Source organism: Streptomyces sp. NPDC048331 (assembly GCF_043201215.1).
Taxonomy (GTDB): domain Bacteria; phylum Actinomycetota; class Actinomycetes; order Streptomycetales; family Streptomycetaceae; genus Streptomyces.
The window spans coordinates 1-112864 of sequence record NZ_JBICYT010000002.1; the positions used below are offsets into that span (position 1 = coordinate 1).

101 protein-coding genes and 1 pseudogene (1 of these 102 cut by a window edge) are annotated in these 112864 nt (G+C 71.5%); 52 read left to right on the forward strand and 50 right to left on the reverse strand.

The genetic code is table 11. From position 1 onward, the window contains the following. The coding region (locus tag ACGFYY_RS03510; RefSeq protein ID WP_393706845.1) for a carotenoid oxygenase family protein at window positions 1-965 on the forward strand (965 nt) is incomplete at its 5' end. A gap of 6 nt (window positions 966-971) precedes the next feature. Here ACGFYY_RS03510 and ACGFYY_RS03515 read toward each other — a convergent pair. Beyond that, window positions 972-1712, reverse strand: coding sequence for a hypothetical protein (locus tag ACGFYY_RS03515; RefSeq protein WP_393706846.1), 741 nt, complete (start codon window positions 1710-1712; stop codon window positions 972-974). A 227-nt stretch (window positions 1713-1939) separates the two neighbouring features. On the opposite strand from ACGFYY_RS03515, the gene ACGFYY_RS03520 reads away from it, so the two are divergent. From ACGFYY_RS03520 to ACGFYY_RS03545, 6 genes are all read left to right on the forward strand, one after another. After that, window positions 1940-2749 (forward strand): M15 family metallopeptidase, encoded by an 810-nt coding sequence (locus tag ACGFYY_RS03520; protein WP_393707305.1) that lies wholly within the window; start codon window positions 1940-1942, stop codon window positions 2747-2749. Between the two features lie 147 nt (window positions 2750-2896). Continuing rightward, window positions 2897-3811 carry a cyclase family protein gene (locus tag ACGFYY_RS03525; RefSeq protein ID WP_393707306.1) on the forward strand — a complete coding sequence of 305 codons (915 nt, stop codon included), beginning with the start codon at window positions 2897-2899 and terminating at the stop codon, window positions 3809-3811. Window positions 3812-3943: 132 nt separating this feature from the next. Further along, window positions 3944-5524, forward strand: a complete 1581-nt coding sequence (locus ACGFYY_RS03530; RefSeq protein WP_393706847.1) for a GMC oxidoreductase — start codon at window positions 3944-3946, stop codon at window positions 5522-5524. A gap of 213 nt (window positions 5525-5737) precedes the next feature. Beyond that, window positions 5738-6532: an SDR family oxidoreductase gene (locus ACGFYY_RS03535; RefSeq protein WP_393707307.1), complete on the forward strand. Its 795-nt coding sequence runs from the start codon at window positions 5738-5740 to the stop codon at window positions 6530-6532. 31 nt (window positions 6533-6563) lie between these two features. Further along, window positions 6564-8054: a cytochrome ubiquinol oxidase subunit I gene (locus ACGFYY_RS03540; protein ID WP_393706848.1), complete on the forward strand. Its 1491-nt coding sequence runs from the start codon at window positions 6564-6566 to the stop codon at window positions 8052-8054. Further along, entirely contained in the window at window positions 8051-9094 is a 1044-nt protein-coding gene (locus ACGFYY_RS03545) for a cytochrome d ubiquinol oxidase subunit II (protein WP_393706849.1), read from the forward strand. Before ACGFYY_RS03540 ends, ACGFYY_RS03545 begins: the two co-directional genes overlap by 4 nt. 435 nt (window positions 9095-9529) lie before the next feature. On the opposite strand, the gene ACGFYY_RS03550 is transcribed toward ACGFYY_RS03545, so the two are convergent. The 9 genes from ACGFYY_RS03550 to ACGFYY_RS03590 form a co-directional block, all read right to left on the reverse strand. After that, entirely contained in the window at window positions 9530-11374 is a 1845-nt protein-coding gene (locus ACGFYY_RS03550) for a glycoside hydrolase family 15 protein (protein WP_393706850.1), read from the reverse strand. Window positions 11375-11478: 104 nt separating this feature from the next. Next, entirely contained in the window at window positions 11479-12123 is a 645-nt protein-coding gene (locus ACGFYY_RS03555) for a dihydrofolate reductase family protein (RefSeq protein WP_393706851.1), read from the reverse strand. Window positions 12124-12210: 87 nt separating this feature from the next. Then, window positions 12211-12765, reverse strand: coding sequence for a DUF3291 domain-containing protein (locus ACGFYY_RS03560; RefSeq protein ID WP_393706852.1), 555 nt, complete (start codon window positions 12763-12765; stop codon window positions 12211-12213). Window positions 12766-12797: 32 nt separating this feature from the next. After that, entirely contained in the window at window positions 12798-13475 is a 678-nt protein-coding gene (locus ACGFYY_RS03565) for a helix-turn-helix transcriptional regulator (RefSeq protein WP_393706853.1), read from the reverse strand. Window positions 13476-13549: 74 nt separating this feature from the next. After that, the gene (locus ACGFYY_RS03570) at window positions 13550-14608 is read right to left on the reverse strand and encodes a DUF2804 domain-containing protein (RefSeq protein WP_393706854.1); all 1059 of its coding nucleotides are present in this window, start codon (window positions 14606-14608) and stop codon (window positions 13550-13552) included. A 98-nt stretch (window positions 14609-14706) separates the two neighbouring features. Beyond that, window positions 14707-15717, reverse strand: a complete 1011-nt coding sequence (locus tag ACGFYY_RS03575) for a peptidogalycan biosysnthesis protein (RefSeq protein ID WP_393706855.1) — start codon at window positions 15715-15717, stop codon at window positions 14707-14709. Then, entirely contained in the window at window positions 15714-16967 is a 1254-nt protein-coding gene (locus tag ACGFYY_RS03580; protein WP_393706856.1) for an MFS transporter, read from the reverse strand. Before ACGFYY_RS03580 ends, ACGFYY_RS03575 begins: the two co-directional genes overlap by 4 nt. Next, window positions 16964-18256: an acetyl-CoA carboxylase biotin carboxylase subunit family protein gene (locus tag ACGFYY_RS03585; RefSeq protein WP_393706857.1), complete on the reverse strand. Its 1293-nt coding sequence runs from the start codon at window positions 18254-18256 to the stop codon at window positions 16964-16966. The genes ACGFYY_RS03580 and ACGFYY_RS03585 overlap by 4 nt, the downstream gene beginning before the upstream one ends. Before the next feature lie 32 nt (window positions 18257-18288). Beyond that, window positions 18289-19560 carry an ATP-grasp domain-containing protein gene (locus ACGFYY_RS03590; protein WP_393706858.1) on the reverse strand — a complete coding sequence of 424 codons (1272 nt, stop codon included), beginning with the start codon at window positions 19558-19560 and terminating at the stop codon, window positions 18289-18291. 218 nt (window positions 19561-19778) lie between these two features. On the opposite strand from ACGFYY_RS03590, the gene ACGFYY_RS03595 reads away from it, so the two are divergent. The 4 genes from ACGFYY_RS03595 to ACGFYY_RS03610 all read left to right on the forward strand — a co-directional run bounded on the left by ACGFYY_RS03595 (window position 19779) and on the right by ACGFYY_RS03610 (window position 23331). Beyond that, on the forward strand, window positions 19779-21227 hold the full coding sequence (locus ACGFYY_RS03595; protein ID WP_393706859.1) for a coproporphyrinogen-III oxidase family protein: 1449 nt from the start codon (window positions 19779-19781) through the stop codon (window positions 21225-21227). Continuing rightward, window positions 21224-22360 (forward strand): DUF1152 domain-containing protein, encoded by a 1137-nt coding sequence (locus tag ACGFYY_RS03600; protein ID WP_393706860.1) that lies wholly within the window; start codon window positions 21224-21226, stop codon window positions 22358-22360. The genes ACGFYY_RS03595 and ACGFYY_RS03600 overlap by 4 nt, the downstream gene beginning before the upstream one ends. 152 nt (window positions 22361-22512) lie before the next feature. Beyond that, window positions 22513-22713, forward strand: a complete 201-nt coding sequence (locus ACGFYY_RS03605) for a hypothetical protein (protein WP_365268187.1) — start codon at window positions 22513-22515, stop codon at window positions 22711-22713. 108 nt (window positions 22714-22821) lie between these two features. Then, window positions 22822-23331, forward strand: coding sequence for a hypothetical protein (locus tag ACGFYY_RS03610; protein ID WP_393706861.1), 510 nt, complete (start codon window positions 22822-22824; stop codon window positions 23329-23331). Between the two features lie 36 nt (window positions 23332-23367). Here the strand turns inward: ACGFYY_RS03610 and ACGFYY_RS03615 are convergent, their stop codons facing one another. The 4 genes from ACGFYY_RS03615 to ACGFYY_RS03630 all read right to left on the reverse strand — a co-directional run bounded on the left by ACGFYY_RS03615 (window position 23368) and on the right by ACGFYY_RS03630 (window position 29184). After that, the gene (locus ACGFYY_RS03615) at window positions 23368-25065 is read right to left on the reverse strand and encodes an AMP-binding protein (protein ID WP_393706862.1); all 1698 of its coding nucleotides are present in this window, start codon (window positions 25063-25065) and stop codon (window positions 23368-23370) included. Window positions 25066-25134: 69 nt separating this feature from the next. Next, on the reverse strand, window positions 25135-26223 hold the full coding sequence (locus ACGFYY_RS03620; protein ID WP_393706863.1) for an alpha/beta hydrolase: 1089 nt from the start codon (window positions 26221-26223) through the stop codon (window positions 25135-25137). A 136-nt stretch (window positions 26224-26359) separates the two neighbouring features. Further along, the gene (locus ACGFYY_RS03625) at window positions 26360-27832 is read right to left on the reverse strand and encodes a HEAT repeat domain-containing protein (RefSeq protein WP_393706864.1); all 1473 of its coding nucleotides are present in this window, start codon (window positions 27830-27832) and stop codon (window positions 26360-26362) included. Between the two features lie 104 nt (window positions 27833-27936). Further along, complete coding sequence (locus ACGFYY_RS03630) at window positions 27937-29184, reverse strand: cytochrome P450 (protein ID WP_393706865.1); 1248 nt, start codon at window positions 29182-29184, stop codon at window positions 27937-27939. A gap of 317 nt (window positions 29185-29501) precedes the next feature. Here ACGFYY_RS03630 and ACGFYY_RS03635 point away from each other — a divergent pair, with 317 nt between their 5' ends. Together ACGFYY_RS03635 and ACGFYY_RS03640 are read left to right on the forward strand one after the other, a co-directional pair. Continuing rightward, window positions 29502-31064, forward strand: a complete 1563-nt coding sequence (locus tag ACGFYY_RS03635; RefSeq protein ID WP_393706866.1) for a hypothetical protein — start codon at window positions 29502-29504, stop codon at window positions 31062-31064. Between the two features lie 194 nt (window positions 31065-31258). Then, the gene (locus tag ACGFYY_RS03640; protein ID WP_393706867.1) at window positions 31259-32671 is read left to right on the forward strand and encodes a hypothetical protein; all 1413 of its coding nucleotides are present in this window, start codon (window positions 31259-31261) and stop codon (window positions 32669-32671) included. A 72-nt stretch (window positions 32672-32743) separates the two neighbouring features. On the opposite strand, the gene ACGFYY_RS03645 is transcribed toward ACGFYY_RS03640, so the two are convergent. From ACGFYY_RS03645 to ACGFYY_RS03655, 3 genes are all read right to left on the reverse strand, one after another. Next, window positions 32744-33856 carry a hypothetical protein gene (locus ACGFYY_RS03645; protein WP_393706868.1) on the reverse strand — a complete coding sequence of 371 codons (1113 nt, stop codon included), beginning with the start codon at window positions 33854-33856 and terminating at the stop codon, window positions 32744-32746. Between the two features lie 41 nt (window positions 33857-33897). Next, on the reverse strand, window positions 33898-34098 hold the full coding sequence (locus ACGFYY_RS03650; RefSeq protein WP_365268170.1) for a hypothetical protein: 201 nt from the start codon (window positions 34096-34098) through the stop codon (window positions 33898-33900). 650 nt (window positions 34099-34748) lie between these two features. After that, window positions 34749-35369, reverse strand: coding sequence for a hypothetical protein (locus tag ACGFYY_RS03655; protein ID WP_393706869.1), 621 nt, complete (start codon window positions 35367-35369; stop codon window positions 34749-34751). 222 nt (window positions 35370-35591) lie between these two features. Between ACGFYY_RS03655 and ACGFYY_RS03660 the strand changes: the two genes are divergently transcribed. Further along, the gene (locus tag ACGFYY_RS03660; protein ID WP_393706870.1) at window positions 35592-36269 is read left to right on the forward strand and encodes a TetR/AcrR family transcriptional regulator; all 678 of its coding nucleotides are present in this window, start codon (window positions 35592-35594) and stop codon (window positions 36267-36269) included. Between the two features lie 138 nt (window positions 36270-36407). Here ACGFYY_RS03660 and ACGFYY_RS03665 read toward each other — a convergent pair whose 3' ends face one another. After that, window positions 36408-36536 carry a hypothetical protein gene (locus ACGFYY_RS03665; protein WP_365268164.1) on the reverse strand — a complete coding sequence of 43 codons (129 nt, stop codon included), beginning with the start codon at window positions 36534-36536 and terminating at the stop codon, window positions 36408-36410. Between the two features lie 234 nt (window positions 36537-36770). Between ACGFYY_RS03665 and lanL the strand changes: the two genes are divergently transcribed. Next, window positions 36771-39578, forward strand: a complete 2808-nt coding sequence (gene lanL / locus ACGFYY_RS03670; RefSeq protein ID WP_393706871.1) for a class IV lanthionine synthetase LanL — start codon at window positions 36771-36773, stop codon at window positions 39576-39578. A gap of 22 nt (window positions 39579-39600) precedes the next feature. On the opposite strand, the gene ACGFYY_RS03675 is transcribed toward lanL, so the two are convergent. Then, window positions 39601-40023 carry a hypothetical protein gene (locus ACGFYY_RS03675; protein ID WP_393706872.1) on the reverse strand — a complete coding sequence of 141 codons (423 nt, stop codon included), beginning with the start codon at window positions 40021-40023 and terminating at the stop codon, window positions 39601-39603. A 199-nt stretch (window positions 40024-40222) separates the two neighbouring features. Here ACGFYY_RS03675 and ACGFYY_RS03680 point away from each other — a divergent pair, with 199 nt between their 5' ends. Further along, entirely contained in the window at window positions 40223-41461 is a 1239-nt protein-coding gene (locus ACGFYY_RS03680) for a GNAT family N-acetyltransferase (RefSeq protein WP_393706873.1), read from the forward strand. A gap of 395 nt (window positions 41462-41856) precedes the next feature. Then, window positions 41857-42600 (forward strand): DUF1775 domain-containing protein, encoded by a 744-nt coding sequence (locus tag ACGFYY_RS03685; RefSeq protein ID WP_393706874.1) that lies wholly within the window; start codon window positions 41857-41859, stop codon window positions 42598-42600. A 56-nt stretch (window positions 42601-42656) separates the two neighbouring features. Here ACGFYY_RS03685 and ACGFYY_RS03690 read toward each other — a convergent pair whose 3' ends face one another. The 3 genes from ACGFYY_RS03690 to ACGFYY_RS03700 form a co-directional block, all read right to left on the reverse strand. After that, the gene (locus ACGFYY_RS03690; protein WP_393706875.1) at window positions 42657-44540 is read right to left on the reverse strand and encodes a copper resistance CopC/CopD family protein; all 1884 of its coding nucleotides are present in this window, start codon (window positions 44538-44540) and stop codon (window positions 42657-42659) included. Between the two features lie 207 nt (window positions 44541-44747). Next, window positions 44748-46475 carry a thiamine pyrophosphate-dependent enzyme gene (locus ACGFYY_RS03695; RefSeq protein ID WP_393706876.1) on the reverse strand — a complete coding sequence of 576 codons (1728 nt, stop codon included), beginning with the start codon at window positions 46473-46475 and terminating at the stop codon, window positions 44748-44750. A 22-nt stretch (window positions 46476-46497) separates the two neighbouring features. Beyond that, a complete protein-coding gene (locus ACGFYY_RS03700; protein WP_393706877.1) occupies window positions 46498-48006 on the reverse strand; it encodes an FMN-binding glutamate synthase family protein in 1509 nt (502 codons plus the stop codon). A gap of 123 nt (window positions 48007-48129) precedes the next feature. Here ACGFYY_RS03700 and ACGFYY_RS03705 point away from each other — a divergent pair, with 123 nt between their 5' ends. Both ACGFYY_RS03705 and ACGFYY_RS03710 read left to right on the forward strand, forming a co-directional pair. Continuing rightward, entirely contained in the window at window positions 48130-48546 is a 417-nt protein-coding gene (locus ACGFYY_RS03705) for an SsgA family sporulation/cell division regulator (RefSeq protein WP_365268150.1), read from the forward strand. Window positions 48547-48669: 123 nt separating this feature from the next. Then, on the forward strand, window positions 48670-48903 hold the full coding sequence (locus ACGFYY_RS03710; protein ID WP_393706879.1) for a hypothetical protein: 234 nt from the start codon (window positions 48670-48672) through the stop codon (window positions 48901-48903). 80 nt (window positions 48904-48983) lie between these two features. Here ACGFYY_RS03710 and ACGFYY_RS03715 read toward each other — a convergent pair whose 3' ends face one another. The 4 genes from ACGFYY_RS03715 to ACGFYY_RS03730 are packed head-to-tail and all read right to left on the reverse strand — an operon-like array spanning window position 48984 to window position 51139. Continuing rightward, complete coding sequence (locus ACGFYY_RS03715; protein WP_393706880.1) at window positions 48984-49250, reverse strand: DUF4235 domain-containing protein; 267 nt, start codon at window positions 49248-49250, stop codon at window positions 48984-48986. Continuing rightward, a complete protein-coding gene (locus tag ACGFYY_RS03720) occupies window positions 49247-49618 on the reverse strand; it encodes a DUF3618 domain-containing protein (protein ID WP_393706881.1) in 372 nt (123 codons plus the stop codon). The genes ACGFYY_RS03715 and ACGFYY_RS03720 overlap by 4 nt, the downstream gene beginning before the upstream one ends. Next, window positions 49615-50028 (reverse strand): phage holin family protein, encoded by a 414-nt coding sequence (locus ACGFYY_RS03725; protein WP_393706882.1) that lies wholly within the window; start codon window positions 50026-50028, stop codon window positions 49615-49617. The genes ACGFYY_RS03720 and ACGFYY_RS03725 overlap by 4 nt, the downstream gene beginning before the upstream one ends. Beyond that, window positions 49991-51139: a YihY/virulence factor BrkB family protein gene (locus ACGFYY_RS03730; RefSeq protein WP_393706883.1), complete on the reverse strand. Its 1149-nt coding sequence runs from the start codon at window positions 51137-51139 to the stop codon at window positions 49991-49993. Before ACGFYY_RS03730 ends, ACGFYY_RS03725 begins: the two co-directional genes overlap by 38 nt. Window positions 51140-51305: 166 nt before the next feature. Between ACGFYY_RS03730 and ACGFYY_RS03735 the strand changes: the two genes are divergently transcribed. Next, window positions 51306-53435 carry a SpoIIE family protein phosphatase gene (locus tag ACGFYY_RS03735; protein WP_393706884.1) on the forward strand — a complete coding sequence of 710 codons (2130 nt, stop codon included), beginning with the start codon at window positions 51306-51308 and terminating at the stop codon, window positions 53433-53435. Window positions 53436-53491: 56 nt separating this feature from the next. Here the strand turns inward: ACGFYY_RS03735 and ACGFYY_RS03740 are convergent, their stop codons facing one another. Then, entirely contained in the window at window positions 53492-53956 is a 465-nt protein-coding gene (locus ACGFYY_RS03740) for an SRPBCC domain-containing protein (RefSeq protein ID WP_393706885.1), read from the reverse strand. 603 nt (window positions 53957-54559) lie between these two features. Here ACGFYY_RS03740 and ACGFYY_RS03745 point away from each other — a divergent pair. Further along, window positions 54560-54904 (forward strand): SAV_915 family protein, encoded by a 345-nt coding sequence (locus tag ACGFYY_RS03745; RefSeq protein WP_393706886.1) that lies wholly within the window; start codon window positions 54560-54562, stop codon window positions 54902-54904. An 11-nt stretch (window positions 54905-54915) separates the two neighbouring features. After that, on the forward strand, window positions 54916-56250 hold the full coding sequence (lysA, locus tag ACGFYY_RS03750) for a diaminopimelate decarboxylase (RefSeq protein WP_393706887.1): 1335 nt from the start codon (window positions 54916-54918) through the stop codon (window positions 56248-56250). A 69-nt stretch (window positions 56251-56319) separates the two neighbouring features. Here the strand turns inward: lysA and ACGFYY_RS03755 are convergent, their stop codons facing one another. Then, window positions 56320-57303, reverse strand: a complete 984-nt coding sequence (locus ACGFYY_RS03755; protein WP_393706888.1) for a PQQ-binding-like beta-propeller repeat protein — start codon at window positions 57301-57303, stop codon at window positions 56320-56322. A gap of 64 nt (window positions 57304-57367) precedes the next feature. Here ACGFYY_RS03755 and ACGFYY_RS03760 point away from each other — a divergent pair, with 64 nt between their 5' ends. Further along, on the forward strand, window positions 57368-57697 hold the full coding sequence (locus ACGFYY_RS03760) for a hypothetical protein (protein WP_393706889.1): 330 nt from the start codon (window positions 57368-57370) through the stop codon (window positions 57695-57697). A gap of 12 nt (window positions 57698-57709) precedes the next feature. Here ACGFYY_RS03760 and ACGFYY_RS03765 read toward each other — a convergent pair whose 3' ends face one another. Continuing rightward, the gene (locus tag ACGFYY_RS03765; RefSeq protein WP_393706890.1) at window positions 57710-59218 is read right to left on the reverse strand and encodes a DUF4246 domain-containing protein; all 1509 of its coding nucleotides are present in this window, start codon (window positions 59216-59218) and stop codon (window positions 57710-57712) included. Between the two features lie 391 nt (window positions 59219-59609). On the opposite strand from ACGFYY_RS03765, the gene ACGFYY_RS03770 reads away from it, so the two are divergent. Further along, window positions 59610-61088: an SDR family NAD(P)-dependent oxidoreductase gene (locus tag ACGFYY_RS03770; protein ID WP_393706891.1), complete on the forward strand. Its 1479-nt coding sequence runs from the start codon at window positions 59610-59612 to the stop codon at window positions 61086-61088. On the opposite strand, the gene ACGFYY_RS03775 is transcribed toward ACGFYY_RS03770, so the two are convergent. After that, the gene (locus ACGFYY_RS03775) at window positions 61060-63558 is read right to left on the reverse strand and encodes a SpoIIE family protein phosphatase (protein ID WP_393706892.1); all 2499 of its coding nucleotides are present in this window, start codon (window positions 63556-63558) and stop codon (window positions 61060-61062) included. The genes ACGFYY_RS03770 and ACGFYY_RS03775 overlap by 29 nt on opposite strands. Window positions 63559-63808: 250 nt before the next feature. Between ACGFYY_RS03775 and ACGFYY_RS03780 the strand changes: the two genes are divergently transcribed. Then, a complete protein-coding gene (locus ACGFYY_RS03780) occupies window positions 63809-64114 on the forward strand; it encodes a hypothetical protein (RefSeq protein ID WP_393706893.1) in 306 nt (101 codons plus the stop codon). Window positions 64115-64200: 86 nt separating this feature from the next. On the opposite strand, the gene ACGFYY_RS03785 is transcribed toward ACGFYY_RS03780, so the two are convergent. From ACGFYY_RS03785 to ACGFYY_RS03800, 4 genes are all read right to left on the reverse strand, one after another. Then, the gene (locus ACGFYY_RS03785) at window positions 64201-64851 is read right to left on the reverse strand and encodes a fasciclin domain-containing protein (RefSeq protein ID WP_393706894.1); all 651 of its coding nucleotides are present in this window, start codon (window positions 64849-64851) and stop codon (window positions 64201-64203) included. A gap of 87 nt (window positions 64852-64938) precedes the next feature. Continuing rightward, window positions 64939-66525: a molybdopterin-dependent oxidoreductase gene (locus ACGFYY_RS03790; protein WP_393706895.1), complete on the reverse strand. Its 1587-nt coding sequence runs from the start codon at window positions 66523-66525 to the stop codon at window positions 64939-64941. 162 nt (window positions 66526-66687) lie between these two features. Continuing rightward, complete coding sequence (locus ACGFYY_RS03795) at window positions 66688-67206, reverse strand: hypothetical protein (RefSeq protein WP_393706896.1); 519 nt, start codon at window positions 67204-67206, stop codon at window positions 66688-66690. Further along, window positions 67203-68519, reverse strand: a complete 1317-nt coding sequence (locus tag ACGFYY_RS03800; protein ID WP_393706897.1) for a molybdopterin-dependent oxidoreductase — start codon at window positions 68517-68519, stop codon at window positions 67203-67205. The genes ACGFYY_RS03795 and ACGFYY_RS03800 overlap by 4 nt, the downstream gene beginning before the upstream one ends. A 296-nt stretch (window positions 68520-68815) precedes the next feature. Here ACGFYY_RS03800 and ACGFYY_RS03805 point away from each other — a divergent pair, with 296 nt between their 5' ends. Beyond that, a complete protein-coding gene (locus tag ACGFYY_RS03805; RefSeq protein WP_393706898.1) occupies window positions 68816-70522 on the forward strand; it encodes a SpoIIE family protein phosphatase in 1707 nt (568 codons plus the stop codon). Window positions 70523-70804: 282 nt separating this feature from the next. After that, window positions 70805-71170, forward strand: a complete 366-nt coding sequence (locus tag ACGFYY_RS03810) for a PRC-barrel domain containing protein (protein WP_393706899.1) — start codon at window positions 70805-70807, stop codon at window positions 71168-71170. A gap of 98 nt (window positions 71171-71268) precedes the next feature. On the opposite strand, the gene ACGFYY_RS03815 is transcribed toward ACGFYY_RS03810, so the two are convergent. Next, complete coding sequence (locus ACGFYY_RS03815; RefSeq protein WP_365280771.1) at window positions 71269-71463, reverse strand: hypothetical protein; 195 nt, start codon at window positions 71461-71463, stop codon at window positions 71269-71271. 115 nt (window positions 71464-71578) lie between these two features. Next, window positions 71579-72574: a magnesium and cobalt transport protein CorA gene (locus ACGFYY_RS03820; protein WP_393706900.1), complete on the reverse strand. Its 996-nt coding sequence runs from the start codon at window positions 72572-72574 to the stop codon at window positions 71579-71581. 182 nt (window positions 72575-72756) lie between these two features. Here ACGFYY_RS03820 and ACGFYY_RS03825 point away from each other — a divergent pair, with 182 nt between their 5' ends. Continuing rightward, window positions 72757-73035 (forward strand): GlsB/YeaQ/YmgE family stress response membrane protein, encoded by a 279-nt coding sequence (locus ACGFYY_RS03825; protein WP_365280777.1) that lies wholly within the window; start codon window positions 72757-72759, stop codon window positions 73033-73035. A gap of 93 nt (window positions 73036-73128) precedes the next feature. Here the strand turns inward: ACGFYY_RS03825 and ACGFYY_RS03830 are convergent, their stop codons facing one another. Further along, window positions 73129-73608 (reverse strand): MSMEG_6728 family protein, encoded by a 480-nt coding sequence (locus ACGFYY_RS03830; protein WP_393706901.1) that lies wholly within the window; start codon window positions 73606-73608, stop codon window positions 73129-73131. 194 nt (window positions 73609-73802) lie between these two features. Between ACGFYY_RS03830 and ACGFYY_RS03835 the strand changes: the two genes are divergently transcribed. Continuing rightward, the gene (locus tag ACGFYY_RS03835; protein WP_393706902.1) at window positions 73803-74123 is read left to right on the forward strand and encodes a hypothetical protein; all 321 of its coding nucleotides are present in this window, start codon (window positions 73803-73805) and stop codon (window positions 74121-74123) included. Between the two features lie 94 nt (window positions 74124-74217). Here the strand turns inward: ACGFYY_RS03835 and ACGFYY_RS03840 are convergent, their stop codons facing one another. Then, a complete protein-coding gene (locus ACGFYY_RS03840) occupies window positions 74218-74991 on the reverse strand; it encodes a response regulator (protein WP_393706903.1) in 774 nt (257 codons plus the stop codon). Window positions 74992-75105: 114 nt separating this feature from the next. Between ACGFYY_RS03840 and ACGFYY_RS03845 the strand changes: the two genes are divergently transcribed. Both ACGFYY_RS03845 and ACGFYY_RS03850 read left to right on the forward strand, forming a co-directional pair. After that, window positions 75106-76707 carry an ATP-binding protein gene (locus ACGFYY_RS03845; RefSeq protein ID WP_393706904.1) on the forward strand — a complete coding sequence of 534 codons (1602 nt, stop codon included), beginning with the start codon at window positions 75106-75108 and terminating at the stop codon, window positions 76705-76707. After that, entirely contained in the window at window positions 76704-77903 is a 1200-nt protein-coding gene (locus ACGFYY_RS03850) for a PP2C family protein-serine/threonine phosphatase (protein ID WP_393706905.1), read from the forward strand. Before ACGFYY_RS03845 ends, ACGFYY_RS03850 begins: the two co-directional genes overlap by 4 nt. Window positions 77904-77906: 3 nt before the next feature. On the opposite strand, the gene ACGFYY_RS03855 is transcribed toward ACGFYY_RS03850, so the two are convergent. Then, complete coding sequence (locus ACGFYY_RS03855; protein WP_393706906.1) at window positions 77907-79289, reverse strand: mycothione reductase; 1383 nt, start codon at window positions 79287-79289, stop codon at window positions 77907-77909. Between the two features lie 169 nt (window positions 79290-79458). Then, a complete protein-coding gene (locus ACGFYY_RS03860) occupies window positions 79459-81126 on the reverse strand; it encodes a carbohydrate binding domain-containing protein (protein ID WP_393706907.1) in 1668 nt (555 codons plus the stop codon). A 271-nt stretch (window positions 81127-81397) separates the two neighbouring features. On the opposite strand from ACGFYY_RS03860, the gene ACGFYY_RS03865 reads away from it, so the two are divergent. From ACGFYY_RS03865 to ACGFYY_RS03905, 9 genes are all read left to right on the forward strand, one after another. Beyond that, complete coding sequence (locus ACGFYY_RS03865) at window positions 81398-83380, forward strand: acyl-CoA dehydrogenase (RefSeq protein WP_393706908.1); 1983 nt, start codon at window positions 81398-81400, stop codon at window positions 83378-83380. 111 nt (window positions 83381-83491) lie between these two features. Beyond that, entirely contained in the window at window positions 83492-84160 is a 669-nt protein-coding gene (locus tag ACGFYY_RS03870) for a 2Fe-2S iron-sulfur cluster-binding protein (protein WP_393706909.1), read from the forward strand. Beyond that, window positions 84157-85173, forward strand: a complete 1017-nt coding sequence (locus tag ACGFYY_RS03875; RefSeq protein WP_393706910.1) for an FAD binding domain-containing protein — start codon at window positions 84157-84159, stop codon at window positions 85171-85173. The genes ACGFYY_RS03870 and ACGFYY_RS03875 overlap by 4 nt, the downstream gene beginning before the upstream one ends. Before the next feature lie 87 nt (window positions 85174-85260). After that, window positions 85261-87360, forward strand: coding sequence for a xanthine dehydrogenase family protein molybdopterin-binding subunit (locus ACGFYY_RS03880; protein ID WP_393706911.1), 2100 nt, complete (start codon window positions 85261-85263; stop codon window positions 87358-87360). A 114-nt stretch (window positions 87361-87474) separates the two neighbouring features. Then, a complete protein-coding gene (locus tag ACGFYY_RS03885; protein ID WP_393706912.1) occupies window positions 87475-87921 on the forward strand; it encodes an acyl-CoA thioesterase in 447 nt (148 codons plus the stop codon). A gap of 64 nt (window positions 87922-87985) precedes the next feature. Continuing rightward, window positions 87986-88444 (forward strand): NADAR family protein, encoded by a 459-nt coding sequence (locus ACGFYY_RS03890; protein WP_393706913.1) that lies wholly within the window; start codon window positions 87986-87988, stop codon window positions 88442-88444. Between the two features lie 258 nt (window positions 88445-88702). After that, a complete protein-coding gene (locus ACGFYY_RS03895; RefSeq protein ID WP_393706914.1) occupies window positions 88703-89689 on the forward strand; it encodes an ABC transporter substrate-binding protein in 987 nt (328 codons plus the stop codon). Between the two features lie 83 nt (window positions 89690-89772). Continuing rightward, window positions 89773-90786 carry an iron ABC transporter permease gene (locus ACGFYY_RS03900; protein ID WP_365273869.1) on the forward strand — a complete coding sequence of 338 codons (1014 nt, stop codon included), beginning with the start codon at window positions 89773-89775 and terminating at the stop codon, window positions 90784-90786. Continuing rightward, complete coding sequence (locus ACGFYY_RS03905) at window positions 90783-91634, forward strand: ABC transporter ATP-binding protein (protein ID WP_393706915.1); 852 nt, start codon at window positions 90783-90785, stop codon at window positions 91632-91634. Before ACGFYY_RS03900 ends, ACGFYY_RS03905 begins: the two co-directional genes overlap by 4 nt. 162 nt (window positions 91635-91796) lie before the next feature. Here ACGFYY_RS03905 and ACGFYY_RS03910 read toward each other — a convergent pair whose 3' ends face one another. Then, window positions 91797-92525, reverse strand: coding sequence for a hypothetical protein (locus ACGFYY_RS03910; protein ID WP_393706916.1), 729 nt, complete (start codon window positions 92523-92525; stop codon window positions 91797-91799). 79 nt (window positions 92526-92604) lie between these two features. Between ACGFYY_RS03910 and ACGFYY_RS03915 the strand changes: the two genes are divergently transcribed. Continuing rightward, window positions 92605-93531: a LysR family transcriptional regulator gene (locus ACGFYY_RS03915; protein ID WP_393706917.1), complete on the forward strand. Its 927-nt coding sequence runs from the start codon at window positions 92605-92607 to the stop codon at window positions 93529-93531. Window positions 93532-93619: 88 nt separating this feature from the next. After that, window positions 93620-94120 (forward strand): hemerythrin domain-containing protein, encoded by a 501-nt coding sequence (locus tag ACGFYY_RS03920; protein ID WP_393706918.1) that lies wholly within the window; start codon window positions 93620-93622, stop codon window positions 94118-94120. 198 nt (window positions 94121-94318) lie between these two features. On the opposite strand, the pseudogene ACGFYY_RS03925 reads toward ACGFYY_RS03920, so the two are convergent. Together ACGFYY_RS03925 and ACGFYY_RS03930 are read right to left on the reverse strand one after the other, a co-directional pair. Beyond that, a pseudogene (locus tag ACGFYY_RS03925) lies at window positions 94319-94498 on the reverse strand (hypothetical protein); the annotation flags it as partial. Beyond that, window positions 94483-94641: a hypothetical protein gene (locus ACGFYY_RS03930; protein WP_393706919.1), complete on the reverse strand. Its 159-nt coding sequence runs from the start codon at window positions 94639-94641 to the stop codon at window positions 94483-94485. The gene ACGFYY_RS03930 and the pseudogene ACGFYY_RS03925, both read right to left, overlap by 16 nt. 210 nt (window positions 94642-94851) lie before the next feature. On the opposite strand from ACGFYY_RS03930, the gene ACGFYY_RS03935 reads away from it, so the two are divergent. The 5 genes from ACGFYY_RS03935 to ACGFYY_RS03955 are packed head-to-tail and all read left to right on the forward strand — an operon-like array spanning window position 94852 to window position 99598. Further along, window positions 94852-94995 carry a hypothetical protein gene (locus ACGFYY_RS03935; protein WP_365273833.1) on the forward strand — a complete coding sequence of 48 codons (144 nt, stop codon included), beginning with the start codon at window positions 94852-94854 and terminating at the stop codon, window positions 94993-94995. After that, window positions 94992-95081, forward strand: coding sequence for a K(+)-transporting ATPase subunit F (gene kdpF / locus ACGFYY_RS03940; protein WP_037789535.1), 90 nt, complete (start codon window positions 94992-94994; stop codon window positions 95079-95081). The genes ACGFYY_RS03935 and kdpF overlap by 4 nt, the downstream gene beginning before the upstream one ends. Before the next feature lie 8 nt (window positions 95082-95089). Then, complete coding sequence (gene kdpA, locus ACGFYY_RS03945; RefSeq protein WP_393706920.1) at window positions 95090-96754, forward strand: potassium-transporting ATPase subunit KdpA; 1665 nt, start codon at window positions 95090-95092, stop codon at window positions 96752-96754. Then, entirely contained in the window at window positions 96751-98856 is a 2106-nt protein-coding gene (gene kdpB, locus ACGFYY_RS03950; protein WP_393706921.1) for a potassium-transporting ATPase subunit KdpB, read from the forward strand. Before kdpA ends, kdpB begins: the two co-directional genes overlap by 4 nt. 22 nt (window positions 98857-98878) lie before the next feature. Then, complete coding sequence (locus ACGFYY_RS03955) at window positions 98879-99598, forward strand: potassium-transporting ATPase subunit C (RefSeq protein ID WP_393706922.1); 720 nt, start codon at window positions 98879-98881, stop codon at window positions 99596-99598. Between the two features lie 13 nt (window positions 99599-99611). Here ACGFYY_RS03955 and ACGFYY_RS03960 read toward each other — a convergent pair whose 3' ends face one another. Further along, entirely contained in the window at window positions 99612-100928 is a 1317-nt protein-coding gene (locus tag ACGFYY_RS03960; protein WP_393706923.1) for a hypothetical protein, read from the reverse strand. 375 nt (window positions 100929-101303) lie between these two features. On the opposite strand from ACGFYY_RS03960, the gene ACGFYY_RS03965 reads away from it, so the two are divergent. Further along, a complete protein-coding gene (locus ACGFYY_RS03965) occupies window positions 101304-102008 on the forward strand; it encodes a M24 family metallopeptidase (RefSeq protein ID WP_393706924.1) in 705 nt (234 codons plus the stop codon). Window positions 102009-102145: 137 nt separating this feature from the next. Here the strand turns inward: ACGFYY_RS03965 and ACGFYY_RS03970 are convergent, their stop codons facing one another. From ACGFYY_RS03970 to ACGFYY_RS03980, 3 genes are all read right to left on the reverse strand, one after another. Continuing rightward, the gene (locus tag ACGFYY_RS03970) at window positions 102146-102451 is read right to left on the reverse strand and encodes an excalibur calcium-binding domain-containing protein (RefSeq protein WP_393706925.1); all 306 of its coding nucleotides are present in this window, start codon (window positions 102449-102451) and stop codon (window positions 102146-102148) included. Between the two features lie 70 nt (window positions 102452-102521). Next, window positions 102522-104102, reverse strand: a complete 1581-nt coding sequence (locus ACGFYY_RS03975) for a prepilin-type N-terminal cleavage/methylation domain-containing protein (RefSeq protein WP_393706926.1) — start codon at window positions 104100-104102, stop codon at window positions 102522-102524. Between the two features lie 68 nt (window positions 104103-104170). Continuing rightward, entirely contained in the window at window positions 104171-104803 is a 633-nt protein-coding gene (locus ACGFYY_RS03980; protein ID WP_393706927.1) for a hypothetical protein, read from the reverse strand. Window positions 104804-105099: 296 nt separating this feature from the next. Between ACGFYY_RS03980 and ACGFYY_RS03985 the strand changes: the two genes are divergently transcribed. Together ACGFYY_RS03985 and ACGFYY_RS03990 are read left to right on the forward strand one after the other, a co-directional pair. Beyond that, a complete protein-coding gene (locus tag ACGFYY_RS03985; protein ID WP_393706928.1) occupies window positions 105100-106329 on the forward strand; it encodes a hypothetical protein in 1230 nt (409 codons plus the stop codon). 132 nt (window positions 106330-106461) lie between these two features. After that, window positions 106462-108423, forward strand: coding sequence for an FG-GAP-like repeat-containing protein (locus ACGFYY_RS03990; protein WP_393706929.1), 1962 nt, complete (start codon window positions 106462-106464; stop codon window positions 108421-108423). A gap of 145 nt (window positions 108424-108568) precedes the next feature. Here the strand turns inward: ACGFYY_RS03990 and ACGFYY_RS03995 are convergent, their stop codons facing one another. The 3 genes from ACGFYY_RS03995 to ACGFYY_RS04005 all read right to left on the reverse strand — a co-directional run bounded on the left by ACGFYY_RS03995 (window position 108569) and on the right by ACGFYY_RS04005 (window position 110634). Further along, on the reverse strand, window positions 108569-109126 hold the full coding sequence (locus tag ACGFYY_RS03995) for a PadR family transcriptional regulator (RefSeq protein WP_393706930.1): 558 nt from the start codon (window positions 109124-109126) through the stop codon (window positions 108569-108571). A gap of 166 nt (window positions 109127-109292) precedes the next feature. Further along, a complete protein-coding gene (locus tag ACGFYY_RS04000) occupies window positions 109293-110111 on the reverse strand; it encodes a prepilin peptidase (protein WP_393706931.1) in 819 nt (272 codons plus the stop codon). Between the two features lie 181 nt (window positions 110112-110292). Next, a complete protein-coding gene (locus tag ACGFYY_RS04005) occupies window positions 110293-110634 on the reverse strand; it encodes a type IV pilin protein (protein WP_393706932.1) in 342 nt (113 codons plus the stop codon). Window positions 110635-110921: 287 nt separating this feature from the next. On the opposite strand from ACGFYY_RS04005, the gene ACGFYY_RS04010 reads away from it, so the two are divergent. Beyond that, entirely contained in the window at window positions 110922-112715 is a 1794-nt protein-coding gene (locus tag ACGFYY_RS04010; protein WP_393706933.1) for a GspE/PulE family protein, read from the forward strand. Between the two features lie 86 nt (window positions 112716-112801). Beyond that, window positions 112802-112864, forward strand: partial view of a type II secretion system F family protein gene (locus ACGFYY_RS04015; protein ID WP_393706935.1) — the 5' end (the start) only. The gene runs 1149 nt beyond the window's last position; 63 of the gene's 1212 nt are visible here — the first part of the coding sequence; the start codon lies at window positions 112802-112804; its stop codon lies beyond the right edge, outside the window.

Below are 112864 nucleotides of genomic sequence, written 5' to 3' on the forward strand. Positions count from 1 at the left end.
CGTACGACTTCGACGGCACACTGCGCACCGCCATGACCGCGCACCCCAAGGAAGACCCCGTGACCGGGGAACTCCACTTCTTCGGCTCCTCGCCCATCCCGCCCCACCTCGTGTACTACGTCGCCGGCGCCGACGGACACATCACCCACACCGCCGAGATCCCGGGGTCGAGTGCCGCCCTCAAGCACGACTTCGCGATCACCCGCCACTACGTGGTGTTCATCGAGGGCAGCGTCGCCTTCGACCCCACCGAGCACTCCGGTATCCCCTACGGCTGGAACGACGCGCAACCGGCCAGGATCGGCGTGATGCCCCGCGGCCCCCGGGGCGCCGAGCTGATCCGGTGGTTCGACATCGAGCCGGGCAGCATGCTGCACGCCGCCAACGCCTACGAGGACACCCTGGGCCGCATCGTGCTGGAGGGCCCGACCGTGGACCGGGAGGGCTTCCAGCTCTCCTGGGACTGGTGGGTCGGTGCCCCGGGGCGCGGCACCGAGCCCACTAGCCGTTCCTACAACCGCCGATGGGTGATCGACCTGGCCGCCGGCCGCGTCGACGAGCGGATCGTCGACGACCTCGCGATCGAATTCCCCACCCTCAACGAGGAGTTCCTGGGATCCGAGCACCGCTACCAGTACGCGATCTCCTTCCCCGACCGGAACGGGCAGGGCGGCTACGGCATCGTCAAGTACGACCGTGCCACGGGCGCCCGGGACGTCCACGAGGCGGGCGACGCGCGCCTGCCCGGCGAGGCGGTGTTCGTCCCCGCCGCGGGCGCCACCCGCGAGGACGACGGCTACCTCCTCAGCGTCGTCTCCGACCTCAAGCAGGACACCTCACAGCTGCTGGTCCTGGACGCCTCCGGGCTCGACCGGATCGCCACCGTCCACCTGCCGCGACGCGTCACCGCGGGCATCCACGGATCGTGGGTTCCGGACGGCGAGCCCGACAGCTCCGCCGGCTGACCTCGGTCACCGCAGCTGTGACAGGTCGACCGAGTCGGCGGGCGCCGGGGGCGTGGCCTCGACCGGCTCGTCGAAGGCGGAGAAGGTGGCCGCCACCCGCTCACCGGACGCGTCGGTGCCCTGGACCCGCAACAGGTACGGCTTGTCCTCGGTGGAGACCTGGTACGCGCCGGTCCTGCCGTCGCGTCGGCTGGTGACCGTGATGGCGGGGTGGCCGTCGACGGTGGTCCGGGCGCCCTTGACCAGCTGTTCGCTCGGCGGCTTCGAGGAGAACTCCTTCTTGAAGAAGTCCAGGTCGCAGAGCTGGGCGAAGTCGCGCAGCTCGACGCTGGCCGTGGTGCCGTGCAGATAGCGGCCGTTGATGAGCGCGACCGCGTCCTCGCCCGCGGCTCCCGGTGCCTGGGCTCTCAGCAGGGCGTCGTCGAGCTTCATCCAGACGTCGTCGCCCCGTTTGACGATGTCGGCCGAGCCCTTGCCGCCGGGAGGCGTGACGGTGCCGACGCAGTTGCCCTGCGAGTCGAACCGGAGATCGAGAGCCGTGGTGCCGGACGTGTTGGTCACCTTGCCCACCATGCGCATGGAGGTGACCCCGGCCATGGCCTCGCGCGAAGCCTGGGCGATGGCCTGGGCGCTGTCGTCGGCGATGCCGTTGTCGTCGGCTCGGGCCACGCCCCCGCTCGCGAACACCAACAGGCAGGCGGCTCCGGCGGTCGCGCGGCGGGCCGCTGCCGCCCTGGGTCCGGACATCGGGCATCAACTCCCTCGGGCTGCGGCGGCCGGCTGCGGGCATCACCGCTCCGCCGGCACTGCCGGTCACCTGATCAGCGTAGGGCCGGGGAGCGGTGGGCGCAGTTCGGGTGAGTTCGGCCGGACCGGGCCGGGACGCGCCCGGCGTCGGGCAGCATGGTCCCCGATCATGACCGCGCAGCACCGCCGATGGAGGTCCGATGACCGGTTCCACGTCCTTACCGCCGATGAGGGCACGCCTGGCCGTGGCGGTGACGGCCGCCGCCATCGCCCTCACGACCGCCGGGGCCGCCACCGCAGGGGCGAGCGCACCGCCACCCGAGGCGAAGGCTCCGAGCGCGTTCGTGGCCCTGAACTCGGTCGACCCGACGATCCTGCAGGACATGCGGTACCCGCGTGCGCACAACTTCGTCGGCGAGCCGATCGACGGCTACCGGCAGCCCGTCTGCCTCCTGACCCGCCCGGCCGCCCAGGCACTGCACCGGGCGCAGGTGAACCTGCTGCGCCAGGGGTACTCGCTCAAGGTGTACGACTGCTACCGGCCGCAGCGGGCCGTCGACCACTTCGTACGGTGGGCCGAGGACCTCGGCGACGAGCGGCGGAAGGCGGAGTTCTATCCGCGCGTCGACAAGTCCCGGCTGTTCGAGGACGGCTACATCGCGAAGAAGTCGGGGCACAGCCGGGGCAGCACCATGGACGTGACGCTGGTACGACTACCGGCGTTTCCGGCGCCCCGGCCGCGCCCGGGGCAGGAATCGGTGCCCTGCTACGCACCCCGGGCGGAGCGGTACCCGGACAACTCGGTGGACATGGGCACGGGTTTCGACTGTTTCGACACGCTGTCCCACACCGACGACCCGCGCGTCCGGGGGGTCCAGCGCGCGAACCGGGACCGGCTGCGGTCGGCGCTGACGGCGGAGGGGTTCGTCAACCTGCCCGAGGAGTGGTGGCACTTCACGCACAAGCCGGAGCTGTTCCCCGACACCTACTTCGACTTCCCCGTCGCGTACCGGTCGGTCGCCGGACACCGCCCCTGAGAGCGCCGGGCGGCGCTGTCAGGGGCGCGAGCGCCCGGGATGCAGGGGGCGCGGGGGCGGCGGACAGTGGAGGCGGGGCCTTCGGAAGACCGGGAGACCCGCGTGACGGATGACGACCCGACGCCCGACCGGACGGTTTCGCCTTTCATGACGGAGGCGGCCTTCCGCTCCCTCCACGCCGAGCTGCGCCGGCGGGCGTCCACCCACGCGGAGCACCGGCGCGGAGCCCTCGCCCACCTGACCCCCGAGCGCGTGGCCGCGGCGGCGGCCGACGTGCGTCACGGGCGCACCCTGTCGCTGGCGGCCCCCATCGAGACGCAGCCGGGGCCCGACGATCCGCAGCCCGCCGTCTACCGGCTGACCGCCCCGACCCCGCCCGAGACGGGGACCCCGGGGGTGCACTTCGCGCTGGACCGGTTCGCCATGAACGTGCACGGGGACGCCCACACCCATCTCGACGCCCTGTGCCACGTCGTGTTCGACGGCGAGCTCCACGAGGGCATCCCGGAGAGCCGGCTGGCGGCGGGGGGCGCCCGTGGCATCACCCTGGACCTGGTACGGGACGGGATCGTGGGACCGGGGCTCCTGCTGGACGTCCCGCGGCTGCGCGGGGTCCCCTGGCTGGAGCCCGGTGACTTCGTGGGGGTCGACGACCTCATGGCGGCCGAGGAGGCCCAGGGCGTGCGGATCGGTCCGGGCGACCTACTGCTCGTACGGGTCGGACACCGGCGCCGGCGCCACGAGAGGGGCGCGTGGGACGCGGCGCACGCCCGGGCCGGCCTGCATCCGGCGTGCATGCGGCTGCTGGCCGAGCGGCAGGTCGCCGTCCTCGGCTCGGACGGCAACAACGACACGGCCCCGAGCCCGGTGCCCGGCGTCCCCTTCCCCGTGCACGTCCTGGCTCTGCACGCCCTGGGCATGCACCTGATGGATTACCTGGACCTGGACGAACTGGCCGACGCCTGCGCGGGCCTCGGTCGGTGGCGGTTCCTGTGCACGGTGGCGCCGCTGCGGCTGCCGGGGGCCACGGGCTCGCCGGTGAACCCGATCGCCGTCCTGTGACCCGCGCCGCGCGCGTCCGGCTCCCCGCACCCCCGGGTGCCGCACGACCGGGGGACGTATACGTTCGAAGGGGACCCTGCCGCGACAGGCCCGCCCGGGCGGCGGCACCGCGAGCCGAGGACGGTGATCCGGTTGAACGACGCTGCGCACTACGATGTCATCGTCATCGGAACGGGGGCGGGCGGCGGCACGCTCGCGCACCGGCTCGCCCCGTCCGGGAAACGGGTACTGATCCTCGAACGCGGCGGCTACCTCCCCCGCGAGCGCGACAACTGGGACTCCACGGCGGTGTTCGTCAAGGGGAAGTACCGCGCTCCCGAGTTCTGGTTCGACCGGCACGGCCGCGAGTTCCCGCCCGAGGTCAACTACTACGTCGGCGGCAACACCAAGTTCTACGGCGCGGCGCTGTTCCGGCTGCGCCCGGAGGACTTCGGCGAGCTGCGCCACCATGACGGGCTCTCGCCCGCCTGGCCGATCGGGTACGAGGAGCTGGAGCCGTACTACACCCAGGCGGAGCACCTCTACCGGGTGCACGGCCGACACGGCGAGGACCCCACGGAAGGCCCGGCGAGCGCCCAGTACGCCCATCCGCCGGTGGAACACGAGCCGCGGATCCAGCAGTTGAGCGACGACCTGGAGAAGCAGGGCCTGCACCCCTTCCACCTGCCCATCGGGGTCGACCTGGTCCAGGACGCGGCCGGTCGGGCGACCCCGTCCAGCGTCTGCATCCGCTGCAACCGGGTGGACGGCTTCCCGTGCCTGGTCCGTGGCAAGTCGGACGCCCAGGTGATCTGCGTGGAGCCCGCGTTGCGGCATCCGGGTGTGGAGCTGATCACCCACGCCCACGTGGTGCGACTGGAGACCGACCCGACGGGACGCACGGTCAGTTCCGTCGTCACGCGGCTGGACGGCGGCGAGGAGGCCCGGTTCTCCGCGGACCTGGTGGTCGTGGCCTGCGGCGCGGTCAACTCCGCTGCCCTGTTGCTCGCTTCGGCGAACGACCGGCACCCGCGGGGCCTCGCGAACGCCTCGGACGTCGTCGGCCGGTTCTACATGCGCCACAACAACCTGGCCCTGATGGCCGTCTCCCGGGAGCCGAACGACACCCAGTTCCAGAAGACGCTGGCCCTGCACGACTGGTACCTGGGCGCGGACGACTGGGACTACCCGCTCGGCGGGATCCAGATGCTCGGCAAGTCGGACGCCGAGCAGATCCACGGCGAGGCCCCGCGCTGGGCCGGGGCGATCACCCCCGACATGCCCTTCGAGGTCATGGCCCATCACGCCGTGGACTTCTGGCTGTGCGGGGAGGACCTGCCGCTGCCCGACAACCGCGTCACCCTGGACGGCGACGGCCGCATCCATCTCGCGCTCGACGAGTCCCACAACACGGCCGGGCTGAAGCGGCTGCGGCACAAGCTCCAGGGCATGCTGGGCCACCTCGGCATGCACGAGCACCACCTGCTCGACCACAGCCTCTACCTGCACAAGGGCATGCCGATCGGGGCCACCGCGCACCAGGCGGGCACCGTACGGTTCGGCACCGACCCGGCCTCGTCGGCCCTGGACCTCGACTGCAAGGCGCACGACCTGGACAACCTGTACGTGGTCGACACGAGCTTCTTCCCGAGCATCGGCGCGGTCAACCCGTCCCTGACGGCCATCGCGAACGCCCTGCGGGTCGGCGACCACCTCCTGGAGCGGATGGGCTGACTCCTACGCCGGGACACCGCCGACCGGGCGAACATCCTGGGCCGGGTGGCGCAACGCGGATCTCAGCGGGCCACCGCGCCCCGCACCCGGTGATTGGGTGACGCCGGACCCGCCGGGGTGCCGTCGCCCCGACGGCACGGGGTCGCGGTACGAAGGAGGCAGTCCGTCGTGAGTTCCACCGAGGGCGTACCCCGAGGCGTGATCCCCGCGCACCTGCTCCGGGGCCAGAAGGCACTGGTGACGGGCGCGAACTCCGGCATCGGCAAGGCCACGGCGATCGGCATGGGCCGCGCCGGGGCGGACGTGGTCGTGAACTACGTGGCCGGCCGGGAGGAGGCTGAGAAGGTCGTCGAGGAGATCGCCTCCTTCGGGGTGCGCGCGGCGGCGTACGAGGCGGACGTGTCCGACGAGGCCCAGGTCGTGGCCATGACGGAGCGCATGGTCGAGGAGTTCGGGACCATCGACATCCTCGTCGCCAACGCCGGGCTGCAACGGGACTCCGCCTTCACCGAGATGACCCTCGCCCAGTGGCAGAAGGTCATCGACGTCAACCTGACCGGACAGTTCCTGTGCGCCCGCGAGGCGACGAAGGAGTTCCTGCGGCGCGGGGTCGTGCCGGAGGTCTCCAGCTCCGCGGGCAAGATCATCTGCATGAGTTCGGTGCACCAGATCATCCCCTGGGCCGGGCACGTGAACTACGCCTCCTCCAAGGGCGGCGTGCAGATGATGATGGAGACCCTGGCCCAGGAGCTCGCCCCGAAGAAGATCCGCGTCAACGCGATCGCCCCCGGCGCGATCCGGACGCCCATCAACCGCAGCGCCTGGGACACCGAACAGGCCGAGCAGGACCTGCTCAAGCTGATCCCCTACGGTCGGGTCGGCGACCCGGCGGACATCGCCCACGCGGCCGTCGGCCTCGCCTCCGACCTCATGGACTACGTGGTGGGAGCCACGCTCTACGTGGACGGCGGAATGACCCTCTTCCCGGGCTTCGCCACCGGCGGCTGACCTCCATCCGCGCAGCCCCGGGGAGGGACGCATGCACACCACGCTCCACCTGCTGGCGGAGGCGGCACCGCCGCAGATGCTGCCGGCCCGCTCGCTCATGGCCTTCACCCTCGCCTCGCACATCATCCTGGTGCCCATGGGCGTGGCGCTGCCGCTGATCACCCTGATCATGCACGGCTACGGCCTGCGGCGCGGCGACGCGACCGCCCTGCTGCTGGCGCGCCGCTGGTCGGCGGTCATGGCGGTGCAGTTCGCCATCGGCGTCGTCACGGGCACCGTCCTGTCCTTCGAGTTCGGCCTGCTGTGGCCGGGCCTGATGGGCCGGTGGGGCGATGTGTTCGGGATCGGCTTCGGCGTCGAGGCCTGGGCCTTCTTCCTGGAGGCCGTCCTCATCGCCATCTACCTGTACGGGTGGCGCAGGCTGCCCGCCCGGACCCACTTCCTGCTCGGGCTGCCGCTGCCGGTGACGGCCCTGCTCGGGGCCTTCGGCATCCTGGCGGCCAACTCCTGGATGAACACCCCGCAGGGCTTCTCCCTCGACTCCGAGGGCAATCCCGTGGACGTGGACGTCCGGAAGGCGATCTTCACGCCGATGTTCGGGCCGCAGTACTGGCACTTCGTCGTCGCGATGCTGGTCACCGCCGGATTCGTGGTGGCCGGCGTCTATGCCGTCGGCTGGCTGCGCGGGCGCCGTGACCGCTACCACCGGCTCGGCTTCACCGTTCCGTTCACGGTCGCAGCCGTGTTCACGCCCGTCCAGTTCATGCTGGGCGACGCCATCGCCCGGGCGGTGTTCCAGAAGCAGCCGGTGAAGTTCGCGGCGATGGAGATCGTCTGGAACACCGACACGCACGTCCCTGAGTACCTCTTCGGCCGCCTGCACCCCGACGGGACCGTCACCGGCGGCATCAAGATCCCGCAACTCGACTCCATCCTGGCCGGCTTCAGCCCCGACACCGAGGTGCACGGGCTGGCGACCGTACCGGCGGAGAACCGGCCCACCGTGGCCCAGGCCACCCTCATCCACTGGACCTTCGACATCATGGTCGGCATCGGCTCGGTGCTCCTGCTGCTCGTCGTCTGGTACGCGTTCGTCTGGTGGCGCCGCCGCCGGCTGCCCGCCTCGCCCTGGTTCTACCGCAGCGCCGCGTGCGCCGGCGTGGCCAGCGTCATCGCCGTCGAATGCGGCTGGATCACCACCGAGGTGGGCCGCCAGCCGTGGATCGTCTACGAGAACATGCGGGTCGCCGAAGCGGTGACCGGGGCCCGCTCCGGGTCCTTGTGGACCATGTTCGCAGTGGTCGTCGTCGTGTACGTCCTCATCTTCGGGTCCTTCCTGGCCGTGCTCCTGAAAATGCGCACCCGATGGCGCCAGGACGACGAACGAAGCCTCGAGGCGGGCACGATGGCGACACCGGAGACCGACACCCCCTACGGCCCCCGCTCCGCCGTCGCGGCCGGCGACGGCCCCGCCGCGGGCGACGGCCCCGGCGCGGCACCGACCGAGGACGGCCGGCCGTGACCGCCGCCGCAGTGGTCGCCGCCGTCCTGCTCCTCGCGGTGGCCGCCTACACGTGCGCCGGCGGCACCGACTACGGGGCGGGCTTCTGGGATCTGACGGCGGGCGGCGCGGAACGTGGCAAGCGCCCCCGGTGGCTCATCGACCACGCCATGGCCCCGGTCTGGGAGGTCAACAACGTCTGGCTGATCTTCGTCCTGGTCATCATGTGGACCGGGTTCCCGGTGTTCTTCCAGACCGTGTTCTCCGCGATGTGGCTGCCCCTGGCCCTCGCCGCCATCGGCATCGTGCTGCGCGGCGCCGGCTTCGCGCTGCGCAAGCCGACCCGCAGGATCGCCGGACGGCGGCTCTACGGAGCCGTGTTCGCCGTCTCCTCGCTCCTCACCCCGTTCTTCCTCGGTGCCGCGGCGGGCGGGATCGCCTCGGGGCGGGTGGGGCCGGGGACCGAGCCGACGGCGCACGCCTGGTTCAACCCGACCTCCGTCTTCTTCGGTCTGCTGGCCGTCGTCGGCACGGCCCTGCTCGGGGCGGTGTTCCTGGCCGCGGACGCCGTCCGCTACGAAGCACCCGACCTGCACGCCTACTTCCGCCGGCGGGGGCTGGTCGCCCTGGCCGTCTTCGCCGTGCTGGGAGCGGTCACGCTGATCGTCGCCCACGGGGACGCGCCGCACCTGTGGCACGGCCTGACCCACGGCGCCGGGCTGATCCTCCTGATCGTGTCCGTGCTGGCCACGCTCGTCACGGCCTGGCTGCTGCTGCGCACGTCCGGGGCGTGGTCCCGGCCCGCGACCGTCGTCGTGATGGCCTCGGCCGTGCTCGCGTGGGGCGTGGCGCAGCGCCCGTACCTGATCCCCCGCCGGCTGACGGTGGCCGAGGCGGCGGGGGCGCCCAGCACCCTGCACTGGCTGCTCATCGTGACCCTGGTGGCCGCGGTCCTGGTCTTCCCCGCGGTGGCCTTCCTGTACCGGCTCGACACCCGCGGCGACCTGGAGCCCCTCACGGACGCCGACCTGCGGCGCGGCGGCCCTGAGGCGGAGGGCTGACGTCGGCGGGGGGTCGGGGTCCGCGTGGCACGCTCGGGGCGCCGGAGGTGTACGGCTCGAGAGTTTTCAGGTCCGCCGATTCGGTCATGGCCAGCCGAATCGGGCTGGTCCGTCCGCGTGAGTGCGGCCGGGTCTGCCGGCCGTGCGAGATCGGCTCTCGGAGTTCCGTCCGGAGCGGGGCGTCTGCGCGGAGGAGTCTCGCCGAGAGGCGGCAATGGGGCCTTGGTCGAGACGGCCCGGGTGCCGTGGTGCGCCGGCGGCCTGTTGGGCCCGTCAGGTGGGCGACGATGCCACCGGTGACGGGCCCGACCACGGCGTGCACGCCGTGGTCGGGCCCGTGGACGCCCTCGATGTCCCGACGCGGCCGTCCCCCGGGGAGGGGCCGGCCCGCCGGGCGGCGCCTTCACCCCGTTGTTCGCGGATGCCGCGCCGTCCCTACGGCGCGGAGCCCCGGTTCAGGGCCGCGTCGAGGGTGATCGCCGCGTCGATCAGGGCGAGGTGGGTGAACGCCTGCGGGAAGTTGCCCAGTTGGCGTCCGGTGAGGTCGATCTCCTCGGAGTACAGGCCCAGGTGGTTGGCGTAGCCGAGCATCTTCTCCAGGACGAGCCGTGCCTGGTCGATCCGGCCGGCCCGGGCGAGCGCGTCGACGTACATGAAGGTGCACAGCGAGAAGGTGCCCTCGGATCCGCGCAGACCGTCCGGCGAGGCCTCGGGGTTGTAGCGGTACACCAGGCTGTCGCTGACCAGTTCCTGCTCCATCGCGTCGAGGGTGGAGCCCCACATCGGGTCCTGGGGGGTGAGGAAACCGACGGTGGGCATGCGCAGGAGCGAGGAGTCCAGGACCCGGCTGCCGTAGTGCTGGACGAACGCGCCGCGCTCCTCGTTCCAGCCCTTCTCCATGACCTGTTGGAAGATCCGGTCACGGGCGCCGCTCCAGTGCTGCGCCGGTGCGGGGCGGCCGCTGACGTCGGCGAGCCGCAGCGCCCGGTCGAACGCCACCCAGGACATCACGCGTCCGTAGGTGAAGTCCTGGGCCCCGCCGCGCGTTTCCCACAGGCCCTCGTCGGCCGAGTCCCAGTGCTCCGCCAGCCAGTCCAGCACGTGGATCAGGCCTTTCCAGCCGCGGTACCCGAGGTGGATGCCGTGTCCTTGGGCGAAGGAGATGCTGTCGAGCGCCTCGCCGTAGATGTCCATCTGGAGCTGGGTGGCCGCTCCGTTGCCGATGCGGACGGGCGCCGAGCGCTCGTAGCCCTCCCAGTGGTCCAGGCTCTCCTCCTTCAGGTCGGAGGAGCCGTCGACCGCGTACATGATGTTCAGCGGGCCGGTTTCCCCCTGCTCGCCCGCCCGTTCCTCGATCCGGTCGCCGAGCCACCCGATGAACGCCTGGGCCTCCTCCGTGAACCCCATGCCGAGCAGGGCGTAGACGGAGAACGAGGCGTCCCGGATCCAGGTGTAGCGGTAGTCCCAGTTGCGCTCGCCGCCGAGTTGCTCGGGCAGGCCGGTGGTGGGGGCCGCGACCACCGCGCCGGTGGGGGCGTAGGTCATCAGCTTCAGGGTCACGGCGGAACGCTCCACCGCCTCCCGCCAGCGGCCGGTGTAGCGGGAGGTGCTCAGCCAGTTCCGCCAGAAGCCGATGGTGGCGTGGAAGAGCTCCTCGTACTCGGCGAGGCGGATCTGCCGGGGCGGTCCGTCGGCGGCGGACTCCAGGATCAGCCCGCGCTGCTGTCCCGCTCGCAGGTTCAGGGTGAGGTGGACGTCGCGGTCACCCGCGGTCAGGAGGTGGCCGAGCCGCTCGTCGTCCGGTTCCCTGATGGTGTGCACGGTCAGGGTCGTCCCGTCGGCGGTGAACACCGCCCCGTTCTGCGTGAGGTTCAGCTCGTGCGACGTGCGCCCGTAGTCGAACCGGGGGGCGATGTCGACGTCGAAGGTCATGCTGCCGCGCACGCAGCGGACCATGCGGACGAGCCGGTGCCGTGCGGTGACCGTGGTGCCGGTCAGGGGCATGAAGTCGACCACCTCGCCGGCGCCGGCCTCGGTCATGAAACGGGTGACCAGAACCGCGGTGTCGGGCAGGTACAACTGCTTGGTCGCGTACGTCGCGTGGGCCGGGCGGACCGTGCAGTGGCCGCCCTTGCCCTTGTCCAGCAGGGCCCCGAACACGCTGGGCGAATCGAAGCGCGGACAGCAGAACCAGTCGACCACACCGTCGGAGGTCACCAGCGCCGCGGTCTGCAGGTCACCTATCAGGCCGTGGTTCTCGATCAGCGGGTACTCGTCCATCAGGGCGTCCCTTCCGGCATGCTTCCTCGCCCGGATCTCGGCCCCCCGAACCAGCGTATGTCGGGCTCGCGACACCGTCCCGCCGAGCCGGGTACGGGGTGGTCTCAGCCCTCGCTCGCGACGCCGTGGTCGGGTGCGCTCATGTCCCCGGTCGCGGGGATGCCGTCGGCGAGCCCGTAGCGCAGGTGCACGGCGCCCTTCGGGCCGGCCGCCGGGGGCGCCAGGAGGGTGAGGTTGGTGGGGACCGCGCCGTCGTCGAACACCTTCTTCCCGACGCCGAGCACGATCGGGTGCAGCCAGAGGTCGAGGCGGTCGAAGAGCTTCTCGCGCAGGAGGCTCTGTACGAGGTTCAGGCTGCCGACGACCTTCACGTTCTCGTGGCGGTCGCGGATCTCGCGCACCGCGCCGGCCAGGTCCGGGCCGAGCTGGGTGGAACCGGCCCACGAGAGGTCGGGCCTGCCGCGAGAGGCCACGTACTTCGGGACGCGGTTGAAGAGCGTGGCGATCTCGTTGTCCTCGCCGCCCTGCTGGTGCGGCCAGTAGGCGGCGAAGATGTCGTAGGTCCGGCGGCCGAGCAGGAGGGCGTCCGTGCCCTCGTACGCGGCGCCGATCTGCGCCCCGGCCACCTCGTCCAACAGGGGCGCCTGCCAGCCGCCGAACGGGAACCCCACCGGGTCCTCGTCGGGGCCGCCGGGCGCCTGCCCGACGAGGTCGAGGGTCGCGAACATCTCGATGTGGATGAGGCCCATGGCTTGCTCCCGGTGAGTCGGTCGTCTCCGTCAAGGGATAGACCCGCGCGGGGCCGCGAACTCATCGCCGCGCCGGGAACCCGGCCGCTACCGCGCCGCCGCGCCCTCGGACGGCACCTCGCGGGCGCTCGGGACGGCCGGCCCGGGTCGCGTCGGCGGTACGGTCCCCGGGTGCGGTGCCGCCTCGCCGGCCGGGTGGACGGAGGCGAAGGTGAACGCGCGGGGGGACGGCCCGTGCTCCCGCAGGTCCGCCAGGCGCTCCAGGGCCTCACCGACGGTCGGGAGATGTCCGGCCGGGACCCACCACAGCACCATGTGTGCCTCGACGTGCCGCGCGAACCATTCGCGGCGCCGCCGCATCACCTCCAGGTGGCCGCTGCGGTAGGTGAAGTCCCACAGGGCCTCCCGCGTCTCCCATACCGACAGGTTGACGATGACGTTCTCCCCCGCCGGGCGCAGGCCGGTGGCGTCGGCCGCCCCCTCCTCCACGAGCCGCCAGACGAAGCCGGGTGCGGCGTCGGCGGCGGCGTTGACCGGATCGAGCATCTCGACGAAGGGGGTCGTGCGCGGGTCGTCGAAGGGGTGGAGGAGCGTGGCGACGTTGAGCTGGGCGAGGTGGGCGGCGTGCGGGGATTCGGTCATGGCCTCATCCCAGCACAGCTCCGATTTCTATGTCAACGCTCATTGTTTTTAGAATCCTCCAGCACCACGCAGCACTCCCCCGGCCGGGCGTCCATCCGCGCGCGGACCGGGCCGTCGGCGCCGAGCAACCCCTCCAGCAGCGCGAGATTCATGCCGCAGACGAGCGGCGGAAAGCGCTCGGCCACGGCGTGGAAGGGGCAGTTGCGCATCCGGACGACGCGCGCGGCCTCCTCGTCCCCGTCGGGGGCCTCCACGTGCGGTTCGTAGCCACGGGCGGCCAGTACCTCCATGGCCTCCGCGAGGCCTCCGCAGGGCTCCGCCGAGCCGCGCAGGCCCTCACCCCGGCGGCGCGCGGCGGCGCACAGCTCGGCGTCCAGCCCGGCCCGCTCGGCCGCCTCGGCGAGCAGCTCGGCGGCGGTGCGGTAGTCGCGGGCGGGCAGGGACACCGACCGCTCGCCCCGGGCCCGCGTGTACACCTTGGCCGGCCGACCGGCCCCCGGCCCCGAGCGACCCGTGAGCCGGCGACTGCCGCTCTCCAGCAGCCCGACCTGGGTCAGCTTGTCCAGGTGGTGCGCGGCGAGGGTGCGGGCCACCCCGGCCGCCTCGGCGGCTTCGTTGCGGCCGACCTCGCGACCCTGGGCCACCACGTACTCGTACAGACGGCGCCGCACCGGATCCTGCAACACCGCGATCGCATCGATATCCTTCACCCGGCCATTCTAGGAACAATGCGGATTGGACATAGAAGGCGAAGCGCACCCCGGCCGGGCCCCGCCACGGCGGACTACCAGCGCATGCGGACGTCCTCGGCCCAGCCCAGCAGCCGGTCCACCTCGATCCGCTCGCCGTCGTCCGTGTGGACCGTGCCCGTGTAGTGGCCGAAGCACTGGTCCGTGCGGTTGGCGAGGAGACCGATGTCGGTGCGGGTGTGGCGGTTGTGGAACGGCGTGAACACCAGGTCCACCGGGCCCCGTCCCGGTCCCGGGCCGCGGATCGACCACGGCGCCAGGTGGTCGCGGCCGGACCGGTGCCACTCCAGCTCCTGGCCGATCTTGCTGATCCGGCCGTCCACGCACACCGCGTTCTCGGTCGCTCCGGTGCCGCGCGTCCAGCGGCCGCCGAACTGCAGCCCGACGGTGCGGCCGTCCGTACGCCCGGAGGCGGCACCCCAGTTCCACGCCACCGAGCGGGGCCACCGGCCCCGCCCGTGGTCGAGGGTGCCCCAGGCGTCCTCGCCGAACGCCAGCACGTCGTCCCCGATGCGGACCGTGCCGGACGCGGGCCGGGCCGTGTGCTTGGAGGTGTACTGGAAGCGGCGTTCGTCCCAGGGCACCACCACGGAGAGGGTCTCGTGCCCGGCGGGCATCCCGACGAGGAGGTCCACCTCCACCGGCAGGCCCCGCGGACCCAGGCAGCGGGCCCGCAGACGCGTGGCGGGGCCCTCGCCGCGGATCTCGATCCGTACCTGGCCCCTGACCGGCCGCGGCGGTCCGACGACGAGCGCGGGTGACCCCGGATCCGGAGCTCCCGCGACGGTGTCGGGGAGTCGGACGCCGAACCCACCGGGAACGATCGCCGTCCGCTCGAACTCCCGGCCGCCCGGCCCGTATTCCAGGACGTAGATCGAGTTCAGGGCCAGGAAGTCGAGGTCGCTCACGGTCAGGGCCACCAGATGGGTCGGCGTGGTCACGCACCAGTACTCCCACCGCTTCGTCCGCCCCCAGCCGGGAATCCGGCAGCGGTGCAACGGAGTGCGTGACCAGCCGATCGCCTGCGGGGCGATCCTTCCGTCGGCGCGGCACAGGTCGACGGGAGCGACGATCTCACGTTCGTGCGTGGACATGACCGGACCCTACCGGCCGGGGCTCCACCGGACCGGGCGGTCGCGAGAACGACGGCGCGAACCGCGCACCCCCGACCTGGCGACGGGCGCGCGGAACCTCAGGACGGGCGCCGGTCGACCAGGGCGTACAGGCCGGAGATCTCGGCGCCGCGGCGCCGCTTGGCCTCGACCGTCGTCATTCCCGCGTGCAGGGCGGTCGTGCCGTGGGCGTAGGCGTCCTCGACGGGCAGGTAGTACATGAGGTTGAAGTACAGGTGGGGTGTGGGGTGCCGGCGGTCGTGGGCGACCGCGCGGATCCATGTGGTGCTCCCGTAGTGGTAGTAGAGACAGAAGCCGATCATCCGGTGTGCGTCGTAGGCGGCCACCACCCGCGCCTCGCCGCCCATCGCCGTCGCCTGCCGTTTCAGCAGACCGGTCATGGCGTCGACGCCGTCCCGGTCGTGCCCGTGGTCCTGTTGGTGGCCGGCGAGGAGGACGCCCGCCTCCTCGAAGCAGTCCGCGAGCACCTGTCGACGTACGTCGAGGGCGGCCGCGGCGAACGCGCGGCGTTCGCGGCGTACGCCGACGCGGCGCTGCGAGGGCAGAGCGGCGATGTAGTCGTCGATGCCCGTGCCGGGCAGCGGGATGAGGGCGTCGTCCTCCAGGTGGTGGACCGGGTCCGGGTAGAGGGGGGCGAGCCGGGTGGCGGCCGGGGCGGTGAGGTAGGGCCACCAGTGCGTCGTGCCGTGGCGGTCGGCGAAGCCGCGTACGGCGTCCCGCAGGAGGGCGAGGCAGGCGTCCCGCAGCCCGGGGCCGAGGCCGGCGGCGGTGAGCGGGGTGTTGTGGTAGCCGCGCCGCGCACCGGCGATCACGCGGGGCCGCAGGTGCGGGGGCAGTACGGTCTCGGGCCGGTAGCTGTCGTTCGGCTCCTCCCGCACCAGATGGAGGGGGGCGGCGGCGAGCAGGGAGCCGTCGAGGTCCCGTACGAGCGCGTAGGCGCGGGTGGCGGTGGGGTCCTCCTCCTCGCCGGCGAGCCACCGGTGGGAGAGGTAGAGGCCCGCCGGCCGGGCGAGCTGCTCCCACTCGGCGGCGGGTACCTCATGGATGGAGTCGACGATGCTCGTGATCAACGGGGATTCCTCCGGCGGTGGCGGTTGGGGGCCTTGAGAGCGGGCGCGGCGAGTACGGCGATCAGGCATGCGGCGGCCTCGACGCCCCACGGGAGGAGGGGGCCGATCTCCAACAGTGCGGTGAACAGGGCGGGGGCGGCGACCATGCCCATGGCCCACGAGAACTGGTACAGGCCTTGTGTGAAGCCCCCGGCCGCTTGCGGGGTGAGGCTCACGGACAGTTCGCTCAGCGCCGGGCCGAGGAGGATCTCCGCCAGGCTGAACAGGACGATCGCCACGAGGAGGGCGGCCCAGGCGGTGGAAGCGGCCCCGGGCAGGGCGGGCAGCGCGAACGCCCCCATGCCGAGGGCCATGATCAGGTATCCGGCGGTCACGGCGTGGCGGGGCACCTTGGGCGCGATGTGCGCGGTGACGGCGGTCGAACACGCGGAGACGATGACGGTGTTGACGACGAACAGCACGCTCGCCGCCGAGGCGGGGAGCTCCAGGGCGCGGGTGGTGTAGACGGCGACGAGGACGGCGAGGGCGGCCTGCGCGAGGACGTAGGGGAGGTTGACGGCCACGAGCAGGAGGTAGCGGCGGGTGTGGTCGGACCGGGACACGAGGGCGCTCGGCGGTGTGTCGTCCGGCCGGGGTGGGGTGGTGGTGAGCGCGGCGAAGCAGGCTGCGGCCAGGAGGTAGGTGGCGGCGTCGACGGCGATCATCCAGCGCAGCGAGCCGTTCCCGAACACCGTCAGGGCGCCGACCGCGGCGGCGGATCCGGCGGCGAGACCGACGTTGCGCAGCGAGCCGGTGAAGGCGAACCAGGAGCGGCGTTCGTCGGCTCGGGTGACGTGTGTGATCAGGGTGCGCTGTGCGGTGAAGTACATGTTGATGCCGGCCTGGACGAGGACGTACACGCCGGCGACGTGCCACGGCTCGCGGGCGAGCAGGAACAGGGCGAACCCGGCGGCGGAGAGGAGGTTCGCCCACACCACGACATGTCGGGGGCCGATGCGGTCCATCAGGCGTCCGGCGAGGAACGTGACGGGCAGGGCGAGGGCCTGACCGATCGTCATCGCCGCGCCGACGCGCGCCAGGGGCAGCCCTTGGACATCGGTGAAGTACAGCAGTCCCAGGGGCAGGAGCATGCCGTTGCCGACGGAGTCGATCAGGTTGCCGGTGATGAACAGGCCGTGCCCGCGCAGGGTGGGCAGGCCGAGGCGGTCCGCCGCGGAGCGAGAGCGGCGGGTGTCGGTGGCCGTGCTCACCGGTGCAGCAGGGCGGTGATCTTGCCCATGATCTCGGCCGCGGGGAAGCCGGTGGCCTCGTGCAGCTCCCTCAGGGCCTTCACGGTGCGGTCCTCCTCGCCCTCGGGGAGGGTGATCACGACGATGTCCCCGTGCGAGGCGCCGTCGATGACCAACTCGTGGACGGTGACCACCTCGACCCGCCGGCGGAGTTCGGCGACCACCGCCGGCGGGATGCCGTCCCCGGCGAGGAACTCGACGGCCCAGCGGACCCGTCGTGCCGCGTCTCCGGGGAGCGGGAGGCCGCGGGCCATCCGGGCGAGAGAGGTGAAGGTATTGGTGTCGGACGCGGCGCAGGAGAGGGTGGTGGCGCCGCCGATGCGCGGGTTGACCTCCAGGATCACGAACCGGCCGCCCGTGTAGATCATGTCGACGTTCACCGACCCGTGCACTCCCAGGCCTCCGCAGAAGTCCCGCAGGGCGCGGGCCACTTCGGTGAACGCGGCGTCCGCTTCCGGGCGGGGGCCGCACCAGCGCAGATCGGCGAAGGTGAACACCGGTTCCGCCCCGGCGCGTCCCGTCCAGCACAGGGGAAGGACCTGGTAGGAGCCGGGGTGCCCCACGATGTCCACGCTGCACAGGTCGCCTTCGACGACCTCCTCGACCACCGTGGACACCGCGGACGCCGACTGCGACTCCCCCGGTGACACCGCGTCCGGCACGGCTCCCGGCGCCGCCCGGCCGGGGGCGCGGTAGGTGTCGAGGTGGGCGTCGAGGTCGGCGGGCGAGCGCAGGGTGCGGATGCCCATGCTGGTCGAGTCCCATACGGGCTTCGACAGCAGCGGATAGCCGATCCGTTCGGCCTGGGCGCGCAACGCGTCGCGGTAGCCGGGCACCGGGAGTCCCCGTCCCGCCGGCAGGTCGGAGTCGATCCGGAACCCGTCGGGCACCGGCAACCCGGCCTGCCGGCAGAGCTGTTTGGTCTCCCACTTGTCCACCAGCAGCATCGTCGCCGCGAGCGGGGTCATGACCGTGGGGATGCCCGCGGCGTCCAGGAAGGTCTTGGCCGCGGCGTCCCGCAGCGCGTTCTCGCAGGGCAGCGAGATCGACACCGCCGCGTCCGCCCCCCAGGCGGCGACCGCGTCCGCGAGCTCCCGGGGCGTCACCCCCCGATCGAGTCGTTCGCGGTAGCCGGGGAAGTCGTCGTCACCGACGGTACCGCTGGTGTGGAACAACCCGGCCTCGATCCCGTCGGCCGCGAGCGCGCGTACGGCCTGCTGGACGTAGGGGTCGGCGCGCTGGATGCGCACCGATCGTAAGAACGCGATCTTCCGCACCCGCTTCAGCCCATCTCCACTCGGGACCGGGCGGCCACCCGCTCGGCCAACCCGCGCGCCTGATCCGCCGTTTCCGCACGGGCCACCACGTGCCCGATCCGGCAGCTCGAATCCGCCGGCTCCGGCACCACCGCCCCGGGGCGAAGGTGCGCCTCGCTGTGCGTACCGGGCAGTTCCGGGATGACCACCTGGCGCAGCACCCCGCCGCGCTCGGGCAGCAGGAAGCGGATCGACGCCGCGTCCGTGCGGGTGGGAACGGTGTCGGGCACCAGGCCGAGCACGGCCTGGAGGTGGGCCACGGCCTCGCTCACGCCGGTCGCGGCCTCGACGACCTCGCACAGGTTGTCCCCCGGGAGGCGGGCGCCGGTCTCGATCACGTACGGCGTCCGCGTGCCCGGTGGAATCTTGACCTCCGTGTGCGCGATGCCGTTGCGGACGCCGACGGCGAGCGCCGCCCGTGCGGCGATGTGCTGCACCTTCCTGACCAGCGGCGCGGGCAGACCGCACGGGCAGGTGTGCCCGGTCTCGATGCGGTACCGGCCCGCGGTGGTGTCCTTCGCGACGACCGGCAGGGGGTAGGCCACCCCACCCGCGACCACCGTGTCGCAGGAGTACTCCCCCCCTGGGATGTACTCCTGCAACAGGACCCGCGTGTCGAGCTCCAGGCCGTGCGGGTGGGCGTGCGTGTACCGCTGGGCCGCGCCGACCGCGTCGGCGAGCCGGGCCGCGACCTCCGGGGCCTCCGGGCCGTCGACCACGGACACGCCCCACGAGCCGCCCTGCTCCGCGGGCTTCACCACCAACGGCCATCCGAGCCCGTGCGCCCGAGCCGCCCGGTACGCCTCGGCGGCGTCGTGTGCGACCGCCGAACGAGGTGCGGGGATCCCGGCCGCCGCGAACGCCTCCCCCATCTCGATCTTGTTCCTGGCCGCCCACGCGAGCCCGGGATCGTTGCCGGGCAGCCCGATCCGGTCGGCGAGCAGCGCGGCGAGCGGGGTGAACAGCTCGAAGCAGGGGGCGACACCGGCGATGGCGTGCTGCCGGCAGAAGGCGGCCATGTCCTCCAACGCCTGCGGGACGTCCGTCAGATCGGTCACGCACACCCCCACCAGGGCGGCCCGCAGCCGGTCCGGGTAGCCCTCGTGGACGTCCTTGTGGGTGGCCGCGTACAGGCGCACCCCCAGCCGGTCGGCCGCCTCGACGAGGAACCGCCCCGCGTTCCCCATCGGCTCGATCACCAGCACTCCCGGCCCGCTCGGGCCCGCCCCGTTCTTCATTCCTCCAGCAAAGCGGCGAGGTGGGTGCGGCGGCTATCGGCCCGACAGACGAAAAGAACTCGCCGTACGGCGTGGGCTTTTGGAGCAACTGCCAACGAACCGGTCAGTAGGCACGGGGTATTTGGTGCGCCCACCCGATGGAATCGGACAAGCGTCCCGTGATCGGATCGCCAGGCCGGGGAAACCCGCGCCGGCAACCCGTACGGGAAGGCAACACCGTGACCAGCAGCCTGCACCAGGAGCTCGCCGACCACATCGCCCAGGGCGTCATTCCGCCCTACCAGTACTCGTACCCGCCCCGCTCCACGTACCGTCCGCTCCCGGAAGGCAAGTGGACGGTGCCCGACGTGTGGGCGATGGATCTCGCCAACTACCAGGTGCCCGAGCTCAATCTCTATCTGCACGTCCCCTTCTGCGACCGCAAATGCGGCTTCTGCAACCTCTACACCATCATCAGTACGGACGAGGACGTCTTCGACGCCTACACCGACGCCCTCTGTACCCAGATCCGCGATCACGCGGAGATCATCCAGGCCCGCCGGTTACGCACCATCTACATCGGCGGCGGCACCCCGGCGCTGCTCAAGCCCCGCCACTTCGAGCAGATCTTCACCACCATCGGCGAGGTCTACCCCAACTGGCGCTCCACGGCCGAGGAAGTCGCCGTGGAAGCCACCCCTTCCTCGATCGCCGACGCACCCGACGAGTTCAAGGCCCTCATCGACATGGGCCTCACCCGCGCCAACGTCGGCATCCAGTCCCTCGTCCCGCGCGAGATCCGCGAGGCCGGCCGCGGCGGCGAGGACGAGGACGTCATCCGCCGCGCCGTCCGCACCGCCCACGAGCTCGGCCTGCCGGACCTGTCCACCGACCTGATCATGGGCTTCGCGGGACAGACCCCCGAGACCTGGCGCCAGAGCGTGGACGAGCTGGCCGCGCTCCGGCCCACCACCATCAGCACCTACTTCCTCACGGTGCGGCCGGACGCCTGGTTCTCCAGGACCGGCGCCTACCAGTACATGTGGCAGCCCGAGCTGTACGAGCGCTACGACTACGCCCGCCAGGTGTTCCTCGACCACGGCTACGTCCAGGAGGGCTCCGTCCGCTACAAGAAGCCCGGTCGCGGCGGCTACGTCCAGAAGGTGCTCACCTTCCACGGCGTGCCCCTGCTCGGCCTCGGCGTCGGAGCCCGCTCGTACACCAGCGTGCTCGACTACATGTGCGGCAGTGTGAAGCCCTCGGCGGCCGAGGTCGCCGACTACATCACGCGGGCCAAGAACCACGAGCTGGCGCCCGTCACCGGCTTCGAACTGACCGCCGAGGAGATCGTCCGCAAGCGGCTCGTCCTCGACACCTTCGACCTCGACCTCGCGGAGCTCGACCGCCTCGGCTACCGGAAGCACGCCGCCGAGTTCGAACCCGTCCTCGATGCGGCCGAGTCCAACGGGCTGATCCACCGCCTCGGTCGACGCGTCCAGCTGACCCCCAAGGGCTTCAAGTACCGCGACGTGCTGTCCTGGATGTTCTACTCCGGGTCGGTCAAGGACCTCGACCGCGAGTACTACGAGAACCTCCACGCGGCGAACAAGCGCGCCCGGAAGAACATGGGGGCGACACCGGTACGGATCACCGGGATCGACCTGCGCGAGCGCGAGGGAGTCGCGTGAGCGATCTGTACATCGCGGCGGGCGGCGGCGGAGACCCCCTGGGGACCCTCATCGCCGCCCGCACCCTCACGGCCGGGGCCGAGCACACCGACCGGGCCGAGCACGCCCACCCGGCCGAGCACACCGACCCGGCCCGCGCACCGCTGATCGCCACCTACGCGTGGGAGCGCCCCGAGGTCGATCCGGCCGCCGGCGGCCCCCTCGGGGAACGGGACTTCGACGGGCTCGTCCACCACGGCGGGGGTGTCCGGGGCGGCGGCTTCGCGGCCTTCACGCCGGCCACCCGGGCCCGCCCGCCGGCCGGATCCACCCTGCCCGCCCTCGCCGGGGACCTGCCGGCCCGGCTGCTCCTCCTCGACCCCGCCCGGGGGCTCTCCTGCCTGACCCGGCAGATCGGGTCCATGGCCCAAGCCGCGGGCGGCCGGATCCGGATCGTCGACATCGGCGGCGACATCCTGACCCACGGAGACGAGCCCGGTCTGTGCAGCCCGTTCGGAGACGCCCTCACCCTCGCCGCCTGCCACCTCACCGGCATCCCCACCACCGTCCACATCGCGGGGCCCGGTCTGGACGGCGAGATCGGTGAACAGCCCCTGCTCGAACGCCTCGCCGGACATCACCCCCTCGTCCCCGACCGGGAGGCGGCGGCCGCGGCCGCCCGCGCGCTGGCCTGGCACCCCTCCGAGGCGTCCGCGCTGTGGGCCGCGGCCATCCACGGCGTCCGCGGCACCGTCCGTACCGCCCGCGCCGTCGTCCACCTCACGGACGCCTCCCCGGGGCTCCACCCCCTGCCGCTCCGGGAGGCCATCGCCCACAACCCGGTGGCCCGGGCCCTGGTCGCCGAGCACCCGGCGACCCTGGACGGCGCCGCCGACGTCTCCCACCGGCTCACCGGCATTCCCGGGCTGGCGAGCGAACGCTCCATCCGAACGTCCCACCGGGCCTCGCCCGCCGGGGGGACCGCCTTCCTCGACCGGGACACGGCCATGAAGGCCCTCCACGCAGCGGCCGACGGAGCCGACCACATCACCCTCCGCCACGCCGCCCGCGCGCTGGGCCTCACCTGGCGGGACATCCCCGCCCTCCGAGCGGTCCTCACGACGGACACCCCCGTCCTGCGGCTCATCCCGTAGCGGCTGCCGAACGCACGCCGGTGTCGGCACGGTCCGGGCGAGCGGGAAAGGCCGAGGTCGTGCCCGCGCCGCGCCGGCACGGCGCGCCCCGGATCGGATGCGGAGCATGAAAAGATCAATGCCGTAAGTGCCGACTGCTGTGGGGAGTACAGATGTCCGAAGGACTGATCCTGAAGGTCGCGCAGCTCGAACAGATCTGGGCCGACGCCGAAGCGAAGCTCGACCAGCGGCGCCGCGAAGAGATCGCGGACTACATCGCGCGCGCGAAGCAGGCCCTGAAGGACGGCAACGCGCCGGCCGGGTACGCCGCGGCGGACAGGGCCCTCACGGGACTGAAGACGGCGCGCATCTGACGGCCGGCCGCTCGCGCGGGCGTGCGGGCGTGCGGGAGCAGGCGGACTCGGGCGTCGGACGGCGTGCGTCGGACGGCGTGCGTCGGACGGCGTGCGACCATGCTGGGCATGGACGCTTCCGACCCGACAGGCATGGCTCACCAGGTGCGCGAGCGGTGGCGTGCCAGGGAAGCACCCGACGGGGACTTCATCGTGTTCGCCGACGGTTCCCTGGCGGTCATGGACCTGGTGCGTCTCTCCCCGCCCGATCGGGTCGACGACGTCCGGGCCCAGCGGTGGCAGCGGGTGGAACTGCTCCGGGCGACCGAATGGGACGCCGGCAACTGGGTGGAGTTCGGCACCATGCTCTGCTCGCACGCCTGTGCCGGACTCCGTGCCTCGGCAGGCGAGTCGGCGGATCACGGGAGCATCGGCTGGGTGGCGCTGACGCGCGACGACGACGAGCGCACCCTGGAATGGATCGCGATCTCCAACTGGTCCAACCCGTTCTCCGCGGTCACCGTGGACGAGACCACCGTGACCGCTGTCAGCACCGCGGGCCGCATCTGGTCCTTCCCCCGACACGCGCCCCAGCAGGTCGCGATCACCGCGGATCCCGACCACCCGTGGCGTCGTTGACGGACGGCCCTTCCCGGCCGTCCTGGGCGGCTCGGATCAGGCGCCGTCGGCCGTGACCGTCTCCTCCCCCAGCAGACGGGTCGCCATCGCGCGCATCTCGATCTTGCGGATCTTCCCGGTGACGGTCATCGGGAACTCCTCCACCACGTGGACGTAGCGGGGGATCTTGAAGTGGGCGAGCCGCCCCGCGCAGTACGCGCGGACGGTCCCGGCGGTCAGCGGCTCGGCTCCCTCGCGCATCCGCACCCACGCCATCAACTCCTCCCCGTACTTCGGGTCGGGCACGCCGATGACCTGCACGTCCAGGACGTCGGGGTGGGCGTGCAGGAACTCCTCGATCTCGCGCGGATACAGGTTCTCGCCTCCCCGAATCACCATGTCCTTGATCCGGCCGGTGATGCTCAGATAGCCGTCACCGTCCATGACGGCCAGGTCACCGGTGTGCATCCAGCCTTCCGGATCGACGGCCTCGGCGGTCTTCTCGGGCTCGCCCCAGTAGCCGAGCATGACCGAGTACCCCCGGGTGCACAGTTCGCCCGGGGTGCCACGCGGGACGGTCCGCCCGGACTGCGGATCGACCACCTTGACCTCCAGGTGCGGGCCGACCCGGCCCACCGTGGAGACCCGGCGCTCGACCGAGTCGTCCACACGGGTCTGCGTGGACACGGGCGAGGTCTCCGTCATGCCGTAACAGATGGAGACCTCGGTCATCCCCATCCGCTCGATGACCTCGGTCATGACCTCCACCGGGCAGGGCGAGCCCGCCATGATCCCGGTGCGCAGGCTCGACAGGTCGTACCCGTCGAACCCGGGGTCGGCCAGCTCGGCGATGAACATGGTGGGGACCCCGTACAGGGAGGTGCAGGCCTCCGCCTGTACCGCGGCCAGGGTGGCCGACGGGTCGAAGGCGGGCGCGGGGATCACCATCGCCGCTCCGTGGCTGGTGCAGGCGAGATTGCCCATCACCATGCCGAAACAGTGGTAATAGGGCACTGGGATGCATACGCGGTCATGCTCATCATATCCGCACAACTCGCCTACGAAGAAGCCGTTGTTGAGGATGTTGTGGTGCGAGAGGGTGGCTCCCTTGGGGAAGCCCGTGGTGCCCGAGGTGTACTGGATGTTGATCGGGTCGTCGGGGCTCAGTTCGGCCTGTGCCCGCGCCAGCGCGGCCGGATCGGCCCCGCGGCCGCGTTCCAGCAGCTCGTCCCACCCCGGCCCGTCGAACAGGACGGTGAACTCCAGCGCCGGGCAGCGCGGCCGGACCTCCTCGATCATCGCCGCGTAGTCGGAGGTCTTGAAGCTCTCCGCCGCGACCAGCAGCCGGATGCCCGACTGCCCGAGCGCGTACTCCAGCTCGTGCGAGCGGTACGCCGGGTTCACGGTGACCAGGATCGCCCCGATCTTCGCGGTGGCGTACTGCACGAGCGTCCACTCGGCGCGGTTGGGCGCCCAGATGCCGACCCGGTCGCCCTTGACGATCCCGAGGTCCAGCAGCCCGAGGGCCAGGGCGTCCACCTCGACGGCCAGCTCCGCGTACGTCCAACGGCGGCCGGCGGCGACGTCCACGAGGGCGTCCCGGTCGGGGAAGCGTCGTACGGTCCGGTCGAGGTTGTCCCCGATCGTCTCGCGGAGCAGCGGGACCTCGGAACTCCCGGACGCACGACTCGACGCTGTGGACACACGTACCTCCTGCACTCGCTGCGGCGATGACGGCCAACGCGCGCCACCCATGATCCCCTCCCGGCGGCCCGCGGCACCAGAGCCGCGGGCAGCGATACCGGAATCGGCCGAGGCGAGGTCCTACTGCGGCTTCGGCCCCTTCATCAGCTTGCTGAGCTGTTCCAGGGCGCCTTCCCGCATCCCTCGGACGTAGTCCCAACCGTTGTGGTCGCCGCCCTGGATCTCGTGGATCGAGACCTTGATCGGGCCCTTGGCGAACTGCTGCTGGAACTTCTCCATCCGGTCGCGGCCGCCCTCCTTGGTGCCGTACTGGAAGAGGATGTCCACCTCGGGACCCTTGGCGGCGATCAGCTTCGGTGCGAGCTTCTCGGGGTTGTTCGCGTCCATCTCCGCCTGGTGGCCCTTCCAGAGCGGGGAGTCCGGGACGATCTCGCCGCCGTTGGCTATGACGGCCCGGAAGCGGTCCGGCTTCTGCAGGAGTTGCTTGAGGCCGACGAAGGCGCCGGACGAGTTGCCCATGAAGGCCCAGCCGTCGCGGGACTTGTAGGTACGGAAGTTCGCGCGCGCGAGGTCGGGGACGTCCTCGCCGATCCAGGTGCCCATCTTGGCCTGGCCCGGGATGTCGGAGCCGTCGTAGTAGTACTTGGCGTCCGGGTTGAGGATCGGCATGACCACGATGAACGGGAGGCTCTTGCCGGCCGCGGCGCCCTCGGCGATGGCCTTGTGGAGGCCCAGCTTCGGCAGGGTCGCCCAGTAGTTGTCGGCGTTCCCGTTGCCACCGGGCAGAGCGATCATGACCGGGAAGGCGCTCTTCGCGTACTCCGGGCGGTCGTACTCCTTGGGCGTCCACACCCAGACACTGCCCTCGAAGCCGGACTTGGCGCCCTTCACCCGGGCCTTGGATATCCGGGTGCCGTCCTCCAGCTTGACCGTCTGCTTGAACTCGGTGAACGGGCCGGCGGGGAGGGACACGTCCGGGTCCGCGCTCGGCGCGGCGGCCTGCTTCCCGGCGCCCGCCTCCTTGTCCTTGCCCGCTCCCGCCGAGGGCTTCGCGTAGCTGACGGACTCCCCGTTGCCGTCGAACCAGTCCGTCGCCCAGAAGATCGCCCCGGCGCCTGCGCCGGCGAGCAGGACCACGGCCACCGCGGAGCCGATCCACATCTTCCTGCGGGATCGACCGGGCTGCTGCGACTGCGGGTACTCGTGCACGAACTTCGCTCCGAACGGTGGGCTGCCCTTGAGCGGGCAGAACGGGTGTTCCGCCTCTTTGGATGTGTTTCTCGACCCTCAAGGTTGCAAAAACATGCAATAAATGTCGTTTAGCTTTCAAATGGGCGTGTCCCTGTCAGAGTCCGGCCAGTGTGAGGATCCGGTGCATGTGTCCCTGCGGCAGGTGGGCGTTGCCCGCGGCGGCGGTCGCGACGTGCTCCGACGGATCTGCCAGCAGCCGCGTCAACTCCTCGACCGGGAGTTTGGGATGGGTCGCGATCGAGCGGCGCACCGAGCCATCGGTATCGGCGGCGAGGGCACGGGCGAGCTCCACCGGGAGGTCGGGGTCGCGGGGGGCCAAGCGCCGCATGCGCGGGTCCGGGTCGGTGGCCAGGCGTCGTAGGACGTCCACCGGAAGGGGGAGGTCGTCGGCCGGACGCCACCGGCTCCGCTTGTAGGGGCGATGGCTGCGGTCGATGCGTTCGGCGGTGGCGTCGTCGACCTGGTCACGGACGTGCAGAGCCATCGCCGTACGGACGCTGCTCTCCTCGTCATCGAGCAGCCGGGCCACGACCGGCGCCGGGAGGCGGTCGGACATGGCGGCGGAGAGTCGGAAGCAGACGTACGGCGAGTCGGCGTACGGCAGGGGATCCGCGGTCACCCACGGCAGGCTCAGCCGCCGCAGTTCGGATGCCGCCAACTCGCCCATGATCTGCCTTTCGAGCGCCGCGTCGTCCAGGTCCCGCACGTCGTCGAGCCAGTCCGTCGGAGGTACGGAGGACAGGATCCGCGCGTGGATCGCGGCGCGGGTCGACTCCGGGGTGTCCTGACGGGCGAAGACGTGGAGCATGACCCGCGGAGCGGGATCCTCGGCCAGGAGGTCGCGCTGCGGCGGTGGCAGGTCGGGGTGCTCCGCGAGCTCCTTGCGCACCTCGTCGTCCGGGTCCAGGGCCAGCCGACCCGCCGTGTCGGCGTCCAGCGTGCAGTGGCGGACCGCCCCGGCGCGGGTGACCGGGTCGGCCAGCAGCATCGGCAGCAGGTCGGCGGGCGGGACCGGATGGGGAAGGGCCCGGAAGTAGGTGGCGCAGGCTGCCGCGCGGACGGAATCCTCGGAGTCCGTCAGCAGGAGTCGACGCACCGGTTCCGGGGCCTGCGTCCACCATTGGGCCAGGGTCGCCCGTATCTCCGGGTCCGGGTCGGTGGCCAGCCGGGCGCGGAGATCCGCCGGTCCGTGCGGGCTCTGCGCCAGGGACAGGCGTACCTTCGGGTCGGTATCGCCCAGAAGCCGCTCGAACAGCTCTCGGGTGGCGTCGTCCGCCCTGGCCGCGAGGGCCGTGCGTATCCCCGGATCCGGGTGTTCCGCGAGCGCCATCCGGAAGGTGTGCGGGAGGTGGCGATTGAGGGCGAGCGAGTGGGTGAGCCAGTGGTCGTCGATCGCGATGATCTCGGCGATCATCTCGTCGGTCAGGTCGGGACGCTTGGCGACGGCGCCGAAGCCGTTGCGATGTCCGAAGAGGCGGCGAACGAGTGCGGGCGGCAGTGCGGGATTCGACGCGAGAGCCTCCACCACCTCGTCGAGATGGACCGGGGGCGGCGTGGTGTCCGGCACGGCGGTGACCCTTCTACCTCGGCGAGTTGATCACCGAGTCTGTCACGCGCGGTGTGCCCACGATCTGCGGGGGCGGCCTCCGCCGCCGCGGACCGACGGCACGCTCAGGGGCGGATGTCGTCGCAGGCGATGTGGAGGTGGCGGGGACCGCGCAGCACCGCGTTCCTGCGGTACGGGGGCGGGTCCTCCAGCAACCGGGGGTTCTCCAGCCGGCGGGCCAGCTCGCTCAGGGCCAGTTGGGCTTCCAGGCGGGCCAGCGGGGCGCCGAAGCAGCTGTGGATGCCACTGCCGAGGCCGAGGTGCTGGATGTCCTCGCGATCGGGGTCGAAGCGGTTCGGGTTCTCGAACCGCTTGGGGTCGCGGTTCCCGGACGCGAGGATCAGCGAGACCGTGGCGCCCTTGGGGATGTTCACCCCGCCGATCTCGATGTCGGCGAGCGTGCTGCGCCGCGGCAGCAGGTGCACGGGCGGCTCGTAGCGGAGCAGTTCCTCGACGATCGGGACCGCCAGATCGGGGTCGTTGCGCAACCGCTCCAGGACGTCCGGGAAGCGCAGCAGCGTCAGCATCCCGTTGGTGATGAGGTTGACCGTGGTCTCGTGACCCGCGATCAGCAGCAGCGCGGCCGTGCTGATGATCTCCATCGTGCTCATGGACCCGTCGGGTTCCTCGGCCACGGCCGCCAGTTGGGACAGCATGTCCTCGCCGGGGTTCTTGCGGCGTTCCTCGACCAGCTCGGCCAGGTACATGCCGAGCTCGATCTGCGCGTCGGCCGCAGCCTTGGACGTGGTCCCGGGGGCGGCGTCCGGATCGGGGTCCAGGCTGGCGGCGAGGGTGTCGGCCCAGACGTGGAAGCGCGGCTCGTCCTCGTGCGGCACGCCCAACAGTCGGCAGATCACCGTCACCGGGAAGGGATAGGAGAACTGCTCGACCAGGTCGATGCGTTCCAGGGAGTCCGCGCCGACGATGCCGTCGATGAGGCCGGAGACGATGCCGTCGAGCTCGCCGCGCATCCCGTGGACCCGGTGCGGGGAATGCGGCGGGCCGAAGGGCCGGTTCGTGATGCGGCGCAGCCGGTCGTGGTCCGGCGGGTCGAGCCGGATGAAGACCGGCGGCAGGGTCGAGTCGTCGCCTTCGTCCTGCGCCAACGGGTCGCTCGCGGACAGGGTCAGATTGCGCGGGTCGGAGCTGATGCGCGGGTCGTGCAGCAGGGCCTGGATCTCGTGGTAGGTGCTGACGACGTACGGCCCGTCCTCGTCGTGGAACACCGGCGTCCTGCGCAGCTCCTCGTACAGCGGGTACGGGTCGGCGCGGTTGGCGTAGTCGATGATCTTCCGGAGCATGGCTGGGCTCATGGTGTGCCGCCTCCGTCGTCGTCCTCACGGGTCGCCGGCCGACTCCGGACCCTGCTCACCCCAGCATGCACGGAGGCCCCGTGGGCCGCCTGCCGGGCAGGGGAACCGCAGGTCACACCCGTTGGCAGGCCTACTTCGGCGGGAGCGGCGGTCGGCCCGGGGAAGCCATCGCGGTCCACGCCCTCGACAGGGTGTCGGCCTCTGCCCCATCATCATTCTTGCACTGACAGTGCAATCATCCCGACGGGCTCGCGGTGCCCGCGCTCGCCCCGTACGTGTCCGTCGCGCCCACCGGTCAACGGATGAAAGGCCTCCGCATGCGTACGTTCCTCCGCGCCCTGGCTGTCGTGGTGGCAGCCGCCGTGTTACCGCCCCTGACCGCCGGTCACCCGGCCGGAGCGGTGCCCTCGGCCGCCCGGCCCGCCCTGCCGATCCCCGGAGACCCTCGGGGGGCCGGTCTGCCGCCGTTCACCGGTCACGCCGTCGCACCGCGACCGGTGACCGTCCCGGCCGTCCCGCGGCACCCGTTCATGGCCGCCAACGGCTCCAGCAACCTGCACGGCGACGCCTACCAGAGCGACACGTACGAAGGCTCCGGCCCGACCGGCCGTGAGCTCGCCGTCCGCGGCAGGCTCCAGGGCGGCCTCTGCGGCTCGCTCACCTTCGACTCCAGGGGCCGGATCGTCACGGTCTGCATGACCCCCGGACTGGCTCCGCGGCTGATGCTGCTCCGTCCGAGCGACCTCGGGGCGGTCGCCTCCCTCACGCTGCCCGGGACGGCGGGCAGCAGCCCGACGGAGGTCTCCGGCGGCGGCTACTTCTACCTCGACGAACGCGACCGGGCCGTCGTCCCGACGAAGGACGGCACCATCCAGGTCGTGGCCGTCCGGGGCGACGCGCTCGTCACGGAGGCGCGGTACGACCTCGAGCCGGTGATCGGCGCCGCCGGCATCGTGTCCGTGCTCCCCGACTGGACGGGGAGGATGTGGTTCGTGACCGGTAGCGGCGTGGTCGGCGTCCTCGATCCGGCCACCGGCACGGTTTCCACCCATGTGCTGCACGGGGAGACGATCGCCAACAGCATCGCGGTCGACGAGTCCGGCGGTGTCTTCGTGACCAGCGACCACGCCCTCTACCGCTTCGACGCCGCCACGCGAGGCCGACCCGTCGTCACCTGGCGAGCCCCGTACGACCGGGGTTCGCGGCAGAAGCCCGGCCAGCTCAGCCAGGGCAGCGGCACCACGCCCACGCTCATCGGCCCGGCGGACGGCCCGGGCGGAGGGTACGTGGCCATCACCGACAACGCCGACCCGCGGATGAAGGTACTCGTGATGGCGCGCGGGAAGGCCGGCCCCGAGATGGTGTGCGAACAGCCGGTCTTCGCCCCGGGCAAGGGTGCCGACGAGAACAGCCTGATCGCCGTGGGCGGCGATCTGATCGTGGAGAACAACTACGGCTACGTGGTCGGGGACCACGCGCTCCTGAAGGGAGTGCTCGGAGGGCGACAGGTCGACACCGAACCCGGTCTGGCCCGCGTCCACGTCGACTACACGACCCGTACCTGTTCCCTCGCCTGGTCCGACAGCGTCGAACGGGTCCCGAGCGTCGTCAGCAAGGTCTCCCTGGCGACGGGTCTGCTCTACACCTTCACCCACCCGAGCGCCGACGAACTGCGATCCGCCCGTGGGAAGGGCGCCGCCGCCATGCCCGACGCCTGGTACCTGACGGCGCTGGACGTACGGACGGGCAAGCGGGTGTGGAGCCGGCTGGTCGGTGCCGGACCCCTGTTCAACAACCACTACGCGCCGGTGACCCTGGGCGGGGACGGCTCCGCGTACGTGGGCGTCGTCGGCGGCCTCGTCAGGATCACGGACTCCTGACCGTTCGGACCCCTCGGCCGACCCGCCGCCCGACTGACCGTCCGACCCGCCGTCCGGGTCTCCTGCTGGGCCCGGACGTGTGACAGACACGCGCCCCGCCGCGGTACGGGGCATGAACCGCGCCCGTCAGGGTTACCCCTTCCCCGGGTCCCAGCACCCTCGGCTCCACGAACGGTTTGACGAAAGGTACGACGATGAGACGGCGCAACACGCGTCCCCGGGGACTGAGCTCCCTCGTCACCCTCGCCCTGACCGGCGTGGCGGCCACGACCGCCGTGGTCCCCGCCCACGCGGTCACGGTGCCGTGCGACACCGCGGCTCTGATCACCGCGATCAACAACGCGAACACGAACGTGGACCCCGTCATCGACCTGGAGCCGTACTGCCTCTACGAGGTCACGGCCCCCTACATGCCGGGAGCCGACGACGGGCTGCCGCCCATCACCAACAACAACCCGGGCGGCGTGACCATCAACGGCCACCACGCGACCATCAAGCGCGTCTCGACCGATTCCTTCCGCTTGTTCGAAGTCGGCACCCTGACGCCCGCGCCCGGCCGGCTGACCCTCAACGAGCTGACCGTCATGAACGGGCAGCCCGGGGCGAACACGGGTGGCGGCGCCGTGCTGGTCAGGAACGGGAGCACGTTCACGGGCACCGATGTCGCCTTCCAGGGAGGCACCGCGAACATCGGCGGCGGCGCCCGGTTCATGGCCGGCAGCACGGCGTCCCTCACCGACAGCCGGATCTCCGACAACCGCACCACCGGCGGGGCGAGCGCGGCGGGCGGACTGCAGTCCGAGGGGCAGACCACCCTGGTCAACACCCACATCACGAGCAACCGCGCGCGCGTCGCCGGCGGCATCGGGCACGGTACCGGGACGCTCACCATCAACGGCGGCAGCATCAAGCACAACACCGCGTTCGACAACGGCGGCGGCATCAACTCCGAAGCGAGGGGCGCCCTGAACGTGACGGGGACCGCCATCACCGACAACCGTGTCACCACCGGCGGTCTCGGGTCGGGCAACGGCGGTGGGGTCTCCGTCGGTGTCGGCGCCGCGACCCAGACCTTCACCAACTCCACCATCGAGGGGAACACGGTGACCGTCCGGCAGGAGGGCGACGGCGGAGCCGGCATCTTCAGCCTCGGTGGAGCGCTCACGCTGGACAACACCAAGGTGAAGGGGAACAAGCTCATCGGGGAGGGCGGCCTCGGAGCCGGGATCAGCGTGTTCGGGGGCACCGTGAACCTCATGAACGCGTCGGACGTCACCGGGAACCTGGCCGCCGGCCGCTACTCGCTGGGCGGCGGGATCTACTCTCGGAACCTCGTCAACACCCCGACGGTGACCGTGAACCGCTCCGCGATCGACCGCAACAAGGTCTCCGGCACCGGCTCGCGCGGCGCGGGCATCTACAACCTGGGCGGGACCTACGAACTGACGGACTCCTCGGTCCAGTTCAACGTCGCGCCGGACGCTCCCGCGCCCGGCGGCATCTGGACGAACACCGCCATCACCTCGGTCACGAACACCATGATCGCCAACAACACGCCGACGAACTGCCTTTACAGCCCGGCACTCGTCACGTCCTGCGTCGGCTGACCCCCTCCCCCGCAGCTGTGCCGCGGCCCCGTCCCTGACTCAGGGGCGGGGCCGCGGGCGATGTGGCCGGGGTCAGCCGGCGCTCACGAACGTGACGTAGACGGCGCCGTTCTGGCCGACGTTGCCGTTGGAGATCACCGGGACGCTCGCGGCCGTGTCGGTGTTCGCGGCCGCCCAGCTGCCGCCACCGCCACCGCCGCCACCGGTGATGGCTTCGCCACCGCCGCCGCCACCGCCGCCACCACCCCAGCCGCCGCCACCACCGCCGCCGCTGCCGTAGTTGGTCCTGTTGGTCCGCCACTCACCCTCGCCGCCCTGCCCGGCGTTGCCGAAGAGGAGGGAGGAGTTGTTCGTCCAGCTCGCACCGGCGTTGGGGCCGTCGCCCGTGTGGACCGGGCCGCCGAGCCCGCCGATGCCGTCGATGCCGGCGGTGCCGCTCTTCTGGTCCACCCCGGAACCGCCTCGGCCGCCGTCACCGCCGTCACCGTTGCTCGCGCCGGCCCCGCCCGCACCGGTGCGGGTCAGGCTGCCGGTGGTCGCCTTGCCGTCACTCCCGGCGGATCCGGCCGAGATGATCTGACCCGAGACGGCGGTACCGCCGTTGCCGCCCGCGCCGCCATCGCCGTTGGCGTTGCCCTCGCCGCCGCCGCCACCACCCGCGGCGTCCGCGAGCAGGTTCGTCGTGGTGCACGTGCCGTAGCCGGCGATGCAGGGGTTCTGCGTGGTCAGGTCGACGCCGGAGACCAGGGTGGAGGCGCCGCCGCGGCCGCCGGCGGACGTCGCGCCGAGCTGGCCGACGTAGTAGTACAGCGTCCCGCCGAAGGCCGACTGGAAGCTCGCGACCGATGTCACGGTCTGCGCCTTGCCGCCGTAACCGCCGTCCCCGCCGCGATAGAGGCCGCCGCCGTTGCTGCCGTACCGCCCGGCACCGCCGTAGGCGGTGACGACCATGGGCGTGGTGGTGGTCAGCGCGGTCTGCGTCGCGGCCTGCGCCGCCGCCAGCAGAGCCGTGGTGCCGTACGAGGAGGCGCCGTCCGGCAGGAGGCAGGACACCACACCGGTCTGGATCTCGCCGCAGGAGATGTCGGTCGTCGTGGCCGAGGCGGTCGGTGCGGAGAGTGCCAGGATGGAGGCCAGGCATGCGCCGGTCCCCAGGGTCTTGACGACCCTTTCCGATCTGAGCATGAAATTCCCTTCAGGGGCGGGCGGATGGGCCCGGCGTGCGGTCACGGCGCGCATTGTGCGACGGCCGCCACGGTGGCGTTCGCCGACGAGTTGTTCAGGACGGTGACGGTCCAGGTGTCGGGGGTGGCCGCCCGGGAGGTCAGCAGCACCTGCATCGTGCCGCTCATCAGGTACCCGCCGCTGACGAGGGTGCTCCCGGTCGGGCAGGTGGCGAACACGGTGGCCTCTTCGCCCGGGACCACGGTGATGGGATCACCGACGGTCTCGGTGGTGGTCGCGGGCCCGGCCGGCCCGGTCGCACCGGGAGAACCGCTCGGCCCGGGCGGACCACTGGGGCCCGCCGAACCGCTCGGCCCGGGGGGACCGCTGGGACCCGCGGGCCCGCTCGGTCCCGGAGGGCCGGGCGGACCGGGAGGCCCCGGACGCTTGTGCCCGTCGTGGCCTTCGTGTCGCGGCGGTCCGTCCTCGTCCCCGTGGTGCGGTTGCGGTCGGCCGTGCGAAGGGCCCGCCGGATCGGAACCGCAGTCCGCCCAGGGCGGACAGGGCCCGTTCGGGCCGGGGCCGGGCTGCACCAGGACCGAGGAGCCCACGGTCCGCACCGGGGCCGATGCCGCGGTGCCCGCGAGCCCGGCCGCGGCCAGGGTGAGCATGACGAAGGCCCCGCAGACCTGGGGGAGCCGTCGACCGGGCGGCGGCCCTGAACGGCCGCGCCGAGGAAGATCAGAGCGCATCAAAGAGCTTCTGCTTTCTAGCGGGAAGGGGAGCGCGGTTCGCGGCATCGTTACCCTCTGGGGGCTCGTCCGTGTCCGCTCCGCTCCCTTTCGAGTGACTGTCGTACGGCGTAGGGCGACCCGAGACCGCGGGGCCGCTCCCCGGTGCCGTCGCGCCGGGGTCAGCCCTCGGGGGACTTATCCGGCGCGTCCTGCGGAGCGTCCTGGTGGGGCTGCGTTTCCGGCGCCTCGTGGGGGTTCTGACGAGGCTCCTGACCGTGCTCCTCGGCCGGTCCGTGGCCGGGCTTGTGCTGCCCGCCGCCCTCGGCCGCGACCACCCGGAAGGGGATCGACTGCCACAGCTGGGAGCCGTGCCCGGCGAGCTCCAGGCGGTACTCGCCCCGGAGGTGGTGTCGGCGGTGGCGCTCGGGCACCGTGACGGTGCCCGAGACCTCTCCCTCGGCGTTCGCGAGGAGGATGGCGAGGGTCACGATGCGCCTGCCACGGCGCAGGTCGCCGAGGCCGTCCGCGTCGCCGTCGCCGTCGATTCCTGCGACGGCACGGGTCTCGTCGGCCCGGCCTTCCGGGACGAGCCGGACGTACACCTCCTCGTTCGGCCAGTAGCGGCTCGCCGACACGGTGAAGCTCTCGCCGTGGGCCACGGTGCTGCGGTCGACGGTGACGGTGTTGAACGGGGCCGGGTTGACCGCGGCCGGCGGCGCCGCCGACGCCGCGGCCGGGCCCGCGCTCAGTACGGCGGCTCCGGCCGCCAGGGCCACGAGCCATCGCGGGTTTCTGGGCATGGTGGGGAGGTCTCCTTCGGATACGGAGGGACGCCGACTGCTCTTCGAACTTCGGCCCGCGATTCGTAGACGCGTACGCGTCGAGCCAAACAGGCGCGCCAACGCGGCTCCCCGGGACGGTCGCGGTCTGCCACCCGTACGGTCGGCACCGGCACGGCGAGGAGCCGCCCGGAGCCTCGTTCGTTTGCGACAATGGCACCCAGCGAGGTGGGGAGGGGCGCCGTGAACCAGCCGGCTCGACGACCGCGGTCCGACGACCGCGCCACGGACGGCCGGGCCACGGACGGCCGCGCCGAGCGGGGCCGGCAGTCCCGGGTGAAGATCGCCGAGGCCGTGTTGTCCCTGCTCGACGAGGGGGAATCCAGCTTCCCGGCGGAGCGGGTCGCCGAGCGTGCCGGCGTGTCCCGACGCCTGGTGTTCCATCACTTCGCCGACATGTCCGAGCTGGTGGAGACGGCCATCACCCGCCGACTGGAGCAACTGATCGAGCAGATCAGGCCGCTTCCGACCACGGGGCCCCGGGGCACCCGGGTAGCGGCCCTGACGGAACAGCGGGCACGGATCCTGGAATGGATCACACCGGCACAGTTGACCCTGATGCGCCTGGCGACGCCGGGTGACCGGGTCACCGAGGTCACCCGAGAAGTACTGGACCTCGCCCGGGCGCGACTGGCCGAGGTCTTCGCGGAGGAACTCGAACGCCTGCCCGCCGCACGCGGATCCGAGGTGCTCCACGGGCTGGACGCGGTGACGACCTGGGGCGCCTGGTACCACTGGCGCAGCAGCGGCCTGAGCGCCGAAGCGGCCGCCCGAACGATGGAGACGGCGGTGCACGCCCTGCTCGCCACCACGGACCGGCCTTCGTCGGGCAGCCGACCGACCCGCACTCACGCCCGATAGGACCGCTTCACCGGTCGACACACGGCCGATCCCCGCCTCCCGGGGCGGGGATCGTGCGGTCGGCTGCCTGTCGTGGCGCCGGAGCGACTCGTGTCCGCGGTCATCGTGTCCGCGGTCATCGCGTCCACGGCCGTCGTGTCATTCATCGGCCGCCAGGGTGAAGCTGCAGGTGGACCAGCTGGTGCAGTCACGCTCCGACAGCTCCTGCTCCTCCTCTTCCTGCGGCAGGAGCTCCAGGGCGCCGATGTCGGTCGTCGTCTCGTTCATCGTCTTGCCTCTCTCCTCGGACCTCTCGGGCCACTCGACCCGACGCATGGTCGATACCCCGACAAATCCACGCAACACCGGACTTGGGGATTTCTTTGCACTTTGAGTGCAAATACTTACGCTCGCCCGCTGCCCGCTCCGACAGGAAGGCCTGCCGGGGCGGGCATAGACTGGTGTGCTGCGCTGCGCACACGGTCCGTGCACATCTCGGGATCCAAGAGAGCGCTGACCTCCATGACCGCGAACCCGTATCCCGCCCGGCCGCGCGAAGAGTCGGCCGACTCTCTCCTGCTGCTCGACGTCGCTCGGGCCGTGCTGGGCCGTCGCGGAGGTCAGCGGTGGACCGTGCAGCCGTCGGACGCCTGGTGCTTCGTACGGCCGCCGGACCTCACCGTGCGGCGCGCGCACGGCTGGAAGCTCCATGTGTCGGCGACGCCGCTGTCGGCCGCCCTCGTCCTCGCCCGGTCGGCGGAGGTGCTGACACGGCGCGCGGTCTCGTTCAAGTTCGCCGTCGACCTGGAACGGGTCGTACGCCTCGGGGACATCTGGCGCGACCGGGGCGCCGGCGGGAAGTTCATCACCGTGTACCCCGTCGACGACGACCAGTTCCGCGTTCTCGCCCACGAGTTGGACGCCGCGACGGCCGGCCTGTGCGGTCCCCGGATCCTGTCCGACAGGCCGGTACGACCCGGCAGCCTCGTCCACTTCCGGTACGGGCAGTTCACCAGCGACATGATCCTGACCGACGACGGTGTCCTCGAACCGTGGATGACCGGCCCGGACGGCAGCGGGCTCAAGGACGAGCGCTCCGCCGGGTTCGTCCTCCCCCCATGGGCCACCTACCCCTTCCCCACCGAACCCGCCGGCCCGACGACGGTCACGGGGACGGCGGCGCCGGTGCTGCTGGGCGGCCGGTTCAAGGTGGTGCGGGCCGTCCGGCACGCGAACAAGGGCGGCGTCTACCGGGCGTCGGACGAGCTCACGGGCCTCGACGTCATCGTCAAGCACGCGCGGGCCCACGTCGGGGCCCGCCTGGACGGAAGCGACGTGCGCGACCGATTGCGGGACGAGGCCCGGATGCTGGAGCTGCTCGCGCCGCTGGGAGTCACCCCGGCGAAGGTGCATCTCTTCGAGGACCAAGGGGACTTGTTCCTCGCCGAGGAGCTCGTGCCCGGACAGCCCCTGCACCTGTGGCAGTCGGCCCGCGTCCGGAACGGCGGACCGGGCGTGGACGAGGCCACCGTGATGGCCTCGCGGCTGGTGACCCTGCTGCGGACCGTGCACGAAGCAGGCTTCGTGATCCGCGACTTCAAGCCGCACAACGTCATGGTCACCCCGACCGGCAACGTACGGCTGATCGACACGGAGTACGTGATCGAAGCCGGGCGGGAACGTGCTCCCGCGTACACGCGTGGGTTCGCCGCACCCGAGGTCAGGGCCCTGGGCCTGCGCGCGTCGCCCGCGGAGTCGGCCGAGGTCGCCGGACCGGCGGCGGACCGGTTCAGCCTCGGGGTGATGCTCTTCTGCCTGCTGACCGATCTCGATCCGCGGTGGGTGGCCGGCTGGACCGACGGCGCCGGCCCGCGGCGGGACGCGCCGCCCACGCTCCCGCTGATCGCCCTCGCCCATCCCCCGCTGGCGCCGTTCGTCGAGCTGATCGACGGGCTGACCATGGCCGACCCGGGCGCGCGCTGGACCCTCCCGCACGCGCTGGACCGGCTGACCGGGTCGACCGCAGCCGCCGCGGCCACGGCCACGGCTACGGCTACGGCTACGGCTACGGCTACGGCCACGGCTACGGCCACAGCCACGCGGGCCGTGCTGCCCGCGTACCGGTCGGCCGCGATCGACCGGCTGCTCGACGACGGTCTCGCCCACCTGCGACGCACCATGACTCCTTGGCGGGCCACCCTGTGGCCGGCGCCGGAACGGAACGTGCCGCGCAGCGATCCTTGCAACGCCTGGAACGGCGCGGCCGGCGTGCTCGCCACCCTCACCCGCGCCGCACGGGCGCGCGGTGACGCCTCCCTGCTTCCCACGGTGGCCGAGGCGGCCCGCTGGCTGGACGAGCGCCTGTTCGACGTGCCCCGGCTGCTGCCCGGCCTGTGCTTCGGGCGCTCCGGCACCGCCTGGGCGCTCCACGACGCCGCCCGGCTCCTCGGTGACGCGGCCCTGGCCGATCGGGCGGTCACGCTCGCCGAGCGGCTCCCGACCGGTTGGCCGAGTCCCGACTTCACCCACGGCCTCGCCGGGGCGGGCACCGCACATCTGCACCTGTGGCAGGCCACCGCCGACGACGCTCTCCTGGACGCGGCGTTCGCCTGCGCCGATGCCGTACTGGACGCCGCCGACCGCGCGGACGGCGACTGGACCTGGCCGACCTCCCGCGACACGGACTCCGCCCTCGCGGGAGCGCACACGTACGGGTTCGCCCACGGGACGGCGGGCGTCGGGGCGTTCCTGCTGGCCGCCGCGTCCGCCGCCGAGGTCCGTGGGCGCGCCGTGGAGGCGGGCCGGTTCGCGGCCGCCGCCCTGGGCGCGGGCGACACGCTCGTCAGAGCGGCCCGCGTCGAGGACGGCCGGGCCGCGTGGCCTGCGGAGGTGGGAGGCAAGCCTCAGCTCCGGCCGAGCACGCAGTGGTGCAACGGGCCGACCGGCATCGGCACCTTCCTGATCCGGCTGTGGTCGGCCACCGGCCTGCGGCGCTTCGCGGACCTCGCCGAGCAGGCCGCGGCGGCCGCCGTCGGCGATCCGTGGCGTGCGCTCGCGGGCGCCTGCTGCGGAAACGCGGGGACCGGCCACTTCCTCCTGGACATGGCCGCCATCACCGGCGAGGCCCGCTACCGCGCCCAGGCCGAGGGCATCGCCGCGGTCGTCGACGCCCAGCACTGCGAGAGCGACGGGCTACGCCTCGTGGCCGATGCCACGAGCGGCTCCGAGTACGGCAACGGGGCGGCGGGGATCCTCGACTTCCTCCTGCGGCTGCGCCACGGCGGCCCACGCCCGTGGACGGTGTCGTGGGCACAGGGCCGGAACCCCTAGCGGGCAGGATCGACGAATGTCCTCATACCGTCGTGTCGGCACGGGCGACCGGGTGCGACAGACGGCCGTGCAGGGCGGGGCCACCGACGGTCACCAGGACGAACAGGAAGCCGGCTGTGATCAGCGCCGGCTCGGCGAACCACAGGCCCGCGAGTTGGTCGACGAGCAGGGCGACGGCCACGAGGAGCACCTTCCCCGCCACCAGGCCGAAGAACAGACGGCGGTCGACGGGGGCCCGCCCGACGCGGACCAGGCGGCGGCCGACGAAGCGCCCGACCACGCTGACGCAGAGCACCACGACGAGCACGCGCAGGGCGTGCTCCCAGGCGGGCGTGTCCCCGCCGAGAGCCCAGACGCCACCTACGGCCCCGCCCACGGCGGCGTAGGCAGCGGTGCGGCCCATGCCGCTCGGCCGGGTACATGCTCGCTCACTGTAGACGGACATGTCTCGCCTTTCGTGACAGACAGCAATCAACAGCTACGAAAAAGTACAAAACAACTTGCACTTCGAGTGTCATATGTTTCTCGGCGCATCGTCAAGCCCCGATCTCGGCGACGCGGCCGGATCCTCCCGGTGACCCAGTCGGGTGGCACCGCCGCCCGGCAACGTCTCCGCGCCACGAAGCCCCTGGTAGAGGTGGTCCATGGCGCCACAGTTGCGGACGTTGGAGGCCCAGCAGTGGGACACCTGGTACAGGACCCTGGAACGGGCCTTCGGCGGCCCGCCCACGCCCCCGGAGGCGCGCGAGCTGTGGCACGGCCTGACCGAACACGACCGGTCCTACGGCGCCTGGGACGGCGACGAGTGCGTCGGGACCGCCGGATCCTTCTCGCTGCGCCTGTCGGTGCCGGGCGCGGCCCTGGTCGACACGGCCGGGGTGACGATGGTGAGCGTGGCCGCCACGCACCGTAGGCGCGGACTGATGACCGCGATGATGCGACGCCAGTTGGACGACATCCACGAGCGGGGTGAACCACTGGCGGCACTCGTGGCGTCCGAGCCCGGCATCTACGGCCGCTTCGGCTACGGCATGGCCACCCAGCAGCTCTCCACGACGATCGACACGACGCGCGTACGCCTGGAGGTACCGCCCCCCACGGGCACGGACGCGGTGCGCCTGCGGTACGCCGATCCGCTGTCCGCGCTACCGGCCTGCGAAGCGGTGTACGCGGACCAGGTGGCCGACCGACCCGGCATGCCGGCCCGCCGGCCCGGATGGGAGCGCCTGGCCGTACTCGCGCCCCAGGGCGGCGGCCGCGACGGCGGCTCGCCGCTCCGGTGCGTCGTCGCCGAGCGGGACGGGACGACGGTCGGGTACGCCCGGTTCCACCACACGCCGCAGTGGGACGTCTCGGGCGCGCGCGGCACGATCGTGCTGCGCGACCTGGACGCCGTGGATCCGGCCGCGTACGCGGCGCTGTGGCGCTTCCTCTTCGACATCGACCTGACGTCGACGCTCGTGGCGCAGAACCGCCCCGTGGACGACGCGTGGCAGCACTTCGTCTCGGACGTACGCCGGTGCGAAAGGCAGCTGCGGGACGGGCTGTTCGTCCGGCTCGTCGATGTGGGCGCCGCCCTGGAGGCCCGCGCGTACCGCGCTCCGGTCGAGATCGTCTTCGAGGTCGAGGACCCCTTCTGCCCCTGGAACGAAGGCCGCTGGCGGCTCACGGCGGACACGGACGGCGCGTCGTGCACGCGCACCCGCGCGCCGGCCGATCTGCGCCTGCCGGTACGGACACTGGCCTGCGCCTACCTCGGCGGCGTCTGTCTGACCGCCCTGGCACGCGCCGGGCGGGCGGGCGAACTGCGGAACGGAACGCTCGCGCGGGCCTCGTCGGCCTTCGGCCACGACACCGCCCCCTGGTTGCCACACTCCTTCTGAGGAATCCGCCACGTGAAGGACCTGACGCGAAACTGCTCCGCAATTGACAGTTGAGGCCGAGCGGCGGCCGGGTGCGGTGATGATGGGCCCGACATGGCCGAAGCCTCTGCGGGGACGCGCTCGTGTCCGCGGCCTTCGGGGCGGGGCGGACAGGGGCCGCGGGCTGCCGTCCGTTCGGTGCCGGTCCGCGTGCCCTCCCGGCTCGGGGCCCGTCCGCGCCGGCCCGGACGGTACCTGGTCCCGGCAGCCGTCGCGGCGAACGTGGCGACGATGCTGTGTCACGCCGTGGTGCCTCGGGGGCCTCCTCGCCGACGCGCAGGAGACGTTCCCCAGATTCTGACGGGCCGTCGGCCACAGGTCGAGGCCCGTCACGCGTACCGAGAGGGTTCTCCATCATGACCGGATCACACACACCTCCCCGGCTCCGCAGGCTGGGTATCGCGGCCGTCGGCGCCCTGGTGGTCGTGGGGGCGGCGGCCGGCCCGGCGGCCGCGCACGCCGAGGTCACGGCCTCCGACCCGCGTGCGCTCGCCGAGAACGTGACGCTGTCGTTCACCTCGGAGGCCGAGTCGGAGACCGCGGGCATCTCGGAGTTGCGGGTCGTCCTTCCGAAGGGCATCGCTCCGGAAGCCGTCACGCTGAAGGACGCACCGAAGGAGTGGAAACTGACGCCCACGCCGGACGGGTACGCGATCGGTGGCCCGGCTCTGGCGACCGGCACGGACGCCGAGTACAGCGTCACCGTGCGCCAGTTGCCCGACGCGAAGTCCCTGGCTTTCAAGACCTTGGAGACCTACGGCGACGGCAAGGTCTCCCGCTGGATCGAGGTGCCCACCGACGGCGAGAAGGTCGACAACCCCGCCCCCGTGCTCGAGCTCGCAGCGGCGGCCCCGGGCGCCGTGCCGCTCGCCCCCGGCAGCCCCTCGCCGGCACCGTCGCCGAGCGCGGCCGGGGCCTCCGCCCAGCCCTCGAACGCGGCTCCGTCGGCCGAATCCGTCGCGGCCGCGCGTGCGCGGGCGACGAGCGAGAAGGACGCGGGGAGCGGCACCGGGGCCGTCGTGGGAGCGATCGCCGCCGCACTCCTGCTCGCCGCCGCCGGCACCTTCTGGTGGGTGCGCCGCGACCGTAGCGAGGCCTGACAGGACCGGTCGGAGCCGGTGCGCGGCCTACTCCGCGTACCGGCCCCGCCCGCGGGTCATCTCGGCACCGGCGTGACGCGGACGGTCTCGCGCACCGTGACCTGGTCGATCTCGGTGGTGCGGACGGTGATGTTCAGGGTCCACTCGCCGGGCATCGGCAGCCGCAGGTCGTAGGCGGCCCAGTACCCCTTCTGGTTCTTGAGCCTGGCGTCGAGCGGGCCGATCCCGAGTTCTTCCTGGGTGAGCGTGAGGCGGAGTTCCGGCACCGAGGCGAGGCCGCCGTCGGCGCTGAAGACGACGGCTTCGACCGTGTTCTCCCCGACCTGCCCCGGCGCCAGCGTGATCTGTACCGTGCCCTGGTGATGGGCCGTGCCCATGTCGAAGGGCACCGTGATCACCTTCACCCCCGGATCCGCCGCGGCGGCCACCGCCGCGGCCCGCTCACCGGCGGCGCGGCTGGGCTGGGTGCCGGTGAGCAGGGTGGTGATCACCAGGACCACGACACCGAGCACGGCTTCGACGGTCACCACGCGGCGCAGGCCGCGCCGGTAGGTGTCGGCCTGGGCGGCGGGCGGCGGGGGCTGGTCGCTCGGCCCGTCCCCGGCAGGTGCGTCGGACGCTGGGTCGGGGTCCTGTTCCGCCGGAGTGGCGGGCGCGCCCACCGTCTGGGCCACCCGTGCCCGCTCGGAGGCGGCCACCCTCACCGGCATCCTGGCCCGCGCCGCCTCGTGGACGAGACGGGCGGTCCAGCGGCGGGAGAACGAGGCCACCCACACCACGAGGACCACGACGGCGACCTTCACGACGAGGGTCTTCCCGTACGACGTGGTGTACAGCGCTTCCCACGAGCCGACCTGCCGCCAGGACTGGTACACCCCGGTGCCGACCAGTACGGCCACGGCCTTGAAGGCCAGGCCGGAGAAGCGGGCGATCGCGGAGGCCGGGAGGTCCTGGCCGGCGGGTCCACGGCTTCGGAGGAGGAGCAGCAGCGTGATCAGGCCGCCCAGCCAGACCCCCATGGCCAGCAGGTGCAGCACCGCGGCGGGCATGGCCAGCGCCACCTGGATACCGGCGGCGGCGTGTTCCGCGAAGGCCCAGGTCACCGCCAGGGCCACGGCCAGCAGCGCGGCGGCCGGTCGGACCCGGCTCCCGAACTCCGGCGGTGGTGAGCCGTGCTCGGCGCGGTCGAGCCGTCGGGCCGAGCGCCGGAGCCACACGGCCGCGACCACCAGCAGCGCGAGCCGTGCCACCAGCGCCCCACCGGACCTGCCGGTGACGGTCCGGCCCAGCTGGGCCAGGTCGAACGCCGAGGTCACCGAGCCGGCCGTCTCGTACGGACCGCGGAGCAGCACCAGGGCCACCGTGGACGCCGTCAGGGCCGACCACCCCACGGTCAGCAGCCTGCGTACCGGACGTGCCGCGCCCGCGGCGGGCCAGCACAGGAGGACGAAGGCGGCGGCTCCCACGAGGAGGGCCAGACCGCTGTAGGCGACGTGGCGGAGCACCCCGTACAGGCGGCCGACGGGTGTCTCGTCCGGTGAGTCGGTCGCCACCACGGCGGCGGTCTCGGACGGCTGCCCGATGGAGAAGACGAACGCGCCGGAGATCGGATGGCCGTCGGCGGAGACGACCCGCCATGCCACCGTGTAGGTGCCCTGGGGCAGGGTGCCGGACAGGGCTACCCGCGCGGTGTTCTCCTTGCCGTCGACGTGCTGCGCGGGGCGCGGGTTCACGCGCTCGTTCTCCGGCGACAGGACTCTCAGCGAGTCGTCGGAGAAGCTGACGGACTCGGTGAAGGTGAGGGTGACGTGCTGCGGCCCGGTCTTCAGGACGCTGCCGTCGGCGGGATCGGAGCCGCTCAGTCCGGCGTGCGCGGAGGCCGCGCCCGCCCCGCCGAGGAGCAGGGCGAGTACGGCGGCGACCAGGATCAGGACGGTCAACGGCCTCCTCGTGGGAGGCGATCCACTGGGCATGTAGGCACAGTCTCCGAAGGGGCGGCGGCGAGATGTGGACGATAGTGCCGCCGACCGGGTGACCACGCGGTTTGAGCAACTTCGGCTAAAGACGGCGAAGAATGCTCGACTCGGGTCTCTTTCCCTGTACGGGGCTCCTCCCCCTCCCGCCGCCGCCCCCTGCCGTCCTCCCGCTCAGTTGTCGCGGCTCGGGAGGATCTCCTTCACCTTGGCGACGGCGAAACCCCATCCCTGCGCCAGGGTCGGCTTGCCCGGTACGGCCACTTCCTCCGGGTTCGTCAGCACGTCCAGCAGGACCGGGCCCGGGGTGTCGAACGCCCGGCGCACAGCGGCGTGGAGGTCGGCCGGATCGGTGACGCGGATCCCGGTGAGGCCGAGGGCCGTGGCGACGGCGGCGAAGTCGGGGTTGTCCAGCTCGGTGCCGAATTCGGGCAGGCCCGCCTGCTCCTGCTCCAGCTTGACCATGCCCAGTCGGCGGTTGTCGAAGACGACCAGCTTCACCGGCAGCCGGTACGTCGCCAGGGTCATCAGATCGCCGAGCAGCATGCCGAGGCCGCCGTCACCGCAGAGGGCGACGATCTGGCGGTCGGGCGCCCAGAGCTGGGCGCCGATGGCCTGGGGCATGGCATTGGCCATCGAGCCGAGGTTGTACGAGCCGATCAGGCGCCTGGTCCCGCGCATGGACACGAAGCGGGAGAGCCAGACGGTGGCCATCCCGGTGTCGGAGGTGAACACGGCGTCCTCGGCCGCGTACGCGTCCACTGCGGCGGCCAGCGCCTCGGGCCGGATGTCGTGGTCGGGGTTGTCCAGTACCGCGCGCAGCTTGCCGGTCCAGCGGTGCTCGTGGCCGGGGTCGGCCAGCCGGCGCCCGCCGTCCTCCCACCGCAGGAACCGCTCCCGGGCGTCGTCCAGGTGCGCACGGTCCGGAACCCCCTTCAGCAGCGGGAGCAGGGCGCGCAGGGTGGCACCCACGTCGCCGGCGAGGCCCACGTCCACGGGGACCCGGCGCCCCAGGTGCTCCTCGCGGGCGTCGATCTGGACCACCTTGCAGTCCTTCGGGTACCACTCCCGGTAGGGGAAGTCGGTGCCCAGCATGAGGAGGACGTCGCCGTGGTCGAGGGCGTGGGAGGCGGCGGGGTTGCCGATCAGGCCGGTCTGGCCGACCTGGAAGGGGTTGTCGTCCTCGAATCCCTCCTTCGCCTTGAGGGTGAGCACCATGGGCGCGGAGAGGAGGTCGGCGGTCCGGAGGACTTCGGCGCGGGAGGCGCGGGCTCCGCAGCCGACGAGCAGGGTGACGCGGGACGCCGCGTTCAGGAGTTCGGCGGCCTCGGCGAGGGCCGGCTCGTCGGGCCGGGTGACGGCACGCTCCAGGGTGAAGCGCGCCGGACGGTCGTCGCCGAGCTCCTGGTCGCCGAGGTCGCCGGGCACGGTCAGGACGGCGACGCCGCCCCGGGTCACGGCGGCGCGTACGGCGTCCTCCAGCATCCGCGGCATCTGCTCCGGGGAGGTGACGGTGGCCCGGTGGACGGCGACGTCGCGGAACAGCAGGTCGTTGTCGACCTCCTGGAAGTAGTCGCTGCCCATCTCGGCGAGCGGTACCTGTCCGCAGATCGCGAGGACCGGGGTACGGCTCTTGGCGGCGTCGTAGAGCCCGTTGAGGAGGTGTACGGATCCGGGTCCGACCGTGCCCATGCACACGCCGAGGGTGCCGGAGAGCTGTGACTGCGCCCCCGCCGCGAAGGCCGCGGCCTCTTCGTGCCGGCAGCCGACCCAGGTGAGGCCGTCGGTGGTGCGGATCGCGTCGGTCAGAGGGTTCAGTGCGTCCCCGACGACGCCGAAGACGTGCCGGACGCCCAGGTCCTCCAGTGCGTCGACGATCGCGCGGGCCACGGTTCGTGCCACGGGAGTGTCCTTTCCCTCGGTCTCAGTGGGTGAAGCGGTCGGGGTCGGCCGCCCGCCAGTCGGATGCCCAGGCCTCGGGCACTGATGCGAGCAGTTGTCCCGGGGTGAGCCATTCGTGCAGTTCGGCGTACGAGCGCACGGTGTAGGGGTCGACCCGTTGGAGCAGGTGGTGGGGGCGCAGCTGGGACGGGCTGTCGACGCCCATCGCCGCCATGATCCGAAGAGCGCTCAGGACGGTGGCCTTCTGGTAGCGCTCGACGCGTCGCGACTTGTCGCCGACGTCGACGGCTCGGGCCCGCCGCCGGTCCTGGGTGGCGACCCCTACGGGACAGGTGTTGGTGTGGCAGCGCTGGGCCTGGATGCATCCGATCGCGAACATCATCGCGCGGGCGGCGTTGGTGTAGTCGGCGCCCTGGATCAGGCGTTTGACGAGGTCGCTCCCGGTGGCGACCTTGCCGGAGGCCCCGATGCGGACGCGGTCGCGCAGCCCGACGCCCACGAGGGCGTTGTGTACGGTCATCAGCCCCTCGCCGAGCGGCAGGCCGACGTGGTCCGCGAATTCCAGCGGGGCCGCGCCCGTGCCGCCCTCCGCTCCGTCGACGACGATGAAGTCGGGTGTGGTGTCCTCCTCCAGCATGGCCTTGCACACGGCGAGGAACTCGCGGCGGGAGCCGACGCACAGCTTGAACCCGACGGGTTTTCCGCCGGCCAGCTCGCGCATCCGCGCCAGGAAGCGGACCAGTTCGCGCGGGGTGGTGTAGACGCGGTGGAAGGGTGGGGAGACCACGGTGCGTCCTCGGGGAACGCCGCGGACCTCCGCGATCTCCGCGTTCACCTTGGCGCCCGGCAGTACGCCGCCCATGCCGGGCTTGGCGCCTTGGCTGATCTTCAGCAGGACGCACTTGACCTGCTCGTGCGCCGCCTTCTCCGCGAACTGGCGCGGGTCGAAGTCGCCCTTCTCGGTACGGCAGCCGAAATACCCGGTGCCGATCTCCCAGACGAGGTCCCCGCCGGGGCCGAGGTGGTGTGCGGAAAGACCGCCCTCGCCGGTGTCCTGGGCGAAGCCGCCCAGCCGGGCGCCGGTGTTGAGGGCCCGTACGGCGTTGGCGGACAGGGAGCCGAAACTCATCGCCGACACGTTGAGCAGGGCCATGTCGTACGGCTTGGTGCAGCCGGGGCCGCCGATCCGGACCCGGGGCGGATCGAGGCGCACCGGGCGGGGGGCCATGGACGGGGTGAGGTATTCGCTGCCGGGCTGGTGGAGGTCGCGTTCGGTACCGAAGGGCTCCTCGTCGTCGGTGCCCTTGGCACGTTCGTAGACGATGCTGCGGGTGTCCCGGTCGAAGGGGCGGCCGTCGAAGTTCCGCTCGACGAAGTACTGCTGTATCTCCGGACGTAGCGCCTCCATGGCGAACCGCAGGTTCCCCAGGAGGGGGTAGTTCCGCAGGAGGGAGTGTCGGCGCTGCACGAGGTCGTGGAGGGCCAGGGCCACGAGCGCCCCGAGCAGGACGAGGAGAAGTATTTTCAGCACATCGCGCGTGTGTCCCGAACCCCGGCCGTCAACCGCGTCGGGCGATTCACACGGGAGGCGCGGAATGCCGGGCGTGTTCGGTGGGTACGCGAGCCGGTCACCCGTTGTCTTGTGGAGGTCCCCTTGCTGTCCTCGCTCTCCGACACGATCTCGACGCACCTCGCCGTGGCCGACCATCTCCTGCCGGTACCGACGCGGGCCGTCTACGACCCGTCCGACCCCTACGCGGTCCGGTTCGACTTCATGCTGGACGCCGAGACTCCCACCCCCTGGCACTTCGAGCGGGACATGCTGGCCGAGGGGGTGCGCCGGCCCGTGGGAGAGGGCGACATCAGCCTGCGCCCCCACTGGTCGGACGGACATCGCACGCTGGTCATGCAGCTGTGGGGAGACACACCGGCCGGCTACGAGTCCGCGGTGCTGATCGTCGACTCCGCGCAGGTGAGCTGCTTTCTCGAGCAGTCCTACGGGTTGGTTGCCCGGGGATCCGAGTCCTGGGACATCGACGGGTTCCTCGACAGCATCCGGTGCGCGGAATGAGGCCGGGCGTCCGGGTGCCAGGGGTTCCCGGCGTCCGGGTGACGGGGTTTCCGCGTTTCCGGTGGCACGGTTCGGGCAGCCGCCGCTCGGGGGATCCGACGCACAGCACAGGAGGTATCCGCCATGGAAGACCAAGGCGGCGCCGGCGGCGCCCCGCTCCACCACCATGACCACGAGCACGAGCACGACGAGCAGCGACGTCGCGGGACACCCCGCACCGCGTCCTCCAAGGACGAACCGCCCGTACGGGCGGCGGACACGGACGAAGCCGCCCGCTTGGACCGGCCGGGTGCCGGCGCCGAGCCCGTACAGGAGCAGCGCCGTCCCGGGCGGGAGCACCGACCGCCCCGGCACTGATCGCCACGGCCCCCCAGGGATCGCTGCCAGGCCGGTCGGCCTGGCAGCGGCTGCGCCGGCCATCGCTCACCTCGCCCGGGTCAACCGGGCCATGTGCCCGTGACGCGCCGCGTCGCCACCGCACCGGAGCGGTCGACGGCGGCCTTGACGGCCGCGAAGATCGCGCCCTGCAGGGCCGCGGCGATCAGGATCTCCCGCCAGGAGCGGTCCTCGTCGGTCGCCTCGGGAGCGTCGTCCGCCCCTTCGATCAGCTTCCAGATCTGCTTGAACACCAGTCCCGCGAGTGCGCCGCCGACGGCGCCCAACGCCGACCCGACCGGCTTGTACGCGATCGCCGACGCCCTCATCGGTGCCTCCTACGATTGTCCCTACGATTGCCCCGCACCAGCAGGAACACGATCAGCGCGGCTCCGATCGTGAGGAGTGCGGCCCGGCCCGCCTTGTCGCGGACCGGGGCGGGGGTCTTCTCCGCCGCCAGGTGGGCGACGTGTTCGACCCCGTCCCGGATCTGTCCTGTCACCAGGGCGGCCTTCTCCGTGGCCTGTTCCTTCACGGCGGCCGTGCGCTGCCGGGCCTGGGCCGCGACATCGGCCTTCGCGGCCAACGCTTCGACGGTGCGGCCGAGTTGATCGCGGGTGTGCTCGATGCGATCCCGGAGTTCCTCCGGAGAGGGTTCGTCGGCGGTGCGTCGTTCGGCGCCGGATTCACCGGTCATCGGTGTGCCTTCTCCCTGATCTCGGCCAGGTCGGCCTTGAGGCTCTCCATCGTCTGCTCGGGTGCCGGCGTACCGGCCTTGGTGATCTGCCGCTTGCCCACCATCGCCACCACGGCCGCGGCCACGGCCAGCAAGGCGGTGGCGATCAGGGCCGAGGCCCAGACGGGAAGCACCAGGGCCAGTGCGGCGATCCCCGCCACGACCAGGGCCTGGGCGGCCAGGACGCCGAGGAGTCCGGCTCCGCCGAACAGGCCTCCACCGGTCCCGTACCGCTTCGACTTCCGCGTCATCTCCACCCGCGCGAGCTGCATCTCCTGGTGCACCAGCTCGGAGATCTGCTGGGACGCCCGGGAGACCAGCACGCCCACCGAATCATCGGCGGGGCGACTCCTCTGTTCGATCGTGGCCACTGCTTTCCACCTCGTTCTCGAGTCGATCGGATACTTCTCGTTCCCGACCGCCGGAAGGGGCGCAGGGTCCCTCCATGCGGCGACGGTCCTCGTCGTTCCATGCCCTGGTGTCGCGGGGCCGGACGTACGGCACCTCGTGCTCGGGCAGCCCTCCCGCGATCGCCCGTCGGCGGGTCAGTTCCGCGTCGAACTCCAGGCCGAGGAGGATGGCGAGGTTGGTGATCCACAGCCACACCAGGAAGACGATCACGCCCGCGACCGTGCCGTACGTCTTGTTGTACGACGCGAAGTTCGCGACGTAGACGGCGAAGCCGGCCGAGGTGATCATCCAGATCGCCAACGCCAGGAAGCTGCCGGGGGTGACCCACGCGAAGCCGCGCCCCTTGGCGTTCGGAGCGGCCCAGTACAACAGCGCGATCATGGCCGTGACGAGCAGGACCAGGACCGGCCACTTCGCGATCGACCAGGCGGTGAGCCCGGCGTCACCCACGCCGAGCGCCTCTCCGGCCCTGCGGGCCAGGCCCCCGCTGAAGACCACGATCAGTGCGCTCGCACACGCCAGGAGCATGAGCGTGACGGTCAGCGCCAGGCGAAGCGGAAGGATCTTCCACACCGACCGGCCCTCGGGCACGTCGTAGACGGCGTTCGAGGCGCGGATGAAGGCCGCGACGTAGCCGGAAGCGGACCACAGGGCGACGACCAGGCCGACGACGGCGACCAGTGAGCCGACCCCGCTGCGGCCCTGCAGTTGCGTGACGGCGTCGCTGAGCACGTCCCTGACCGAGCCGGGCGCCAGTCGTTGCAGGTCCTCCAGCACCCGTCGGGTCGCGGACTCGCCGGCGATGCCCAGCAGGGACACGAGGACCAGGAGGGCGGGGAAGAGTGCCAGCACCCCGTAGTAGGTCAGGGCCGCCGCCCGGTCGGCCAGCTCGTCGTTCTGGAACTCCCGCGCCGTGCCGCGCAGCACGGCACGCCAGGATCCTTTCGGTAGATCGGTGGGCCGGTCGGGGGCGCGTTCGCGCACGTGGTCGTCGGGACCGGCGCCGGCATTGACTCCGGTGTCCGGACGCTCGTCTTCCGCGCCGGGGTCCGGCGTCGAGTTCCGCTCCATACCCTGCGGGTTTCCGCCGCGACGGGACTCATGCACCGAGATGCGATTCTGGGCGATATGTGCCCTCCACCCGGCGGGAGGAGGATGAGATGAGCGCACCGAGGGACGGCCGCGGGACCGGATCGTCAGGTCCGAGGCCTTCGGTGGTCGGTGAAGGAGGCCGGTCGTGGTCACATCCGGGGCGTCCCAGGTCGAGCCCGGTCCGGCGAGGGTGGCTCCCTCCGAGCCCGGTGGTCTGCTGGACGTGCTGAGCGTGGCCGCGGTGGTCCTGGACGCCAAGGGACGCATCACCCTGTGGAGCCCTCAGGCGCAGGACCTGTTCGGCTGGTCGGCCGAGGAGGCGCTGGGCAGCTACGCGGCCGAGTTGCTGGTCACGGACGAGTACGTCGACCTGGTCCTCGACCTGTTCGCCAAGGTGATGGCCGGTGGCGGCGCCTGGGCGGGCGTCTTCCCCGTGCGGCACAAGGACGGCTCCGCGCGATTGGCGGAGTTTCGCAACATGCGGCTGCAGGACGAACACGGCGGCGTGTACGCCCTGGGGATCGCCTGCGACGAGGCCGTCGTACGGGGTGTGGAGCGTGACCTGGCCCTGTCGGTGCCGCTGGTGGCCCAGTCCCCGCTCGGGCTGGCGGTGCTGGACACCGACCTGCGGTACGTGCTGGTCAACCCGATGCTGGAGCGGATCAACGGGATACCCGCCGAGGAGCATCTCGGCCGTACGCCCCGAGAGGCGCTGCCGTTCCTCGACACCGAGGTGATCGAGGCTTCCATGCGCCAGGTCCTGGAGACCGGCGCACCGCTGCTCGACCAGTACGGCATCGGGCGCACACCCTCCGATCCCGGCCGGGAGCGCGCCTGGTCGGGCTCCTACTACCGGCTGGAGGACCCCCGCGGGCGGGTGATCGGTGTCGCCCTGGTGGTGGTGGACGTCACCGACAGCTACCGGGCGGCCCGGGAGGCCGCCGAGGCACGGCGACGCCTGGACCTGATCGCCCGGGCGTCGGTGACCGTCGGGACCACCCTGGACCTGGAGCGCACGGCCCGAGAGCTCGCCGACCTCGTCGTGGCCGAGCGCGCGGGCCTGGCCGACCTCGCCTCGGTCGACGTCCTCGACTCGGTCCTGGAAGGCGGTGTGGCGACGACGCCCGGCCCCCGGACCGGGCGGGCGCTGTTCATGGCCCTGGCGGTGGCCGCGGCCTACGAGACGGCCTCCGTGCGCGCCGCCGACCCGGTGGGCGAGCGCACCACGTACGCCGCCGAGCGCCTGGTCACCCGCTGCGTGAGTACCGGGCGTCCTGTGCTGGTGTCGCACATCACCGGCACGGACCTGGCGCACATCGCGCGCGACGGAGCCGCCGCGAACCTCCTCGCCCGGGAGGGCGCCCACTCCTACCTGGCCGTACCGCTGATCGCACGCGGCCAGGTGCTCGGGGCGCTCGGCCTGCTCCGCACCCGTAATCCGCTCCCCTTCGACCACGACGACGTGACCCTGGCCGGCGAGCTGGCCACTCGCGCCGCCATCGCCATCGACAACGCCCGTTGGTACCAGCACGCCACCGACACCGCCCTGACCCTGCAGCGCCACCTGCTCCCCCAGCCCCCGCCCCGGTCCGCCGGCCTTCGGATCGCCTACCGCTACCAGCCCGCCGCGGCGGCCAGCGGGATCGGCGGCGACTGGTTCGACGCGATCCCGCAGCCGAAGGACAAGACGGCCCTCGTGGTCGGCGACGTCATGGGGCACGGCGTGCACGCCGCCGCCACCATGGGACAGCTGCGGACGGCCACCCGTACGCTGGCGGACCTCGGTCTCGACCCGGCCCGGGTGCTGCGCCACCTCGACCACATCACCGCCGAGTTGGACCAGACCATCGCGACCTGCGTCTATGCCACGTGGGACCCACACCGCTCCCGCTGCCGCGTCGCCCTCGCCGGCCACCCGCCCCCCGTCCTCGTCCGCGCCGGGCAGAGCCCCGAACTGCTGGCCCTTCCCGCCGGTGTGCCGCTCGGCACGGGCGGCCTGGGCGGCGCCGACTTCGAGACGACGGTCCTCGACCTGATCCCCGGCGACCGGCTGGTCCTGTACACCGACGGCCTCGTCGAGACCCGTGACGACGCCTTGGACGACCGTCTCGACCTGCTCCTCGGTCTCCTCACCTGCACCGGCCTCCCCCTGGAGGCGACCTGCGACCGGCTGCTGTCCGCGCTACGACACCCCGACGCGTCCGACGACGTCGCCCTCGTGATCGCCCACGTACGGCCCCACCCACCCCTCGACGCGCCGGGCGCACCGACCTGACCTGCTCCAGTGCCGTGACCGGGAAGGTTCACCGGGTAGCGACGCCCGGCACGGCACTAGCGAGCGCCGAGGACGTCGTCGAGATGAGGCAGGACGTGGTGGGCCCACGCGTCGTCGTGGCGCTCGGCTCCGACCTCGTCGTAGAAGCCGGTGTGCGTCAGCCGAAGTCGCGTCCCACCGTCCGGTGACGGCTCCAGTTCGACGGTGACGACCGTCTCGGCGCCGTCCGTGCCCATGGCTCCCGTGACCCAGGTCAGCCGCACCGACTTGTGCGGATCCAGGGCCAGGAACCTCCCGTAGTGCGGATGGAAACGGTCCTCGTGCCGGGTGACGAACACGAACGGCTCGTCCACCGCGGCCCGCATCCGCACCATGCCCGGCTCCGCGAACCAGGTGTCGAAGCCCTCGGTCCAGGCCTCGTACACCGCCTCGGGCGATGCCTTCATCACCCGCTCCACCACCAGGCCGTACGGGCGCGCCTCGACGCCGGGTTCGGGCAGGCGACCGGTCCCCATCATCATGTATCTCCTCGATCACGGTACGTTCCGCTATTTTCGGGCATATCGGATGATTCCCTTCGCGCAGACACGAGGACGGGGCACGGGGCGTGGGCCAGGCAGTGCCGTGCCACCGAGGGGCGCAGCGCGCGGAGGCGGGCGGGCCGTCGCCGAAGGCCGTGTCCAGGGTTTCCCGCAGCCGCTCGACGGCGGCGTCACGGCAGCCCGTGAGCGGGGGCGTACCACCGACGGAGCCCATGGAACCGGGCCCGCCGAAGGGCGGTTGCCAGGCCAGGACGACCCACAGTTCCGCGTCCCGCGCCGGCTTCCCAGGGATCCGCTCCTCGTCGGCTCTCGCCGCCCATGGAACGGCGGTGGCGGGCCTCCCGACCCCCTCGCTGATGCGTTTCTGACGCCGGGACGGGAAACCCGTACGGCTCCCTGACGGCCCGGTCCGGCCTCCGTCAGCGACGCGTATGGAGTGGGCCGCTGCCCGTCAAGGTGGCGTCAGGGAGCCACCCGGACGCCACGGAAGCGGGGATAGCTTCGAACGGACGCCGCCCGGGCCGCCTCCCCGCGACCGGGGCGTCGTCACCCATCGTTCGCGGTGTCCCCAGGGAGGGCCCCATGTGTCTGTTCCGGTACGAAGACGACCCCGAGCCCGAGGAACCCGTCCCGGCCGGGCTGCTGTACGTGCCCGTCCGGCCGGGAAACGGGATCGGGTCGGGGACGGTGATCCGGCTGTTCCGCACTCCGTTGGGCGCACGCACGGCCGTCGGTTTCACCTGCGCGGAGCGGCTGGCCGCGACCCTCGGCAAGGGCCAGAGCTACCTCCGTCTGTCCGAGTCCCTGCTGCGGGAACTGTGCGAACCGCTCGGCGCGGAGCTGATCACCGTCGATCCGACGCTGTCGGCTCCGGCCGCGACGCCGACGACCCACAGGCCGGACCGTTTCCCGGTCCGCGCCGCATGAGGGGGAACGCCATGACCACTGTCACGCTGCCGGAGGTCACCGCGGGCCCGGACGACCTGTCCGTCTGGCCGACCTCCGCGAACCGCCTTCCGCACGGTGGGCTCGCCGTCGGCGGGGTGTGCCTCGCCGAGATAGCCGAGCGCTTCGACACACCCGTGTACGTACTCGACGAGGGGGAGGTACGGGCCCGCTGCCGGACGTACCGCGACGCGTTCCCCGATGCCGAGGTGCTGTACGCCGCCAAGGCCTTCCTGTCCCGGGCCATGGTCCGCTGGATCGACGAGGAGGGCCTCGGGCTGGACGTCTGCTCGGCCGGCGAGCTCGAACTCGCCGTCACCGCAGGCTTCCCGGCGGACCGCATGGTCCTGCACGGCAACGCGAAGTCCCCGCACGACATCGAGGCGGCGTTGCGCCTCGGGGTGGGCCGGATCGTCATCGACAGCCCCTCCGAGATCGCCCGGCTGGCCGCCGCCGTGGGCACGGGCGGCTCGCAGAAGGTGATGGTCCGGGTGGTCCCGGGCATCATGGCCGGCGGCCACGAGAAGATCCGTACGGGAACCGACGAGCAGAAGTTCGGCCTGGCGCTGTCCGACGGCTCCGCCCAGCACGCCGTCGCCCGGATCCTGGGCCGACGACAGCTCGAACTCGTCGGCCTGCACTGCCACATCGGCTCCCAGATCACCGACGTCAAACCGTACGTCGCGGCCGTGCGCCGCATGGTGGGGCTGATGGCCCGCGTCCGCGACACGCACGGCATCGTGCTGCCCGAGCTGGACATGGGCGGCGGCCACGGCATCGGGTACCACCCCGGTGAACCCGTGCTCGACCTCACCGCACTGGCGCGACGGCTGCGGGCCGAACTCACCGTGAGCTGCGCGGCCGCGAAGCTCCCCGTCCCCCGACTCGCGATCGAGCCCGGCCGGGCCATCGCCGGCCCGGCGGGCGTGGCCCTGTACCGGGTGCTCGCCGTGAAGCGCACCGGCGAGCGCGTGTTCGTCGCCGTGGACGGGGGCATGAGCGACAACCCCCGACCGGCCCTGTACGGGGTCCGGTACGCGCCCCGCCTCGTCGGCCGCCCGAGCACCGCCGAGCCCCGTACGACCACGGTCGTCGGGCGGCACTGCGAGGCGGGCGACATCCTGGCCGCCGACGTGGCACTCCCCGAGGACATCCACCCCGGCGACCTGCTCGCCGTACCGGTCGCGGGCGCCTACCACCTCTCGATGGCCTCCGGCTACAACATGGTCGGCCGCCCGCCCGTCGTCGCCGTCCACGACGGCACGGCCCGTCTCCTCATCCGGCGCGAGACCCTGGCGGACTTCCGCAGCCGGGACATCGGGGATTAGGTCGTCCCTTTCGGATCTTGCCGGGACCGGCAAGATCCGAAAGAGACGGCGTCGGGGGTGTCTTGTCGGTCAGGTCGGATCAGGGGTGAGGGTGAAGGAGCCGAAGGTGCCCTTCGCCGCGAAGAACAACCCGCCGTCGTCGGCGGCCTCCAGCGCGTCCAGGCGCCGACCTGGCAGGGAACACCCCTCCACGATCCGGCCGTCGGGCCCCAGCCGTCGGATGCCGCCGTTGGCGTCTCCCACCAGGAGGCCGTCCGCGTAGGGCAGCGGGTCGGCCACCAGCCGTCGATCCGCCGCGACCGACCACCGCGTCGTCCCGTCGGCAGGATCCACGGCGAGGCACCCCCGGCCGGACCGCACCATCCACACCGAGTCGTGGACGTATCCGAACGCCCAGAACGGATCGTAGGATCCGAGTCGGGCGGGCGCGTCCGCGCCGATCCCGAAGGTCACCAGTGACGAGCTCGCGCAGACCGCCACCACTCGCTCCGCACCGGTCGGGACGAAGGCCGTCCCGTCGGATTCCCTGAGCGGCTCCGGCAGTCGCCACCGCGCCAGGTCGCTCCCGTCGGCCGGATCGAGCAGCACCGCCTCGTGCCCGCTGCCGGTCAGCACCCCGCCGGCCCATGCGAGGGTTCGTAGGGACCTCACCGGCGACGGTGTCGTCCAGCGGACGCCTCCGTCGGCGAGGTCCAGCCCACTCATCGGGGTGTAGCCGCGCCAACCGCCGATCACCACGGTGTCCGAGTGGACCGTGAGGTTCCCCGTCCATCTCGGTGTCGGGGTGTTCCACAGCGTTTCACCCGTCCGCAGATCGATGCAGGACAGCAGGAACGGTGTTTGCGGCAACACCAGCACGCGGTCCCCCGCGAGGACGATCCCGCGCGGCCAGGAACCGAGCGGGACGTCCCAGCGCACGGTGCCGTCGGCGCGCTCCAGGCAGACCAGCCGGGTACGCCGCTCGTGCAGGACGACGCAGTCCGGCCCCACGACGAAGGCGGAAGCGCCGCCCCGCTGGTGCAGTTCGCGCTCCCAGAGCACTGTGGCGATCATCGGGCCATCCCCTCACAAGCGCCGTTCACTACTGTCATGGATGTCACGGAGGAAGGATGTGGACATGGCACTGGTCCAAAAGGGATCGCGGCTCATCACCGTGGACGGCACCACCTACCGGTGGCGCCTGCGCGGACGGCCGACCTACGACCAGGGCCTGGTCCTGTCGCCCCTTACCTACGCGGTCGAGCACGCCCGGACTCCCGGCACCACACTGGTGGTCACCACGGACCGGCCGCACCCGAGCAACTGGATCGGAACAGCCGGCAGACCGGTGCTGCCCGCCCACGTGGCCGACAGCATCCGCACCGCTCTCACCGCAGGCTGGATCCCGGAGAACCCCGGCTCGCCCTTCCACCTCGACGGGTCAGCGGGATTCGTCCCGTTCCGCTGACCCGTCCGCACCTCAGTGCTCGCAGAGCGAGAATTCTCGTTCGTAGAGCTGCTCGTTGTGTTCGTCCACGAAGAACTTGCGTTCCCGCATGAGCTGTTCGCGGTAGTTCTTCGCCTGGTCGAGCGTCATGGTCGACGTGTCGGACCACGGTTGCTGCGGCGGCACATCGGACGTCGAGACGATCCTTTCCGACGGGTCGACCAGGAAGAACGCGAGGATCTTGCGATATCCCGGGCGGGTGGCGTCGGCGAGGCGGAACGAGCCGACACGGTGTTGCAGGACGTTCGGGAAGGCCAGGCAGCGGCCCGCCGGGGTCGAGGCCGATCCCAGTACCTGGTTCAGCGCGTCCTCGTCCTCCAGGCCGTAGACCTCACGCAGACCGTTGTCGTCGTTCTGTTCGTAGTTCGGGTCGTCGAGGGCCGCCCGGAAACTCAGCCGGCTTTCGGTGATGTTCTCGCTGTCCCAGTAGTAGATGCCGGTCGAGACGATGCGCTCGTTCAGCATCCCTTCGACGTGCCAGGATCCGCCGGCGTACTCGGGCTTGTCCGGGGTGAGCTGAATGGTGGCGAGCTTGACGATGACCTGGAGCCGGCGGCCGCGCAGGTCGACCCGGGCGGATGCGTCGGGCACCTCGGGGGCGGTGAATTCCGGGGCGTCCGGTACGACCGGCCGGCGGTTCTCCCACCAGTCGTCCTGTGCCGTCTCCCATGTACGCCGAGCCGCCGCGTAGGCCTCGGCGTCACTGTAGTCGGACTTGTTCGGGCACTCCGGTTCCGAGTCGTACCAGCCGTAGGGATCGGCCTCGATCCGCAGGGGCCTGGGGTGGCGCAGATCGGTGAGCACGTTCTCCAGCAGCGGGCGCATGCGCGCGAACAAGTCCGGCAGGACGTCCGCCAGTTCGCGGTGCTTTTCGGGGTGGATGTTGTTGACGTACGAACGGAAGGTGACAGCGCCGTCCTCGCTCACGTCCACGTCCGTGGGCAGCCACTGGAACTGCTCCGAGAACTCGTATTTCGAATAGCGGTCCGTCGGGTTCCGCCAGGCCTGCTCGGGCGCCCCGCTCGCCTCTCTCACCAGGCAGAACAGTGAGGGATGAACCAGATCCAGCACCTGGCCGTCGGAGCCCGGGTGCCAGTCCTGTTCCGCGTCGGGGACCTGCTCCAGGACCTGGACCGCCTCGCGCAGTCGGGTCCTGAGCTTGTCGTCGATCAGAGTGTCCGACTGCCACACCCCGTCGGCGGCGGACACCTCGATGCCGGTTCGTCCGTCCCGCAGCGCGGCGTAATGCACGAGTTCGTCGAGCACGTAACGCACCTGCGCCTCGGTGAGGCCCTGCGCGACCGCTTCCCGCGTCCACCGGGCGACGATGTCGGCATCGTTCATCTTGTCGAACCACCCCGGCTTCGCCCGAATGTGCGCGCTGCACTGCATCAGCTGAAGTTCCCGAAGCGTTCTGGGGGTCGCGAACGCTATGGAACGGGATGTTTGAAAGGGCAGCGGGAAGGCAGACAGGCCAGACAATTCTCTTGGTCCTCCGAGTCGGTGTGCGGTGGCGGGAAGAATACTTCAGCGGACTGACAAGGAGCCTTCCGACCATCGGCGCGCGGATTCCTGCCCGGTTGCCGTCTCACGGCGCCCGCCCGTGGCGGTCACGCCCGCGGTCTTCGCGGTGGCCGGTGCGCCCGGAGCAGGGTACGGGCCGAAAATGACATCCGGTTCTCCCGGCCACGACCTACTCTGATCATCACCTCGGACGCGGCCCCCACGCCGCGCCTCCGTCGTGAGCACCTCTTCCTCGTCTCCCCCTGCGCTCGGCCGCATCCGCTCCACGTGGCTCGGTCGGTCCCGTGCGTCGAACGTCGCCGGGCGGACGGGAGAGCCGCGAACGACCCCATCACACCTAAGGCACCCCATGGACAGCGAGCGCATTCAGGACTGCCTGGACCTGATCCACCAGGCACGGCAGCTACCCGTGGACGATGCTCGGCGCGGCCTGCTGGAACAGGCTGCCGGCGAACTCGTCCGCGACGGCCGGCTTCGACGCCGGGCCGAGGCACGCGCCGCACGGGCCGCGGCCGACGCCGAGTTGCTCGCCGCCACCGCGATGGGCGCGCCGGACCGTGTCATGGACGCCGCGTTGTCCGCCCGCACCGTGCACGAACGGGCCCTGACGGTCGGTGAATACGTGCGGCTTCGTCCCGGACCTTCCGCCGCGACGCGCCCGCTGCTGAACCGCCCCCAACGCTGCTACGTCTGCAAGAACCACTACCGGCAGGTCCACGCGTTCTACCACCTGCTGTGTCCCGAGTGCGCCGACGAGAATCTCGCCCACCGCACGAGCCGCACCGACCTCACCGGTCGTCGTGCGCTGCTGACCGGCGGGCGCGTCAAGATCGGCCACCAGGTCGCGCTGATGCTTCTTCGGGACGGTGCCGAACTCACCGTGACCAGCCGCTTCCCCCAGGACACGGTGCGTCGGTTCGCGGCGGCCCCCGACGCCGAGCGGTGGTGGCACCGGCTGCGGATCGCCGCCCTCGACCTGCGCGATCCCCGGCAGGTGCTCGCCTTCACGGACCACCTGCTCGCCCAGGGGCTGCCTCTGGACGTCCTGATCAACAACGCGGCGCAAACCCTACGCCGCTCCCCTCAGGCGTACTCCGCGCTGTCCGCCGCCGAGACCACGCCCCCGCCCGCCCCCACCCCACTCACCGCGCCGCGGATATGGACCGCTCCAGGATTCTCCGTACCCGGCCCGCGCACCGCGGTTCCGGCGTGGACGGCGGAACTGGCCCCGCACGTGCGGGTGCCCGAGGCCTTGCCCGGTACCGCGCACACGGCTGACACCGCGGTGGCCGTCACGCCGCCTCAGGCGGCCGTCGACGAGGCGGGGCTGCTGCCGGAGACCGCGGCGACCAACTCCTGGACGCTACGTCTGGGACAGATCGACCCGACCGAGCTGCTGGAGGTCCAGTTGGTCAATGCCGTCGCGCCGTTCCTGCTCGCCGACCGCCTGCTGCCGCTTCTCGACGCCTCCCCGCACCCCCACCGGTACCTCATCAACGTATCGGCGGTGGAAGGCCAGTTCACCGTGCGCAACAAGACCGGCGACCATCCGCACACCAACATGGCCAAGGCCGCCCTGAACATGCTCACCCGTACCAGCGCCGCCGAACTGGCCACCCGCGGCATCCACACCTGCAGCGTCGACACCGGCTGGGTCACCGACGAGAAGCCCCTCCCCGCCCGGGAACGGCACGCCGCCACCGGCTGGCGCCCGCCGCTGGACACCGTCGACGGCGCGGCCCGTGTCTACCACCCCATCGTGCAAGGACAGGCCGGCGCGCCCGTCCACGGCATCCTCCTCAAGGACTACCGGCAGGTCCCTTGGTGAACGCGATGTCCGCCGCCGCGCCGGAGTGCCCCTGCTCCGCCGTGGGCAGGGGGAACTCCGTCCAGACGGTCTTGCCGTCCCGGGTGTAGCGGGTGCCCCATCGCTCGGTGAGTTGGGCCACCAGGAAGAGACCTCGTCCACCCTCATCGGTGGTGCGCGCCCGCCGTAGGTGCGGAGCGGTGCTGCTGCTGTCGGAGACCTCGCAGATCAGACCGCGGTCGCGGATGATGCGCAGGGTGACCGGCGCGCCGCCGCCGTACCGGTAGGCGTTGGTGACCAGTTCGCTGACGACCAGTTCGGCGGTGAACGCCGCCTCCTCCAGGCCCCAACCGCTCAGCGTGGCCTGCGTCAGGTGCCGGGCCCGGGCGGCGGAGGTCGGCTCCGCGGGCAGTTCCCAGGAGGCGACCCGCTCCGGTGCCAACACCCGGGTGCGGGCGAGGAGGAGCGCGACGTCGTCCCGTGGGCGCTCCGGCAGCAGGGCGTTCTGCACGGCGGTGCAGGTCTCCTCCAGCGAGCGGCCGGGTCGGGACAGGGCTTCCCGTAGCCGTCCGAGTCCCTCGTCGAGGTCGTGGCCGCGGGACTCGACCAGGCCGTTCGTGTACAGCGCCAGCAGGCTCCCCTCGGCGAGCTCCATTTCGGCGGATTCGAACGGGAGTCCGCCGAGGCCCAGCGGTGGCCCCTGGGGCAGGTCGAGCAGGCTCACCGCGCCGTCGGAGGTCACCACGGCGGGGGGCAGGTGGCCCGCTCGGGCCAGGGTGCAGCGCCGGGAGGTGGGGTCGTAGACCGCGTAGAGGCAGGTCGCGCCGACGATCTGCCGGCCCTGCGCGTATCCGTCGGCGGGCTCCTGCTCGTCCGCCAGCCGGTCGACCAGGTCGTCCAGGTGGGAGAGGACCTCGTCCGGGGCGTAGTCGAGGCCGGCCAGCGTGTGCACGGCGGTGCGCAGGCGGCCCATGGTGGCGGCGGCGTGCAGACCGTGGCCGACGACATCGCCGACGACGAGGGCCACGCGGGCTCCGGACAGGGGGATGACATCGAACCAGTCGCCGCCGACGCCGGTGGCGGGATCGGCCGGCAGATAGCGGTGGGCGACCTCGACCGCGCTGTGTTCGGGCAACTCCCTTGGCAGCAGGCTGCGTTGCAAGGTCAGCGCGGCCTGATGCTGCTGGGTGTAGCGGCGGGCGTTGTCGATGCACAGCGCGGCGCGCGAGGCGAATTCCTCCGCGAGCGTGACGTCGTCCTCCTCGAACGGCTCGGGCCGCTCGGCCCGCCACAGGCTGAGGAGGCCGAGGAGCAGGCCGCGGGCCGTCAGCGGTACGACGATCAGCGAGTGGGCGCCCAGGCCGAAGGCGCGCCGGGTGCGTTCCGGATCCTGGAAGTACCAGCTGGGGCTGCTCCGGAGCACCGGTTCCAGGATGGGCTGCCGCTCGGCGAGGCACCTGGCCTGCGGGGTACGGGGGTCGAAGTGGAAGACCTCTCCGGCGGAGTACATCACCTGCAACGCCTCCGCCACGACCGAGTGGACGGCCATCCTGCGGACCGCTCCGCTCGTCCCCGCGGCGGTCTCCTCGCCGCGGGCCACCGGCTCCAGCAGATCCACCGAGACGGCGTCGGCGAGGTCGGGGACGGCGGCGTCGGCGAGCTCCCGGGCGGTCCGGTCGAGGTCCAGCGTGGTCCCGATGCGGGTGGTCGTCCGGTTGAGCAGGGCGAGCCGCCGCCGCGCCCGGTAGCGGTCGGTGACGTCCTCCACCAGTTGGGTGACGCCGAGGATCTCGCCGGAGGCGTCCTCGATCCGGAACGCCGACACCGACACCATCCGCTCGCGGCCGGGGTCGTTCCTCGTGCGGCAGGGCTGCTCGGTGAAGATCACCGGTTCGCCCGTCTCCAGCACCCTCCTGAGCCGGGTCTCGATGGGCTCCACGTCCGGACCGAAGACGAAGTCGCCGATGCGCCGGCCCCGCATCTGCGCCGTGGGCAGTTCCGCGAAGCGCGCCAGCGCCCGGTTGACCCGCAGGATGCCCAGGTCGGGGGCGTGAACGGCCAGTCCGATCGGGGAGCGCCGGAACAGCGCGTCCAGGACCGACCGGTCCGTCTCCCACCGGAGCACCTCCTCCGCCGGGGCTACGACGAGGAACCACTCCCGGGGCGAGTCGGCGCGGATGACCGCGCGGGCGCGGAAACCGAGTTCCACCCGCCGCCCACCGCGGTCCCGGACGGCCAGGACCCCGGACCAGCCCCGCTCGCGCTCGCACACGGCCGCCGCGTCCAGCACCGCCTCACGATCACGGAAATCGAACAACAGTCCGAGAGCGGCGCGGCCCAGCACCTCTTCGGGCGGGTAGCCGAGGAGCTCCTGCGCCCGCTCGCTCCAGCCGACGACCCTGCCGTGCTCGTCCACCACCGCCGAGGCTGAGTTGTGCAGCGTGAACGGGTCCTGCGGCACCTCGCCCGATCCCGGCGCTGGTGCGTCCATCGCTGCCACCCTTCGACCTGTCGAACGGACCGCACGGCGGACATTCCCGCAACGACTACCCAGAGTGAGGCGAGACCGGTGGTGAGCGGTCGGCCTCTCTTCAGTATCGCCGCGTCCGCCCACCTCGGCAGAGGGTCGTGCGGACGGGCGGGTGGGGGCGGAGCTACGTACGGGCGCTCGGGCGGTTCGAAGCGTGACCTCGGGGCATCCGTAACGAATCCCGGCCTTTACGGACCGACAGGAGGCAGCAGTGACCACCTACGTGATCACCGTGCCCGGCACGTTCCTGAGGAACGTCGACGACGCGGCACGCTCCGAGCTGGCGAGGAAGCTGATCCCGCACCACACCGACCTGAGCGAGACCCAGGACGTGGAGTTGCTGACGCTCCACGAGGGTGGGGCCTTCTCCGTGCGACTCGAGGTCGAGGCCCCGGACCGGGCCACGGCGGAGGACGACGCCGTCCGCCTGGTGGTCGGCGCCCTCGAGGAGCTGGGGGTCTCGGCGGACGACGTACCGCTGGGACCTCCGGCGGTCACGGGTCTCGAGCAGAGCTGATCGGACCCGGCACGCGGCCGGCCGGTCACCCCGTTCGGTGACCGGGCCGGCTGCCGTTCGATCCCGCGCATGCCCTACCCGTCCGGCTACTTGGGCATCAGGACGGTGTCGACGATGTAGACCGTGGCGTTGGCGGTGGGGACGTTGCCGCAGACCACGGTGGAGGTGCCGTCGACCTTGTAGGTCTCCCCCGAACCGGCCGTGGTGATCCTGCCCTTCTCCAGGGTCTCGAAGGAGCCGTTCTCCAGTTGCTTCGGGGTGAGCTTCTGGCCGACGACGTGGTACGTGAGGATCTTGGTGAGGGTGGCCTTGTCGGCGAGGACCTTGTCCAGGTCGGCCTTCGGGATCTTGGCGAAGGCGTCGTCGGTCGGGGCGAACACGGTGATGTTCGAGGCGTTGTTCAGGGTGTCGACCAGGCCGGCCCGCTCGACGGCCGCGACGAGGGTCGAGAGGGCGGGGTTGTTCGAAGCGGCCGTGGCCACGGGGTCCTTGGCCATACCGTCGAAGGAACCGGCCCCCTCCTTGGGCACGCCCGCGCAGCCGGTGCCGAACGGCTTGTCCATCGCCGTCGCGGGCTCGGACGAGGTGGTCGCCGGGTCGGACCCGCCCGCGCTCGCAGAGGCGGCGGGTGCGGCGTCCGAGGACGTGCCGTCCTCCGAGCAGGCGGTCAGCGCGAAGGGCAGAACGGCTGCGGTGGCGACGGCGAGGGCGATCCGGCGGATACGAAGGGAGTTCATGTTTTTCTCCATGGCGAATCGGGGTGGGGCGGGTATCGGGAATGGGCTGTGGGGGGCAGGGCCTTGGGGCCCTGCCCCTGGGTGGGCTCAGCCGACGGTGACGAAGACGCTGTGCCGGCCGCTCGCCCCGTCGGGAATGGTCCGGGCGCGCTGCTCGGTCTGCACCTGGCCGGTGCCGTCGGTCGCGCGCACGGTGAGGTTGTGGCCTCCGGGTGTCGTCTTCCAGGGGAAGGACCACTGGCGCCACGTGTCGGTGGTGGCCTGCTCGGCGAGCTCGGCCTCCTGCCAGGGGCCGTCGTCCACGCGGACCTCGACCCGCTGGATGCCGCGGTGTTGGGCCCATGCCACTCCGGCGACGGTGACCGTACCGGCGGCGGCCCGCGCGAACGGCTTGGGGGTGTCGATGCGGGCCTGGGTCTTGATGGGGGCCCTGCGGGCCCAGTCTCGTGCGACCCAGTACGGGTCGTAGGAGTCGAAGGTGGTCAGCTCGATGTCCTGGATCCACTTGCAGGCGGATACGTAGCCGTACAGTCCCGGCACGACCATCCGTACGGGGAACCCGTGGTCGAACGGCAGCGGTTCGCCGTTCATGCCGAGGGCGAGCAGCGCGTCACGGCCGTCCATGACGTCCTCGACGGGTGAGCCCAGGGTCATGCCGTCCACGGACCGGGCCACCAGTTGGTCCGCCCGGCCGCCCCGGGACGGGGGTTTGACGCCCACCTCTTCGAGCAGGTCCGCGAGGCGCACGCCCAGCCACCGGGCGCTGCCGACATAGGGGCCTCCCACCTCGTTGGACACGCAGGTCAGGGTGATGTCGCGTTCGATCAGCGGCCGTTCGAGCAACTCCTGGAAGGTGTAGGTGCGGGGGCGGGTGACCCCCGTGCCGTGGATCCGCAACCGCCAGGTGGCGGCGTCCACCGTGGGCACCACGAGCGCGGTGTCCACCCGGTAGAAGTCCTTGGCGGGGGTGGTGAAGGCGCTGATACCGGGGATACGGAGGACCGCGCGGGGCGGGATGTCGGCGGCCGGGGACGCGGGAGCGGGAAGCCTGACGGCCGCCCGGGAGGCGAGCGCCCCTCGGTCGGCACGACGGGTGCGAGTCCGGCCGAGCACCCCGGCGCCGGTGGCGGCGACCGCCGTGACACCGGCTCCGATGAGGAAGCCGCGCCGGTTCCGACCGCCCGGCGCCCCGATGGGTTCGCCCTCACCCTGCCCGGGCGCCGCGGAGGCGACGGTCAGGTGTCCGACGAGGACGTGGAGAACGATCGATCCCGCCACGGCTCCGATCGCCGAAGGCAGTACGTCGCCCACTCCGGCCGAGTCGGGCCTGGTGAGGGCAGCGACCGCGCCGACCGCGCCGAAGGCGAGGACGGCGGCCGCTCCCGTACGCCGGTACCGCAGGGCGAACAGGCCCGACAGCGCGGCCAGTACCCCGATGACGACCAGGATCCCCAGCTGGAGCACCCACTTGTCGCTCTCGCCGAAGGTCCGGATCGCGTAGTCCTTCAGCCAGGCGGGTGTCCGGTCGATGACGGCTCCGCCGACCACGGTGACCGGCCCGGTCTGAGGCCGCACGAGGGAGGCGACGAGCTCGCCCACGGCCAACGCCGCGCATCCGGCGAGCAGTCCGCTCGTGGCGGCGAGCGCTCCCCGTTCGACGGTGCTTCGGTTCATCCTCACGCAGGCCATTCGGCACGCTCGCCGAACCGGATGGGTCGCGCCGGGTGCCGCCATCCGATCAAGTGAAGATCGGCTCCCGGATTGACGCGGGGACCCCGTCCGAGCGGCCCGTAGGCCGGTCCTCGGCCGACCGCCCCGCCCGGTGGGCGAACACCGTCACTTCGTGGCGGCGCGAGCTCGCCGCCGCCGGCGTGCCGCTCGTCGTCGAGGCCCCGACGCCTGCCACCTGCGGACCAGGAGGATCACCGCCGAGGCGGCGAAGAGGGCTGCGGTGATCAGCAGCCAGCGCCCCAGGAAGACGTCCGCCGGAAGCGCGGTGGCCGCCGTGTAGTGGTCGACCCGACGCAGGACGAGCGGCCACCAGACCAGCAGCAGAAGGCCCGAGACGAAGGCCGGAACCCGCACGTGGTTGACGCTCGGCCGGGGCACCCCCTGGAGCGGGCCCGCCCTCCCCTCGAAGAGGAGCTGCACGGCCCGGTCGGTCAGCGAGTACAGGGGCAGCAGCACCAGGTCGTGGAGGAGCGCCGCCCCGACGAACCACAGGGCGACGCCCAGGGTGTCGCCCCTGAGCAGTCGCACACCGGCGTACGCGGCGAGGGCGAACGAAGCCAGTACCAGGAGCAGGTGGAGCGGCGAGGCCCCGTAGCGTCGTCGGAACGCCGTCGCGCCGCTCATGCCGGCTCTCCGAAGGTGACGCGGGTGACCCACTTGGTCTGGTGAACGCCGGGAGCGCCGGGGACGATCACGCGGGCCGGGTAGCCGTGGTCGGGCGAGAGGACGGCCCCGTTGACGCGGACGGCCAGCAGTGAGCGGTGGTCGCGCACCTGGTTGTCCCGCAGGACGACCGAGCTGAACGACCCGCCCCGCTGCACCGATTCCACCAGGGCCTGCGGAGTGTCCGTCCCCCGCCCGACGAGGGCGGCCAGGTCGGTGAGCCGGACGCCGCTCCACAGCTGGTCGGGGGTCGACCAGCCCTCCACGCACGCGATGGGCAGGGCCGCCTCGTGCTGCTCCATGGCCAGCAGCTCCTCGCGAGTGAGGACGACCTGGCGTCCGGACCCACGTACGGTCAGCCGCCAGGCGGGGCCGACATCGCTCGGCCGGATGCCGACGGACGCCGCGGTCTTGTTGATCTGGAAGCCGTTCGGCCCGGTGCCGGGGTCCTGGCCGTGCGGGGCGAGCAGTGCGGTCCGACGCCACCGGCCGCCCACGCTCTGCCCGGCCGTCACCAGGAGCAGCGCCAGGGAGCCGAGCCCGACCATGCCCAGGGCGCCCCGGCGGGAGATGGTCGGCGGCGCCGGGCGGGGCGATACCAGCCCGGCGGCCTCCTCCGTCCCGGCCTCCGGCCCCACCGGCCCGGCTCGCACGGCCCGCAGTGCGCGCGGCAGTCGGAAGGCCACGTGGACGACGAAGGCACCGATGAACACCCAGGCCCCGTAGAAGTGCAGGACGTAGAAGGAGCCCGGGAAGATGTAGTGCAGCTGCACGTTGAGGATGCCGGTGACGAACTCGAAGCCGGCCCCGCCCACCAGAAGGAGCAGGGACAACCGCTCGATGCCGTGGCTGACGGAGCGCACGGGCGGCCAGGCGAACAGCTTGGGAATGACCGACCACAACTTCGCCAGCAGCACCGGCACGAGCACGACGCCCAGGACCACGTGCACCCCCTGGGTGAGCCGGTAGAGCCAGTACGGCGAGGTCGGCCAGGAGAACAGGTAGAAGCCGAGCCACCCCTTGTCCGGCGTCTGGTCGTCGATCCGCGCCAGGTCCGGGTTGTACGCGGCGTACGACAGCAGGCCCGTGACGAACAGCAGCGTGATCCCGACCAGCAGGACGAGCCCGAAGACGGCGGTCAACCACGGCCCCCGCAGCGGACTGCGCCAGAACTCCGGCCGCGTCGGCCCCGTGGCGTCCCATCGCCCGGGATCCGACCCCGCCGGGTGTGGCGCGGCACAAGGCTCGTCCCGCTCACCATGAGTCGCGCCCATCGGGACACCTCCGCACGCACAGGGCTGATGCCGATTCGGAAACTCGACGACCTACCGGATACCAGCGCATACGCGCGGTCGGTCGACGACACGTGTCGGGATCACCCCGTTCTTGATCGATCAGGGCCGTTCGGCGGGGCGTGCCCCTCCGCTGCGACGACTGCCCGGAGCGCCGCCGATCCACGCGCCTTCGCGGGTGCACGAGGATAAAATGGGGCTGCTCCCGGGACCGGACGGAGCCCGGCCCCGATGTCCGCCCGCACGGGGCACCGGCGCCGCTGGAGAGGAGAGGGGCCTTGAACCGGTTCGCCCGGCTGGCCACGCGTCTGCTGGCCGCGCCCCAGGGGCTCGTCTGGCTGGTGCCGTCCGGGGAGTCCGCGGGCGCGGCTCCCGAATGCTGGCCGGCCGGGGCGCCCGTAGCGCCGGACGTCCTGGAGTGCTGTCGACGCGTGGCGGGACTCGGGCGGCCGCTGTTCCTCGAGTTCGTGGGGAGCGAGTCCGGCTTCGCCTTCGCCGGCGTACCTCTCGTGGGCAGTTCCGGAGAGCTGCTGGGCCTCCTGGCCGTGGTGGACCACGAGGCTCGCGCCTGGAGCGCGGACGAGGTTCGGGACCTGTCGGACCTCGCCGCCGCGTGCAGTGCCCAGATCCGCCTGCGCGAGCGTGCCGAAACCGGACGCCGGGCCCAGGAAGAGGCGCGGGAGGCGGCGGACGCGGCCGAGGGGGCGGCCGCCCGCATGCACACCCTGCTGGACCGTTCCCGGCTGCTGCTGCGGGCGGCGGAGGACCTGGCCGACACCCGCGGCCTCGACGACGTCCGCAGTCGGGTGTCCGACCTGGTCAGCGGCGACCTCAAGCCCTCCTACATCGGCCTGGTCCTGTTGAACCAGGGGTCGCTGCACCGCATCGCGGACCCGCTCGATGCCGACCAGCCCTTCGAGGAGGTCCCCGAGTCGTACGCCCTCGACTCCGACTGGCCGAGCGCCCGGGCCGTACGCGAGAACCGCATGATCGTGGTGGACGACCGGTCCGAGATCACCTCCTCCTACGGTCCGGAAGCCGTCGCGGGATTCGACGTCCTGGGCCTGCGCACCGCGGTCTGCCTACCCCTGCGCGGCACGCGCGGCGTCCTCGGGACGCTCGTCCTGGGATGGTCCGACCTGTACGCCATCACCATGGCCGAGCGGGCTGTGCTGACCACGCTCGCCGGTTACACCGCGCAGGCCGTCGAACGCGCCCTGCACCTCGACGAACGGGTCAGCGTCGCGCGCCAGCTGCAGGAGGCGATGCTCACCGAACTGCCCTCCGTGCCGGGCCTGGAACTGGCCGCCCTGTACCGGCCCGCCGCGCGGGACGACATGGTCGGGGGCGACTGGTACGACATCTACCCTCTGCCGGGCGCCGCCGAGCCGGGCTCCACGGGAGCGCTCGCCGTCACGGTGGGAGACATCACCGGTCACGACATGCGGGCGGCCACGTTGATGGGGCAGGTCCGCAGCATGTTGCGGCAGGCGGACCACGACCATCGCGGAGAGGGTCCGGAGGCGGCCCTCAGCGCCCTGGAGCTGGCCTGCCGGCGGCTGGACCTCCCGGCGAGCGGCACCATCCTCCATGTACATCTTCGGCCCGCGCCCGACGGTCGATGGCACATGAAGTGGAGCAACGCCGGCCATGTGCCTCCGCTCCTCGCCACTCCCGACGGCGCCGTCGACCGGCTGACAGGGCACGATCTGCTGCTGCACCCGGCACTGCCCTGCGGCCCTCGCACGTGTGACAGCCGTCTCCTGGTCCCGGGAAGCACGCTGTTGCTGTACACCGACGGCCTCGTCGAGGAGCGGAACCGTGACATCGAGGAGAGCATCGCCCTCCTCGTCAGGCGCCTGGCCGCTGCCGCTCCGCGGGACCTGCCGCTGGAAACGCTGCTGCGGTCCCTCCTGGACACGGTGGGGACGACCGCGCCCGATGACGACACGGTCCTGCTGGCCCTGCGCGTTCCGTACCGCTGAGGCGACGGGCGCGCGCCGGCCCTCGTACGGAACCCCGGCCGCATGATGGCGGGGGGATGCCACCACGCGGCTCGGGTCCGCGCGGGAGTCCGCGCCGCTCACCGTCGCGGACTCCCGTAACCGCGCTTATGGCCGGTCGCCGACGACGCAAACGGCCGGTTCGCGCTTTTTCTCGGCGCGCCGGTGCTCCCCGGGTGGGGAGTGAAGCCGCGGTCGCCGGGCAGGCGCGCCGTCGAAGGAGATTCCCGGGAGATTCCCGCGCCGATCGAAGGAGTTGTTCCGATGACGGAGAACATGTGGGCCTACCGCACCAACATCGACTACCTGGCGGCCGACATCACCGGCTACGGGGTCGAGGCCCTGGACGGCGCCATCGGCAAGGTCGACAAGCACTCCGACGAGGTCACCGACGCCTATCTGGTCGTCGACACCGGCGTGTGGATCCTCGGCAAGGAGGTCCTGCTGCCCGCCGGCCTGGTGACCCGTATCGACCATGCGGCGGCGGTGGTCTACGTGGACCGCTCCAAGGAGCAGATCAAGGCAGCGCCCGCATTCCATCGGGGCGAGCACCTGGGAAGCGGGGGCCATCGAGAGGCCTTGGTCGCGCACTACCTCCCCGGCATGCCGTTCGGCGTTCCGCCCGCCTGACCGGATGCCGGGACCTGACAGAGCCCGGCCGGGGTGACTACGGGCTCCGGCCGGGCTCTGCGTGCGTGGGGTGGTGCTCGGGTCGAATCGCGCGGGAATCAGACGCCGTCGTCGCGCAGACCCGCTTCGTGCGGGAGGCCGTCCTCGCGACGACGGGTCTTCTCCTCGCGGCCCGGCTGACGGGCGGGCCGGCCGGTCTCGGGGTGCGCCGGGTCCTGGCCGGGACGCTGCGGACGCTGCTGCTCCTCGCGACCCTTGCCCGGCTCCTGGCGCTTGTCCTGCATACCGCCCATGACGGCAACTCCTTAAGGATGGGGAGGAGGAATTCCTCCCTCACCACACTGACACACGCGGTCACACCTCGCACCATTTCGCTCACACAGAGTGACATCCTCCCGGTGTGGACACCTAGAGCCAGCCGTTGCGGCGGAAGGCGCGGTAGAGCAGGCCCGACGCCAGCGCCATGAGGCCGACGGCGAGTGGATAGCCGTAGTTCCAGCCGAGTTCCGGCATGTGCTCGAAGTTCATTCCGTAGACGCCGGCGACCATGGTGGGGACCGCGAAGATGGCGGCCCAGGCGGAGATGCGCCGCATGTCGTCGTTCTGCCAGGTGCCCACCCGGGCCTGCTGGGCATCGAGAACCGAGTTGAGCAGTTCGTCGAGGGTCCGCACCTCGGTGTCGGTGCGGTGCAGGTGATCGGCCACGTCGCGGAAGTAGGGCAGGACCTTCGCCTGACGCTCCTCCTCGGCCGGACCACTCAGCAGGCCGGGCAGCACGGGGACCAGCGGCTGTACGGCGTCACGGAACTCACGGACTTCTCGTTTCAGGGAGTAGATGTCCTCGGTGTGGTCGACGCGGGAGGGGGAGAAGACGCGGTCCTCCAGCCGGTTGAGCACGGCGCGCACCGTCTCGGCGGCCTCGCCGTAGGCGTCGACGACGACGTCCAGGACGGCGTGCAGCACGGCGAGGGGGCCGAAGCGCAGCATGGACGGGTCGGTCTCCAGGCGGCGGGCCGCCTCGGCCACCGGGTCCACCTCGCCATGACGGACGGTGAGTACGTAGCGCGGCCCGACGAAGAGCATCGACTCGCCGGTCTCCACCGCCGCTTCCTCCTCGACGTACCAGAGGGTCTTCAGCGCGACGGCCAGGACGTCGCCGAAGCGCTCGCGCTTCGGTCGCTGGCTCGCCTGGACGGCGTCCTCCACCGCCAGGGGGTGCAGTCCCAGCTCCGAGGCCAGTTGTACGAACTCCTCCTCGGCCGGGTCGACCAGGCGCACCCAACCGAACTCGCCGTCGCCGAGCCCGCGCAACCGCTTCAACACCAGCCGGCACGCCTCGTCGTCAAGGCCGCACTCCACCGTTTCCGACCGGCCCGACCGCTCCTCGTACACCACGCATTCCATACGCCGCGCCTGCGCGCAAACCCGGATTTCATGCGTCCCTCCGGGCCGGTCACGGCCGGCGGTCGCGGCCGGGGGCCGGTTCGGCTCACCCGCTCGGCGCCGAGCAGCCCACGTTTCGAATCGCGAGCAGCGCGCAGAAGCGATCTGACAACGACCTTACGCCGCACGGCAGGAGACGCATCATGGGCATCATCGCTTGGATCCTCATCGGACTGCTGGCCGGCCTCATCGCCAAGGCGATCATGCCGGGCAAGGACCCGGGCGGAATCATCATCACCATGCTCATCGGCATCGCGGGAGGCCTGCTCGGCGGCTGGCTCGGCAAGGTCCTCTTCGGGGTCGACTCCATCGACGGCTTCTTCGACCTGTCCACCTGGATCGCCGCCATCGTCGGTTCCGTCATCCTCCTGGCCCTCTACCGCCTCGTCACCGGAAACCGGCACTCCCACCGGCACGCCTGATCCCGGGCGGTATGCCGCCGAGTCCCTGGCCAACGGCTCCTCCCCGCACAGCGGGGAGGAGCCGTTCGCGCGCCGCACGGCCGTGCCCGGCGCTCAGGACGCCCCGTCGGTGTCCCGGTCGGACCGGGGCCATACGTACGGGAGGTCGTCCGGTACGTCCGGGAAGCGCTCCCGGTAGAACGCCGGGTCCTTGCGCACCAGCGCGGACCGATGGCTTCGATGGAAGTCCGGTGCGCCCAGCCACGGCGGCAGGTCCCCGTCGGCCGCCAGCTGCTCCTGCGTCCGTGGAGTGCCCCCCGGCCGCCACGCCCCGAAGTCCTGGACCAGGGTCACCGCACAGGTGTCGGCGTGCCCCTCGTCGGCCCACACCTCGCAGATCTGCAACCCGTACCGGACGAGCGCCTCCTCGTACCCCGCCCACATCCGCACCGCCGGATGCCTGCGCCATCCGTAGCCGGGAACGACCAGACCGCGCAGCACCTGCACGGCCTCCACCCGCTGCTTGCCGAGCCTGCGCAGGTCCAGCGCGGCCGCCGAGGCGTCGAACGACGGAAACGGAAGGAACGTCTGCACGGTGCGAGCCTGCCAGAAGGCCCGGAGCCCGGCCCCTCGACGGGCCCGAGGAAGCGTGGGCCTTCCCACCCGGCGTATGGACCCTGGTCCGCCGGGCGTGAAATGCGCCGCGCCCGGGGTACCCGCACCATGACCGTGACACCGTCGATGAAGGGTTCCGCCGTGCCCGGAGGATCCGTCCCACAGGATGCCGCGTGACACGAAATCCTCCGCCGGACCGGACCCCGGACGGACACCACGTCCTCATTCACGGCAGGCGCCGGCGGGCCTCCGACCCGGGCCTGCCCGCCGACGTCGCCGCGCGCCTGCGCTCCCACCTGATGGCGGCCCGGCGTGCGGTCCACTCCGCGCTGCGCAGCCACGACGTGCGGGCGGAGCGCATGGCCAGACGCCGCGTCCACACCGCGAAGGTGGCCCTCGGTGAGCGCGGCACCCCCTGGTGGGAGCAGGACGACGAGCAACGGCGGATCCGTTGGCGGGAGGGTCTTACGGCGCTCGACGAGGACGGTGCGTAGACGCCGGCCGGCTCAGCCGCGTCACCTGTTCGGACCGCACGGGGATCGCGATCCCTCCCCATGGTCCGCTGCCCCGACGGCCCCGGGTCCGGTGTCAGGCGCGGGGCGGGCGCGTCGTGGTGTCCAGGTAGAAGGAGTCGATGCTCCGGACGGCCTGCTCGAACTCCTCCAGGTTGACCGGCTTGGTCACGTAGGCGTTGGCGTGGCCGGCGTAGGCGCCGGCGACGTCGTCGGGGGCGGAGGACGTGGTGAGGACGACGACGGGGATGGTCATGAGGTCGGCGTCGTTCTTCAGGATGCGGAGCAGGTCGCGGCCGTTCATGCGGGGCATGTTCAGGTCGAGCACGATGAGGTCGGGGCGCGGGCTCTCGGGGTTGCGCAGGTGCTCCAAGGCGGCGACACCGTCGGTGGCCTGGACGAGGTTACGGGCCCCGCGCTCGGCGAGTGCCTCCTCGATGAGCATGGCGTCGGCGATGTCGTCCTCCACGAGCAGGACATCGAACGGGCGGGCGGGGGCGTTCATCGTCAGTTGCTCCGTGGGTGCTTCGTCGGTGTGGTCGAAGAGCCCCGGCCATCGGCGCCGGGCGCCCTGGCGGGTCATCCCGCATGCGCGGCCGATCTGGGGGTATCCGGCTCCGGCACGCGCGGCGTCGACGGCCGCCGCGCGTTGCAGGCGTTCCGCGGCCTGTTGGAGGTGTTCGAGTACGTGCAGGCGTGCCAGGGCCTGCGCGCGGTCGTCCGCCGTCGGGGCGGAGAGATCGGTCTGCAGGTGGAGGGCCAGGCGGCGGGCGAGGTCGGCGACAGCCGCGTCGGCGACGGCGGCCGTCTCCTCCGAAGTGGTCCGCAGATGGAAGTTGATGCCTGGCATACCCGCACCCTAGGCGCCCGACCCGACGCACGACAACAATTGTTGTCCGATGCCCTCTAAAGTGTGCGCTGCGCCCTCTGTTCAAGGCGGCCGTTTCGGGAGGGGATTCAGGGGATGACCGGCATGATGCGGCCGCCGCGCGCGCGGCGGACTTCCGCGTGGACGACCCGGCGGTGGCTCCGCGTGGGCGTCGCCGCTTCGCTGGCGGTGCTTGCCGTGCTCGGCGCGACCGGGGCCTGGGTGCTCGGGCGTACGGCGACGATCAGCGACGAGCTCGTGGACGTGCGGTCCCCGGCCCTGGCCACCTCGTTCCGTCTGGAGGCTGCCCTCCTCAACCAGGAGACCGGTATTCGCGGCTACGGACTCACCGGGACCCCCGAGTTCCTGGATCCCTACCGGCGCGGGCTCACGGACGAGAACACGTACACCGCGCAGCTCACACGGCTCCTGGACGGCGACACCCGCGCGCTCGCCGACCTCGAAGCCGTGCGGGCCCAGCTCTCCGTATGGCAGGAGAGGATCGCCCGTCCCGTCGCCGCCTCACCGCCCGGGACCACCTCCGTACCGGCCACCGAAGGTGCCGCGGAGGCCAAGGCCACCTTCGACGCCGTGCGCCGGGCGACGGCCGACCAGCAGGAACGCCTGCGCGCGGAGCGGAACCGGACACGCGCCGACCTCGCCGCCACCATGAGGCTGCGGAACTGGCTGTTCGCGGCGATCGCGGCCGTGATCGCCCTCCTGGCCGGCCTGGTGTTCGAAGGACTGCGCCGCGGCATCAACAGGCCGCTGGAGCAGCTGGCGGCGGACGCCCGCACCGTCGCCGGCGGCGACTTCGACCACCCCATCACCTCGGCCGGTCCGGCCGACCTGCGGCGTCTGAGCGACGAGATCGACTTCATGCGCCGCCGGCTGGTACGCGAACTGGCCTTCAGCGAGGAGGCCCGACGGCGCCTGGACGCGCAGACGGCCGATCTGCAACGCTCCAACGCCGAGCTGGAGCAGTTCGCCTACGTGGCCTCCCACGACCTGCAGGAGCCGCTGCGCAAGGTCTCCAGCTTCACGCAGCTTCTCCAGCGGCGCTACGGAGGGCAGCTCGACGCCAAGGCGGACCAGTACATCGGCATCGCGGTCGACGGTGCCAACCGCATGCAGACCCTCATCAACGACCTTCTCGACTTCTCCCGGGTGGGCCGTGTCCACCACGATCCCGTACGGGTCGACCTCGACCCGGTCCTGGAACGGACCCTGTCCGCACTGAGCGTGGGCATCGAGGAGGCGGGCGCGTCGATCACGCACGATCCACTGCCGTCGCTGGTGGCCGACCCCACCCAGATGGGCATGCTCTGGCAGAACCTGATCGGCAACGCCGTCAAGTTCCGCCGACCGGACCGAACACCGGAGATCCATGTCGCCGCCACCCGGGACGGGGAGTCGTGGCGGTTCACGGTGACCGACAACGGCATCGGCATCGGCCCCGAGTACGTCGACAAGGTCTTCGTGATCTTCCAGCGGCTCCACGCCAAGGACGTCTATCCCGGCACCGGAATCGGCCTGGCGATGTGCAAGAAGATCGTCGAGTTCCACGGCGGCACCATCGCCGTCGACCCGGAGTACCGGGACGGGACGCGCATCAGCTTCACCCTCGCCGCCGAACCGTTCCCCGCCCCGTCGACCATCGCGGAAGCGACCCGGGCCACCACGGAGCCGCAGCGATGACCGCGACCCTCCCCCACGCCGGCGACATCGCCGCGGACGAACCGGTCTACCGCATCCTCCTCATCGAGGACGACGCCGCCGACGCCCTGCTCGTCGAGGAGCTCCTCCACGACACCGAGCTGCGCTTCGAGCTCACCACGAGCGCCTCGCTGGCCGAGGCCCGCTCGGCGCTCACGGCCCTCGTCTTCGACTGCATCCTCCTCGACCTGCACCTGCCGGACGTGTCGGGCACCGACGCGGTCACCACCGTCCGCACCATGGCCCCGCACACCGCCGTGATCGTCCTGACCGGTCTGTCCGAGAAGCAGGCGGGCTCCGAGGCCATGGCCGCCGGGGCCCAGGACTACCTGGTCAAGGGCAAGGTCGAAGCCGAACTGCTGCGCCGCACGGTCCGCTACGCCGTCTACCGGAGCCACTCCGAGCGCGCGGCGGCCGATGCCCGGTCGGCCCGGCAGCGCGCGGAGGAGAACGCCCGGCTGGAACGCGGACTGCTGCCCCGGCCCCTCCTCGACACCTCCACCGTCACGGTGACCACCCGGTATCTGCCCGGCGGCGAACAGGCCCTGCTCGGGGGCGACTTCCTCGACGTGGTCGAGGGTGACGACGGGCTGCTGCACGCCGTCGTCGGTGACGTCAGCGGACACGGTCCCGACGCCGCCGCCCTCGGCGTCTGCCTGCGCATCGCCTGGCGCTCGCTCGTCCTGGCCGGGCACCGCGGCACCGAACTGCTGCGTCTCATGGAACGCCTGTTGGTGGCGGAGCGGGGCACCCAGCCGCTGTTCGCCACCTGCACACTGCTCACCCTCGACCAGAAGGCCGCCACCGCCACCCTGTACCTGGCGGGCCACCACGAACCCCTGCTCACCACCTCGGAGAAGACCCGGGAGGTGACCGCCGCGCACGGCGTCGCGCTCGGTATCGTCCCCGGCCACCACGACTGGCCCGCCACGGTCGTCCCCCTCCCGGACACCGGAGCGCTCACCCTCTACACCGACGGCCTCACCGAAGGACACAACGGTGACTCCGGCGGCCGGCTCGGCATCGAGGGGCTCCTGCCCCTGATCGACACCACACCGTCCGAGGACCCGGCGGCACACCTGGACGGCCTCATCCGCCGCACCAGAGCGCTCAACGCCGGAAGACACACCGACGACCTCGCCGTCCTCCGCCTCGGCTGGGATCTCCACCCGGGCTGAACCTCAGGGGGTCCGGGAGTCGAGCTCCAGGTCGAGCAGGGCGTTGGAGACCGACTCGGTGGCGGCGGGATGGATCCAGTACGGAGTCCGCGCCAGGGTGGTGGCATCGATCCCCAGGCTCATGGCCACCACCAGCGGCTGGATCAGGGTAGCCGCCTGCGGCCCCAGGATGTGGGCGCCCAGCACCAGGCCCGTACGTCGGTCCGCGAGCACCTTGCAGAAGCCGGTGTCGTCCTCCAGCGCCCACCCGTACGCGGAGTCCGAGAAGCGGCGCACGGCGACCGCGTAGTCGAGCCCCTCCTCCCGACACTCCCGCTCGGTCCTGCCGACCTGCGCGATCTGGGGGCGGGTGAACACCGCCGCGGGAACGGCCTCGTGGTCTGTCCGGACCAGGTCGTCGGCGTGCAGCAGGTTGTGTGCCACCACCCGCGCCTCCCGGTTCGCCACGTGCTTGAGGGGGACCGGGGTGCACACGTCGCCGAGGGCGAAGACCCCGGTGGCGGTGGTTCGCCGGAAGTCGTCCACGACGACTCGCCCGTCGTCGTGCAGGGTGACGCCCGCCCGATCGGCCCGGATCCGGTCGCTGTTGGGGACGCGACCCACCGCGACGAGCAGGGTGTCCGCCTCCACGGTCGTACCGTCGTCCAGTACCAGGCCCAGCCGACCCGGCGCGCCCTCCACGCTGGTCAGCGCCGTTCCCGTCCGTACGTCGTACCGGCGGCCGGCGATCTCGGTGTACGCGGCGGAGACGGTCTCGTCCTGGGCGGGGAGCAGCCTGTCCTCCTGCTCGATGACGGTGACTCGGCTGCCCGCGGCGTGGAAGACGTGCGCGAGCTCGGCCGCGATGTAGCCGCCGCCCAGCACCGCCAGATGCCGAGGGGGGCTCTCCAGGCGCATGACCGTGTCGGACGTCTCGTACGGGAGCCCGGACGCGGCCACCGGTTCGGGCACGGTGGGGCGGCTTCCGGTGGCGAGGACGACCTGCTTCCCGCGGATCGTGACGGTGTCGTCGCCGGTCCCGACGAGGAGTGTCCGGTCCTCGATGAAGCGGGCGGGCCCCTTGTGGACGTGCACGTACGGGGACGCGCGCCGGCCCGCGTCGCCCTCGCGCGCCTCCCGGTCCAGCCGTCCGAAGACCCTCGCGCGGACATCGGCCCAACGGACGCCCCGCAAGGTCGCGTCGACTCCGAGGGAATCGGCTTCACGGACACCGTCGACGACATCCGCCACGTGCACCAGCATCTTGCTCGGGATGCAGCCCCGGTTCAGGCAGGTACCGCCGAAGGGCCCCTCGTCGACGATGGCGACGTCCAGGTGGGAGAACCGGTCGTCGACGATGGCGTTGCCGGAGCCCGCCCCTACGATGACGAGGTCGTGAGTACGCATGCGGGGGAACGTACCCTCGCGTGGCGGAGCCATCGCCGGGCACGCGCGGCCGCGCCGCGGATACGCCCGTACGGCCGGGGCGGCGGGCGCCGCGCACGGTTCCCACCGCGCCGCCCACCCCGCCGCCCCGGCGCCCTGCCGCTCCGTCACCCGCCTCGTCGGGTGGGTGTCAACGCCCTTGCAAGGTCTTGACGTTGTCGCCGAAGGTCCAGCCCTTGGAGCCGTCCCAGTTGATCGACCAGGTCATGAGCCCCTTCAGCGAACCGCCGAACGCGTTCCACGACTGGCCGACGAGGCTCGGCGCCATGTGGCCACCGCCCGCGCCGGGCTGGGCCGGCAGGCCGGGCACCTGCTTGTCGTAGGGCACCTTGATGGTGGTGCCCTGGATGACCAGACCGTTGTTCAGGCAGGTGGTCTGCGCCGTGAAGCCCTGGACGGTACCGGCCTGGTAGGAGTCGCCGGAGCAGCCGTACATGCTGCCGTTGTAGTACTGCATGTTCAGCCACCACAGTCGCCCGTTGTCGGCGTACTTCTTGATGATCGGCAGGTAGGAGCCCCAGATCGAGCCGTACGTGACGCTGCCGCCGGTGACGTACGCGGTTTCGGGGGCCATGGTCAGGCCGAAGCCGGCGGGCATCCGAGCCAGCACGCCGTCGATGATGCGCACGAGGTTGGCCTGGGAGGCGGACAGCGTGTTGATGTCGCCGCTTCCGGAGAGGCCGGTCTCGATGTCGATGTCGATTCCGTCGAAATTGTACTTCTTGAGGATCGGGACGACGGTCGCCACGAACCGGTCGGCGACGGTGCTGGAGCTCAGGTCGATGCCCGCGGCCGCGCCGCCGATCGACATCAGGATCGTCGCCCCGGCCGCCTTGGCCTGGCACATCTCGGCGGGGGTCGAGACCTTGACGTTGGCATCCATGCCGTCCTGCCACAGGACGGTGCCGTCGGAGAGGATCACCGGGAAGGCGGCGTTGACGACGTTGTAGCCGTGGGCCGCTATCCGGCTGTCCGTGATGGGGACCCAGCCCATGCCGGGGTGGACACCGTTCAGGGCGCCGTCCCAGTTCTCCCAGTACCCCTGCAGGACCTTGCCCGCGGGCTTGGGCTTGGTGGGGCAGGTGTCGCCGGGCGGCGTGGTCGGCGTGGACGTCGGCGTGGACGTCGGCGTGGTCGGGGTCGGAGTCGGAGTCGGTGCCGTCGGCGTCGGCGTCGGCGTCGGCGTCGGCGTCGGCGTCGGCGTCGGCGAGGGGCTGGTGCCGCCCGGGCCCGTGAGCGACACGTCGTCCGCGTAGTACGCGGACTGCCCGTACCAGCCGTGCAGGTAGACGGTCACCGAGGTGGTGGTCGGCCCGGTGGTGAAGTCGACGGCGAGTCGGCCGTACGACGGCGTGTTCGGCGTCCAGGTGGACGGGGTGCCGGTCAGCCCCGTGCCGGTGGCACCGAGGTACACGTAACTGCCCTGGACGTAGGCGCTCAGCGTGTACGCGGAGTTGGGCCGCACGCTGACGGTCTGGGCGCACCGGGCATGGTCCGCGCCGCTCGGCGTGGCCTGGAGCGCGGACCCGCCGGAGTGGACCGGACTCGTGACGGTCGTGCCGGATCCGCTGGAGCAGGTCCAGTCGGAGAGCCCGTTCTCGAAGCCGGAGTTGGCCACCGACTCGGTGGTGGCGGCCCCGGCCGTGACGGAGCCGGTCATGGCGACACCGGCACCCAGGAGGGCGGCGACGCCCAGCCCGGCGAGGGAACGTACCAGGAGGGTCGGTCCCTGGCCGGCGTGGCGGGGCCGGCCCGTGTCGGCGGACGGATGCGAAGTACGTGTTCTCCGACGGAACATGCTGTGCTCCCTTCCCGCCGAGCGCCATGGTCGTGACGGGCGCGTGGGGGCGCGGCGCTCGGCTCGGGTGAGGTGGGGACATGTGGGGCTGTGCCGGACCGGATCGTAGGAGCGGGGACGAGGCCCGTCAATAGGTCTGGACCAATAAGGAGGGGTGGGACTCGGGGTCGGCGCGGACGCCGTCGGCCCGCGACCGCATCCACCGGCGACCGTGGCCCCCACCACTCGTCCGTCCCCGGTTGATCGCCCTCGGGCGGGGTAGCGGAGCGTCATGGCCACCGAGAACGCTTCCGCCCCCGCCACCGGGTACGTACAGCCCGACATCGACGTCCCCGCGCTCACCGAGGTGCTCGACGGGGAGTACGCCGGGATCCGCGACCTTGTCCGCACCAACCTGGCCGCGTACTCCTCCGTTCTGGAGGAGGCCGACGAGCTCGGCATCGACGCGTTTCGCGAACGCGTGCGCGAGATCGTCGTCGGGATGGCCGCGACCGGCCAGACCGGCATGGGCTTTCCCCCCGAGTACGGCGGGGGCGGCGACATCGGGGCCTCGATCGCCGCGTTCGAGACCCTGGCCTTCGGCGACCTGTCGGTCCTGGTGAAGACCGGCGTGCAGTTCGGACTCTTCGGCGGCGCGATCCTCCACCTGGGCACCGAGCGCCACCACAAGGCCTACCTCCCGGACCTCATCACCGGGAAGCTGATGGGCTGCTTCGCGATGACCGAGACCGGGCACGGCTCCAACGTCCAGGCGCTCGGTACGGTCGCGCGGTACGACGCCGCGCGCCGGGAGTTCGTCATCACCACCCCCGACGACCCCGCGCGCAAGGACTACATCGGCAACGCGGCCCGCCACGCCGAACTGGCCGTCGTCTTCGCCCAGCTGGAGGTGGCCGGTCGGCCCCACGGGGTGCACGCCTTCGTCGTCCCCCTCCGGGTCGACGGAGCGCCGGCGCCCGGCGTCCGGATCGAGGACGACGGCCGCAAGATGGGGCTCAACGGCGTGGACAACGGCCGCATCCGGTTCGACGGCGTACGGGTGCCGCGCGAGGCACTGCTCAACAGATTCGCCGACGTCACCCCCGAGGGCGTCTACGAGAGTGCGATCGACGACCCGAACCGGCGCTTCTTCACCATGCTCGGCACCCTGGTGCAGGGCCGGGTCAGCGTCGCCGGAGCCGGGATCAACGTCGCCAAGGTCGCCCTGGCCGTCGCCACGAAGTACGCCGTGCGGCGCCGCCAGTTCGAGACGGCCCCGGACACCGAGGAGCAGGTGCTCCTCGACTACGGTCTGCATCAGCGCCGCCTGTTGCCGCTCGTGGCCCGGACCTACGCCTTGCACGTCGCGCAGGACGTCGTGCGTACGCAGCTGCACGAGGTCTTCTCGGGCACCGACGACGACCCGCGGGCGCGGCGCCGACTCGAATCGAGGGCCGCGGGCCTCAAGGCGCTCGGCACCTGGCACGCCACCCGGGTCGTCCAGGAATGCCGTGAGGCGTGCGGGGGCGCCGGCTATCTCGCCGTCAACCGCTTCGCCGCCCTCAAGAGCGACAGCGACGTGTTCACCACCTTCGAGGGCGACAACCACGTCCTGTTGCAGCTCGTGGCCAGGGGGCTGCTCACCGACCACGCCGGCGAGTTCGAGGACCTCGACCAGCTCGGCATGGTCCGCTACGTCACCAATCTCGCCGTGGAGACGGTCATCGAGCGGACGTCCGCCCACAAACTGCTCGAACGGGTACGCGACCTGCTCCCCGGCGGCGACGAGTGGGACCGGGAGGCCGGTCTGCTCGACTCGGAGTACCAGCTCGCCATGGTCCGCTTCCGCGAGGAACACATGCTGGCCGGCCTGGCTCGGCGGATCAAACGCGGGATCGACCGGAAGCAGGCGCCCGGCGCCGTCTTCTCGCAGGTGCAGGACCACGTCATCGCGCTCGCACGGGCCCACGTCGAGCGGCTGGTGACGGAGGCCTTCGTCGACCGGGTGCGCGCGCTGCCCGAAGGGGGAGAGAAGGCCGCGCTCGCCCTGCTGTGCGACCTGTTCGCGCTGTCCACGATCGAGGCGGACCGGGCCTGGTTCATGGAGCACGGGCGGCTGACCGTCCAGCGTTCCAAGGCGATCAGCCGCGAGGTGAACGATCTCTGCCGCAAGATCCGCCCCCTCGCGGTCGACCTCGTCGACGCGTGGGGCATCCCGGACGTGATGCTGCGGGCGCCGGATCTCGTGGGCCGAGCGGGGACGGATCGTGTGTGACGGCGCGCCCAGAACGCCGGAGCGGGGGAAATGCCCGAGGCTGGGCAGCCGACAGGACATCCACCCGTACGGACATGAGGGACAGTCGTGGCTGCGAGCGGAGCACCACCCATGCGTCGAGGCGGTTCCGGACCCGGACCGGGCGGCGGGCCGCCCGCGTCGGGTCCCGCGGACGGTGGTCACCGTTCGACGATCGTGCTCCGCGTCAACGGCACGGACCGTGACCTCGACGTGGACCACCGCGTCACCCTGCTCGACGCGCTGCGCGAGACCCTGGAGCTGACCGGGACCAAGAAGGGCTGCGACCACGGCCAGTGCGGCGCCTGCACCGTCCTCGTGGACGGCCGGCGCGCCAACAGCTGCCTCCTGCTCGCCGTGGCCCAGGACGGGAGCGAGGTCACCACCGTCGAAGGTCTGGCCGACGCGGACGGATCGCTGCACCCGCTCCAGCGGGCCTTCCTCACGCACGACGCCTTCCAGTGCGGCTACTGCACACCGGGGCAGCTGTGCTCCGCCGTCGGCGTCCTCCACGAGGCCGCCGACGGGCACCCCTCGCACGTCACCGATACGGCGGCACCGGCCGGTCCCGTCGCCCTGACCGCCGAGGAGATCCGCGAGCGGCTCAGCGGGAACCTCTGCCGGTGCGGCGCCTACAACGGGATCGTCGCAGCCGTCGCCGAGGCGGGCGCGGTGGGCGTGGTGGGCGGGGAACCGAACGGCGCCCACGCCACCGATTCTTCCCCGCCGGCCACCGCTGCGGGCCGGGATGTGATCGTGTGAAGCCCTTCGCCTACGTCCGGGCGACCAGCCTCCAGGAAGCCGTGGACGCCCACGCCCGCCGACCGGGCTCCCGGTACCTCGGTGGTGGCACCAACCTCGTCGACCTCATGAAGCACGACGTCGAAACGCCGACCACCCTCATCGACCTCTCCCGGCTGCCGCTGAACCAGGTCGAGGAGCTGCCCGCGGGAGGACTCCGCATCGGAGCCACCGTGCGCAACGCCGACCTGGCCGCGCACCCCCTCGTACGGAGCCGCTACCCCGCGCTGTCCCAGGCCCTGCTCGCCGGTGCGTCCGGACAGCTGCGCAATGTGGCCACCACCGGTGGGAACCTGCTCCAGCGCACCCGGTGCCCGTACTTCCAGGACGTGTCCAAACCCTGCAACAAGCGCGAGGCGGGCACCGGCTGCGGCGCCCTCGACAGCACGCACCGCGACCTCGCCGTCCTCGGTCACTCCGAGCACTGTGTCGCCACGCACCCCTCCGACATGGCCGTGGCACTCGCCGCGCTGGATGCCGGGATCGAGCTGTACGGCGACGAGGAGGGACCCCGGCAGATCGCGGCGACCGCGTTCCACCGCCTGCCCGGAAACGAGCCCGAGCAGGACACCGTCATCCGCCCCGGGGAGATCGTCACCGCCGTGGTCCTGCCCCCGGCGACGACCGGGGCCGTCTCCCGGTACCGCAAGGCCCGCGACAGGGCCTCGTACGCCTTCGCCCTCGTGTCGGTCGCCGCCGTGCTGGAACTCGCCGACGGCCGGGTCCGGCACGTCGCCCTGGCGTTCGGCGGGCTCGCCCACCGGCCCTGGCGCGCCACTGTCGCCGAAGGGCTGCTGGCGGGTGCGCCGCTCACCGAAGAGACCGTGGACCGGGCGATGGACGCCGAGTTGGCGCGGGCGCGGCCGCTGCCCGGCAACGCGTTCAAAGTCGGGCTCGCCCGCGACCTCGCCCGTGACGCGCTCACAGGTCTGGCGCGCGCCGCCGGTGGGCAGCCTCCCGCGCGGCTGCCGTAGCCGTCCGCCGACCCGCCCTCCTTCCCCGCGCACGGATCCGCGCCGATCCGTGCCGATCCGCGCCGAATCGACCAGACAGGGAGCGTCATGCACGCCACGAACGCCCTCGGCAGCCCCGTGCCCCGGCGGGAGGGCCGCGAGAAGGTCACGGGCGTCGCCCGCTACGCCGCCGAGCACACCCCGCCCGGCTGCGCCTACGCCTGGCCGGTACCCGCGACCGTCGCCGGCGGCCGCGTCAGCGCCGTCGACGCCTCCGCGGCCGTCGCCCTGCCCGGCGTCATCGGCGTCCTCACCCCGTTCGACGCGCCGCGCCTCGGCGCCTCCGAGGACCCGACGCTGCAACAGCTCCAGGACCCCCGGGTCCCCCATCGCGGCTGGTACGTGACCCTCGCGGTCGCCGACACCCTCGAAGGGGCGCGCGCCGCCGCCTCCGCGGTGAGGGTCACGTATGCGAGTGAACCGCACGACGTCACCCTGCGCACGGACCACCCCGACGTCTACACCCCCGAGGAGGCGAACGGGGGGCACCCCGGCCACCGCGAGCAGGGCGACCCGGACTCCGCCCTGGCCGCGGCACCCGTACGGGTCGACTGCGCGTACGCGGTGCCGCCCCTCCACAACCACCCCATGGAACCGCACGCCGCCACCGCCGACTGGGACGCCGACCGCCACCACCTGACCGTGCACGACTCCAGCCAGGGGGCGGGGCCCGTCCGCGCCGCGCTGGCCTCCCTGTTCGAGCTCCCGCAGGACGCCATCACGGTCGTCTCCGAGCACGTCGGAGGTGGCTTCGGCGCCAAGGGCACCCCGCGCCCCCACGTGGTCCTGGCGGCGATGGCCGCGCGCCACTACGAGCGGCCCGTCAAACTCGCTCTCCCCCGCGGCCACCTGCCCGCGACCGTCGGCCACCGCGCGCCCACCCTGCACCGGATCTCGCTGGGCGCCCGCGCCGACGGCACCCTCACCGCCCTCACCCACGAGGTCACCACCCACACCTCGCGGATCCGCGAGTTCGTCGAGCAGGCCGCCGTACCCGCACGTGTCATGTACGCGGTGCCGGACGTCCGCACCACGCACCGCGCCGTCGCACTCGACGTGCCGACCCCGTCGTGGATGCGCGCGCCCGGGGAAGCCCCCGGCATGTACGCCCTGGAATCGGCGATGGACGAACTGGCCGACGCGCTCGGCATCGACCCGATCGAACTGCGGGTACGCAACGAACCCGCGTCCGAACCCGACAGCGGCCGTCCCTTCAGCAGCCGCCACCTGGTGGAGTGCCTGCGCGAAGGAGCCGAACGGTTCGACTGGGCGAACCGTCGCACTCCCCGGCACGAGGGGCCGTACCTGATCGGCGCCGGGGTGGCCTCCGCCACCTACCCCGTCCTGGTCGCCCCCTCCACCGCCCGCGCGCACGCGCGTCCCGACGGCCGCTTCCTGGTCGAGATCAACGCCACCGACATCGGGACGGGCGCCCGTACCGTCCTGGCCCAGGTGGCCGCCGATGCCCTACGGGTCCCGGTCGGCCGCGTCGACATCGCCATCGGGCACACGGGGCTCCCCGCGGCGTCCCTCGCCGGAGGTTCCTCCGGCACGGCGTCCTGGGGATGGGCCGTCCACGACGCCTGCGTCGCCCTGACCGCTCGGCTGGAGGGCCACCACGGGCCACTGCCGGCCGAGGGACTGTCCGGGTCGGCGGACACCACGCAGTCGGCCAAGCAGAAGTCCCCCTACGCCCGGCACGCGTTCGGCGCCCACTTCGCCGAGGTCGCGGTCGACACCGTCACCGGAGAGGTACGGGTCCGACGCCTGCTCGGCGTCTTCGCCGCAGGCCGCATCCTGAACCCGCGCACCGCGCGCTCGCAGTTCCAGGGCGCCATGGTGATGGGGCTCGGCATGGCACTGACCGAACACAGCACGATGGACCCGGTGTTCGGCGACTTCACCGAGAGCGACCTGGCGGCCTATCACGTTCCCGTGCACGCGGACGTGCCGGACATCGAGACCCACTGGATCGACGAACACGACAAGCACCTCAACCCGATGGGCAGCAAGGGGATCGGGGAGATCGGCATCGTCGGCACGGCCGCCGCCCTCGGCAACGCCGTCGCCCGCGCCACGGGACACCGCCTGCGCGAACTGCCCCTGACGCCCGACCGCGTGCTGACCGCCCTGCGCGGGAACTCCTGAGCGCCGAGTTGAGTAGCGACCACTCACGCGCACCACCCGGCAACCGTGGTCACCTGTGGCGGGGCGTCGCATCGCCCCGGACCCGGAAGACGCGGCGACAGGGGGAGACAGGTCATGCGGGAACTGCCCGCCGAAGCGGGACGCACCCGACCGGTCCAGGTTCATTTCGACGACCTGGATCCGCTGGGAATGGTCCACAACTCGCGCTACGCACTCTTCGTCGAGCGAGCCGTCACGGCCTTTTGGCAAGGCGAGGGATGGAGCATGGATCCTGATCGCTCGCGCTATCGCGATACCCATCTCGTCGTCCGCGAATTCCTCATCCGATACGAGGCTCCGATCCGGGGCACGGGGGGCGTGGACGTGTGGTTCCGGATTGCACGGCTCGGCCGCACCAGCGTGGTGTACGCGTTCCAGGTGAGATCCGACGAGGGCCGTTGTGTTCACGCCCACGGCCATCGGGTGCAGATCCGGGTGGATCCGGACACGCTGAAGCCCCTGGCCTTCAGCGACGAGCTGCGGGAAACCGCGCGTGGCCTCATGGAGGACCCGGCCCGGTAAGTCGGTTGCGGCCGCGGGCAGGCTCCTGACACGGTGCGGTTCCCGTCCCTGCCACGAGGTTCGTATGACGATCTACTTCTACGGCGCCGAGGAAGTTCCCTACGGCTGCTTCTCCAACTTCTCCGCGCACGGCGTGGACCTCGACGGGCACTGGTGGCCGACCACGGAACACTACTTCCAGGCACAGAAGTTCATCGGAACGCGTCACGCCGAACTCATCCGCCGGGCCGGCACCCCGCTGCGCGCGGCGCAGTTGGGCCGCGACCGGTCGAAGCCGATGCGGCGTGACTGGGAACGGGTGAAGGACGACGTGATGCGCCGCGCCGTGGCGGCCAAGTTCCGCACGCACAGCGACATCGGCGCGATCCTGCTGGCCACGGGTGACGAGGAGATCGTCGAGGACACGACGACCGACCACTACTGGGGCCGTGGTCGGACAGGGACCGGCAAGAACATGCTCGGCCGGATCCTGATGCGTACGCGCGGCCGGCTCCTCGCCGAACTCGGTGACGCGGGTCGGTGAACGTCCCCGCGGTCGGGCCGCGGCCGGCGACTCCGGGACATCCCTCAGCGGAGCAGCCGGTCGGCCGGTTCTTCACTTACCCCTGCCGCCAGGCCGCCTCTGTCGGATCGTCGGATCCTGGCGCGGGAGCCCGGTACGCCAGGCCTCTTATTGCAGGTTCTTCGGAATTGCACATAACTTGCAACATGCATCGGTCGGAAGGTCAGTGCCCGCTGCCCTTCGTGACCATCCGAAAGACCTGGTGAGAGGATCCACCACATGAGGGGCACACGCCCGCTGTCTTCGCTGTCGGCCGTGGCCGTGGCACTGCTCGTCGCGGGCTGCGGCGGCCAGGCGGCGGACCACACCGCCGCGTCGGGGCCGGCGGCGCAAGGATTTCCCGTCACGCTGTCCAACTGCGGTGTGCAGTCCACCTATCAGCGGCCCCCGCAGCGAGCGGTCTCCCTGAACCAACACGCGACCGAGGTGATGCTGAGCCTGGGGCTGGAGAGGTCGATGGTCGGTACCGGCTATCTCGACGACAAGATCCTGCCGGAGTACCAGGCCGCGTTCGACTCGGTGAAGGTGCTGTCGAAGGAGTACCCGTCCTTCGAGACGCTGCTGGCCGCCGAACCGGACTTCGTCTACGGCGGCTTCACCTCCACCTTCGCCGAGAAGGAGGGCCGCGGCCGCCCTGCCTTCACCAAGGCCGGGATCAACACCCACCTCAACATCGAGGCATGCCCTGGCGGGTTGGTGACCATGGCCACCATCGACGAGGAGATCCGCACCGTCGCGAAGATCTTCGGCGTCCCAGAACGGGCCGAACAGCAGGTCGACAAGCTGCACGGCACCCTCGACCAGGTCGACGGCAAGCTGGCCGGCGTCGCCCCGGTCAAGCTCTTCGTCTACGACAGCGGCGACAAGACCGCCTTCACGGCGGGCGGTAAGGGCATCGGCGACGAACTGATCCGGCGGGCCGGCGGGGTCAACCTCTTCGCCGACGTGGACAAGCCCTTCGGTGACGTGTCGTTCGAGCAGGTGGCCGAGCGCGCGCCCGAGGTCGTCGTCATCTACGACTACGGTGACCAGCCCGTGGAGGACAAGAAGAAGTTCCTCCTCGCCCACCCGGCCCTCAAGGACGTGCCCGCGATCAAGAACCAGCGGTTCGCGGTGCTCCCGCTGTCGTCGACCGTGCTCGGTGTCCGCGTTCCGGCGGCCGTCGAATCGCTGGCCCGCCAGATCCACCCGGACCGGTTCCGGTGACCGAGGTGAGGGACGTACGAGGGACCGCCGCCCGGACCGACCCCCGAGCGGCACCCACGGCGGGCGACGTCCGCCGTCGGACCATCCCCTACCCCCTGCTGCTCGTGGTCCTGGGCGGGCTGCTGGCGGCCACGGTGACGGCCGGCATCGCGATCGGTTCGATCAGCGTCCCGGCGGACCAGGTGTGGGCCATTCTGCTGCATCGGGTGCACCTCGCACCGGCCGAGCCGACCTGGAGCCCGGTCCGGGAGACGATCGTCGTCGATGTCCGGCTCCCCCGCGTACTGCTGGCCGGTGTGGTGGGCGCGGGCCTGTCGGTGGCCGGCATGGCGCTGCAGGCCGTGGTCCGCAATCCGCTGGCCGACCCGATGCTGCTGGGGGTCTCCTCGGGCGCGTCGGTCGGCGCGGTGCTGGTCCTCGTCTTCCACGTGACCGTGTTCGGGATGTTCTCCCTGCCCGTGGCGGCGTTCTGCGGCGCCCTGGCGGCTCTCGTCGCCGTGTACTTCCTGGCCCGGACCGGCGGACGGATGACCACCGTACGGCTGGTACTGGCGGGGGTCGCGACGGCCGAGGTCCTCTCCGCGGTGGCGAGCTTCCTGATCGTCACCTCCAACGACCCGCAGAAGACGCAATCGGCCCTGCGCTGGATGCTCGGCGGGCTGGCCGGCACCACCTGGACGACGGTGTGGATCCCCGTCGGCGCCGTCGTGCTCGGCACAGCCGTCCTGCTCGGTGTCTGCCGTTCGCTCAACCTGCTGCTGGCCGGGGAGGAGGCCGCCGCGGCGCTCGGCCTGGACGTCCACCGCTTCCGCGGCGCGCTGTTCGTCCTGGTCGCCCTGATGATCGGCACCATCGTCGCCGTCAGTGGCCAGATCGGCTTCGTCGGCCTGATCATGCCGCACGTCGTACGCCTGCTCGTGGGCGCCGACCACCGTCGCGCGCTGCCCGCCGCAGCCCTCCTCGGTGCGACCTTCCTGATCGCCGCCGACCTGGGGGCGCGCACCCTGATGAGCCCGGAGGAGATACCGGTCGGCATCCTCACCGCCCTGGTCGGCGGCCCGTTCTTCCTCTGGCTGATGCGACGGAAGGCCACATGATGACCGACGGCGCGATACCCGAGCCCGGCGCCCTCTCCGCCGAGGACGTCACCGTCGTGGCGAACGGCCGGACCCTCGTCGACCGGGTCTCCCTGCACGTCGCACCCGGCGAGGTGCTGGCGCTCGTAGGTCCCAACGGCGCCGGCAAGTCCACCCTGCTGCGCACCTTCTACCGTGCGCTGCGGCCCACCTCCGGACGTGTCCTCCTCGACGGCGAGGACGTGTGGCGGATGACCGGCAAGCGTCTCGCGCGGCGCCTCGCCGCCGTACTCCAGGAAAGCGCGGGGGATTTCGAGCTCACCGTCCACGACGTGGTGGCGATGGGGCGCACCCCGCACAAGCGCGCCTTCGCGGGCGACGACGCCGAGGACCGCGACGTCATCATGGGCTCGCTGGCGGAGCTCGATGTCGACGCCCTGGCACACGCCCCGTTCGACCGGCTGTCGGGTGGCGAGAAGCAACGGGTCCTGATCGCCCGCGCCTTGGCCCAGCGCACCGGGACGATGGTGCTGGACGAGCCGACGAACCACCTCGACCTACGGCATCAACTCGACGCGCTCCGACTCGTCCGCCGGGTCGGGGTCACCGCCGTCATCGCCCTGCACGACCTCAACCTCGCCGCGACCTTCTGCGACCGGATCTGTGTGATGGATGGCGGTCGCACGGTCACGATCGGAACCCCGCGGGAGGTTCTCACCTCGGACCTGCTGGCCGAGATCTACCGTGTCGAGGCGGAGGTGTCCCTCCATCCGGGCACCGGAATCCCCCAAGTCACCGTGCTCACCGGGGCCGATCACCCGCGCACGGATCGATCGGGCGGAGGGATGGCGACCGACCGGGCACGGTGAGCCGGCGGGGCCCACGGGCGGACGTGAGGTCAATGACGTCGCGTCCGCCTCGGGCCGCTCGTCGGCGGTGTTCGGTCGTGCTCGCCCGCCGCCGCTCCATGGCGCAAGGACCATCGCTCGTGCGAGAACGGGGCGTCGCCGATGGCCGTACCGGCCCGCCCGTCAGGGGGTGGTCAGGGCTTCGACGAGTCGGGCGAAGTCGGTGCGCTCCCGGTCGGTCAGACGGGCGTAGAGCGGCATCTGCATCTCGTCGGTGATCCGTTCGGCGCGCTGCCGGCGCGGGATCCCGGTCGCGTCGAGGGGCCGCGGGTCCGGCCAGCCGTAGTGGGCTGCCTGCTCGACGCCGAGGTTGACGACCATGGCTTCCGCGGCGCTCAGCCCGCACCGGCGCACCGCCACCAGATGGCAGGCGCCCCGGTGTTCGCGTAGTACGTGGATCCGCTGCATGGCCGCGCCGGCGGGGTCGTCGTCGGGGCATGCCTGCGCGCGCCAGCCGGCGAACAGGGGCAGTGCGTCGGCGTCGGCGGCCTCGATCAGCCGCTGGGCCAGGTGGTTGAAATGCTCCACGTCGACGTCGGCGGGGATGTGCGTGCGTCCCCACGCGTGGACGGCCCGCGCGTAGCAGGCGGCGGCCTCCGCCGCCGGCATCACGGGCCGGCCCGCCAGCCAGCCGGTCGTCACCAGCCGGGGGCCGAGGAATCCCTGAACCGCTTGGACCACCGCGACCGGCGCCTCGCCGAGCACTCCGAAGCGTCCGCGGCAGTAGAAGCCACGGCCGGGGGCGAAGCCGGCACGCAGACCGAGGTCGGCGGTCGCCCCGTCGGACATGAACTCGTCGCCGAAATCGTGGAGCGGACGGGCCACGGCGGCGATGCACTGGGAGATTTCCATGGCCTGAAGGTCGCCCCTCACAATCCATTAGGTCAAGGGGCTCTTTTCTGATGGAAGGCTTTAGCTAAACTATCGAGTCATGCTCGACGTCCGTCGCCTGTACATGCTCAAGACCGTCGCCGCCCGGGGCTCCATCACCGCGGCCGCCCATTCCCTCTCGCTCACCGCCGGCGCCGTCTCCCAGCAGCTGGCCGCTCTGCGGGCCGACGTGGGAGTCGACCTGCTGCGCCCCGACGGGCGCACCGTCGCGCTGACGGAGGCCGGCCGTGTCCTCCTCGAACACGCCGACCGGATCCTCCGCGCCATGGAGGAGGCCGAGAGCGCCATCGCGGCGGTCAAGGGCACGGTCGGCGCCACCGCCACACTCGCCGCGCTGCCGTCCACCGTCGCGAGGATCGTGGCCCCCGCCCTCACCGCGCTCGCCGTGCGTCATCCGCAGCTCACCGTGACCTGTTCCCTGACCGACCAGGCACAACTACGCGAGCTCGCCCTGGGCACCGTCGACGTGGTGCTGGGGCAGCGCTATCACCACACGCCCGACGCGACCCCTGGAGGCATCGACGTCTCGCCCCTGCTCGACGATCCGCTGCTCGTCGTCACCGCCGCCGACCGAGGCGACGACCGGCCCGTCGCCCTACGGGAACTGGCCGCGCACGATCTCGCCGTACCACCGCCGACCACGGAATGCGGACAGGCCGTCCTGCAAGGCTGCCGCCGGGCCGGCTTCACTCCCGTACCCCGCTACCTCACCGCCGACATCGCCGCCCAGCTCACGCTCGTACGGGCCGGGCTCGCCACCGCGCTCGTCCCGCGCACGGCCCTCGACCCGGACGCATCCGGAATCCGTACGGCCCCCATCGCGGACCACCCGATCCGACGCGTCCTGTTCGCCGCGACCCGTCATACCGGGAACGCGAACCCGACCACCACCGCCGTCATCGCGGCACTGCGCACGGCCGCCCAGGACGGCGGACGGGCCGCCTGCCCGCCACCGGACCGGGTGTGACCCATTACTTCCCACCTCGGTCGGGCGTTTCAAGTACCCGTGAGGGAGCAAGCGCTCATCACGGAATCTGGCGGAGGAGGTCGGTCACATGTCGGACGCGAACCAGGGCAAGGACGTCGTCGCGGTGATCCTTGAGGATCACCGGACCATGGAGGAGCTGTTCCGTCGCATGCGGAGCGTGGAAGCCGACCGCGGCGCGGCACTGGCGGAGTTCTCGGCGCTGCTCATCGCCCATGGGGAGGCGGAGGAGAGCGAGGTGTACGGCGCCCTGAAGCGATTCCGGGACATCGAGAACGAGGAAGTGGAACACGGCGCCGAGGAACACGCCGAGGGCAACGAGGCCCTGCTGAAGCTGCTCGAGGTGGAGAACGTCGGCTCCGAGGAGTGGGACGAGCGGCTCGAAGATCTGGTCAAGGCGGTCACGCACCACCTCGACGAGGAGGAGCGGACGATCCTCAACGGCGCGCGGGAGAACGTCCCCGACGAGCGCCGCGCCGAGCTGGGTGTCGCCTTCCTCCAGGAACGCGAGAAGCAGCTCGCCTCGGACTGCGGAAGCGTCGAGAGCGTACGCGCCCTGGTCAACGGCTGAGCTCAGGCTCGACGAGGACGCACCCCCGCCCGCCGCGGCGACGGCTCGGCCGGCATGCACGTGCGGGCGGAGGTTGCGGTCCGGCTCCGCCTCGCGGATGCCATCGGGTTGCCCTCGGTCCAGTCCACTCGACGTGAATGTGCGGCCGCCGGCCGGTCTCGTCGCGTCCGTGCGGCAGGAGCGCGGCCGGCGCGTTGGGGATGCTGGAGCTCTCAGCAGACCGGCCGCGAGGAACGCGTTACCAGGCTGGTGGCCGAGGGTGGAGAAGTAGTCCGGACCCGTCAGGCACATGACCCGCCACCACGGGCGCTGGTGGGGCTGGGCCACAGCCTCCTTGGCGGCGGGTGAACCTTTCTCGGCGGTCAAGCCGTCCAGCATCCCCGCGCGCAGGCGCGCAGGCGCGCGGAGCGGGCCGGGGTGGCCATCGTGGGGAGCTCCTGTCGTACGGCGAAGAACCAGCCGTCGACGGTGACGACGACGGCTGGGCCGACGCAGGCAGCCAGGCCGTTTCCGCACGTCAAGGGCCAGATCCTGACGTGTCCGCAACGCGGATGGACGGCATCTGTGGCGTACCGCACGCCATCGCCCGTCAGAGGTGCGTCGGTGCGTGTCGGACGTGATGCGGCGGCGGAGCGGGCTTCTCCGGCCCTTCCCATCAGGACGGCGTCAAGAGTCTCCCCGCGCCCGTATGGACAGCGTCAATGCGTCTTAACACCGGGCCGTGGACGCGGTTGTCTCGACATCGGCCGGTTGGCCGATTTCATTTCATCCACTGCATCCAGGAGCTCACGATGGCCGATCTGGCCTTCGTCGTCACCACGATCGCGGTCTTCGCGCTGGTGACTCTCATCGCCCGAGGGGTGACCAAGCTGTGAACGCCGAAAACATCGTCGGCCTCGTCGTGGCCGTCTCCCTGCTGGGTTACCTCGTCCTCGCCCTTGTGTATCCGGAGAGGTTCTGAGCACCGATATGAGCCCCGTCATCGCTGGTGTGCTCCAGTTGCTCGCGCTGATCGCCGCGCTGGCCCTGGCCTACCGCCCCCTGGGTGACCACATGGCCCGCGTCTACTCCTCCGACAGGCACCACGCACCGGAGAAGTGGATCTACCGGGCCATCGGCGCCGACCCGGACGCGGAGATGCGCTGGCCCGCCTACCTGCGCGGTGTCCTGGCCTTCTCCGCCGTGAGCGTCCTCTTCCTCTACCTGATGCAGCGCGTGCAGGGCAGCCTGCCCGGCTCGCTCGGCTTCTCCTCCATCGACCCCGACCAGGCCTTCAACACCGCCGCGTCCTTCGTGGCCAACACCAACTGGCAGTCGTACTACGGCGAGCAGGCCATGGGTCACGTCGTACAGACCGGCGGCCTCGCGGTCCAGAACTTCGTCTCCGCCGCCGTCGGCATGGCCGTCGCCGTGGCTCTCGTACGGGGATTCGCACGCTCCCGTACCGGGGAGCTCGGCAACTTCTGGGCCGACCTGGTCCGCGGCACCGTCCGCATCCTGCTGCCCCTCTCCGTGATCGGCGCGGTCGTGCTGGTCGCCTGCGGCGTCATCCAGAACTTCGCCGGGATCCACGAGGTCGGGCAGTTCATGGGCGGAACGCAGCAGTGGAACGGCGGGGCCGTGGCCTCCCAGGAGGTCATCAAGGAACTCGGCACGAACGGCGGCGGCTACTTCAACGCCAACTCCGCCCACCCCTTCGAGAACCCGACGCCCTTCTCGAACCTGTTCGAGATCTTCCTGATCCTGGTCATCCCCTTCGCGATGACCCGCACCTTCGGCAAGATGGTCGGCTCGGTCAAGCAGGGCTACGCGATCCTCGCGACGATGGGCGTCATCTGGCTCGGTTTCACCGCGCTGATGATGTGGACCGAGTTCGCGCACCACGGTCCGGCCCTCGACGTCGCGGGCGGGGCGATGGAGGGCAAGGAGACCCGCTTCGGCATCGGCGGTTCGTCGATCTTCGCCGTGGCCACCACCTTGACGTCCACGGGCGCGGTCAACTCCTTCCACTCCTCCTACACCGGCTTCGGCGGCGGCATCACCATGCTGGGCATGCAGCTCGGCGAGATCGCGCCCGGTGGTGTCGGATCCGGCCTCTACGGCATGCTGATCATGGCGATCATCGCGGTGTTCATCGCCGGTCTGATGGTCGGCCGCACGCCCGAGTACCTGGGCAAGAAGATCGGCACCCGCGAGATCAAGCTCGCCGCCTGCTACATCCTGATCACCCCGGCGCTCGTGCTGTGCTTCACCGCCGCGGCGATGGCCCTGCCCACCCCGGGCCACTCGATGACGAACTCCGGCGCGCACGGCTTCTCGGAGATCCTCTACGCCTACACCTCGGGCGCCAACAACAACGGCTCCGCCTTCGCGGGCCTGAACGCCGACACCCAGTGGTTCAACTCGACCATCGGCATCGCCATGCTGCTGGGCCGCTTCCTGCCCATGGTGTTCGTCCTCGCCCTGGCCGGCTCGCTGGCCGAGCAGAAGCCCGTACCGGACACGGTGGGCACCCTGCGCACCGACAAGCCGCTCTACTCGGGCCTGCTCGTCGGCACGATCCTCATCATCACCGGTCTGACCTACTTCCCGGCCCTCGCGCTGGGACCGCTCGCCGAAGGGCTCGCATCATGAGCACCGTCACGCCCACCAGGGCTCCGCACCAGGACGTGCCCACCGGCCACAAGCCGGACGGCGGACGCGTGGGCGGTGGCCTGTTCGACCCCGAGCAGCTGCTGCGTTCCTTCCCCGACGCGGTGCGCAAGCTCGACCCACGCATCATGATCAAGTCCCCGGTCATGTTCGTGGTGCTGATCGGCTCGGTGGTCACCACCGCCCTCGCGTGCGTGGACCCGACGAACGGGTTCGGCTGGGCGATCACCGGCTGGCTGTGGCTGACCACGATCTTCGCCAACCTCGCCGAAGCCGTCGCCGAGGGCCGCGGCAAGGCTCAGGCAGACACCCTCCGCAAGGCCAAGACCGACTCCGTCGCCCGCCGCCTGGTCCAGGACGGCCGCGGCGAGGAGCGGGTCCCCGGCACCGAGCTGCGCATCGGCGACCTGGTGGTCTGCGAGGCCGGCGACATCATCCCCGGCGACGGTGACGTCGTGAAAGGCGTCGCGTCCGTCGACGAATCCGCCATCACGGGTGAGTCCGCGCCGGTGATCCGCGAATCGGGCGGCGACCGCTCGGCGGTGACGGGTGGCACGAGGGTCCTCTCCGACCGGGTCGTCATCAAGATCACGACAAAGCCGGGCGAGACCTTCATCGACCGGATGATCGCCCTCGTCGAGGGCGCCGCCCGACAGAAGACGCCCAACGAGATCGCGCTGAACATCCTGCTCGCGTCCCTCACGATCGTGTTCCTGCTGGCCGTGGTCACCCTGCAGCCGTTCGCGATCTACGCGGGCGCCGAGCAGTCCATGATCGTGCTGACGGCCCTGCTGGTCTGCCTGATCCCCACCACGATCGGCGCGCTCCTCTCCGCGATCGGCATCGCGGGCATGGACCGGCTGGTCCAGCGCAATGTGCTGGCCACGTCCGGCCGGGCGGTCGAGGCCGCCGGCGACGTCTCCACACTGCTGCTCGACAAGACCGGAACCATCACGCTCGGCAACCGCCAGGCCGCCGAGTTCGTTCCGGTCGAGGGCACCACCGAGGCCGAACTCGCCTACGCCGCCCAGCTCTCCTCCCTCGCGGACCAGACCCCCGAGGGCCGTTCCGTCGTCGTCCTCGCGCAGGAGAAGTACGGGCTGCGCGAGCGCCACCAGGGCGAACTCACCGGCGCCGAGTGGATCGCCTTCACCGCACAGACCCGTATGTCGGGTGTCGACGTCGACGGCGGGAGGACCCGCAAGGGCGCGGCCGGCTCGGTCGTCGCCTGGGTCGGGGAGCGGGGCGGCCGGGTCTCCGACGACGCCGACCGCCTCGCCGACCGGATCTCCGAGGCCGGCGGTACGCCGCTCCTGGTGGCGGTGGAGGACGAGCGGGGGGCCCGCGTCCTCGGGGTCATCCACCTCAAGGACGTCGTCAAGGAGGGCATGCGCGAACGGTTCGACGAGCTCCGCCGCATGGGCATCAGGACGGTCATGATCACGGGCGACAACCCGCTGACCGCGAAGGCCATCGCCACGGAGGCCGGGGTCGACGACTTCCTCGCCGAGGCCACCCCCGAGGACAAGATGGCCCTCATCAAGCGGGAGCAGGCCGGCGGCAAACTCGTCGCGATGACGGGCGACGGTACGAACGACGCCCCGGCCCTCGCCCAGGCCGACGTCGGCGTGGCCATGAACACCGGAACCTCGGCCGCCAAGGAGGCCGGGAACATGGTGGACCTGGACTCCGACCCCACCAAGCTCATCGAGATCGTCGAGATCGGCAAGCAACTCCTCATCACCCGAGGCGCGCTGACCACGTTCTCCATCGCCAACGACGTCGCCAAGTACTTCGCGATCATCCCGGCCATGTTCGCCGTCGTCCACCCGGGCCTCGACAGGCTCAACATCATGGGCCTGTCCTCGCCCGAGTCGGCGATCCTCTCCGCCGTCGTCTTCAACGCGCTGATCATCATCGCGCTGGTCCCGCTCGCCCTCAAGGGCGTCCGGTACCGGCCGACCAGCGCCGACAGGATGCTCCGGCGCAACCTCGGCCTCTACGGGGTGGGCGGTCTGATCGCCCCGTTCATCGGCATCAAGCTCATCGACCTGCTCATCTCCCTCATCCCCGGGCTCGCCTGAATTAGGAACGTGTTGATCCGTGATGAACAACTCCGTACGCAACACAGCGCGGTTGCTGGGTGCCGGACTGCGAGCCCTGCTCGTCCTGACCGTGCTCTGCGGCATCGTCTACCCGCTGGCCGTCACCGGCATCGCCCAGGCCCTCTTCGAAGACAAGGCCGACGGATCGGAGATCAAGGACCGGAGCAGCGGCCAGGTCGTCGGCTCCTCACTGATCGGGCAGACCTACAACCTGCCGAAGCACGACCCGGACGACGCCGAAGAGGCCGCGAAGCCGGACCTCAAGTGGTTCCAGCCGCGCCCCTCGAACGGTCTCGGCTCCAACAGCGTGAACACCCGGTACACGCTGCTCCTCTCCGGCGCCACCAACCGCTCCGCCGACAACGGCGCCGTGCACGGCCGGTGCGCCGAGGACGCCGAGGAGGGCACCCTCTGCGCCCAGGTCATCGCCGCCAGGGACGCCGTCGTCGCCGACAACTCCACCACCGGCCACCGGGTCGAGCCCGAGGACGTGCCGGCCGACGCCGTGACCTCCTCCGGCTCGGGCCTCGACCCGCACATCTCCCCCGCGTACGCCGAGCTCCAGGTCCACCGGGTCGCCGAGCGGAACAAGCTCGACGTCGAACGGGTCGAGAAGCTCGTCGCCGACCACACGACCGGCCGCACCCTCGGCTTCATGGGCGAACCCCGCGTCGACGTGCTCGAACTCAACATCGCCTTGAAGGCGTTGACCAGGAGCTGACGTCCCAGCGCGCCTACACCTGCACGGGCAGGGCGGGGAACACGACCACCGAGCCGTCCTTCTCGCGGGCCACCTCGATCGCCACGTCTGCCGTGCGGCTGTTGACCGCGACGCCGTCACCCAACGTGCGAATCCGGTGTGCCGCGCTCATCAGGCGATCGACCTCTCCGGTCGTGAAGACGGGGCGCAATCCGTTCGGGCGTGCCAGTTCCAGCGCCGACAGGCGTACCAGGACACGCGCGATGTTCGACTCCAGTTCGTCGAGGCGCTGCTGATCACGCTTGAGCGCGCGGGTGAAGTTCTCGAACGGGTTGCCGATGTCGCCCTGGGCGTGCTCGACGGCCTGGAGGACGACCACCCGGCGCTTCAACGCGACCGCCAGGTGGGCGAGTTCGAGGTGCGCGCGGAACGTGCCGCCGTGGTCGTCGACGCCGGGGAACGACTTGGCCAAGGCGCCGAGTTCGACGGGCTCACCCGGGGGCAGCGCGTCCAGCGCGTTCTGCCACCGGGCGAGACGGCGGTCGGCCTTGCCCAGCGCCGTGTTGATGGCGTGCACCGCCGAGTCGAGCCCCAGCGAGACGCCGAGCTTGCCCTGGTCGAGCAGAAGGGCGGTGGCCTTGTCGATGGCGTCCCGGCAGCCGTCGAGTTCGCTGTGCTCGTCGTCGAGCTTGTCCTCCTGAAGTTGCTCCAGCAGTTTCGTGATGTGTTCGATGGCCTGCCGGCGCTGTCGGTCGGCGTGCGCGCTCACGCCCACCGCTACGGCCATGAGCACGAGCGGAGCGGCCACGGTGAGCGCCGTCCCGCCGGCTGCCGCGGCACCGGCGGTCACACCGGCGCCGCCTGCCGTGCCCGCCGCTGCCGCTCCTCCGACCGGCACGAAGGTCGCCTTGGCGGCGATCCTGCCCGTCGAGTTCACCAACTCACCGAAGACACCGCCGGCCGCCCCCTTCGACACCATCGGGCGAACGATGCCCTCCCCGAACTGCGCGGCGACCTTCGCCGGGACCACCATGCGATACAGACACTCGCCGGAGGACGTGGCTCTGGCCACCGTGATGGAGCTTCGGGCCGATTGCGTGACGAACTGTGACAGGTGCTGCGCCAGCGGACTCGCGGCGTCGAGCGGAATGCCGTGGCCGCGGTCGATCCTGTCGGGCAGCGGATGCACCTCAAGGGTGACGATGGGCTCGTCGGCCAGAACGGCCAGCACACCGCGCAGTTCGGCGAGGCGCTCAGCCGTCATCGAGTCGCCTACGGTCAACCCGGACACCTGCACATCGGCCGTCGCCAAAGTCCACACGGGCACGGTCGTCCTGCGGTCGTCAGTCATCGTCTCCCCCTTGATCTCCGACAGCAGCCTACGTCCGACGTCGAACCGGAACAGCATGGTCTCCGAACCCGTCGGACACCGTGAGGTGAGCCGCCCGCGATCCGCGCTCCACGCGCCCGCCTCGTTCGGCCCTCGTACGACGGACCAACGAAGGCGGCCGGTAGCCGCCGAGCGCTGGATGATCCACCGGTGACGCCGCGCAGGCACGCGCTGTTAGGTTCGGCCCGGTGGTCAGGGCCCTCCCTCGGCGCCGGTCGATCACCACCCCCGCCTCGGGTTTGCCCCGGCGCGCCACGGCCGGTTCCGGTGGTGGCCCGGACACCGGCGGGCCCGTTGACGAGCGGCGCGGGCATGGGCTGACAGCAAGGACACACGATGGCGACGTTGGACCGGATGGACGTAGGGCTGCGAGCCCTGCACCTGCTGGAAGGCCAGCGCATGGCGCAACACCTGTTCGCGCACGTGGTCGCCACCGAGGTGATCAAACCCGGGCGCAGCGAGGAAGAGGTCGACAACCGGATCGCCCTGATCGCCCGTGAGGTGTTCGGCGTACGGGCAGGCCGGGTGGCTCGTCGGTTCGCGCGGTCGGGGTCGAACACCGTGGTGGGCGGACAGTGGCCGGAACGGGTCATCGGCGCGCAGGACCTGGTCGTGCTGGACTTCGATTCGCTGTTGGCCCCGTACGAGACGGGTTTCGCCCGGACGGTGGCCATCGGTGACGACCTCGTGCGCCGGGCCCTCGTGCACGACCTGGCCGTCGTGGCCCAAGGTGCCCGGGATGCCTTTCGGGCCGACGATTCCCTCACCGGCCACGAGCTCTACGCGACGATCCGCGACCTGGCCGCCAAGGCCGGCCGGAGTCTGGGCGGGGCCGCGCATTGCGGTCGGCTGACCGGCACCGCGCCCGCCCCGCGTGCGGGGGCGACACGGCCGGAGGTCTTCATCGGTCCGGACAACGATCGGCCCCTGCGCCGGACGTCGGAGGAGGGGGTGCGGGCGCACTGGATCCTTCAGATCCACCTCGTCGACGAGCCCCGCGGCCACGCCGCCGTGCACACGGAACTGCTCGATCTCTGCTGATCGACCTTGGGGCCGTGCGGACCGGTGCGGATTCACCACCGCCTCCCGCCGGTGGGTCGGGCCCGGTGAAGGGGCCCGACCGGCCTGCGGCGCCGACACCCGCCGTGGCGGGAGCGCCGGCGCCGCGCTGACTTCCGTCACGGCGTCGGCGGTGGTTTGATCGGCTCGATGATCGGCGCGCCGTCCACGTCGGTCATGAAGTCGCGGTGGACCGGCTTCTTGTCCGCCGGCCCGGGTAGGTCCGGACACGCGATGCCGTCGCCGTCCCGGTCGAGGCCGTTCGGGTCGAGTGCGTCCGCTCGCAGCACCGCTTGCGCGTCGGACTGGGCCTTGAACGCGCCGCAGTCGGCCACATGACCCTGGTGGACATACGGAGCGACGTCGAACGTGTGCTGCGGTGATGCATTGCCGGTGCACGCGGTCAGTGTGATCGCGGCGATCACACCGACCGCCGCGACGGCGGTACGGCGACCGGGGCCCCGGTGAATGGTGCGTGACTGCTCAGGCATGGTGCTACTTCGCTCCCGCCCGGAACACGGCGAGCTTCCCGCCGACCGGATCGAGCGCGTACAGCTTGCCCGTGGTGTTGTTCACGGCCATCGAACTGAAGGGGCGGGGCGCGCCGAGCGTGGACTGCGGGAGCATCGTGGTGCCGTCGGTCACCCCGATGCCGCCCGGCGCGATGGCCTTCCCGCTCGCGTCGACCTGGTAGAACTGCGAGATGAACACCCGGTTGAAGTTCTTCAGCACGGTGGCCCTGTGTGCCGCGTTCCCGGGGGAACTCGAGATGCCGCAGACTGCTGTCTGCCCCGTGACCGCCGTCCCGACGATGCGGCTGACCCGGCCCGCGGTGAGGGTGCCGCACGATGCCGTCGGGGTTCCGCCGGTGGAGTAGACGTAGACCGAGCTCGCGGCGGGGCTGTAGACCGCGGCCATGTGGCCGTAGGGCGTTCCCTCCGGGTCGTCGATCGCGGTCGACGTACCGTTGCCGGGGTTGATGGCGATCATCGTCGCGACGCCCTTCGTCGGGTTCGCGGTGCACCGCCTGGCGATGAGGTAGACGAGGTTGCGGTGGGGATCGAGGACGATCATGCCGCGGGCGGAGTTGAGAGAGAGGGCCCCGATGTTGTTGACACAGCTCGACTTCGTCGGGAACTCCACCACGGTCCTGGCCTCATGGGTCTGTGTCGAGATGGCGAAGAGGCCGATGTCGGGGCTCGTGCCGCTGCCGGTACCCCCCTTCGCGAAGTACACCGCGTGGCGCGCGGGGTCGAAGACGAAGTCCATGCCGGCGGCCGCGGGCACGGGGCCCCCGGAAGGGACCGGGATCGTCGTCGCCGCCGAGCCGCCGGCCGGGACGTAGGCGATCGCCGCGACGAAGGTGGTGCCACCGCCGATGTAGAGGTCGCCGTTCTCGGGAGAGACGGCCAGGCCGGAGACGGGCGTTGCGTAGTTGCCGACCTTGGTCACCTGATAGGCGTTGGCGGTGTCGATGATCGCGACGCCGTCCGTACCGCCTACGTAGACCCGTCCGGTGCCGGAGTCGACCGCGATCCGGGTCGGGCCCGACACGACGCCGGAGAGGCTGATCGGAGAACCGATCGGTTCGTCGGTCCTGCCGTCGATCACGGTCACGCTGTTGTCGCCGGCGGACGCGACGTACACGCGATCGGCCTTCTCGTCGACCGCGAGGTCGTTCGGACTCGCACCGACCGATATCGCGTCCTTCGTGCTCTGGGTCGGCGCGTTGTCATACAGCGTGTACGACGAGTTCGCGCCCCGGCCGCACTTGTTCTCCTCGCCGACGGCCACCATGTTGTAGACGGGCTCACCCGTCAGCAGCCCGGCGTCCTTCAGCTCGTCGATCGTCGCGTAGCGCCCGTGCTTCGCGCAATGGGCCTCTTCGGCCGCGCGCAGGGTCGCCGCGTCCGCGGCGACCGCGCTCGCTCGGCCCTTGTCGCCGATGCCCTTGACGGAGAACACGACGATGGCGGAAAGGACGCCCAGGATCACGATGACCACGAGCAACTCGATGAGCGTGAAGCCGTCCTGGCGTCCGGCGCGCAGGCGGAACGGGCGATGGTCCGGTGTCATGGCAGTCGGGGTTTCCTTCGATCGATGGTTCGCGTCCGGCCGGAGCGCACGCGTGGGGCCTTGTCGCGTCACGGCGTTCCCCGTCGCACGGGCTTGACGTCCTTGGGGGCCGGCAGCTCCGGGCACGCGATGCCCTTCTTGTCGCCGTCGAGGCGATTGGGGTCGGTCGGTGCGAAGCGCAGGACGGCCTGAGCGTCCGCTTGGCTCGCGAAGTCCCGGCAGTCGTAGGCGTCATTTCCGTAGCGCAGGAAGTAGCGGGCATCGAAGGCCCGATCCGGCTGCGGGCAGAGTGCGCTACGGGTGGCACCGGGGCCGCACTCGGCGCCGCGGGCCACCGCCACCGGTTCGATGTCGCGCGGTTCCGGCAGTCCGCGACAGGCGACGCCACCCCCGTCGTCGAGGTGGTTCGGATCGCGAGGATCGGACCGTAGCACCGCCTGGGCATCCGCCTGGTTGGCGAAGTAGACGCACTCGAAGGCGTTGCCGTGGGTGGCGAACTCCTTCGCGTCGAACTTCTTGTTGTTCGGGCAGAGAGCGGTGCGCGGGGTCCCCGGCGTGCACCAGTCTCGGTCGGGTCTCTTGGCCTGGGCCTCCGGGTCCGACCCGCCGCGCACGAACACCACGACGGCCACGGCCACCGCGACCAGCACGAGAACCAGCACACCCCGCCTGATCGCACGCGATCCCGACAGTCCGCTCATCACTGCCACACCACGCCTCTACCCATTGTGCCGCCGGCCTCTTTCCCACGTCTCGCAGTGGGCCGACGACATGCGCCCGCCAGGCCCGTTGCAGTTTGGATGCGTGCATTACATCCACAGCACGCATGGTTGTCAATCATTGACTACCGGGGTTCCGATGAGCACCATCTAGGCCTGTGCGGCACAGTCATGCCGAAAACCTGGCAGATGCCCAGGTGTTCCCGGCATTCACCTGACCCCACCGGCAGGGTGCCCGTCCCGCAGCCGCCGCCGACCAGATCAACTAGGAGTAACACATGCAAACAGGATCCAGCCGCGCTCGAACTGGCCCGTATTCCGGCCGCACCGCGATGCGCCGGGTACGGAACGCGTTCGCGGTGGGCGCCCTCGCGACGGCGCTGATCACCGCCGCGGCGCCGACGGCGTTCGCCTCGACGGATGCTCAGGTCGGCATCGCGAACAACATGTATCCCGCCGTGAAGGACATGAAGAGCCAGATCGCGGCTCTCGGGTCGTTCACGGCGTTCACGGCGAACAGCGCATCGCAGGTCGGCGGGTTCTGGAACAAGCCCGCGATCGACACGTCGACGATGCGGGGGATCACCTCGGGCAACCTGCGTCAGCAGTTGAAGAGCGCCGGTCCCTACACCACGTGCAACCCGTCCGTGTCGAACAACTGCGTCGACGGGCCGTTGCACATCGACGCGTTCATGTCGGCGGACGAAACCAACGTGGACGCGGTCATCCCGACCGTGGACGGCGGCACGTGCACGGCGAGCGGCAGCGTCGAGTGCAACGGCGATGCTCTCAGCAAGATCCCCGTGGCCATCGGCCGCCTGGCGATCTACAGCTGCAGCGGCAGCTGGGCGGGCTCGACCAAGGGCGATGACCCGTCCAACGCCGGCAGCCCGCCGCTGGCGTTCGGCGCGGACGCCAACGGCAGCGGCAACGGCAAGGCGCAGTCGCCCCGGTGCGACGCCTCACCGGTCTCCGGTGGCGCGCCCACGACGATCGCGGGAGTGGTGACCTGGCTCGGCACGAGCGGGAACCGGATCGCGGTCGCCGACCCTGCGTCCGCTCCGTTCGGCGCGGCGTCCAAGCAGGCGCTGATCCAGAACGGGTTCACGTGGACCGACAGTGGTGTGGGCCAGAACGTGTTCCGGGGCAGCGCGTGCGACAGCGCCGGTACGGCGTGCAAGGTGCGCCTGGAATCGGGGATCAGCCAGGTGCGTGGCGCGGTGACGGCGAACGCGGGCGGGAACACCCAGCTGGGTCTCGTCGCGAAGTCGAACATCATGAACGTGAGTTGGACGTCCAGCTCGCTGAACGGCACCACGGGCAATGACCCCAACACGTGGACCGAGGTCTCTTCGAGCGCCTACTCCGGCTACGGACCCATCGGGCAGTTCGGCGTCGCGCTGACGGGTGGCAACACCGGCGCGGCCGCCGCCTGGAGCGATGTGTTCGTCAACTACTGGGAGACCGACTCCACCATCCAGACGACCCTCTCCACCTACGGCTACTAGGCGACGCCGAGCACCGGCCGACGGGCCGTCGGCGGGGTACGAACATCGCCCGCCGACGGCCCCGGCTCGGCCGGCCTCGGCCGCAGTGCGTCACCAACGCTTGTCACCAGGCCCTGAGGAGGGGCCACACCCATGAACAGAACACCTGGTCGTCGCCTCGCACGCGGTCGGTCACGCCTGGTTGCGACGGCCGTCCTCGCGTTGGCGACCGTCGTGCCGGCCGGCAGCCCGGCTGCGGCCACCGGCACCAACACGACCGGCTTCGCCACCGCCGTGAACCTCGACGACAACGGCCGCGGCAGCTCCGCCGTCGCGATCGGCGACCTCGACAACGACGGGACACCGGACCTCGTCACGGCGATCCGCGGCGAGGGCCTGGGCGTGTTCCTCGGCTCGGGCGGCGGCGGCTTCGGCACCGTCACGAAGTACGCGGCGCCGCTCACCTCGTCGAGCGTCTTCCTCAATTCGGCAGTGATTCATGACGTCAACGGCGACGGTCACAAGGACGTGATCAGCCAGGACGCGCGCGGCAACGTCGCTCTGGTCTGGCTCGGCGACGGCTCCGGCGCCCTCGGTGCGGGGGCGGTGGTCCAGCTCAACCCGACGGCCGGGTGCGACACCACGGGCGACAACCCGTGCGTCGTGCGCTTCCCGACCGACGTCGTCGTGGGCGACTTCGACGAGGACGGCAAGCCGGACTTCGCGACGTCCAACGCGAGCACGAGCAACGTCGCGGTGGCACTCGGCAACGGCGACGGCACCTTCGGCGCGGCGACCCGGTCCGGGCTGAACGGCGGTAGCGGCCCGCAGGCCATCGGGTCCGCGGATCTGGACGGCGACGGCCATCTGGACCTCGTCACGGCGAACTCGTCGTCCGGCACGCTGTCCGTGCTGCTGGGCGACGGAAACGGGGGCTTCGGCACGGCGTCGAGCGTCCCGGCCGGCATCGCACTGTCGTCCAGGCTGGAGCTCGCCGACGTCGACCAGGACGGCAAACCGGACGCCGTCGTGGCGGCGCCCGGCTCTCCCGGACGCGTCGCGGTCCTGCTCGGCGACGGCGCGGGCGGATTCGGCACCGCGAGCGTCCTGTCCGCCGGCGGCAACCTCAGCTCCGCATCGGTGGCCGACGTGAACGGCGACAGCCACCCCGACCTGGTCGTTTCCAGCGGCCTCACGGCCGAGGTCGTGGTGCTCGAGGGCGACGGCACCGGCGCGTTCGGCAGCCCGCACGCCTTCGGGCTGAACGGCGCCACCAACCCGCAGGCCACCGCCGTGGCCGACCTCGACGGCGACGCGCGTCCCGATGTCGTCACGGCCAACAGCAATACCTCGGCGACCTACGTCAAGGACGCCTCGGTGCTGCTCAACGCGACGAACCGGACGCCGGCGGCCGCGAACGACGCGTACCACCACATCGGGGCGGACACCTCGCTCGTCGTCGGCGCTCCCGGTGTCCTCGGCAACGACACGGACCCCGACGGCAACACGCTGACGGCGTCGGTCGTGACCGGGCCGGCGCACGGCACCCTCACGCTCGGCGCGGACGGTTCGTTCAGCTACCAGCCGGTCGGCGCCTACGTCGGTAGCGACAGCTTCACCTACAAGGCGACCGACGGCACCGTCGACTCCGGTGTCGCGACCGTGACGATCGACGTGTCGGCCGGCTGCAACGGTCTCGCCGCCACGATCACCGGCAACGGGATCGTGGCCGGCACCAGCGGTGCCGACGTGATCGTGACCGGCACCGGGAACGACACCGTCAGCGGGAACGGCGGCAACGACACGATCTGCACGTTCGCCGGCAACGACGCCGTGTCGGCCGGCAACGGCGACGACTACGTCGACGCGGGTGACGGCAACGACGCCATCAGCGGCGGTGACGGCACCGACACCCTCACGGGCGGGGCGGGCAGCGACGCTCTCTCCGGTGGCAACGGCAATGACACCGTGGTCGGTGGCGCCGACAGCGACACCCTCTCCGGCGGCAGCGGCGCGGACGTCTGCGCCGGTGACGCGAACGGCGGCCCGACGCTCCCGGGCACGGACGCGATCGCGGCCGGCGGCTCCTGCGAGACGGTCGTCGAGGTGCCGTAACCGACGCGCCGTTCCGGGCGGCTCTTCATGACACGCTGACGCGTGGGACGGGCTCGGTGATCGCGAATGTGCGATCGCCGAGCCCGTCCTGGTCGTGCGGGGCGGTGACGTGGACGCCGCGGGGAAGACGATCACGAGCGGGACGTCAGCCGGTGCTGACCGCCGGCCGCGTCGAGTCGGCATCGACGTCGACTGCGTCGAGGAACCGGCGCGCGGCGCGGACGTGTTCCAACCGCCAGGTGTAGCTGGCGCGGGCGATGGGGTCGCCTGCGGCGTCCTCCTTGGCGCGCAGCGACTTCTCGGTCTCGTCGATGACGACCCGCTGACGCTCGACCAGGCGCGCGGGGCTGGTGTCGCGACGCTGGAGCAGCAGAAGCTTGCACGTGAGGTCGGCCCGGACATCGAAGAGCTCGGTCACGGGTTCACTGAGCCACCGGCTGACCGTCGTCTTCGCCGAGCGGGTGGCGGCGTAGATCATGCGCTGCGGCCCGCGATCGCTTTCCTCGGCGCCGACCGGCGTGATCAGTCCGCGCTCGGCCAGCCGCGAGATCGACCGGTACACCATGGGGCGCGAAATGTACCAGAACTCACCGATTTCCGCGCCCTCTGCGGTGAGAGTGGCGAGGGCGAAGCCGTGGCTGGGTCGTTCGGCCAGGAGTGCGAGCACAATCCACTCGGCCAGTGGCAGATCAGGTTCCTTCATGGTGACCAGGGTAAGGACCGTCGATGGTAATTGCGATGTCCCCGGCCCTGGAGCCGAAAAGGCGGGGACAGGCACCGGATCCCTGGAGAACACGCCGACGGGTCCGGCGGGTGGTCGCGCGAGGGGGCAGCCGATCCGCGGCCCGCGTCCCACCCGGCGACGGTGGTCAGTGGCGAACCACCGGGAGCGGCGCACCCGTCCCGTACGGGTCACTCAGGCTCTCGTACCAGTGGACGACGGGCGCGCCCACGAGGAGGGCGGCGATGGCGCCGGCGGCGAGGAACACACCGAAGGGGAGGCGGGTCCGGCGGGTCGCTCGCCCTGCCGCGATGAGCGCGAGGCCCACCAGCAGCCCGACGGCGCTGCCGGCCAGCAGCGCGAGGACGAGATACCACGGACCGAGCCAGCCCAGCCCGGTGCCGAGCAGGCCGGCCAGGCGTACGTCGCCGAACCCGAGCCAGGCCGGCCGTATCCCGTGCAGGGCGAAGAAGACGGCGAAGCCGCCCACTCCGCATGCGGCGGTCATGCCGAGCCGATGCCACTGGCCGGTGACGGCCGCGGCGGCGAGCAGACAGGCGGCGGTCAGGCCGAGGGTCGGGTAGAGCAGCCGTCGAGGGAGCAGGAAGTGCTCGGCGTCGCAGGCGGCCAGGGCCAGCAGTCCCGCCGTGAAGACGAGGACGGCCGGGAGGACTTCGGACCGGCCGAAGCGCAGCGCCTCGGCGGCGAACAGGAGCGCGGTGAGCGCTTCGACGAGCGGGTAGCGCGCGGGGATCGGAACCCGGCAGGCGCGGCAGCGCCGGCGCAGCAGGAACCAGGACACGACGGGGATGTTGTCCCGGGCCGCGATCGGCGTGGCGCATCGCGGACAGGCGGAGCGGGGCCGTACGACCGAGAGACCGGCCGGTACCCGGGAGACGGCGACGTTGAGGAACGACCCTACGACGAGCCCCAGCAGACCGACGAAGAAGACAAAGATGGGCGACATGGGCGCAATGCTGCCGGATCACACCTATCAGTCGCTACCGGCAAAAAACGATTGCTCGGGCAACGCCGAGGGCAGCCGACGGCAGTTCGCCGGGTGGCGCTTTCGATGCCACCTGGCGAACTCGACCGACCGGCCGACCGGCCGACGTCCGGACGGCGTCACCCGTGCGGACTCCCCCGACTCAGACGCCGTTGCAGGGGTTCGTCGCGCCCTCCACCAGCTCGACGACGTACGTCTGGTCGTTATTGCTCAGCGTGACCTTGTGCCAGAGGGAACGGCTGGACAGGAAGCCACCGGTCTCCAGTTCGCCGATGTCGCCGTACTTGTTCTTGGTGACGAAGTACGCCTCTTCCGCGGTCTGGATCGTGGCCTTGTCGGTCTTGCACGCGGAGCCCTGACCCTTGTCGTTGATGCCGCGGACGGAGAAGACGACGATGGCGGACAGGATGCCGAGGATCACGATGACCACGAGGAGCTCGATCAGCGTGAAACCGGCTTCCCTCGTCGCGTTCCTCGTGCGCATTCGCCGACGCAACTTGCCTTGCAGGTAGGTGAACATCTCTCTCCATCTACGGCGACCGCTGCACACTCGGGCCGTTAGTAACAGCGTGATTAATCAGCCGCAGACTACTGAGCGCACGAGGGACCCACAAGAGGCGTTCCAGGGCACGCCACCCACTCCGGGAGCACGACGACGGCGCGCCGGCGTGCAGTAGTATGCCGCTGACTAATCAGTTGCTGACTGTTTCGCGGCAGCGCTCGCGGCGGACGATCGGCCGTTGTTCTGGATGTGCGAGAGGGGTGGATTCCTTGGCGAACCGCCGTCTGTTCCGGGGCCGCTCGGCGGCCACAGGCCCTGCGGGCGCCCCGGCGAGCGACCCGGTCCCGGACGCGACGTCCGGCGCCGCACAGTCGTCGTCCGCGGAACACCAGGGTCCACGCATCGGGGAACTGCTGGTGCGGCGCGGGCTGCTCAGCCCGGCGCAGGTCGACGAGGCGCTCCTGCAGCAGTCGACGTCGGGCAAGCGACTCGGCTCCCTGCTGGTCGAACTCGGCATGGTCGACGAACGGTCACTGATCGAGGCCCTTTCGGAGCGGCTCGGCGTCCCCGTCGCCGACCTGCGCCAGAGCGAACCCGATCCCGAGGCGGCCGCCCGGATACCGGAGGCGCTGGCCCGCTCCCTGGGCGTCGTCGCCGTACGGCGGGCCGAGGGCACGCTGCTGATCGCGGCGGGCGACCCGGGTGACCCGCGCGTGCTCGACGAGGTCGGCCGGGCCGTCGCGCCGGATCAGGTCCGGTGGGCGATCGCGGTCCCCGCGGACATCCGGCGCTCGATCGACAGCGCCTACCGGGCGTTGAGCGGCGTCAGCAGTCTGGTCGAGGCCTTCGAGGCGACCGAGACCGGCCGGGGCGCCGCCTCCGGAGCCAGGGTGGTGAGCGAGGACGCCCCGGTCGTGCACCTGGTCAACCTCATGCTGACCCAGGGCCTGCGCGACCGGGCCTCGGACATCCACATCGAACCGCACGCCGACCGGGTCCGGGTCCGGTACCGCATCGACGGCGCGCTGCACGACGTGCTGAGCCTGCCGGAGAACATGGGCCCGTCCGTGGTCAGCCGGATCAAGATCATGGCCAATATGAACATCGTCGACCGGCGGCGCCCGCAGGACGGGCAGATCGCCACCGAGATCGACGGCCGATCGGTCGACATCCGGGTCGCGACCACCCCCACCATCTGGGGCGAGAAGGCGGTACTGCGACTGCTCGACAGCAACCGCACCCTGTTGCGGCTGGCCGAGCTCGGCATGCCCGCCACGACCTACGAACGGATGTCGTCCCTGCTGCGCTCCCCCTACGGCATGGTCGCCTGCGGCGGACCGACCGGCAGCGGCAAGACGACCACCCTGTACGCCACGCTCGGTGAGCTGAACCAGAGCGAGCGCAACATCACCACCATCGAGGACCCGGTGGAGTACGTGGTGCCGTCGGTCAACCAGATCCAGATCAACGAACAGGCGGGCGTCTCGTTCGCGACCGGCCTGCGCTCGATCCTCCGACAGGACCCCGACGTGATCCTGGTCGGCGAGATCCGGGACGCCGAGACGGCCCGGATCGCGGTCGAGTCCGCGCTGACCGGCCACTTCGTCCTGTCGTCCATCCACGCCGCCGACGCGTGCTCCGCGCTGCACCGGTTCGCCGACATGGGCATCGAGCCGTTCCTGATCACCTCCACGGTCTCCGGGGTGGTCAGCCAGCGACTGGTGCGGCGGATCTGCGACCAGTGCCGCGAGCCCTACCGGCCGGGCGTGGACGAACTGGCCTTCTTCACGAAGGCCGGCGGGTCGAGCGACATCGAGTTCTGGCAGGGCCTGGGCTGCAACTTCTGCTCCCGGACCGGCTACCAGGAGCGGATCGGCGTCTTCGAGCTGCTGGTGATGAGCGACCCGGTCAAGCGGCTGCTCGTCGAGAAGGCGCCGATCAACAGCCTGCGCAAGGCCGCCCGCGAACAGCACATGGACAGCCTCCTGGACGGAGGCGTCCGTCTGGTGGAGGAGGGCGTCACGACCATCGCCGAGATCATGTCCAGCGTGTACGTGGCCTAGGCCGTCTCTTCCGGATCACCCACTCCCCCACCACCCACCACCCACCACACGAACCTCTGACACCGGAAACCAGGAAGGGCATCGGTATGGCCACCTTCAAGTACGTCGCGGTCGGCGCGGACGGGAAACGGGCCACCGGCGTGCTCACG

What these genes read in the sequence shown, in the direction of transcription:
- ACGFYY_RS03515 (WP_393706846.1), bottom strand. Translation starts at nt 1,712, where the DNA reads ATGTCCGGACCCAGGGCGGCAGCGGCCCGCCGCGCGACCGCCGGAGCC.
- ACGFYY_RS03520 (WP_393707305.1), top strand. Translation starts at nt 1,940, where the DNA reads ATGAGGGCACGCCTGGCCGTGGCGGTGACGGCCGCCGCCATCGCCCTC.
- ACGFYY_RS03525 (WP_393707306.1), top strand. Translation starts at nt 2,897, where the DNA reads ATGACGGAGGCGGCCTTCCGCTCCCTCCACGCCGAGCTGCGCCGGCGG.
- ACGFYY_RS03540 (WP_393706848.1), top strand. Translation starts at nt 6,564, where the DNA reads ATGCACACCACGCTCCACCTGCTGGCGGAGGCGGCACCGCCGCAGATG.
- ACGFYY_RS03550 (WP_393706850.1), bottom strand. Translation starts at nt 11,374, where the DNA reads ATGGACGAGTACCCGCTGATCGAGAACCACGGCCTGATAGGTGACCTG.
- ACGFYY_RS03555 (WP_393706851.1), bottom strand. Translation starts at nt 12,123, where the DNA reads ATGGGCCTCATCCACATCGAGATGTTCGCGACCCTCGACCTCGTCGGG.
- ACGFYY_RS03560 (WP_393706852.1), bottom strand. Translation starts at nt 12,765, where the DNA reads ATGACCGAATCCCCGCACGCCGCCCACCTCGCCCAGCTCAACGTCGCC.
- ACGFYY_RS03570 (WP_393706854.1), bottom strand. Translation starts at nt 14,608, where the DNA reads ATGTCCACGCACGAACGTGAGATCGTCGCTCCCGTCGACCTGTGCCGC.
- ACGFYY_RS03590 (WP_393706858.1), bottom strand. Translation starts at nt 19,560, where the DNA reads ATGAAGAACGGGGCGGGCCCGAGCGGGCCGGGAGTGCTGGTGATCGAG.
- ACGFYY_RS03605 (WP_365268187.1), top strand. Translation starts at nt 22,513, where the DNA reads ATGTCCGAAGGACTGATCCTGAAGGTCGCGCAGCTCGAACAGATCTGG.
- ACGFYY_RS03610 (WP_393706861.1), top strand. Translation starts at nt 22,822, where the DNA reads ATGGACGCTTCCGACCCGACAGGCATGGCTCACCAGGTGCGCGAGCGG.
- ACGFYY_RS03615 (WP_393706862.1), bottom strand. Translation starts at nt 25,065, where the DNA reads ATGGGTGGCGCGCGTTGGCCGTCATCGCCGCAGCGAGTGCAGGAGGTA.
- ACGFYY_RS03630 (WP_393706865.1), bottom strand. Translation starts at nt 29,184, where the DNA reads ATGAGCCCAGCCATGCTCCGGAAGATCATCGACTACGCCAACCGCGCC.
- ACGFYY_RS03635 (WP_393706866.1), top strand. Translation starts at nt 29,502, where the DNA reads ATGCGTACGTTCCTCCGCGCCCTGGCTGTCGTGGTGGCAGCCGCCGTG.
- ACGFYY_RS03640 (WP_393706867.1), top strand. Translation starts at nt 31,259, where the DNA reads ATGAGACGGCGCAACACGCGTCCCCGGGGACTGAGCTCCCTCGTCACC.
- ACGFYY_RS03645 (WP_393706868.1), bottom strand. Translation starts at nt 33,856, where the DNA reads ATGCTCAGATCGGAAAGGGTCGTCAAGACCCTGGGGACCGGCGCATGC.
- ACGFYY_RS03655 (WP_393706869.1), bottom strand. Translation starts at nt 35,369, where the DNA reads ATGCCCAGAAACCCGCGATGGCTCGTGGCCCTGGCGGCCGGAGCCGCC.
- ACGFYY_RS03665 (WP_365268164.1), bottom strand. Translation starts at nt 36,536, where the DNA reads ATGAACGAGACGACGACCGACATCGGCGCCCTGGAGCTCCTGCCGCAG.
- lanL (WP_393706871.1), top strand. Translation starts at nt 36,771, where the DNA reads ATGACCGCGAACCCGTATCCCGCCCGGCCGCGCGAAGAGTCGGCCGAC.
- ACGFYY_RS03675 (WP_393706872.1), bottom strand. Translation starts at nt 40,023, where the DNA reads ATGTCCGTCTACAGTGAGCGAGCATGTACCCGGCCGAGCGGCATGGGC.
- ACGFYY_RS03680 (WP_393706873.1), top strand. Translation starts at nt 40,223, where the DNA reads ATGGCGCCACAGTTGCGGACGTTGGAGGCCCAGCAGTGGGACACCTGG.
- ACGFYY_RS03685 (WP_393706874.1), top strand. Translation starts at nt 41,857, where the DNA reads ATGACCGGATCACACACACCTCCCCGGCTCCGCAGGCTGGGTATCGCG.
- ACGFYY_RS03710 (WP_393706879.1), top strand. Translation starts at nt 48,670, where the DNA reads ATGGAAGACCAAGGCGGCGCCGGCGGCGCCCCGCTCCACCACCATGAC.
- ACGFYY_RS03715 (WP_393706880.1), bottom strand. Translation starts at nt 49,250, where the DNA reads ATGAGGGCGTCGGCGATCGCGTACAAGCCGGTCGGGTCGGCGTTGGGC.
- ACGFYY_RS03720 (WP_393706881.1), bottom strand. Translation starts at nt 49,618, where the DNA reads ATGACCGGTGAATCCGGCGCCGAACGACGCACCGCCGACGAACCCTCT.
- ACGFYY_RS03730 (WP_393706883.1), bottom strand. Translation starts at nt 51,139, where the DNA reads ATGGAGCGGAACTCGACGCCGGACCCCGGCGCGGAAGACGAGCGTCCG.
- ACGFYY_RS03740 (WP_393706885.1), bottom strand. Translation starts at nt 53,956, where the DNA reads ATGATGATGGGGACCGGTCGCCTGCCCGAACCCGGCGTCGAGGCGCGC.
- ACGFYY_RS03745 (WP_393706886.1), top strand. Translation starts at nt 54,560, where the DNA reads ATGTGTCTGTTCCGGTACGAAGACGACCCCGAGCCCGAGGAACCCGTC.
- lysA (WP_393706887.1), top strand. Translation starts at nt 54,916, where the DNA reads ATGACCACTGTCACGCTGCCGGAGGTCACCGCGGGCCCGGACGACCTG.
- ACGFYY_RS03755 (WP_393706888.1), bottom strand. Translation starts at nt 57,303, where the DNA reads ATGATCGCCACAGTGCTCTGGGAGCGCGAACTGCACCAGCGGGGCGGC.
- ACGFYY_RS03760 (WP_393706889.1), top strand. Translation starts at nt 57,368, where the DNA reads ATGGCACTGGTCCAAAAGGGATCGCGGCTCATCACCGTGGACGGCACC.
- ACGFYY_RS03770 (WP_393706891.1), top strand. Translation starts at nt 59,610, where the DNA reads ATGGACAGCGAGCGCATTCAGGACTGCCTGGACCTGATCCACCAGGCA.
- ACGFYY_RS03775 (WP_393706892.1), bottom strand. Translation starts at nt 63,558, where the DNA reads ATGGACGCACCAGCGCCGGGATCGGGCGAGGTGCCGCAGGACCCGTTC.
- ACGFYY_RS03785 (WP_393706894.1), bottom strand. Translation starts at nt 64,851, where the DNA reads ATGAACTCCCTTCGTATCCGCCGGATCGCCCTCGCCGTCGCCACCGCA.
- ACGFYY_RS03790 (WP_393706895.1), bottom strand. Translation starts at nt 66,525, where the DNA reads ATGAACCGAAGCACCGTCGAACGGGGAGCGCTCGCCGCCACGAGCGGA.
- ACGFYY_RS03795 (WP_393706896.1), bottom strand. Translation starts at nt 67,206, where the DNA reads ATGAGCGGCGCGACGGCGTTCCGACGACGCTACGGGGCCTCGCCGCTC.
- ACGFYY_RS03800 (WP_393706897.1), bottom strand. Translation starts at nt 68,519, where the DNA reads ATGGGCGCGACTCATGGTGAGCGGGACGAGCCTTGTGCCGCGCCACAC.
- ACGFYY_RS03810 (WP_393706899.1), top strand. Translation starts at nt 70,805, where the DNA reads ATGACGGAGAACATGTGGGCCTACCGCACCAACATCGACTACCTGGCG.
- ACGFYY_RS03815 (WP_365280771.1), bottom strand. Translation starts at nt 71,463, where the DNA reads ATGGGCGGTATGCAGGACAAGCGCCAGGAGCCGGGCAAGGGTCGCGAG.
- ACGFYY_RS03820 (WP_393706900.1), bottom strand. Translation starts at nt 72,574, where the DNA reads ATGGAATGCGTGGTGTACGAGGAGCGGTCGGGCCGGTCGGAAACGGTG.
- ACGFYY_RS03825 (WP_365280777.1), top strand. Translation starts at nt 72,757, where the DNA reads ATGGGCATCATCGCTTGGATCCTCATCGGACTGCTGGCCGGCCTCATC.
- ACGFYY_RS03840 (WP_393706903.1), bottom strand. Translation starts at nt 74,991, where the DNA reads ATGCCAGGCATCAACTTCCATCTGCGGACCACTTCGGAGGAGACGGCC.
- ACGFYY_RS03845 (WP_393706904.1), top strand. Translation starts at nt 75,106, where the DNA reads ATGACCGGCATGATGCGGCCGCCGCGCGCGCGGCGGACTTCCGCGTGG.
- ACGFYY_RS03850 (WP_393706905.1), top strand. Translation starts at nt 76,704, where the DNA reads ATGACCGCGACCCTCCCCCACGCCGGCGACATCGCCGCGGACGAACCG.
- ACGFYY_RS03855 (WP_393706906.1), bottom strand. Translation starts at nt 79,289, where the DNA reads ATGCGTACTCACGACCTCGTCATCGTAGGGGCGGGCTCCGGCAACGCC.
- ACGFYY_RS03860 (WP_393706907.1), bottom strand. Translation starts at nt 81,126, where the DNA reads ATGTTCCGTCGGAGAACACGTACTTCGCATCCGTCCGCCGACACGGGC.
- ACGFYY_RS03865 (WP_393706908.1), top strand. Translation starts at nt 81,398, where the DNA reads ATGGCCACCGAGAACGCTTCCGCCCCCGCCACCGGGTACGTACAGCCC.
- ACGFYY_RS03870 (WP_393706909.1), top strand. Translation starts at nt 83,492, where the DNA reads ATGCGTCGAGGCGGTTCCGGACCCGGACCGGGCGGCGGGCCGCCCGCG.
- ACGFYY_RS03880 (WP_393706911.1), top strand. Translation starts at nt 85,261, where the DNA reads ATGCACGCCACGAACGCCCTCGGCAGCCCCGTGCCCCGGCGGGAGGGC.
- ACGFYY_RS03885 (WP_393706912.1), top strand. Translation starts at nt 87,475, where the DNA reads ATGCGGGAACTGCCCGCCGAAGCGGGACGCACCCGACCGGTCCAGGTT.
- ACGFYY_RS03890 (WP_393706913.1), top strand. Translation starts at nt 87,986, where the DNA reads ATGACGATCTACTTCTACGGCGCCGAGGAAGTTCCCTACGGCTGCTTC.
- ACGFYY_RS03895 (WP_393706914.1), top strand. Translation starts at nt 88,703, where the DNA reads ATGAGGGGCACACGCCCGCTGTCTTCGCTGTCGGCCGTGGCCGTGGCA.
- ACGFYY_RS03905 (WP_393706915.1), top strand. Translation starts at nt 90,783, where the DNA reads ATGATGACCGACGGCGCGATACCCGAGCCCGGCGCCCTCTCCGCCGAG.
- ACGFYY_RS03910 (WP_393706916.1), bottom strand. Translation starts at nt 92,525, where the DNA reads ATGGAAATCTCCCAGTGCATCGCCGCCGTGGCCCGTCCGCTCCACGAT.
- ACGFYY_RS03915 (WP_393706917.1), top strand. Translation starts at nt 92,605, where the DNA reads ATGCTCGACGTCCGTCGCCTGTACATGCTCAAGACCGTCGCCGCCCGG.
- ACGFYY_RS03920 (WP_393706918.1), top strand. Translation starts at nt 93,620, where the DNA reads ATGTCGGACGCGAACCAGGGCAAGGACGTCGTCGCGGTGATCCTTGAG.
- kdpA (WP_393706920.1), top strand. Translation starts at nt 95,090, where the DNA reads ATGAGCCCCGTCATCGCTGGTGTGCTCCAGTTGCTCGCGCTGATCGCC.
- kdpB (WP_393706921.1), top strand. Translation starts at nt 96,751, where the DNA reads ATGAGCACCGTCACGCCCACCAGGGCTCCGCACCAGGACGTGCCCACC.
- ACGFYY_RS03955 (WP_393706922.1), top strand. Translation starts at nt 98,879, where the DNA reads ATGAACAACTCCGTACGCAACACAGCGCGGTTGCTGGGTGCCGGACTG.
- ACGFYY_RS03960 (WP_393706923.1), bottom strand. Translation starts at nt 100,928, where the DNA reads ATGACTGACGACCGCAGGACGACCGTGCCCGTGTGGACTTTGGCGACG.
- ACGFYY_RS03965 (WP_393706924.1), top strand. Translation starts at nt 101,304, where the DNA reads ATGGCGACGTTGGACCGGATGGACGTAGGGCTGCGAGCCCTGCACCTG.
- ACGFYY_RS03975 (WP_393706926.1), bottom strand. Translation starts at nt 104,102, where the DNA reads ATGACACCGGACCATCGCCCGTTCCGCCTGCGCGCCGGACGCCAGGAC.
- ACGFYY_RS03980 (WP_393706927.1), bottom strand. Translation starts at nt 104,803, where the DNA reads ATGAGCGGACTGTCGGGATCGCGTGCGATCAGGCGGGGTGTGCTGGTT.
- ACGFYY_RS03985 (WP_393706928.1), top strand. Translation starts at nt 105,100, where the DNA reads ATGCAAACAGGATCCAGCCGCGCTCGAACTGGCCCGTATTCCGGCCGC.
- ACGFYY_RS03990 (WP_393706929.1), top strand. Translation starts at nt 106,462, where the DNA reads ATGAACAGAACACCTGGTCGTCGCCTCGCACGCGGTCGGTCACGCCTG.
- ACGFYY_RS03995 (WP_393706930.1), bottom strand. Translation starts at nt 109,126, where the DNA reads ATGAAGGAACCTGATCTGCCACTGGCCGAGTGGATTGTGCTCGCACTC.
- ACGFYY_RS04000 (WP_393706931.1), bottom strand. Translation starts at nt 110,111, where the DNA reads ATGTCGCCCATCTTTGTCTTCTTCGTCGGTCTGCTGGGGCTCGTCGTA.
- ACGFYY_RS04005 (WP_393706932.1), bottom strand. Translation starts at nt 110,634, where the DNA reads ATGCGCACGAGGAACGCGACGAGGGAAGCCGGTTTCACGCTGATCGAG.